Source organism: Microbacterium sp. LWH13-1.2, from assembly GCF_038397735.1.
Classification (GTDB): Bacteria; Actinomycetota; Actinomycetes; order Actinomycetales; family Microbacteriaceae; genus Microbacterium.
Genome location: NZ_CP151635.1, coordinates 3483053 through 3593703 on the forward strand (window position 1 = coordinate 3483053; position 110651 = coordinate 3593703).

Sequence of the window (110651 nt, forward strand, 5' to 3'; positions counted from 1 at the left end):
GCCGAACACGTACTGCCAGCTGGTCTCGTACTGACCGACGAACTTGGTCAGCGCGACCGACAGCGGCTGGTTCTTGTCGGTGGAGAGGATCACGAGCGAGGCGGCGAACTCGTTCCAGCAGGCGACGAACGTGAAGACGATCGCGGTCACGATGCCGGGCCAGACCAGCGGCAGGTTGATCTTGAACAGCACGGTGAAGCGTCCGGCGCCGTCGATCTGGGCCGCTTCGTCGATCTCCTTCGGGATGCCGGCGAAGAACGAGTGCATGATCCACACCGCGAACGACAGGTTGAAGGCCGCGTTGATGAAGATCATCGCCGCCCAGGTGTCGCCGAGTCCGAGCACCGTGAACTGGCGGAACAGACCCGAGGTCAGTACAGCCGGCTGCAGCATCTGCGTCACGATCACCAGGAACAGGAAGACCATGCGTCCGGGGAACCTGAACCGAGCCGTGTAGTACGCGGCCGGAAGTGAGACGAGCAGCACCAGCAGCGTCGCGAACACGGCGATGATGATGGTCGAGATCAGGTTGTAGGGCAGCGGCGTCTCGGGGGTCGACCACATCGAGATGTAGTTCTCCCAGTGCCACTCGATCGGCAGGTATGTCGGGTCGACCGAGCGGATCTGCGACTTCGTCTTCACGGATCCTGCGAACATGATCAGATACGGCAGCACGAAGATCGCGAGCACCAGGATGCCGGCGGCCATGCGCAGGATGACGCGGGGGAGCGTGACCTGGTCTTCCGTGTAGCGGCGCTTGCGTCCCGGGATGCGGGGAGCGGCGTCGTCGCCTGCGGTCGTGACGAGGGCGGTCTCGGTCAGAGTCATGATCAGACCTCCTTCATGGGCTTGACGGCCTTGACGTAGATCGCGACGATCACGATCACGATGAGGAAGGCCACGACCGACAGCGCGCTCGCGACGTCGACCTTCTTCTGCAGCTCGATGTACTTGAAGATCATCGTCATGATCGTGTCGGCGCCGTAGCCCGGGATCGATCCGGTCATCACCTTGAGGATCGGCAGCGAGTTGAACACGTTGATGATGTTGATGAGGATCGCGACCGCGAGAGCGCTGCGCAGCTGGGGCACGACGACTGTCCAGTAGGTGCGTGTGGCTCCGGCGCCATCCATCTTCGCGGCCTCGAGTGTGTCTGCCGGAACCGTCTGCAGCCCCGCGAGGATCGTGTACGTCGTGAAGGGCAGCGAGACGAAGATCGCGATCACGATCGACCAGGCGAACGCGGTGGCCGGGTTCTTGGTCCAGCCGTAGCCCACCGCATCGTCGGACAGTCCGATGTCGTACAGGAACTTGTTGAAGACCCCGAAGTACGGCTCGAGGCTGTAGTAGAAGACCATGGTGGTCATCACGACGGATGCGGCCCACGGCACGATGACGGCCATGCGCACGATCTGTCGACCCGGGAAGGCCTTGTTCAGGATCTGCGCGAGGCCGAGCGAGATGAGCACGGTGAAGGTCACGACCGCGACGACCCAGATGATCGTGCGGAACATGATCGGCCAGAACTCGGCGAACGTGAACACCGTCACGAAGTTGTCGAATCCGACCGAGCCCTTGTCGAGGCCCGACAGCGAGATGTCACGGGTGGAGTTGAAGAACATCACCCCGGCGGGGAACAGCACCACGCCGATGATGAGGAGGAGGGCGGGGGCGATCCAGGGCAGTGCCTGGAGCAGGTCCTTTCCTCCCGGCCGGCCGCGGGCCGCGCCCGATCGGCGGCCCGGGGTGCGGGGGCGGCCGGTGGCCGCCCCCGCGAGGTTCGGGGATTCTGTCGTCTGGCTCATGGGAATTCCCGAACCTCTCCGTCGCTTGATGTGGGCAGGGTCAGCGGGACTCAGCCCGCGTCGACCTGCGCCTGGATCTCGGCCAGGACGTCCTGGGCCGGCTTCGACTGCAGCTGGCCGAACAGCGCCTTGAAGGCTCCGTCGGTCGCCGACCACTTCGGGTTCGTCGACGGGTAGAACTGCGCGTCGGGCAGCACGTCGAGGAACGGCTTGAGAGCCTCCTCGCCGGAGAGCTGCTCGGCACCGGACTTGGTGACGGGAAGGAAGCCCTCGGCCTGCACCCACGGCACGTACACGTCGGCCGAGTAGTAGTAGTCGAAGAACTTGGTGATCGCCTCCTGCTTGTCACCGTCGTTCTGGAACGCCATCAGCTGGTCCATGACGCCGAGCGTGAACGGCGAGCCGTCCTTCGTCGGGATCGGGACGATGGAGTAGTCGAGCTCGGGGTTGCCCTCCTCGATCTGGCCCACTGTCGGGGGCAGACCCACCTGCATGCCGATCTTGCCCTGGATGAAGATGTCCATGAGCGGCGAGCGCTGGGTCGAACCGGGGTCTGCCTGAGTGGCGCCCGCGTCGATCATCTTCTTGATCTGCTCGGCACCTGCGAGGTTCTCGGGGGTGTCGATCGTGATCTCAGAGGCATCGCCGAACGACCCGCCGCCGCCCCACAGCCACACGGCCGCTTCGGCCTGGGCCTCTTCGGAACCGAGCGGCATGCCGTAACCGGCCACACCGCCGCCGAGTGCCGACACCTTGGTCGCGGCATCGAGCAGCTCGTCCCAGGTGGTCGGAGCCTCGACGCCCGCCTGCTCGAGCAGCGCGTTGTTGACGAACAGGGCGCGGGCCGATGCGATCAGCGGCAGGGCGTAGGCGGTGCCGTCGACCTCGGCGTTCGCGAGGAACGCGCCCTGGAAGTCGGAGTAGGTCTCCTCCGAGACCACGTCCTCGACCGGGTAGAGCAGCTCGTCGCCGACGAATCCGGCGAAGGGTCCGCCGTTGTAGATGTCGGGCGCCTCGCCGGCCTGGATCTTGGTGGAGACGACCTTCTCGAGGTTGTCCCACGACTGCACCTCAAGGTCGACCTTGATGTCGGGGTTCTCCTTCTCGAACCCGTCGATCACGTCTTCCCACAGACCCTTGGTGGCGTCGGAGTAGCTGGGCACCAGAAGGTTGAGCGTCGTCTCGCCCTCGGCGTCTCCGCCGCCTCCCGTCGAGCCGCCGAACCCGCACGAAGCGAGCGTGAGCGTGGCGGTCGCCGCCAGGGCGACGGCACCGAATCGCAGTGACTTCTTCATGTGTATTGCATTCCTCACTGTGTAGGTGGTGCACAGTCGCAAGCACAACTCACGCGACGGTGCGTGTGATCGCCTTCGCCGGTGGCTGGGCGATCGGTTCAAGCCGGGTCGGCTCGAGGAACCCTCCGTGGACCGGATCTGCGGAGGGGCGGTGGAACTTGTTCGATTATTTGTCAGGAGAATAAACAAATCAAGAGGAACCTTGCAGGATTTCCTCGTGTCGAAATACTATGATCGAATCAGCACTTAAACGATCACAAACTTGCAACATCTGGTCCGGAGGGCCCGACATGACCGAACTTCTGCCCGGCGCACACATGCGCGAAGAACTGAACTCGCAGCCCGAGACGTGGGCCCGCGCGGTCGAACTCCGCGACATGCAGGCGCTGCTGCCGGCATCCGGAGCCCGCATCGCGGTCGTCGGCTGCGGAACGTCGTGGTTCATGGCGCAGTCGTACGCGTTCCTGCGCGAGACCTCGGGCCAGGGTGAGACCGACGCGTTCGCCGCCTCCGAGTCGTTCGTCGACCGCGGCTACGACGCCGTGGTCGCGCTCACGCGCTCGGGCACGACGACCGAGGTCCTCGAACTGGTCGACCGCATCAAGGGCCGTGTTCCCACGATCGGCGTGATCGGCGACGAGACCTCGCCGCTCGTCTCTCTCGTCGACGAGGCCGTGCTGCTGCCCTTCGCCGATGAGAAGTCGGTCGTGCAGACCCGCTTCGCGACGACCGCGCTCGCGCTGTTCCGGGCGTCGCTCGGTGAAGACCTCACCGGTGCGATCGAGGATGCCGCTGGCGTGCTCGCCGCCGACTATGACGACGAGCTCCGCGACGCCGAGCAGTACTCGTTCCTCGGCCGTGGCTGGACCGTCGGCCTCGCGCACGAGGCCGCACTGAAGATGCGCGAGTCGTCGCAGTCGTGGACAGAGTCGTACCCGTCGATGGAGTACCGCCACGGTCCGATCGCGATCGCCGCTCCCGGCCGCGTGACCTGGCAGTTCGGTGAGGCGCCCGAGGGACTGGCCGCGCAGGTCGAGGCCACGGGGGCGCGCTTCGTGCAGCATCCGATCGATCCCCTGGCCGACCTCGTGCGCCTGCACCGCGTCGCACTCGACCGGGCCGTCGCCCGCGGACTCGACCCCGACCAGCCGCGCAACCTCACGCGATCCGTCATCCTGGATGCATGACCCGACCCACCTGCGGAGCAGTCGATGACCAGGCCTGAGGATGCGGAGCGCATCGCCGATGTCGTGAGCGACGCGTCGGGTGAGCGGCTCGCCGCAGCGCGGACGATCGGCGAGGGCGCACCCGTGCTCGCGTTCGACGTCGGGGGCACCGACATCAAGTCGGCGCTGTTCGACGCCGACGGCACGGCCCTGGGCCTGCGGCGAACGCCGACTCCTGTGGCCGACGGCGACCGGACCGAGGTGCTGATCGAGCGCCTCGGTGTGCTCGCCGCCGAACTGCAGGCCGATCACCCCGGCGTCGTGCCGCAGGCGGTCGGGCTGGTGGTGCCAGGGATCGTCGACGCGGGTGCCGGACTCGGCGTCTTCGCCAGCAACCTCGGCTGGCACGACTCGCCGTTGCGCGATCTCGCCTCGACGAAGCTCGGCCTCCCCGTGGCGTTCGACCACGACGTGCGCGCGGCGAGCTGGGCAGAGCATCGACTCGGAGGCGCTCGCGCCTACTCGAACTCGGTCGTGCTCGTCATCGGCACCGGCATCGCGGGCGCTCTGCTCGTGGGAGGAGAGCCTTATACGGCGGGCGGCTACGCGGGCGAGATCGGGCACTCGCCGATCGCCGACGGACCCGTGTGCGCCTGCGGTGCGCGTGGATGCCTCGAGATGGTGGCATCGGCCGGTGCCATCGCGCGCCGCTATCGCGAGGCCACCGGCATCACCCCCGACGGTGCGAAAGACGTGATCGAACGTGCCGCGGACGGCGATCCTGTCGCCTCCGAGATCTGGAACTCGGCGCTCGACGCGCTGACCCTCTCGCTCGCCCAGCTCACCGCGGTCGTCGCCCCGGAAGCCGTCGTGATCGGCGGGGGCCTCTCGCGTGCAGGAGGCGCGCTCTTCGACGAACTGCGCGCCCGACTGGCTGAACGCCTGAGCTTCCACCGCCTCCCCGAACTCGTTCCCGCAGAGCTGTCGGGCAACGCCGGCATCCTCGGAGCGGCCCTGCGCGCGAGGGAGCTCGCATGATCCTCACCGTCACCCCCAACCCGGCGCTCGATCTCACCTGGCACGTCGATCGACTCACCCTCGGCGAGACGCACAGGGCCAATGCCGGTGCCGTGCGTGCCGGCGGCAAGGGCCTCAACGTCGCGAGAGTCGCGCACGCGCAGGGCGCCTCGGTGCTTGCGGTGTCGACGGCCGGAGGTCGCAGCGGCGTCGAGCTCGCCGCCGAGCTCGGAGCGAGCGGTGTGCCGCACCGGCTCGTGCCCGTGGTCGGTGCCACGAGGCAGAGCATCGCGATCGTCGACCACGAGCTCGGCGACACCACCATCGTGAACGAGCGCGGCGTGAACCCGACAGACCCCGAGTGGGCGGCCCTGCTCGGCGAGGTCGTCGACGCTCTCCCCGGCGCGCAGGTGCTGGTGATCTCCGGCAGTCTTCCGCCCGGGGCACCCGAGACGCTGCTGCCACTGCTCATCGGCACCGCGCGGGACACGGGCGTGCCCGTGATCGTCGACACGTCCGGCCCCGCCCTGCTGCTCGCGGCGGATGCGGGAGCATCCGTCCTGAAGCCCAACGCCGCCGAACTCGTCGAGGCGACCGGCATCACCGACCCCGTCGAAGGCGCCCGGTCGCTGATCGAGCGCGGTGTCGGCCTCGTGCTGCTGTCGCTCGGTGCCGAGGGCATGCTCGCGGTCACGTCATCCGACGTGCTGCACGCCCGCCTCGATGCCCCGCTCGCGGGCAATCCGACCGGGGCGGGGGATGCCGCAGTGGCAGCCTGCGCGGTGCTCTACGCCGACGGCATCCGCGACCCCGAGGCGATCCTGCGCCGAGCGACCGCCTGGTCGGCCGCCGCCGTGCTCATGCCGCTCGCCGGCGAGATCTCCGACGACTGGGAGGCGCTCGACGCGCGTCTCGTCGTCGCCCCCTTCACCCCCACCGTTCGAGAGGAACGTCTGTGACCCTGGTCTCCGCCCGCGAACTGGTGACCGATGCCGCGACACGCGGCACCGGCATCGGCGCGTTCAACGTGATCCACCTCGAGACCGCCGAGGGTCTGGTGCGTGCATCCGCCGAGTCGGGACTGCCGGTGATCCTGCAGATCTCGCAGAACTGCGCCGACTATCACGGTGGTCTCGAGCCGGTCGCACTGGCGACTCTTGCGATCGCCCGCCGGGCAGCTACGCCCGTCGCGGTGCACCTCGATCACGCCGAGCGGCCAGAGCTCGTCGACGAGGCCATCGCCCTGGGCTTCGGCTCGGTCATGTTCGACGGCGGTGCGCTGCCCTACGACGAGAACGTCGCGATCACCGCGGCCGTCGCCGAGCGGGCGCACGCTGCCGATGTCTACATCGAGGGCGAACTGGGAGAGGTCGGCGGCAAAGATGGAGCCCACGCGCCGGGAGTGCGCACCGACCCCGACGAGGCACGCGCTTTCGTCGCAGCGACCGGCGTCGACGCGCTCGCCGTAGCGGTGGGATCGTCGCATGCCATGACCGACCGCACGGCATCCCTCGACCTCGACCTCATCGCCCGACTGCGAGACGCGCTCGACGTCCCCCTCGTGCTGCACGGCTCATCGGGCGTCGCAGATTCCGTGATCGCCGACGCGGTGCGGGCGGGCATGACCAAGATCAACGTCTCGACGCACCTGAACGGCTTCTTCACCCGGGCTGTCCGTTCGACGCTCGACGCCGATGAGAAGCTGGTCGACTCGCGCAAGTACCTGACTCCGGCCCGTGACGCACTCGCAGGAGAGGCCGCACGGATGCTTCGGCTGTTCGCCCTCGAGACCGCCGAGGTGGCGGGGTGAGCTGCGCGAACCGGGCAGGATGGTGACATGAAGCGCGCCGCTCGTCTGAACGCGATCCTCGACCTCCTGGCCGCCGACGGCGAGGTCAACGTCGACGAGCTCGTCGAGCGCTTCGGAGCATCGGCCGCCACCACCCGCCGCGACCTCGACTCGCTCGCCGAGCAGCGACTGCTCACCCGCACGCACGGCGGCGCGGTCGCCCATTCCGTCGCCTACGAGCTGCCGATCCGATACAAGAGCCACCAGCGCACGCAGCAGAAGGAGAGCATCGCGCACGCCGCTGCAGCACTCGTCGCTCCCGGCATGGTGGTCGGGCTCTCCGGAGGAACCACCACCACGGCGATCGCGGCGGCGCTCGCCGCACGGGACGACCTCGCGGCCGGCCCCGGCATCACGGTCGTCACCAACGCGGTGAACATCGCGGCGCAGCTCGCGACGCGCCCCGACATCAAGGTCGTCGTGACGGGAGGAGTCATCCACTCGCGCAGCTACGAACTCGTCGGCCCGTTCGTCGAGCAGCTGCTGCGAGGCGTGCGCCTCGACATCGCCTTCATCGGCGTCAACGGAATGGATGCCGATGCCGGCGCCACCACGCAGGACGAACGCGAGGCCGCCGTGAACCGGATGATGGCCGAGCGCGCGCGTCGAGCGGTGGTCGTCACCGACAGCAGCAAGCTCGGCACCGTCGCGTTCGCGGCCGTCGGCGGTGCGGAGCTGTTCCCCGTTCTCCTCACCGACGACGGCGCGGACGCCGCATCTCTCGCAGGCCTGCGCGCGGCCGGCTACGAGGTGCTGACCGCCTGATCCTGCGGTCCCGTTCTCCTGTTGAACTCCTTGCGGGGATGCCGCGACCCCTCTCGCGACATCCCCGGAGCAGATGGTGTCCTGTCGTTCCCTCACACTCCCCAGTGCACGAGGGTTTCCCCAGTTCGACTGCGCCTCCCTCGCGCTTCGTTCCCGAAGCCCTTCGCGTGGCACCTTCTGCAGATAAGGAGCGAGGCATCGAGGTCCTGATACATCGAGTGGAGAAAACTTTCAGAGGCCGCTTCCGTGGCACTGGAACGGGGCCCTCACTCCGGTGGACTCGGATGCCGCGGCCAGCGCCACGGCGGGTGCAACGCCGTTCGCGAGCTCGGTGTGCACGGCTCCGAGAAGCTCGCAGGCGATGTCGTCGGGCACGACCACCGGGGCCGCGATCACGCACCGGGTACCCGCGTGCAGCCAGACCCGGGTCATGCCGAGCGCCTCCTCTCCCCAGCGCACCGAGGATCGCCCGAGCTCGCAGGCCGAGAGCACCACCGTGTCGGGGGTCTTCGGGATCAGATCGACGTCGTAGCCGAATAGGGTGCCGTCGACGAGTTCGAAACCCGAGAAGAGCGGGTTGTCGACCGCATGGCGTCCGTGCGCGGCGATGTGCAGCACGTCGACGTGCGCGGCGAGCTCGGTGACCGCCGAGACGCGGGCATCGTCACCCGTCAGGATCGTCGCGCCGCTCCAGGCCGCGGCGGCTCGGCGCACCTCCTCCTCTGCGCGCGCGACGCGGGGGCCGGTCGCGAAGCCCGCCTGCCTCCTCGGTGACGAGGTGAGGGGTCGGTCGGAGTCGCCCAGCCAGCGCGAGACCGAGGTCGCGAGGGTGAACGGCGTGCCGGTCATGCCCGGGAGCATCGCCCAGGGGATGCCGCCGAGAATGCCGGGCACGGTGAGCGCGAGACGAGTCGCACCACCCGTCGCAGCGCGCGCCGGGGCGAGGAGGGCGTCGTCGAGCAGGCGCAGCCTCTCGTCGAGCGACCGTTGCACGACGGACGCCATCGGGCCGCCCTGGGTGAGGGCGGCGACATCGAGATCGGCGCGGAGGCCGTCGAGCGCGGCCTCGATGCGGGGCAGCGACAGTTCGACGATCGACGAGCCGGATGCCGTCGCCACGACGCACAGCAGCTCGTCGCGGGTGAACACGTAGGCGAGGATCGCGGTGTCGTCGCCGAGCCGCGCACGGGTCTCGAGCAGACCCAGACGCTCACGGCTGCCGCTGACCCCGGTCGAGGACCACTGCCGGTCGCGCACGCGGTCGCGGAGCTCGCGCACCCGAGCGTCGGTCGTCCAGTCGGACCCTGCGAGGTCGGCGCGGAGCATCCGCAGCTCGGCCAGATCCGACGACAGGTCCGCGTCGTGCGGGGGACGCACGGGCGCTACCTGCTGGCTCAGATGCCGGGCACGTTCCGACCATTCGAACAGCACCTCGGGGTCGCGCGATCGTGCAGCGGCGGCGAGCCCGGTGAACATCAGCTCGGTGCCGTGCATCGCCACTGACGCCTGCAGGTCGAGAGCGCCGAACGACTGCTGCCAGGCGGTGAGCAGGTCGAGGCCTTCGGCAGCGAAGCGGCGGGCGTCGGCATCCCTGCCCGCGGCGGATGCCCTCGCGGCCCGCACTTCATGGGCGCGCAGTCGCAGCGGAGTAGGGGCGTCGGCGGTGAGTCGCGGCATCCGTCCGCCGTCGGCCAGCCGTGCCGTCAACGACAGTGCGGCGGCTTCGGTGCGGAAGCCGCCCCGAGTGAGTGCTGCGGCGGTGCGCGTGAAGTCCTCGGCCACGGGCGGCGTCGTCGGACGGGCGCGCAGCCGGGCCTCGAGGCGCACGGCCTCGGCGCGAGCGGCCCAGCCCGCACTGCCCAGCGCGGTGAATCGGCGGGATGCCGTCGCGGCGGCGCGCTCCGCGGCGGACGCGTCATGTCGCAGGAGCGATCGGGCGAGGTGGAACTCGGCCTCGCCGCGAGCCTGCCGCATGCGCTGCGCGCCGAACTGCACGGCGACGGCGCCGAGCAGTTCCTCGGCCTCGGTCGTCAGGCCCGCATCGCGCAGCACCTCGGCGCGGTCGAGGTCGCTGATCGCCGCGGCGAGGTCGCTGGTGGCCGCGAGGATCGGGCGCGAGCTCGTCATCAGTCCGAGTGCGGTGACGAGGTCGCCGCCCAGTAGCGCGGCGTAGCCGAGGTTGTGGCGCGCCTCGGCGAGCGGCTCCTGCTGGTCGTGCGCCTCGTAGGCGGCGATCGCGCGCTGAAGATCGGCGGTGCAGTCGTCGAGGCGGTGGCGCTGCATGCTGACGATCGCTCGGCTCATCAGCAGGTTAGCGCTCTCGATCGACCCGTCGTCGAGACTGCCGATCGCCCGCGTCAGGAACTTGTCGGCCTCATCGAGGCGCCCGCCGTGCATGAGCAGGGTGCCGAGCTGTCCGTTCGCGAGGGCGACGGTCTCGGCGCTGAGTCCCGGTCGCGACAGCGCCGCGCGCGACAGCCGCTCGGCCTCGGCTGGTTCACCCGTCTGCGCGAGCACATAAGCCAGGGTCCCGTCGATGCGGGCCCGCAGGTCGTCGTCGTCGGTGCGGGAGGATGCCGCGGCAAGAGCGCGCCGCGCCTGCGCGAACCGTCGGGAGTTGGCCGCGTCGACGCCGCGCCGGTGCAGCTCGCGCGCAGACAGGGGCATCCAACCAGAATGCCGGTCAGTTCGGCCTCAGGGAAGGTCTGCGACCGCATCCGAGGTTCTTTCCGCCGGTCGGGACTGGGCGGCGGGAGCGAGCGCGAGCTCGTCGAGTACCTGACAACGGACTTCACCTAGGATCGGCCTCATGTCAGACAGTGCCCCACGCCCGCTCCGAACTACCCTCCTCTGGGTTCTGGAGCTCGTCGTCGCAACTGCGGCGTGGGGCACTGTCTGGATGCGCCAACTCGGAGCGCCAGGGTGTGGGCAGACCTGTGATGGCACTCTTCTCTACGCCGCTATCGACGCTTTTGCTTGGGTGTGTGTCGTGGTCGTCGCTGCATCCGGAGTGATCTCGTTGCTCTTCGGACGGCAACGATCGATGTCATTCGTCCCCATGATCGGGATCGCCCTGATAGTGATCGGAGCGTTCGTCGCGCACGCCCTGTGCAGTCAGGCGCTGGCCCCTTAGTCCGCAATCACGCCAAACTCATCCTGCATACCCGCTCGTTCTAGACGTCCATACGTCGGGACCGCCAGTCCAGCGCTTAGCGCTCTGGCTTCCTGCGACATCTCACGGGATGCCTGGCTGCATAGAGCCAGACACCCTTTCACCTACGCCCGCTCGACCGGTGTCGGCAGCGTCTTGAGCACGGCGGCGACGGCCTTGGCCGCGGCATCCGCCTTCACCCCCTGCGGAGGCACCGTGCCGAGCTGCGCCGCGATGCGACCCGCGACGTACGGAGCGGCGAATGACGTGCCGCTCCAGATCGCGAAGCCGCCGCGGTAGTCGTCGGGGTCGATCGTCTCGCGGCGGAGCCCGTCGACGTCGGCCCTCGTCGCGGCCTGCTCGCCGCCGACGAACGCCGGCGAGGTGCTGACCACTGCGGCTCCCGGTGCGTACACCTGCACCCACGGACCGACGTTCGAGAACAGCGCGACCGAGCGGGCCGAGGGGTTGAGGGCGCCGACCGACACGTGCGGGGCATCCTTGTCTCGAGGGATGCCGTTGTCGGCACCGGGCCATGGCCACAGGGATGCCGGGAACGACGGCCGATCGATCGCGTCGTTGCCCGCCGAGCACACGACCACGCATCCGAGTTCACGGGCTTTCGTGAGCAGCGCGTGGAGGGTCTTGCTGAACTGACCGTCGACCGGGGACTCGTGGTAGTACCCGAGTGAGAGGTTCAGGACGTCGATCGGATGCCCGGTCTTCGGGTCCTCACGGTGGCGGCGCAGCAGCTCGACCACCTGCGCGACCGTCGTCAGGAAGGTGCTCTCGTCGATCACGCCGAGAGCACCGGCCATGCGGATCGACAGGATGTCGGCCTCCGGGGCGGTCTGCCGGATGATGCCTGCGATGAACGTCCCGTGACCCGCGACCGCGTCGATCTCGCCGTCGAGCTGTCCGTAGAGATCGGGGTAGCGCTCGGGATCCGCGTCGTCCGTGAGCCCGACGGGCACGCCGTCGAGCTCGATGTGCCGGGTGACGATGTCGTCGGGCAGCCAGTCGTGCACGCCGCATCCGGTGTCGAGCACCGCCACCACCGGGCGACGGCCGCGTTTCGGAGCCGCGGTGCGCTGTGGTGCGGGGCCGAGCCATGCGACCGGCTGACGCGCGCCGCGTCCTGGTTCGAGGTAGTCATCGCTGCCTCCCGCGCCCCCTCCGGCGCCGCGGACCGGGTTGGTGCGGCTGAACGGGTTCGTGCGGCTGAAGGGGTTCGTGCGGCTGAACGGATTGAGACCCACGGGGTCGATCGACAGCACGTGCTCGAGGCTGGTCCGGGGCATCGGGGTTCCCGAGCTGCGTCGCGCGCGCTGCAGCACGCGCCAGGCGTCGGGTGGCACGGGTGATTCACCGCGCGTGGGTTCATCGGGGGTCGTCAGATGGGCCCGGAGGAAACCGGGAACGCCGGGGACCAGCGGGTCGGCGGCCCGGAGAGCATCCGGAGACTCGATGTCGAGATTCCAACCGAACGATCCGGCGGCTTCGCGCAGCTCGCGGATCTCCCGGTCGTATGCCTCCTGGCCGTTGTCGACCTGGTCCTGCGTGATCAGCAGACGCTCCTGCAGATACGCGGTCGGGAACGCGCGGACTCCGTCGACCGGCTCTACGGACGGATCCAGTGCTGTCCCTCGACGGATCGATCCTTCCGCTCGGTCCTGCCAGCTCCACCCCTTGGGCTGCTCCATCGTCGGTCCTCTCCTCGCGGGCGGACCCGCGTCCTGTGCGGGGAATCCTGCGAGGTGCGGGACTTGCCCTGCGGTGTGTGCGGGCGGGCCCGCGGTGTGAGCGGGTCGCCCCGCGGTGGATCACAACTCGAACTGCGGGGTCGACAGGGTGCGCTGCTCGTCGCCGACCGTCGTGGTGAGGCGCACGAGCGTCAGCCCGTCGGGTACATCGTCGAACACGAAGCGGCCCGTGTCGCTCGCGGTCGTGGTGCGGGTCCGCTCGCCCTGGGCGAGCTCGATCAGGCCTGCCGCCGTGTCGACCCAGCCGTCGATACGATGCGCGCCGCTCGCGGTGCCCGTGACGTGCAGGAGGATGCTCGTCGTGCCGTCGCTGAACTGCAGGGTCAGCGCGTCCGCGTCTCCCCGCACCGCGCCGAGCGGCTGCTCGACCAGGGTCAGCAGCGCGTACTCCGCCGACAGACCCTCGGTCGCGACGGCCGCGATCATGCGATCGATCAGCGCTGCGGGCATCGGATCGACGTCGCGCCACAGAGACCGGAGGTGCGCGAAGAGCTCGGCATCCTCATGGTTGTCGCCGCCGTTGTTGCCGTCGTTCTCGCTCATGAGGTGCCTCCCGTCTGCGGTGTCGGGGCATCGAGCAGGTCTCGCAGCTTCGCCAGGCAGCGCTGTCTCGTCGGACCGATGCTGCCCACGGCCATTCCGAGGTCGGCGGCGAGTCGTGCGTAGTCCGGTCGTTCCTCGAACGCGATCACGCGCAACAGACGCTGACATCTCTCGGCGAGACGCTGCACGGCAGTCCAGAGTCGGCGGTTCTCGTCGCCGGTCGCCGCACGTTCTTCGGCGGAGGCCTGCTCGGGGAGCAGCGCGTCGAGAGCATCCGCCTCTGTCGTGTCGAGCCGGTTGTGGGCCTTGCCCGCGCGCCAGGCCTCGCGCCGGGCGGTGGTCGTCAGCCAGGCCGAGACGGCCTTCGGATCGGCGATCGCTCGGTGTCCGCGCACCAACTGCAACCAGGTCGTCTGGATCACATCTTCGGCGAGCGTGCGCTCGAGACCGTAAGCGCGCACGACATGCCAGAGCACAGGCGTCATCAGCCGCACGAGGTCGTCCATCGCGCGGCTGTCGCCGTCCCGCCATGCGTCGAAGAAGTCTGCGGCTCGCCTCCAGCGTGCCGCGCCGTCGTCCGGTGCAGGATCGAGGGCGGCGCCGTCGGGTGCGCCGTCGATCATGAGTCCCATTGTGATCACACCACTAAGGAGCACGGCAAGGGCTCGGTGATACATGTACTCGGTTTGTTTATCGGAATATCGGCTTCGGGCTTCGGGCTTCGGGCTTCGGGCTTCGGGCTTCGGGCTTCGGGCTTCGGGCTCCGGGGTGCGGGCATTCCGGCGGAAGGCGGGCGACGGCTGGCGGGAGACGGATGCCGCGGGCGATACCGTGGAGGGGTGATCGCCCTCGCTGTCGTCCTGTTCCTCAACGCCGCCTTCAACGTGCTGGTGTGGCCCCGTTTCTACAAGCGCGTCGCGACCGACCCGCGAGCACGGGATGCCGACGGCAAGGCGACGACCTTCCTCAAGGTGCATGCCGTGCTGATCGCGATCGCCCTGGTGCTTGCACTGGTCTCGGTGGTGGTCGGCGTCGCGGCGCTCACCGGCGCACTCTGACGCTCAGCCCGCTGCGACCGGCTGCTGCAGCTCGGTGATCCAGTCGGCCTGATCTTCGGATTCCGACTGCAGGTAGACCTCGCGGCAGGGTCCGACAGCCGTGGCGCCCCGCTGTGTGATCGCCGCGTTCACCGCGCCCCAGCTCTCGTCGATCGTCGCCATGGATCCGTGGTGGGTGGCGGTGAATGCCGACTCGACGGCGGGCAGCTCGACGATCACGAGGCCGTCGATCGCAGGGCCGTCGTAGGTGAAGCCGACGGTGATGCGCACGCCGTGCCGGTCCATGTCGTATTCGGCGATCGGCAGGCCCGGGGTCGCCCCTGATGCCAGCAGCGCATCGGCCACCCGGTCGAACAGCGGCCCGACGACGGCGGCGACCTCGGGCTGTGTGTCGACCCTCTCGGTCAGGGTCGCGAGGCGGACGTAGGGAAGAGGCTTCTCGCTGATCTCCAGGGCTGACATCGTCGTCTCCTCAGGTAGGGATGTTCGGTTCGGCCGATCCTACGCATCGACGGCGACATCCGACAGGATCACCGGCATCCGACACCCCTCATGGGCGCTCGAGGGTCGGCGGCTTCCATGCCTCGTCCGGTCCGATCGCGGTGGAGATCTTCTGACTGATGACGTGGAGCTGGCGCGTCTGCGCGATCGTCAGGCTGTCGAAGATCACCCGCCTCACCAGCGCGTGATGCGCGGGAGTGGACTCCACGACCTTGTCGTGCCCGCTCGGCGTGAGGATGCCGAGCGTGAACCGGCCGTCGCCGGAGTCGGTCTCGCGGCGGACCCATCCTTTCGCCTCCAGGCGAGAGACAGCGCGGGAGAGTCGCGAGAGGGTGCAGTTGGCGTAGCTCGCGAGCACGCTGAGGCGCAGTGATCGGTCAGGCGCGGAATCGAGTGCGAACAGGATGCCGTGTTCGAAATGGGTGAGCCCGCTGTCTCGCTGCAGCTGGGCGTCGAGAGCGGTCGGGAGGCGCTCGATCAGCGTGGCGACGGACGCCCAGATCTCCAGCTCGTCCGCGCTCAGTGGATCGTCGATCGATTGCTCAGGCATGTCATGACACTACGCCATCTGCTCGTTATTCACTTGCTCAGGCAAGTCAATCCGCATACAGTTACTTGCTCAAACAAGTGAATGCGTTGCCAGGCGACGCGAAGGGGAGTGGTCATGGATCTACGGCTGCACGACGAGAAGGCATTCATCAGCGGCTCCACCCAGGGCATCGGATACGCCATCGCGGCCCAGCTCGCCGCAGAGGGTGCGGAGGTGACGCTCAACGGGCGCACCGCAGAACGCGTCGACGCGGCGGTCGAGCGTCTGCGCGGCGAGCAGCCGGGCGCCAGGGTGTCGGGACTCGCGGCCGACTTCTCGGATGCGGGGGAGGTGGCGCGGCTGACGGACGCACTGGGTGATGTGGACATCCTCGTGAACAATGTCGGGCTCTTCGGTCTCGCCGACTTCGCATCGATCAGCGATGAGGACTGGGCGCGGTACTTCGACGTCAATGTGATGAGCGGTGTGCGACTGTCGCGGGCCGTGCTCGGCGGAATGCTCGCGCGGGGTGCGGGGCGCATCATCTTCATCGGGAGTGAATCCGGGGTCGACGTGCCCGCAGACATGGTGCACTACGGCATGACGAAAGCGGCGATGATCGCGCTGGGGAACGGCCTGGCGAAGCTCACCCGAGGCACCGCGGTCACGGTCAACACCGTGCTCGGCGGTCCGACGTTCTCGGATGGAGTGGCCGCATCCGTCGCAGCCGTGGCCGAGGCTCAGTCCCTCCCCGTAGGGGTGATGAAGGATGCGATCATCGGCCGGAATCGCACGACCCTGCTGGAGAGGTTCATCGATCCGACGGAGATCGCGAGCCTGGTCGCGTATCTGGCGAGCCCGCTGTCGTCGGCGACGAACGGCGCGGCGCTCCGCGCCGATGGGGGCGTGCTCACCGGGATGCTCTGACGACCTCGGAGCATCCGACGTCTGCGGCCGGCCCCGAGTGAAGACAGGGACATCGACAGGAGTGCGCCTCAGGCGTTCTCGTACTGCTTCGCGTGCTCGGCCCAGCGCGACTCGATCGGCAGGGCTCGGAGGGCGCGGTTGCCCAGGGCGAGGGCGACGGCGACGATGCAGAGGGCCGCGCAGACGAGGATCGTCCATTCGCGGCCGATCCAGGTGAGTCCGAAGCCGGCGATCAGCGGAGCGAGCGGCAGCGCGCCCATGCCGAGAACGCCGGCAGCACTGTTCGCCCTGCCGAGCAGCTGTGTCGGCGTCGCGACCATGAAGTAGCCCATCATCCCCGCGTTGAGGGCCGGAAGAAGCAGCACCGAGGCTCCCAGCACGACCACGATCGCCCACGGTTCGGTGACCATCGAGAGCACGATCGTGCCGATCGCCACGACCGAGAGCCCGCTGATCGCGATCACACCGGCGCGGATGCGGGGCACGAGCGTCGGCGCGACGATCGCCCCCACGAGCATCACGCCACCGACGGCGGCGCTGAGCGAACCGATGAGGAGTTCGGAGTAGCCGTCCTGCTGCAGCGCATAGATCGTGGTCGTGATCGCGGCGTTGAAGCCCAGGTTGACGACCGTGATGATGAGCAGCACGCCGCCGAGATCGGGTCGTGAGAGCAACCACCTGAATCCCTCGCGCAGCTCGGCCCACGCTGTGGTCTTCGCGCGGGCGTCTTCCGGTTCGGTGCCCGCGGCATCGGCATCGGCACCCGCTCCCGTGTCGACGATCCCGGCGCGGCGCACCTCGCGCTGCAGCATCCACGCCGTCACTGCCGCGACCGCGTGGCAGAGCGTCATGACGGCTCCGACGAGCCATCCGCCGACGCCGAGCAGCAGGCCGCCGAGGGGGCCGCCGGCGAGCTGGATCGCGGCATCACGCCCCTGGTTCGCGGCCTGCGCACGGCCCATGGCCTCGTCGGGCACGATCTCCTTGATGGCGCTCTCGCCGGCGACGTCGAACAGTCCGCTGCGCGCGGCCAGCAGCACGTCGGCGATGAGGAGCGTGGCGAAGGTCAGCGCGCCCCCGAGCGCCAGCAGGGTGAAGGCGCCCGCCAGCAGGATGCCGATGAGCGAGCCGATCAGCATGAGCAGGATGCGCCGGTGGCGATCGGCGAGGATGCCGCCGGCGAGTGTGAGCAGGAGCCGGGCGACCATGCCTGCGCCGCCGATGATGCCGGCCTGCGCGGGGTCGTTCGTGACGATCAGGGCGAGCAGCGGGATCGCGAAGGCGAACAGCGCGGCCGCGAGCCCCTTGCTCGTGTCGCTCACGAGCCAGGTCAGGTAACGGGTGTTGCGCCACAGGCGGTGGGGCTCGGTCACGGTCGTCATGGTACTCACCGTAATTGCGCAAGAACAGTTGCGCAATACTTATTGCGCAACTTCCGGTGCGGATACACTCTCGGTATGGCGGAGGCGAAGAAGGGCGACGATCAGGTCTGGATGACGTCGGCGATGCTCAAGGCCTACGCCCACCCGCTGCGTCGACGGATGATCCGTCTGTTCTCGCGTCGCGAGCACCTGCGTGCGGCCGACGTCGCTGCCGACCTCGACGTGCCGGCCAACAGCGCGAGCTTCCACCTGCGGGTCCTGGCCGACGCGGGCCTCATCGAGGAGGCTCCCGAGCACGCACGCGACCGTCGAGACCGCGTCTGGAAGTCGCGCAGGGGATCCTTCAATGTCGGAGACCCCGAGCATCCCGTGCCGGACGAGGCCCTGGGCACCGCCATGGTCCGCTCGGTCGCCGACGACCATCAGGACATGCTGAGCCGCGTGATCGCCTGGACGCCCGAGTACCTCTCGGGCCGCGCGACCGAGATGCATGCCGCGTTCTCGCAGCGCATCGTGCGCCTCACCGAGGCCGAGTTCGAAGCCGTGATGGACCGCGTGCAGGAGGTCATCACCGAGGCGGTCGATGCCCACGACAAGGAAGACCCGGCCGGACGACCGTGGCAGATCGACGTCCTCGCGGCCGACGACACCATCTGACGGCGGCGAACGGCCGTTCCCGGACGAACGGCTACTCCGGCGACGACGGCTACTCCGGTGCGTCCGGTTCGCGGTGGCCGCTGAGGATCAGGATGCGACGAAGGTGCATGGCCGCGAGCACGCCTGGACCCATCGAGCGGTGCACGTCGATCGTGCGGTCGTCGACCGTCTCGAGCAGCAGGCGGATCGCCCGCGCTGCCTCGGCCCTCGCGCGGTGATCTGCGGCGGTCACCGGCTCCTCCTGGGCGACGACCTCGGCGACCGCATGGCAGGCGGCCGACAGCGGCTCGGGCAGCGCGGGGTCGAGCACGAGCGCGCCCGGCCGATCCCAGATGGTGTCCGCGATCTCGTCGGAGATGTCGCGGATGAGGTGGGCGACTCGATCGAGGCGCGTCAGGTCGGCGTGGATGTGCTGCGTCTCGCCCCGTCGGCCGCGCGCCCTGACATTGCCGCGACGGCTGTCGTCCGCATCGGCCAGTGCCTGTCGCAGCGCGGAGGTCGTATCGGCGAGGGATGCCGCATCGTTCGCCCATTTCTCGTGCTCGGGCGGCCAGGACTCCGACACGGCCGAGCCGATGTCGTGCAGATGCGTGCTCAACTGCTCGCGGAACGCGTCGACCCGTGCGGCGGCGGCGAGCGTCAGCGGAGCCGGTGCGATCACCACGTTGACGATGAGCCCGATGGCGACGCCGACCGCCATCTGCACCAGATACCCGAGCGAGTAGTCGTCGGCGTTCTGGCCGCCGATGATCAGCACGAAGAGCGCGGCGACCGGCACGTATTCGCGGGCGGCGCCGAACCAGCCGGTGCCGGAGATGAGCATGCCGACCCCGACCACGGCGGGGATCGTCCACCATGTCGGGCCGACGGTGATCACGACGAGGAGGGCCAGGCCGATGCCGGTGGCGAGGCCCAGCAGCGTCTGCAGTCCCGACCGCAGCGACCCCATGAGAGTCGGATACATGCTCACGAGCGCGCCGAGCGGGGCGTAGTAGGGGTACTCGTCGGTGATGCCCGGCATGTGCGGGGCGATCGTCCAGGCGAGACCCACGGCGAGCGTGGTCTTCGCCACGAGCAGGAGGCGGGCCGGATGCACGGCTTCGCGGATCTCGAGCGCGGCCCCCGAGCGGCGCGCTCGAAGTCGCGTGGTGATGTTGCTCACGGCATCCCTTCGTCATCCTCCCCGCAGGTGACGCTATCCGCTGCGCCTCCGTGCTCGCACCGGGTTGCGTCCTGCGCTCGCGGCGGGTAGCGGGTGGGAACACGACGACGCCGGCCGCCCCGCGAGGAGCGACCGGCGTCGAGGGTCGAGCGGATCTCGAAGACCCGGAGGTTCAGGGAATCGCTCGGCGGAACGCGAGGAACGAGACGCCGACGAGCACCACTGTGGCGACGAGTCCCCAGAGTGCGAGTCCGAGTGCACCCGCATCGAGGATGCCGGTCCACACCTGCCCCCAGAGGTCGAGCCTGGTCGCGAGGAACGCGAGTCCGACGAGGACCAGTGCGAGGCCGACGCCGACGATGGTGAGCACCGTCGGGCCCCAGCTCTTGTAGATCGTCGCGCCGGTGAAGCCGATGACGAACAGGAAGAGAGCGAGGGTGAAGTAGACGATGAAAGCCCCGAGCGGACCCGCCTCCCACAGCCACGGCAGGTAGAACACGTAGCCGTTGACGCCGTATCCGTTGGTCAGCGTCTCGATGGCGCCGCCGATCAGGAACACCACACCCATGAACGCGCTGCCGAGGATCGCGGTGAGCAGCGTTCCGAAGAAGAAGTCCCGTCGGGTGATGCTCATCGCCTGCGAGAACGGGAACGTGAGCGTCATGGCCGAGATGCCGATCGCGAAGAAGTACCAGAGCGGGGCTTGGCCGCCTCCGCCGTACTTCGGCTGGTCGCCCGGGATCATCGCGTAGATCAGCACCGAGATGACGACCGCGGAGCCGAGGACGATCAGCGGCACCGCGATGAAGGTCTGACGGTTGATCAGCTGCAGGCGGATGACGTTGAGTGTGCGTCGCATCAGCGCACCTCCTCCTTCGTGGACGAGGCTCTGGTGGCAGCGCCCGCCTCGGCCTTCTGCGTGAGTCGAACGATGAGCTGCTGCAGAGACACCGGAGCCAGATCGAGACCGGATGCCGTGACCTCGGCGCGCTCGTCGGGTGACAGATGGCCGAGAACCGTGACGGATGCCACGCGGCCGAGCGCCTCGCGGTGCAGCACCTCGCGGTCGGCGGCCCAGGCGTCGACCTTGGCAGCATCTCCGACCACGGTGACGGCGCGGTCGCGCACCGCATCCGTGTCTTCGTTGAGCAGGATCTTGCCGTTGTCGATCACGATGACCTTCTCGATGAGGTTCGAGACCTCGTCGATCAGGTGCGACGAGAGGATGATCGTGCGCGGGTGCTCGGCGTAGTCCTCGAGCAGGCGGTCGTAGAAGATCTGACGGGCGACCGCGTCGAGACCCAAGTACGGCTCGTCGAAGAAGGTCAGCTCGGCTCGGGAGGCGAGACCGATGATCACGCCGACGGCCGAGAGCTGGCCGCGCGAGAGCTTCTTGATCGTCTGCTTCATCGGCAGCTGGAACTGCTCGATGAGCTCGTCGGCGAGTTCCTGATTCCAATTGCGGAAGAACAGGCTCGCGGCCTTGAACGCGTGACGCGGGTAGGCGTCATCCGGATACTTCTGGCTCTCGCGGACGAAGCAGATCCGGTTGAGGACGTTGGTGTTCTCGTAGGGGTGCTCGCCGAAGACGCGGACCGTTCCGGACGACTCGAAGTTCTGCGCCGTGAGGATCGACATGAGCGTGGTCTTGCCCGCCCCGTTGCGGCCGAGCAGCCCGTAGATCGCGCCTCCCTCGAGGCTGAGCGACACGTCGTCGAGCGCGTTCTTCTCCTTGTAGTGCTTGGTGAGGTTCTGGACCTCGATGACGGCGGTCATGCGGTGGTCTTCCCTTCTGTGTGGGCTGCGGGGTCTGTGCGGTGGTCTGGCCGCGCCGCCCGTTCGCGGAGCAGTGCGGCGAGGTCTTCGGCGCCGAGCCCCAGCGTGCGGGCCTCGGCCAGGAGCGGGTCGATGTAGCGGTCGGCGAATGCGGCGCGGCGCTCGCCGAGGAGCAGGTCCTTCGCCCCGGTGGCGACGAACATGCCGATGCCGCGGCGCTTGTAAAGCACTCCCTTGTCGGTGAGCATGGCGACTCCCTTCGCTGCCGTCGCGGGGTTGATCCGGTAGAAGCCGGCGAGCTCGTTCGTCGAGGGCGCCTGCGACTCCTCCTCGAGTGAGCCGTCGAGGATCGAGTCCTCGATCTGCTCGGCGATCTGGAGGAAGAGCGGCTTGCCTTCTTCGATCACGAGTCCTCCGCAGTGGTTAGTGGGTTAGTTACTCGACTAGGTAACCACTGAACCTCGATCGTGTCAAGGGTGCTGGTTGCTCCCTTGGTTGCTCCGCTGTCTGAGCCGCCCATGCCGCGGGGCGGGGCCGGCGGGGCGGACGCGAAGAAGGGCGGATGCCGCAGCATCCGCCCTCCCCGTACGAGACGTCAGCCGCGGAGGTCGCGGCCGCAGAGCGCGAGCGCCGACGCCGCGACGAACGCGATCGCGAGGCCCCAGGTCAGTGCCAATCCGCCGGGATCGACGCCCTCGGCGAGTGGCGACTGCCGGTAGACCCACGCATAGGGCGAGAGCGCGTTCAGCCAGTCGAGATCCTTCGACTGCTTGGCGAGGGCCTGCAGGATGTACCCGACGACGGCGATTCCCGCGCCGACCCCGGTCGCCCAGATCCGACGCCCGGTCGCAGCTCCCGCGAGCAGGGCTGCGGATGCGGTGAGGAACGCGAGTCCGGTGAGCGCCGCGCTGGCTCCGACGATCCACCAGCCCTCGAGACCCAGCTGGGCGGAGTCGTTCAACGCCCAGACGACGATGCCCGAGAACGCGCCGAGCCAGAGCAGCCGGACGAGCACGGCCAGTGCCGACTCGAGTGCGTACTGACCGCGGCCGATGCCGTGTGCGAGGTCGAGTTCGGCTCGTCCGCTCTCCTCCGCCCCGGCGATTGCGGAGGAACCCCAGATCACCGCTGCGATCGTGAGCAGGAGAAAGCCCATCAGCCCGTAGAACGTGCTCTGCGTGTATCCGGCGCCGCTGGAGATCTGGTCGTACCCGATGGTCTCGACGAGCTGCTTCGGAAGGGCGTCGATGATGTCCTGCATCTGCCCGTTGCCCCCGATGCTCGGATACAGCGGCAGGTAGAGGAACAGCACGGCGGCGAGGCCGACCGTCCACCCGAGCAAGCTCCGCCACGACTCGCGCAGGTTGCGCCGGAACACCGGAAGGATGCCGGTCATCGCCCGGCCCCCTCATCGGAGCCGTGTGAGCCGTGGTGCCGGTCGCGCCCGTCGCGCCCGTCGTGTCGTGATCTCCGGGTCGGTGCCGCGGTGGCGTCTGCCCCGGCAGCCGCCTGGGGTATCGCGGATGCCGGGGCGGATGCCGCCGGGTCGCCGTACAACCGCAGCACCGACTCTTCGAGGTCGGGTTCCTCGACCGTCAGGTCTCGCACCTCGAATGGCGCGAGTGCCTTGATGAACGGATCGATGGCGCCGTCGATCGTGCCGGACAGCTGCAGGATGCCGTCGGCACCCGTCGCATCGATGCCGCTCAGCCCCGGAATCCGATCGAAGCCGGCGCGGGCTGCCGCGGCATCCGCTGTCGCGAGCTCGACGCGCACCCGTCGGATCGAACCCAGCCGCAGGGAGGCGACGTCGCCGTCGGCCACCACCCGGCCGTTCGCGAGCACGGCGACCTCGTCGGCGGTCTGCTGGATCTCGCTGAGCACGTGCGAGCTGAGCAGCACGGTCTGCCCCGCGTCCTTCGCCTCGCGCACCATCTGCAGGAACTCGCGCTGCACCAGGGGGTCGAGGCCGCTGGTGGGTTCGTCGAGGATCAGCAGCTCGGGCCGGTGCATGAACGCCTGGATGAGCCCGACCTTCTGCTTGTTGCCCTTCGACAGTGTGCGGACGGGGCGCGAGAGGTCGACGCCGAGGCGGTCGGCGAGATCGCGGCCGGTCTGCACCGTGGCAGCGGCGTGGCGGCTGCCCGAGACCTGGGCGTAGAACGACAGCATCCGATGCCCGCTCGATCGGCCCTCGAGGTGGAGCTCGCCCGGTACGTACCCGATGCGTCGACGCAGTGCCGCTCCGCCATGTCGCGGGTCTTCGCCGAGGATTCGCACGGAGCCCGACGACGGTCGGATGATGTCGACCAGCGTGCGCAGCGTGGTCGTCTTGCCGGCGCCGTTCGGCCCGATGAGCCCGAAGACCGTTCCGGGTCGTACGTGCAGGTCGAGCTCGTGCAGCGCGATGCGGCTGCCGTAGCGCTTGTGCAGACGGTCGATCTCGATCGTGTCGGTCATGATGCGTCTCCTTCCGAGGCGTTCGCCTGTGGCGTGAGTGCGTCTCGCGCGCCGTCGAGCAGTGCGGTCGTCGAATAGATGCCGTGGGTGAGCAGCTCGAGCGTCGGCAGGGTGGTGCGCAGAAGCCCCGCCGGGCTCAGCTGGTCGGTGCCCAGTGCGCGAGCGACCTGCGCGCGCATGACGACGGGGGCGAGTCCGATCAGCGTCAGCAACATCGTCGTCATCTCGGGGTCGCTCATCGGCTCGAGCATCCCGGCCTCGCGCTGATCGGCGAGCACATCGCGGGTGTTGGCCAGGAAACTGTCGAACAGCCGATCGGCGGCGGCCGAGCCGTCGGCGAGCATGCGCGCGAGGTAGTCGATGTAGGGGCCGTAGCGTTCGAGGTCGTTGAGGGCGGTGCGGATGCGGTCGCGGGTGGGCGCGACGATGAGGTCGTGATCCTCGTCGATGAAGACGCCGACGACATAGTCGTCGCACGCTGTGCGCAGGGCGTTCTTGTCGCCGAAGTGGTGCACGATCAGCGCCGCGCTGACGCCGGCCTGAGCGGCGATCGTCCGCATGCTGGTGGCGTCGAATCCGTCGCGGGCGAAGGCGGCGATCGCGGCGTCGCGGATGCGGGCACGTGCGGTGAGATCGTCAGAAGCTGAACGCATGTACAGCAGACTAAACAAGTGTTCAGTCTGCGTCAAGGGGTGCCGCTCGTAGTCTTGAGGCGTGGACTTCCCCTACAGCCGCCTGCGTCGCTGGCCCGATGTCGAGGCCGACAATCTGCAGGCCTATGACGCGACCGACCTGCTGCTGGTCGACCGTGCTCTCTCGCTCGAGACCGAAGGGCGCGAGATCGCGGTGATCGGCGACGAGTACGGCGCGATCACGCTCGCGCTCACGGCCGCCGGTCTTGACGGCGTGCGCGTGCACCAAGACCTCGCGACCGGACGGCGTGCTCTCGCGCGCAACGCCGATGAGCTCGGTCTGTCGGGGTTCTCGTCGCACGAACTCGATGCGACCCTGCTCGACGGGGCACGACTCGTGCTGCTGCAGCTGCCCAAGGCGCTCGCCGAGCTCGCGGAGATCGCGGATGCCGTGGCGCGCTGGGCCGCCCCGGATGTCGTGCTCGTCGCCGGCGGCCGGGTGAAGCACATGACCATCGCGCAGAACGAGGTGCTCGGGCGCGGTTTCGTGCATGTGCAGGCGCAGCGGGCCGAACGGAAATCCCGCCTGGTGATCGCGAGTGAGTCGCGACCGGTGCCGTCAGAGCCGCCGTTCCCCGTGACAGCGCAGCACGACGGACTGACTCTGGTCGCGCACGGCGGCGCGTTCGCGGGCGCGAAGCTCGACATCGGCACGCGTGTTCTGCTCGAGGTGCTCGGCCTCCACGGTTCACAATTCAGCACGAATGAGCCGGCACGGACTGAAAACGCCCCAGACCCGGCCAATGCGGCCGATTCATGCTGCGTTGTGAACGCCGAAGAGCCGAGCCCGACCCCGGTCGTCGTCGACCTGGGCTGCGGAACCGGCGCGCTCGCCGCCTCGTACGCTCTCGCGCACCCCGAATCCCACGTGATCGCGACCGACAGATCGGCAGCGGCAGCGGCCTCCGCCCGCGCAACGGTCGCCGCGAACGGCGTCGCGGACCGCGTCACCGTCATGCACGACGACGCGGGGTCCGAGATCGCGGACGCCAGCGCCGACGTCGTGCTGCTCAACCCGCCGTTCCACCTCGGCAGCAGCGTGCACACCGGGGCAGCGACACGTCTGTTCGAGGCCGCGGCCCGCATCCTCCGGCCCGGCGGAGAGCTGTTCACGGTCTACAACTCGTCGCTCGGCTACCGCGCCGAGCTCACCCGCCTCGTCGGCGCCACCGAGCAGCTCGAGCGCACGCCGAAGTTCACGGTGACGCGCAGCATCGGTCGCTGACCGCGTGCGCCTCGCGAGTCCGAAAGCGCCTCGCGAGTCCGACCTCCCGGGATCCGGACTTCGCAGGTGCACAGGGACTTCGGAAGCGCACGCCACGGCGTCGCGACGCGCCCGCTGACCCGTGTCGCACCCCCGCCACGCCCGACCTCGCACGCATGTCCGAAACCCGCACAATCCCCCGGTCAGCCGACGGAACTGAACGTTGCTCGGAATTGCGGATTTGCCCCTGACCGGCCATTTCGTTACGTTGGTTGGTGGGCCTGACGGCCCGAAGACCAGTCCGCGACCACGTCCTTCTTTCGAATGTGCTGTGCTGCGAAGAGGCGTGGACGTACGGTCGATGCTCTATCGCGGTGGATCCGAAATCCGCCGTCCGCGCCGCCACAGCACCATGTCGAAACGGCCGGGAGGATCACCCGGGCGTAACCGAAGCAGGCTCAGCCACCCGAAGGCGAGCCGCAGGGGAAACGTGTCCGAAATCGCTCTTGAAGCGCGCAATCTGTACAAGGTGTTCGGGAAGAATCCGAGCAGTGCCGTCCGTCGACTGAAGGCCGGTGAGAGCAGATCCGCAGTCAGCGACGCAGGAACCGCCGCCGTCATCGACGCCAGTTTCACGGTCAACCGGGGTGAGATCTTCGTGATCATGGGGCTCTCCGGCTCCGGCAAGTCCACCATCATCCGCATGCTCAACGGGCTGCACGAGGCGAGCGACGGATCCGTCGTCGTGAACGGCGACCCCATCACGGGCATCCCGTCGTCGCGTCTGCGGGAGATCCGCCGCGACCGCATCTCGATGGTGTTCCAGCATTTCGCTCTGCTGCCGCACCGTACGGTCGCCGCGAACGTCGCCTACCCGCTCGAGCTGAAGGGCGTCGGCAAGGACGAGCGCCTGAAGAAGGCCGAGGAGATCCTCGCGCTCGTGGGTCTCGAGGGCCAGGCCGACAAGCTTCCGTCCGAGCTCTCCGGTGGCATGCAGCAGCGCGTGGGCATCGCCCGTGCGTTGGCGGCGGACTCCGACATCCTGCTCATGGACGAGGCGTTCAGCGCCCTCGATCCGCTGATCCGTCGCGAGATGCAGGAGCAGCTGCTCGAACTCCAGGAGAAGCTGCAGAAGACGATCGTCTTCATCACCCACGACCTCAACGAGGCCATGTTCCTCGGCGACCGCATCGCCGTGATGCGCGACGGTCGCATCGTGCAGATCGGCACGCCGGAGGACATCCTCACCGACCCCGCCAACGACTACGTCGAGCAGTTCGTGCAGGATGTCGACCGAGCCCGGGTGCTCACGGCCGCGAACGTCATGGAGCGCCCGCGCCCGGTCGTCGCCGACACCGCCGGTCCTCGCACGGCGCTGCGTCAGATGCGCGATGCGTTCATGTCGGCCACCTACGTCACCGGCCGCGACCGCAAGCTGCGCGGCATCGTCACCGACCGGGATGCCGTCAAGCTCGTTCGTCAGGGTGTGTCGACGCTCGAGTCGATCATCAAGCCGGTGCCGCAGAGCGTCAGCAAGGACGAGGTCCTGATGAACCTCTTCATCCCGTCGGTCGAGTCGCCGCTGCCCCTGGCCGTGGTGGATGCCGAGGGGCGCCTCGTCGGTGTGATCCCGCGCATCACCCTGCTCGCAGCCCTGGGTCCCGGCCCTGGCGCCACCGGCGAGCTCACCCTGCCGCTTCTTCCGATGCCGCAGGCCGAGATCGACGCAGTGCTCGATGACGGGTGGACCGCCGACCCGGCGGACGCCGTGAAGACAGAGGAGGTGCGCTGATGGATGGTTTCCGCATTCCCCTCGGCAGCTGGGTCGCGACCGGAGTCGACTGGATCAAGACGAACCTCGACGGTCTGCTCGACGTCATCTCGTTCGTCGTCAGCTTCCTGGTCGACGGACTCACCCGCGCCCTGCTCAGCCCGCATTTCGTGGTCATCATCGTGATCGCCGCGCTCATCGCCTGGCTCGTGCGCTCGTGGCAGCTCGCTGTCGGCACGGTCGTCTCCTTCGGGCTCATCGTCGCCATGGGCCTCTGGGTTCCCGCGATGCAGACTCTCGCCCTCGTGCTCGTCGCCGCCGTGATCGCGGTGCTGATCGCCGTGCCGCTGGGCATCTGGTCGGCCCGCAACGCCACCGTTCGTGCGGTGCTCAAGCCCGTGCTCGACTTCATGCAGACCATGCCGGCGTTCGTCTACCTGATCCCGGCGATCGTGTTCTTCAGCATCGGCGTCGTTCCGGGTCTCGTCGCGACCGTGATCTTCGCGCTTCCTCCGGGCGTGCGGCTGACCGAGCTCGGCATCCGCGGAGTCGACTCCGAGACGGTCGAGGCAGGTCAGGCGTTCGGAGCGAAGCCGGGGCAGATCCTTCGCGGCATCCAGCTTCCGCTCGCGATGCCGACGATCCTCGCCGGCGTCAACCAGGTCATCATGCTCGCGCTCTCGATGGCGGTCATCGCCGGAATGGCGGGCGCCGACGGCCTCGGAAAGATCGTCGTCGAGGCGATCTCGACCATCAACATCGCCAAGGGCGTCGAGGCGGGCCTCGGCGTCGTGCTCATCGCCGTGTTCCTCGACCGCGTCACGGCAGCGCTCGGCGACCTGGGCAGCAACCGCTCGTCGCTGCTCGGCCTGCTGGCTCGTCGTCGCACGCAGAAGCGCCTCGCCGCGGCATCCGCAGCGTCGGAGGTGACTGATTCGACCGCATCCGCTCCCGCATCGGCTGAGGCGGCCGCTGCGAAGGATGCCGAGGACGAAGCCGAGCGCCAGAAGGCCGCACCGCGCCGCACCGCCGTCGGCGGCGGCGTGCACTGACTCATCCCTCCCACAAGAGAACACGCAACACCGCAGTACGCAGCAACACCGCAGTACAGCAACACAGCACCCATATATACGTAACGAGAGAGACATACACATGAAGAAGAAGTTCCTGACGATCGCGGCCCTCGGAGCCGCAGCGACCCTGACCCTCGCCGGATGCAGCGGCGACGGCATGGGCGGCACCGGTGGAAGCACCGGCGGTGGAGACACCGGTTCGGGCGACAAGGGCACGATCACCCTCGGGTTCCTTCCCTCGTGGACCGACGGCCTGAGCACCGCGTACCTGCTGCAGGACCAGCTGGAGAAGATCGGCTACACCGTCGAGATGAAGACGCTGACCGAGGCGGGCCCGCTGTACACCGGCCTCGCCCAGGGCGACGTCGACATCTACCCGTCGGCCTGGCCCGAGCTGACTCACGCCGAGTACATGAACACCTACGGCGACGACATCGAGGACCTCGGCGCGTACTACGACAACGCGAAGCTGACCATCGCTGTTCCGGAGTACTCCGAGCTGAACTCGATCGAGGACCTCGCGGGCAAGGGCTCCGAGTTCGACGGCAAGATCTTCGGCATCGAGCCCGGAGCCGGTCTCACCGCGCAGACCCAGAAGATGATGCCCGAGTACGGTCTCGACAGCGAGTACGAGCTCGTCACCTCGTCGACCGCGGCGATGCTCACCGAGCTGAAGTCCGCGACCGACAAGGAAGAGGACATCGTCGTGACGCTGTGGCGTCCGTTCTGGGCCAACGACGCCTTCCCGCTGAAGGACCTCGAAGACCCCAAGGGCGCCATGGGCGAGTCCGAGGCTCTGCACTTCCTGGGCACGAAGGGCTTCGCCGAGGAGTTCCCCGAGGCCGCTGAGCTGATCGAGCAGATCAAGCTCGACGACGAGCAGTACGGCTCGCTCGAGGACCTCGTCGTGAACGAGTACGGCGAGGGCAAGGAAGCGGATGCTGTCGACGCCTGGCTCGAGGAGCACGGCGACGCCTTCGACTGGGTCGTCAGCTGACCTGACTCTGCTCGCTCCGCAGCAGGGGGCGAATCACTCTCCGATGGGCGGAGGATCCGATGCGGATCCTCCGCCCATCGCTGTGTCCAGCGCCCGTCAGCGGGCGTGATCTTCGATCACGATTCCTTGATGTATCGATGTACTGAAACAGCGCACCGGGCTCGGCGTCACGAACGGACAGTCGCCCTGTCCTGTGTGTGGGTCGAATCATCGGCCTCTCTTCTCCCTATGCGTCGCCGGGCTGAATGACGCTCCTCAGATCCGTCCCGGATCGTGGATCCGCCCGTGGACGCGTCTCGTCGATTGAGGACTTGATGACAGCAGCAGCAACACCGCGCCGACGTCGAACACGCACCCTTCTGGGAGCGGCGCTGATCGGCGCGATCCTCCTCGCCGGAGGGCTGCCGACCACGCAGGAGCCAGCGCAGGCGATCGAGGATGCACAGAGCGTCACCCGCACCGCGACGACTTCGACCATGAACTATCGGGGCGGAGTCACGGCGACCCTGTCTCTCACCCAGGCGACCACGCAGTACGGGTCGGCCGGGGTGCAGTTCCTCGCGACGACCCCGCACTCGGCATACGGAGCGACCGCTGCCATGTTCGCGCCGGGGCTGGACCCCGCCACGACTCCGACGGTGGGGCTCGAGGCCTACGCGGGCATGTGCGGAAACCTGAACTTCACGGGATTCTGCCCCGGCAACGGAACTCTCACCGTCACCTTCAACCGTGCCGTCACCGACCCCATCCTCGACATCTCGGGGCTCGGCGGCTACGCGCAGTGTGTCGAGGTGCGCAACACGTCGGAGACCTACTGCAACATCATCAGCGGCAACGGCCTCACCGTCGGAACGAACGCGGATGGCGACAAGACCGCAGCCGGCTGGATCGACATCCAGCTCGACATCACCACTCCCGGCGTGACGTTCTCGACCGTCGCGGGCGCGCAGAACTTCAGCGTGACGCCCACGAGTCTCACGACCGCGGTGAAGTCGAGCAGCTCTCGGTGCGACACGATCCTGCCGGATGCGGCCGAGCTCGGCGGACGCACCATGACGAGCACCTCGCTCGCCGGGTGCGGATCCGTGGCGCTCAAGGGCACCTTCCAGACGGTGACGTTCAGCATCGGCACGCACATCCAACGGGCACCGGTCGCCGACGGCTGGGCCAGCGGATACAACACCGCAGACCTCGGCACGCGTCTCGCCGACCTCTTCCGCCTGTCCATCCGCCTGCACGAGGACATGGGCGATGCTCCCCTCAGCTACGACGCCGCTCAGGCCGCTCTGCACGTGCAGGGACCCCTGCGCCTCGGTGCCGGCATCACATCGGATGCCGACGCCACGGCGAAGCCGACACTGTCGCCGAAGTCCAGCGCCACCGCATCGCTCGACACGGATGACGCGATCGGCGACGGGGTGCGTGCACCGAGCGCGATCAGGTCGACCCCCTACTCGCTCGTCGTACCGCTGACGGGGACGACGCTGCCCGGGACGGTCGCCGGATGGATCGACTTCAACAGGAACGGGATCTTCGATGCCACCGAGCGGGTGCAGGCGGTCTTCATCGCCGGGGCGACCTCGGTGGCTCTGACGTGGGCTGTGCCCGGGGCCGCGGTGGTCGGTGACACGTACCTGCGTCTGCGCACGGCGTTCACGGCATCCGAGGTGGTGGATCCTCGCGGGATCGCGCAGTCCGGAGAGGTCGAGGACTACATCCTGAGGGTGGCCGCGGCGACGCCGGGGATCGAGGTCGTCAAGCTCGTGAACGGAGACGACGCGAACACCGCCCCCGGAATCAGCGTCGACGCAGGATCGATTCTCACCTTCGAGTTCCGGGTGACGAACACCGGCAACGTGCCGCTGACCGCGGTGCAGCTCACCGACAACGTCATCGCGGCAGCAGAAATCATCCCGGTCGGGGTCTGGGACGGCACGCTCGACCCCGGCGAGGTGGCCGTCTTCACCGCAACCCGCGCCGCGCCGACGACGGGGAGCACGCTGCACACGAACACCGCGACCGCATCCGGTCAGCCGGCATCCGGCGGAGCGCGGATGACCGACACCGATCCGGCGAACGCGACCACCCGCGAGATCCTGGCCTCGATCCTGGTCGAGAAGATCGGCGAGGACGCGAACGGCGACTGGGTGCGCATGGACGGGTCGGGCTTCCGGCTGCTCACGGATGTCGCGGGGGCCCCGGGAGTCGCAGTCACGCCGGGGCTGATCGCGGGGGCCGAGGTCGGCACCTTCACCGCGGCCGGCGTGCGTCCGGGCACCTACTGGCTCGAAGAGACGAAGGCGCCGGAAGGTTTCGCGCTCCTCGCGGAGCCCGTCAAGGTCGAGGTGTCGGTGACCGGGGTGCTGTCGATCGCGGCGGGGCAGTCGAGCCCGCAGGTCACTGTGGCAGCTAACACGATCTCGGTTCGCGACGTGCCCGCGTTCGTGCTGCCGGCGGCGGGAGGCACCGGCTCGCAGGGCTTCACGCTCGCCGGAGGCCTGCTGATCGGCCTCGCCCTCGCGGTTGCAGCCCTGATCGAAGCGCGTCGTGCGAGGCGCGTCAGCTGACCGCAACCCCCTCCGTGGCCGCTCGGCGCGGGCGTAGCCTGTTGCCGTGGACGGGTTCGCGGCGGTCGACTTCGGGTTCGCCCGCGAGGTCCTGCAGCGGGGCATCGCGGCGCTCTACCTCGTCGCGTTCATCTCGACGCTGAATCAGTTCCGTCCACTCCTCGGCGAGCATGGACTGCTGCCGGCGCCGGTGCTGCTCGACTGGATCGCCGAGAAGAGGGAGCGACGTCGGATGCTGCACCCGACCCTGTTCCTCCGCATCCGGTACTCGGACAGACGACTCTCGCTGCTGTGTGGAGCGGGGATCGCTCTCTCGGTCATCCTCGTCCTCGGCATCCCGCAGTGGGGGCCGCCGTGGGTGCCGATGCTGTGCTTCCTCGCGATGTGGCTCGGGTACATGTCGATCGTCAGCATCGGTCAGACGTTCTACTCGTTCGGATGGGAGATGCTGCTGCTCGAAGCGGGATTCCTCGCCGCGTTCCTCGGCTCGAACGACCAGCCGCCGCCGACCGTCGTGATCGTGCTGTTCTGGTGGTTGCTCTTCCGGGTCGAGTTCGGTGCCGGCATGATCAAGATCCGGGGCGGGCAGGAGTGGCGCGACCTCACCGCGCTGACCTATCACCACGAGACGCAGCCGATGCCGGGACCGCTCAGCCGTCAGGCGCACCTGCTGCCTCGGTGGTTCCATCGAGGCGAGGTCGTCGGCAATCACTTCGCGCAGCTCGTGGTGCCCTTCTTCGTGTTCGCACCGATCCTGTCGGTGTGGGTTCCAGGGCCGGTGCCGCAGATCGTCGGCGCGGTGGCCGCCGTGATCGTGATCGCGACGCAGGTGTGGCTCGTCGCGACGGGCAACTTCGCCTGGCTGAACTGGGTCACGATCGTGATCGCGTTCTCGGCGATCGGGATGCCGGGGGTGGGGACTCCGGTCGCCGAGCGAGCGGACGCGGACGAGTCGCTGTGGCCCGGCATCCCCCTGTACTGGTTCGTGATCACCGCAGCGGTGGCGCTTCTGTATCTCGGGGTGAGCTGGCCGGCGCTGCGCAACCTCTTCGCGCGACGCCAGGCGATGAACGCGAGCTTCAACCGCTGGCAGCTCGCCAACGCGTATGGCGCCTTCGGCACTGTCACGAAGGAGCGGGTCGAGATCGTGGTCGAGGGGTCGGTGGATGATGACGGTCTGCTCTGGCAGGAATACGAGTTCAAGGGCAAACCGGGCGACGTGCGCCGCATCCCGCGCCAGTTCGCCCCGTACCACCTGCGCCTCGACTGGCTCATGTGGTTCCTGCCGCTCGGCCGCTCCCTCGACGACTGGTTCACCGTGTTCCTGCTGCGATTGCTCGAGGCCGATGCTCCGACGCTCGCCCTGTTGGGCAGAGACCCGTTCGACGGCAGCAGCCGCGATGGGTGCGAGCAGTGTCGTACCGCTACCGCTTCGCCACCCGTGCCGAGCGGCGAGAAGACGGTGTGATCTGGGTGCGCACGCGCCAGAGCGTCGTGCTCGGTCCGCTCGGGCTGAGGTAGATCGCGCGCCCAGGGGAGGAGGCAGTCACCCCTCAGCGGCCATGAACAGGCCCACGCCGAGCGCGGCGAAACGCCCCGGCCGGGCGCGGGGCCCGGACGGAGCGTTCCGTCTCGCTGCAGACGGTCAACTGACCTTCTTGCGGTAGGCGATGATCGCGAAGACGTAGCCGACGATCAGGATGCCGATGCACCACGCGAGGGCGACCCAGATGTCGGTGCCGACGGGCTGCTCGGCGAACAGCGCCTGGATGGTGTTCACGATCGAGGTGACCGGCTGGTTCTCGGCGAACCACTGCACGGGTCCGGGCATCGTGTCGGTCGGCACGAAGGCCGAGCTGATGAACGGCAGGAAGATCAGCGGATACGAGAACGCGGTCGCCCCGTCGATCGTCTTGGCACTGAGGCCCGCGATGATCGCCAGCCACGTGAGGGCCAGGGTGAACAGCAGCAGGATGCCGATGACGGCGAGCCACGCGAGCGGACCGGCACCGGTGCGGAACCCGAGCAGGAACCCGACGGCGAAGATGATCGCCAGGGTGATGCCGTTCGCGACGAGCGAGGTGAGCACATGGGCCCACAGCACACTCGATCGGGCGATGGGCATCGAGTGGAAGCGCTCGAAGATGCCGCTCTGCAGATCGTTGAAGAGCCGGTACGCCGTGTAGGCGATTCCGGATGCGACGGCGATCAGCAGGATGCCGGGGAGCAGGTAGTTGACGTAGTTCTCGGAGCCGATGCTCTGCTTGAGAGCCCCTCCGAAGACGAACACGAACAGCAGCATCAGTGCGATCGGGGTGACCGCCGTGGTGATGATGGTGTCGGTGCTGCGGAAGATGTGCCGCATCGAGCGGCCGGTGAGTGTCGCGGTGTCGGCGACGACGTGCGTGCTCATGCTGCGTTCTCCTTTCCTGATTCTGCGGTCGACGTGGTGCCGACGAGGGTGAGGAAGATCTCCTCGAGGGTGGGCTGCTTCTCGACGTACTCGACCTTGGCGGCCGGCAGCAGGCGCTTGAGTTCTGCGAGCGTGCCGTTCGCGATGATCCGACCCTCGTGGAGGATCGCGATGCGGTCGGCCAGCTGCTCGGCCTCATCGAGGTACTGCGTGGTGAGCAGCACGGTCGTGCCGGTGTTCGCGAGTTCCTTGACCACGTTCCACACCTCGATGCGGGCTTCGGGATCGAGTCCCGTGGTCGGCTCATCGAGGTAGATGACCTCGGGGTGCCCGACGAGGCTCATGGCGATGTCGAGTCGGCGACGCATGCCTCCCGAGTACGTCCCGACCTTGCGGGCACCGGCATCGGTCAGCCGGAAGCGGGTGAGCAGGTCGTCGGCGATGACTCCCGGGTCCGGCAGATGCCGCAGCTTCGCGACCAGCACGAGATTCTCACGACCGGTGAGGATCTCGTCGACCGCGGCGAACTGACCGGTGAGACTGATGCGCTGCCGCGCGGCGACAGGGTCGGCGGCGACGTCGATTCCCTGCACGGCGGCGGTGCCGGCATCCGACGTCAGCAGCGTGGAGAGGATGCGGACGATCGTGGTCTTTCCGGCGCCGTTCGAGCCGAGGAGGGCGAAGATCGACCCCTTCTCGACCTCGAAGTCGACGCCGCGCAGCACGCGGAGGTCCTTGTAGGACTTCTCGATGCCGCGGACGGCGATGGCGGGTGCGTTCATGATCGAGACTCCTTCTTCTTCGCGTCGTCGACCGCCTTGTTCAGGCGGGCACGTTCCTTGTCGATCCAGTGGGTTCCGCCGTAGGCCTCGGCGTAGGTCTCGGCGAACGAGACCGCGTCGTCGCCGACGATGTCGTCGATCGGGGTGCCGTCGATGGCGGCGCGCTCCCACAGGTCGGCGAGGTCGAGGAAGATCTGCACGAGGATGTCGCCGTCGGTGATGCCCCCGTAGTACATCGTGTAGCGGTGCTGGGCGTTGGCGACCGTGCGGTACGGCTCGGGGAGGGCATCGATGCGCTTCTTCGCATCGCGGTACTGCTTCTTCTGCTCGAGCGATCCGGTGAGCGCTTCGATCCACTTGGCGGCCATGTCAGTTCTCCTTGTTCGTGGTGCTGTCGGTGTTGTTCGTGTTGAGTCGTTCGATGTGCTGGGAGAGGAAGCTCCAGGTCTTCCAGAACTCCGCGAGCTCCCGCGTGCCCGCGGGGTTGAGCGAGTACACCTTGCGGGGCGGACCCTTCTCGCTCGGCACCTTCTCGACGTCGACGAGCTTCTTCTGCTCGACGCGCACGAGGAGTGCGTAGATCGTGCCCTCGGCGATGTCGGTGAACCCGTGATCGCGCATGCGGGTCGTGATCTCGTAGCCGTACGCCGGCTGCTCGGCGAGGAGGGCCAGGACGATGCCCTCCAGAGTGCCCTTGAGCATCTCGGTCATCTGTTTGCCCATCGGGACCTTCTTCCGGTTCGGTTGGTACTCAGTGTTGCTGGGTACCGGTACAAAGTAACACTGAGTACCGGTACTTAGCAACACCGAATACTGGGCCTTCTCGGAGGGCTGTAGCGGAGGCGGCCGTCAGGTGCGCAGAGTCCACGCCTGAGCGCGCGCCCGCCGCCAGGGCAGCAGTCGGTCGAAGAGCCGGCGCGGCGCCTCAGCGACCGCCGTCGTCGGAGCGACGCCGAACTGCACGATCTCCTCGGCGCCGTGATGCACCACCCGATACAGGGCGGCGCCGAGGAGCACGCCGAGCCCGATCGACATGACTGGCCCCACACGGCGTCGTGCCGGCGGGACGGTGCGGGTGGTGCGGCGACTAACCGTTCAGCCGAGCGGCCGCGACCCGCGCGTCGAGCAGAGGCAGCACGCGGTCGCGGTCTGGCTGCGGGCAGATGTCGAGGGCGTTCGCGAGTTCGAGCGCGAGGGCGGCGTGACCCGCGGCGTTCGGGTGGAACGGGTCGTTCATCATGCCCCACGGCACTCCGCCGTTGCCCAGGTCGGTGAAGCGCGCGTGCTGGTCGACGAGGATCACGTCTTCCGACGCGGCGACCTCGCGTACGGCATCCGCGAACTCCACGATCCGCTCGCGACCGGGCGCGTTCGGGATGTCGATCGACGGCGGCGTCTGCAGAACGACGATCGCGCCCGCCGCGCGTGCACGTGTGACGAACTCGCGCAGCGACGCGGCGAACTCCGCGGGGCTGACGGTGATCTGGCCGGGGCCGGTCGCCATGTCGTTGGTGCCGATCATCAGGGTCACGATGTCGGGGTGCCACGCCGCGATGCGACGATCCCAGTCGCCGAGGATGTCGGTGATGCGGTGTCCGCTGATCGCCGTGTTGATGATGGCATCACGGGTGCGGTCCAGCTCTCCGCGGATCAGCTCGTGCAGATGCTCGGCGTAGCTGCGGCCGCCCTGCGTATGCACGAGTCCGTGCGTGATCGAGTCGCCGGTGATGACCCAGTTCAGCGGCTCGACGCCTGCGAGCGCGTCTGCGAGGCGGCGGAGATCGGATGCGGCGGATGCGGGGGATTCGGCGTTCGGCACGCCCTAAAGACTAGCGGCGGGGTCAGCGGAAGACTTCAGTGGAAGACTGGTCTCATGGCTTCCCCTCTGCTCGATGACCTCCTCGCCCGCATCGTCGACAGCGGTCTGCTCGATGATCCGGTCGCGGAGAACGGTCTCATCTACGGCCGGGCGACGATCGACGCCGCCGGTGCTGTGGTCACGGTCAACGTCGACCCCGAGCTCGAGGATGACGAGGAGAGCCTCGACGTCGATGCGCTGCTCGGGGCGATCACCCGCATCCTGTCGGTGTCCGAGTCGCGGTGGCGTGCGGTGATCGACGAGGTCGCCGACGACATCGACGAGGCGGTCGACGACGAGCCGGTGCTCGAGCAGACCGACCTTCGTGACGACCTCGAGGCCACCTCCGTCGTGGTGTTCGCCGATGCGGTCTTGATCGCCTTCGACGCGCCGAAGCAGTTCCCGGACTCCCGCATCCTCGTGCAGCTCGACGACGAACTCGAGGTCGCCAGCATCGAGGTGCGCGATCGCGACGGCGGCGCCGACGACTAGACGATCGAGACCGACAGGCTCAGCGGTGACGACCGCTGAGCCCGCCCGGCGTCACAACCACTTCTTGTACTTGAACACCCCGTAGAGCGCGACCGCGAACGCGGCCATCGCACCGATCGCCATCGGGTAGCCGTGCACCCAGTGCAGCTCGGGCATGACGTCGAAGTTCATGCCGTAGACGGTGCCGACGAGCGTGGGGGCGAAGATGATCGCCGCCCACGACGAGATCCTCTTGATCTCGTCGTTCTGCGCCAGCCCCGCCTCGGTCTGGCGCCGGGCGACCAGAGCGGAATGCACGGTGAGCGCGTTCTCGAGGATCGCGCGGAACGAATCGACCCGCTCATTGACCCGGATGACGTGGTCGAGCACGTCGCGGAGCGAGCGCTGCAGCTCCTCGTCGATGCGGTACTTCTCGGACCCGCGGCGCAGCCATTCCAGCATCCCGGCGAGCGGATGCACCGCGCGCTGGAAGTTGATGACCTCGCGCGAGAGCTCGTAGATACGGCGCGACAGGGCGTCGTCGTCGCTGTCGCCGAAGAGCTGGTCCTCGATCTCGTCGATGTCGTTGAGCAGTCCGGTGACGATCGGCTCGTAGCCGTCGACGACCTCATCGAGGATCGCGTAGAACACCGCCTCCGGTCCCATCGCGAGCAGCTCAGGGTGTGCCTCCATGCGGCGGCGCACGCCCACGAGGTCGGGCGACTCGGCGTGCCGGATCGTGACCACGAAATCGGGGCCCACGAACAGGTGCAGTTCGCCGAACTCGATGGACTCCTGCTCGTCGCGGTAGCGGGCGGGGCGGAGCACGGCGAAGAGCGTGTCGCCGTAGCGCTCGACCTTCGACCGCTGGTGCCCCGAGAGTGCGTCTTCGACGGCGAGCGGATGCAGGTCGAACTCGCGGGCGACCGAGGCGACCTCCTGCGGGCTCGGCCGGTAGAGGCCGATCCAGGCGATGCCGCCGTGGGCATCGAGCGACCGGTAGGTCTCGTCGAGGTTCTTCGGGGTCTCCACGCGACGTCCGTGGACGTACACGCCGTTGTCGATGAGGGCCATGGCTGGCTCCGTTCTCGCAGGCGCACGCCGAGTCGAAGAGGGCGTGCGCAGTGTTTCGTCAGGGGGCGGATGACGCCGCCGACGGCTGCGGAGCAGAACGTGCAGGTGCGGAGCCGGAGCTCAACGCACGGATGCAGTCAGACGCGACGCAACGAAGGCGGCGTCGCAACTATCACCGGACATCGCCATCACCGCCTCTCGCGCTCTGAAGGGGTCATGTGACCCGACTCGCCAGCATACTCCTGCCGTCTGGACGCGGGATCCATGCGGCCCGGGACTGTCGGCAGGCCGGCGTGGGCAGGATGCCGGGACTCGTGTCAGCTCGCGCTGATGCCGACGAGTTCGGCGCTCTTCTGCCACAGCGCCTCGGCGAGTGCGGCATCCTCGATGCGCGGGTTCACCCGTCGCGTCAGCACCCGCTCGTCGTAGTACTCGCCCGAGATCCAGGTCTCGTCCGGCGTCCCCTCGATGAACCAGCTCAGCGTGCTGCCGCCCTTCTCGCTGCTGATCAGCAGCAGACGCTTGAGCGGGGTGCGGTAGACGAACCGCATGAGTGTGTTCGAGTCCGAGGCGAAGTTCGTCTGCACGGTGCCGGGGTGGAAGGCGACCGAGCTCAGGCCCTCGCCGTGGAACTTGGCGTGCAGGCTCTTCGTGAAGAGCACGTTGGCGAGCTTCGCGTCGCCATAGGCCCTGTTCGCGCTGAAGTTCTTGCGATTGTCGAGGTCGTCGATGTCGAGCCGTGCGAACAGGCGGTGCGCGACGCTCGACGTGTTGATGATCGACGCGCGGCCGGCGCGCAGCTGGGGCAACAGCAGGTTCGTCAGCAGGAACGGCGCCAGGTGGTTCACCTGCAGGGTCTTCTCGAAGCCGTCGACCGTCGGGGTCTGATCGCCGAAGATGCCGCCGGCGTTGTTCGCGAGCACGTCGATCCCGCCGTCGCCCACGGTGTCGGCGATCTTCGTCGCGAGCTCGCGCACGTCGTCGAGTCTGGCGAAATCGGCGGTGAACCACTCGGCGCCGGTGTCGGCGGCGACCGCCCGCGTCTTCTCGACAGAGCGGCCGACCAGGATCAGCCGATGCCCGGATGCCGCGAGCTGCCGTGCAGACGCCGCACCGATGCCGTCGGATGCTCCGGTGAGGACGATCGTCTTCGGGGTCACGACGCGGCCTCCAGCGGCTGGTCGACGGTCGGTTCGACCGTGCCGCGGCTGCGCGCGACGTACACGGTGTTGGACGACGTCCCGCCGGTGACGGCATTCGCGAAGTCGACGACGTGGGCGACGGCGTCATCGAACACGGCGTGCATCTCGACCATGAACTCGTCGTCGGGCGGATCATCCGACCACAGTGCGAAGACCCCGCCCGCAGCGAGATGCCGGTCGAGTGCGCTCAGGCCTGCGGCGGTGTACAGGTCGCTGTGCGTGGGATCGAGCTGGTGACGTGGCGAGTGGTCGACATCCAGCAGGATGGCGGAGTATCCGAGGTGTCCGTCGGCGGGCGCTGCCCGGACCAGGGCGAAGAAGTCGTCTTCGACCAGGGTCGTGCGCGGGTCGTCGACGAGCTCCGCCGACACCGGCAGCAGCTTTCGTCGGTGCCAGCCGATCACCGCGCCGAGTCGATCGACCACGGTGAGAGACGCCACGCGCGCATCTCGCAGTGCGGCGACCGCGGTGTACCCGAGGCCGAGGCCCCCGACCAGGACTGAGAGGTCGTCGCCGTCGACGGCGCCGAGGCCGAGATTCGAGAGCTCTTCCTCCGCCACCGTGAACAGGCTCGACATCAGGTATTCGTCGCCGAGCTTGACCTCGTAGATCTCCTCGCCGACCGCCGGCTCGGTGCGTCGGCGCAACGTGAGCTCTCCGATCGGCGTCTCCTGCCAATCGAGCTCTTCGAATCGGGTGATCACTGGGGGGTCTCCCGGTCGTCGTCCGTGCTCGCGGGCGAGGGAGCAGGTGTCTCGGTGCGGGGCTGGGTCACGGGAGGGCTCGTCGAGGAGGGCAGGAAGATCCTCTCGGGCTCCGGGGCGGTCGCGGCCGCAGGGGCTGTGGAAGGCGCGGCCTGTGCAGCCGATGGATGTGCCGGGAGCTCGCGGGCGACCTGCTTCTCGAGCACCTGCACGGCCTCATCGCTCAGCAGGATGAGCCCCTCGAGCTCGTCGCGCACACGGCGGTAGGCGACGTTGCGCTCGGCCTGCGTGGCCGATTCGTCGACGGCGACCTTGAGCAGCTGCTGCGCGCGGTCGAGGCGCTTGCGTTCGGGTTCGGTGAAGGTCGAGTCGCGCAGGCGCCGGGCATCCTTCTCGGCGATCTCGAACGCGACGGCGTACGCGCCCACCGCGTCGAGGTACTCCGACACCTGCTGCTCGGTCACGGTCGCCTCGGCCGACAGCGGTCGCAGGGCATCCGCCGTCTTCTTCGCCCGCAGGAACGAGGCCACGAGAGGCTGGCGCCCGTCGCTCATCGCGGGGAAGGCGATGAGCTTCGCGACGTCGAGCTCGTAGTCGAGCCACCGGGCGGTGATCTCGTCGTGCTCGGCGAACAGGCGCTCGAGCAGGGCGTTCGGGGCCACGGATGCCCGGGTGTCGACGACGGCCGGGCCGATTCGCCGCGTGTGGCCTCCGCGGGCTTCGAGCTGGGCGGTCTTGATCTCGGCCTTGAGCCGCAGTGTCTCGAGGCGCCGTTCATGGCGGCGTTTCGCGTTGCGCTCCCACGCCTTCGCCGCACCTCCGGCGACGCCCATGATGGGGAAGATGATCCACCAGGGCACAGTGCCGAGCCAGCTCCAGAAGGGTTCCATGATGCCCTCAGCCTACTTCTCGGGGTTCGCGCCGTCGCCTGCGGTGCGTCTTCCCGCCCGCGCCGGGCACAGCTTCGGATGCGGGGCTCGACCAACAGTTTTCCGTAATTACGAACTTTTGATAGGTTCGAACGATGGACCCCGACAGCCAGAGCACGATCGAGCGCCGACTGACCGACCTCGAGCACGAGGTCGCTCGGCTCTCCGCGCTCGCTGCGCACTCCGCCGCATCCACTGACGATGCAGAAGCGAGCGCGGAACCGACCGCGACCGCGCCCGAGCTGACCGGCGCCGACGATCCGCTCTGGTTCGTGAACGAGCTCGGCCGTCGTGCACCGGGAGCCGTGATGATGGCCGGTGCGGTCGAGACGCAGGCGGGGCCGGTGCGCTGGCAATACGGCCTCATGGCCGACGGCCTGCTGTCGGAGGACTGGAGCGATCTCGCGCGCCCCCTCGAGGCGCTCGGTCACCCTGCCCGCATCGAGCTCGTGCGTCAGGTGATGCGCGGCGCGCACACCACGGCGGAGCTTCTGCAGCTCGAGCATCTCGCATCGTCCGGCCAGCTGTACCACCACCTGCGTCAGCTCGTCTCTGCCGGCTGGCTCGTCTCGCCCCGCCGCGGCCACTACGAGGTGCCCGCGGCGCGTGTCGTGCCCCTTCTCGTCCTGACCATGATCGCCTCGAGCTGAGGAGCCCCCACCGTGACCACCCACTCGACCCCTTCCCCAGGCCTGCAGGACCCCCAGAGCGCACCCGATGCGCCGCCCCGCCGCCTCACGCGAGCGATCCTCGCCGTGATCGGCGCGGCTGCGGTCGTCGGCGTCGCGCTCGGTGCGGCGATCGGTCCGCAGCAGCAGACGGTCAGTGCATCGACCGCAGGCGATGAGGCGCTCGCCGACCGCATCCGCTCGCTTCCCGGCAGCCTCGACAGCTTCCGCTCTCTCTCGGTCGCCGAGATCGGCCCCGACGGAGCGGTCTTCGCCGGGCTCGGCGACGCCGACCCGTCACACCCCGGAGCCCCGACCGCCGACACGGTGTTCGAGCTCGGCTCCATCACGAAGACCTTCACCGGCGCACTGTTCGCCGACGCGATCGAGCGCGGAGAGGTCAGCGCCGGCGATCAGCTCGCCGAACATCTTCCCGACCTCGACGGCACGGCCGCCGGCGAGGTGACGCTCGCGTCGCTGTCGCAGCACTCGTCGGGTCTGCCCGGACTCGGTGCCACGGCTGAAGCCGAGGCGTTGAGCGGCGTCCTCCTCAATGAGAACCCCTACGCGACCACCACGACCGAGCAGCTGATCGCCGACGCCGCAGTCGCCCCGGTCGACCCCGATCAGGGGTCGGTCTATTCGAACTTCGCCGTCTCGCTGCTCGGAACGGCGCTGGTCGAAGCGGCGGATGCCGACGACTACGCGACCCTGCTCGAGCAGCGCATCACGGGCCCGCTCGGCATGGACGACACGGTCGTCGCGGCGACCGCCGATGAGGTTCCTGCCGATGCAGTGCCCGGGTTCCTGATCAACGGCGTCCCCGCTCCTCGGTGGTGGGGAGAGGGCTACCTGCCTGCCGGGGCGTCGACGTTCACCACCGCGGCAGACCTCGCGCTGTGGGCGCAGGGCAACCTCGACGGCACGGCCCCGGGCGCCGCAGCCCTCGACCCGACTGCACCCATGGGGGAAGGGGCTGAGATCGGGTGGGGGTGGATCACGTCGGCATCGTTCGACGGTGACGGCCTGCAGACCTGGCACAACGGCGGGACCGGGGGATTCCGCACCATGCTCACACTCGACAGGGAGTCCGGCACCGCCTTCCTCGCGCTGTCGAACACCGTGGCCCCGGCCGACTACATCGCCATGTCGTATGTGTCGGGCGCGCCCATTCCCGCGGTCGACAGCGCGTCTGTCGGCATCGCGTGGGGCATCTTCGGGCTCGCACTGCTGTTGAGCCTGGTCGCCCTCATCCGCGCGTTCCGCGTGAAGGCGCTGCTGCCGTCGATCGGCGACCTGATCTGGGCGGCCTTCGGCCTCCTGCTGCTCTGGCACAGCGGACCGTGGTTCTCCGTCGGCGGCTGGTTGTGGGGCATCGCGTTCGCGCCGGCGCTCGCCGCGATCGGCATCCTCGTCCTCCGTGGGTCGCGGGCTCGCCTGCCCTTCCTCCCTCGCCGGCGGGCGTGGTACTGGTGGGCGGTCGCTGTGCTCGGAGCGGTGCTCACGGTGGGCGTCACGTTCCTCTGGTGACCTGGTGACCTGGTGACCTGGTGCGGGGCGTCGAGCGACGACGGCTGCGCCCCCCCGAGCAGACACGTCGTCAGATCGGCGGACGCCTCGACTCAGAGGCCGAGCTTCTCGGCACACGCGACGCAGTGTGTCGCGAACGGGCGGACCTCGAGTCGCGCCTGCGGAATCGGTCGGCCGCAATTCGCGCAGATGCCGTAGGTGCCGGCATCCAGTCGTGCGATCGCATCGTCGACCTGCGTGAGTTCGGATGCCGCCGCCTCGGCGAGCCCCGTCAGTCGTGACCACTCCGACGAGAGCGTGACGCCCTCGGGGTCGTGCTCGTCGTCGTCGTTCGAGCCCTCCCGGTCGTGCATCAGCTCGGCGAGGGTGGCCCCGGTCGCTGCGACGCGCTCGGCAGCCTGGGCGCGCAACCGTTCGAGGCCAGCGCGGACATCAGGGGTCATCCGCACACTCTAGGCCCGCGCACCGACATCCGCGCCCGAGACCACCGACACCAGCCGTTCACTCAGCGTTCCGTTTCGAGTACGGCGGTCTCGTAATTCCTTGTCACCTTCGCGAGTTGGAATACTCCTGTTCTCGGAATTCGGGAACGCCTCCTCCCGAAAGGTCATCATGCGCCGCCTCACCCTGCCCGCCGTCGGCCTCCTCGGCCTCGCCGCCCTCGCCCTGACCGGCTGCCAGAGCCCGACCGCCGAAGCGGCTCCCGCCGATCCGAACGCTCCCATCACGATCGCGACGCTTCCCGTCGGCGACGACCCCACCGCCGAGAACCCGATCGAGGTCTTCGCCGAACTCCTCGAAGAGTCCACCGGCCGCGATGTCGAGATCACCGATGTGCCCGACTACCTGAGCGTGGTCGAGGCGATCCGCGCCGACCACGTCGACATCGGCATCATGAGCGGTTTCCCCTCGGCGCTCGCCGTCAACACGGGCGAGGTCGACGCACTCGTCGCCTTCCAGGGAGACGGCAAGCCCGTCTCGACCTGCGTCGTGCTGAACGATTCGCCGATCGAGACTGTCGAGGACCTCGAGGGCAAGACCGTCGCCTTCGCCGACCAGGCGTCGAGCTCGGGCTACTTCATGCCGGTGTACATGCTGCACGAGGCAGGGCTCGAACAGGGAACCGACTACGAGGCGATCTTCGCGGGCGGTCATGAGGGCAGTTTCGCGGCGCTGCAGCAGGGGCAGGTCGATGCCGCGTGCACCGCTGTCATGCTCACCGAGCTGGGCGCCCCGATGTTCCCCTTCGCCGACGGCGAGTGGCGCGCGGTGGGCGAGAGCCCGGCCATGGACATCCAGGGCGCGGTGCTCGGCCGTCAGTCGCTCGACGACGAGACGCGCAAGCTCATCCAGGACGGCATCGCCGAGGTCTTCTCGCCCGAGAACGCCGAAGCTCTCGGAGCCTACGGTGCCTTTGCCGCGGCCGAGCAGACGGTCGACCCCGACGGCTCGTCGTTCGCCTCGTTCGCCGAGATCGCCGAGGTCGCGGGCGTCGAACTCAAGGACCTCAAGTGACGAACCCCTCACTGATGAGGGCGGATGCTGCGGAATCCGCCCTCCCGGCCCCCGCCGGATCCGCCCGCACCTCCACCGCCGAGCTGCGCCAGGCGCTCCCGCTCGTGTCGGTGCGCGACCTCAGCGTCGCGTATGACGCCACCACGGTGCTCGACGGCGTGGACCTCGACCTGTTCCCCGGTGAGATGGTCGCGCTTCTCGGCGCCTCGGGTTCGGGAAAATCGACTCTCATGCGCAGCCTCACAGGGTTCGCCCCGATCTCTGCGGGATCGGTCAGGGTCGCCGGCCATGACGTCACCAACCTCGCGCGCGGCGAGCTGCGCACGCTGCGTTCGGATGTCGGCCAGGTGTTCCAGCAGTTCAACCTGATCCCGCGGCTCAGCGTCATGACGAACGTGCTCACCGGAGCGCTGCACGGCGCCGGCGCGATCAATCTGGTGGGCGGCTTCTCGAGCGCGCATCGCCGCCGCGCGCTCGAGCTGCTCGACCGCGTCGGCATCGCTCACAAGGCCACTGCCCCTGCGCGGTCGCTCTCGGGCGGCCAGCAGCAGCGCGTGGCGATCGCCAGGGCGCTCATGCAGCAGCCCAAGGTGATCCTCGCTGACGAGCCGGTCGCATCGCTCGACCCCAAGCTCGCCGATTCGGTGCTCGAACTGCTGCGCGAGATCGCCACCGAAGACGGCATCCCGGTGCTCGTCAGCCTGCATGTGCTGCCGCTCGCCCTCGCGCACAGCGACCGCATCATCGGTCTGCGGCACGGACGGATGCTGGTCGCGGGCGCCACATCGCAGCTGGATGCCGCGGCACTCGCGCCGCTCTACGACGACGAGGAGCACGACGATGACGCTCACCACTGATCCCCGTTCGACGGATGGCCCGGCGGGCCGCTCGACGGATGGCCCAGGCGGCAAGGCCGACCGGCCGTCCACTCGCCCGACCCTGGATGCCGGGGAGCGCTCGCGCCTGGAGCGCGCGTTCCGCATCCCGCGGGCTCGCTTCCTGATCGGCCTGCCGATCGCCGCGCTGCTGCTGATCTGGTCGTTCAACGGCGCCGAGTTCAACTTCATCAAGCTGGGTGACGGCGCCGTCAACATGGGCGAGTTCCTCTCCCGGCTGTTCCCGCCGGACTTCTCGAAGATCGGCACCATCCTCGCGCTGCTGCTCGAGACGTTCCAGATGGCTGTCGTCGGCACGGTGCTCGGCGCCGTGCTGTCGCTGCTCGCCGCGTTCGGCGCATCATCGAACATCGCGCCGAAGTGGGTCTACTACCCGACGCGGTGGGTGATGAACATCATCCGCTCGGTGCCCGATCTCGTGTTCGCGCTCATGTTCGTCTCGGCCGTCGGACTCGGCCCGTTCGCCGGCATCCTGGCCATGACCCTCGGATCCATCGGGTCGATCGGCAAGATCTTCGCCGAGGCCATGGAGCAGGTCGACCGCGGGCCCGTCGTCGCGATGGAAGCGGTCGGCGCCTCGAAGAGGCAGGTCATCCAATACGGCATCCTGCCGCAGTCGGCGCCCCTGCTGACCTCGTACACGCTGCTGCTGTTCGAAGGCAACGTGCGCGGGGCGACCATCCTCGGCCTGGTCGGAGCCGGCGGTATCGGTCTCGAACTGACCACCGCCATGCGCATGTACGACTACGGCCACCTCAGCGCCATCATCATCTGCATCATCGTGCTCGTCACGGCGATCGACCAGGGCAGTGCCCTCATCCGAAGGAGAATCACATGACCATCGCCGACATCGACCTGGTGCTCAGCGCCCCCGTCAACCTGCGCGATCTCGGCGGCATTCCGATCGACGGCGGCGTGCTGCGCGAGGGCCTCGCCATTCGCACCGACGACCTCGCCTACGTCACGACCGAGATCGCTTCGCAGCTCGTCGCCGCTGGGCTCACGGCGATCATCGATCTGCGCTCGCCGCTGGAGGTGTCGGTCACCGGCCGCGGACCCCTCGCCGAGTACCCCGTGGCCTACCACCACCTGCCGTTGATCGCGGATGTCGGAGAGTCGATGAACCGGGACGCCCCCGAGCTCACCCACGACGCGATGGGGCGGATGTACCTGCGCATGGTCGAGGTGGCGGCTCCCCAGCTGGTCACTGCGCTGAACGTCATCGCATACACCCCGGGGACCGCGGCTTTCCACTGCGCCGCCGGGCGCGATCGCACCGGTGTGGTGGCGGCAATGCTGCTGCTCGCTCTCGGGGCGGTGGACGACGACATCGTCGCCGACTACGCCCTCACCGGCGGCAACATGGTCGCGATCATGCAGCGCACAGCCCCGGTGATGGGGGCGATGTGGAAGGCCCTCGGGTTCGACGCGGGTGCCGCCGGGGCAAGCGCGGCGCTGCTCGAAGGCTCGATGGAGGTGTCGATGCGCACCCTGCTCGACACGCTCCGCGAGCAGCACGGCGATGCTCTCGCACCGCTGCGAGCGGCAGGGCTGTCGGACGCGACAGTCGCTCGGCTCCGTGAGCGGGCGCTGGTGTGATCACGGCTGTGCCGCAGGATGACGCCGGGGCTGCGGTTCGCCGCCGTCCCGGTCGCCCGCGTGATGAGGACATGGACGGGCAGATCGTCGCCGCGACGCTCGAGATCATCGATGCCGGTGAGGAGGTGACCGTGAGCCGCGTCGTCGCGCGGAGCGGGGTGAGTCGGGCGGCGCTGTACCGACGATGGCCGTCGCTCACGACGTTGATCGCGGCCGCGCTCGACGTCGGGCGCATGGTGCCGCCGGAGTATCCGGATGGCGTCGATCTTCGCGATGCGCTGTTCGACGGGCTCGGGCTCGGCGAGAGCGGAGTCGCGCTGTCGGTCGCGGCATCCGGGTATGCGGAGGAGCGGTTCCGTCAGCGCATCCGTCTCGTGATGTCGGACCGTGCGCTGCAGAAGGCGTACTGGCAGTCACATGTGTCGCGAAGGCGGGTGCCGCTGCTGAACGCGCTGCGCGCAGGGATCGCGCGCGGTGAGCTGCGGCCGGATCTCGACGTCGATGCGTGCTTCGATGCGATCGCCGGCACCGCGTACTACCAGATCGTCGTGCGCGGCGATCGGATGGACGACCCCGCGGTGGCGGCACGGCTGCGCGCGGCGGTCGACGTGATCTGGCGCGGGATGCTCGCCTGACACCCACCGGGTGCGGACTGCCGCTGGATCGTCCGGCTGGCGAATCCCCAGGTGGCGGACGATTGGCCGTAACCCACCCAGCCAACCGGGATTCGACCAGCCATCCGGGACGTCAGTGAGCGCGCTTACTCGAGCCACTCCGTGATGAAGCGGTCGCTCGCATGGATGTGGGTGGCCTCATACGTGCCGCCGTCGAGCACCTCGAATCGGTGGTCGACGAGCGCCGGGACGACCAGCACCTGCCCTCCGGATCCGACGACCTGCTCGTCGCCCACGGTGAAGAGTGCGCGGCCCCGGTGGATGACGAAGGTCTCGGCGTACGGATGCCGGTGCAGTCGCGGCCCGCTGCCGACCGCTGAGGTGAACTCGCGGATGATGCTCACGGGCGAGCCGATCAGGTGGCCCTCGATATTCGCGTCGAGGGCCACGTCGATGGGTGAGATGGTCATGGAGCCTCCTTGGTGGCTGAGGCTACCGACGCGCGCCCGTGCACGGAAGAGGCGGCGTACTGTTGCCGCCTCATCCGGGTTCCGGGGTGCGTGACGTCAGCGCGCCTCGGTCGTTCCCGAGCTCGGCACGACCTGCACGGTGTCCGTCCGCACGCCGGGGTGGTCGCGCTCGAGCGCTGCACCTTCCATGTCGACGTTGGGGAGGATGCGGTCGAGCCACCGCGGCAGCCACCAGGCCGAACGGCCGAGCAGGTGCATGAGGGCTGGCATGAGCAGCATCCGCACGACGAAGGCGTCGAGCAGCACCCCGAAGGCGAGGCCGAAGCCGATCGAGCGGATGATGGTCGACTCGGAGAAGATGAACCCGCCGAACACCGACACCATGATGAGCGCCGCGGCGATGACGACCGAGCGGCCAGCGCGGAATCCCTGCGCGACGGCATCGCGAGCCGACGCTCCGTGCACGTAGGCCTCGCGCATGCCCGAGGCGAGGAACAGCTGGTAGTCCATCGCGAGCCCGAACAGGATTCCGACGAGGATGACGGGCAGGAAGCTCAGGATCGGCCCCGGACTGTCCAACCCGATGAGGTCGGCACCCCAGCCCCACTGGAACACGGCGACGATCAGGCCGTAGGTCGCGAACAGCGAGAGGACGAATCCGCCGGTGGCGATGATCGGCACGAGCAGCGAGCGGAACACGACGATCATGATGAGCAGCGAGAGTCCGACGACGACCACGAGGTAGAGGGGCAGAACGCCGGCCAGCGCCTCGGAGATGTCGATGTTGGTCGCCGCCTGACCGGCCACGCCGAGCGTGATGCCGCCGTCGAGCTGGGGCAGGGCGCGGATGTCCTGCACGAGCTTCTCGGTCGACGCGCTGTTCGGGCCTTCGGCCGGCAGTACCTGGAACGCGAGCAGGGTGTTGTCGTCGGAGGTCGCGATCGGGGCGACGGCGACGACGTCATCCTGATCGGCGATCTTCTGGGCGACCTCGACCTGGGTGGCGAGAAGGTCGTCGTCGCTCACCGCGTCGTCGAGGGTGGCCGTGACGAGCAGCGGCCCGTTGGCGCCTTCGCCGAACTGCTCGTCGACGATGTGGAACGCCCGGTAGCTGGTCGAGTCCGAGGGCTCGCTCGCACCGTCGGGCAGTCCGAGGCGCATCGACATCGAGGGGATCGCGACGATCAGCAGGGCGATCACGCTGACGAGCACGGTGACGATCGCGCGCAGCGTCGACATGCGCTTCACCGGCTTGCCCGCGGCGTGGTGCTGACCGATCGTGGCACGGGCCTTGCCGCTGAGCAGGCGGGTGCCGACGAGTCCGAGGATCGCGGGAGCGAGCGTGATCGCGACGAGCACGGCGACGGCGACACAGACGGCACCGACGGTGCCCATGAGTCCGAGGAACGGCACGCCTGTCACGTTGAGAGCGAGCAGCGCCACGATCACCGTGGTTCCGGCGAACACGACGGCTGTGCCCGAGGTGCCCGTCGCGAGCCCGATGGATTCGCGAACCGGAACACCGTTGAGCAGCTGCTTGCGGTGTCGGTTGACGATGAAGAGCGAGTAGTCGATGCCGACCGCGAGGCCCAGCATGACACCGAGCACCGGGGTGACGGATGCCATGTCGACGACGCCCGAGAAGGCGAGGGATGCCGTCACGCCGACACCCACGCCGACGACGGCCGTCACGATCGGCAGCGCGGCACCGATGAGCGACCCGAGCATGACGATCAGGACGATCGCGGCGAACGCGAGGCCGATCGCCTCTCCGACGCCGAAGATCTCGGGCACACCCTGCGCGATGTCGGTGCCGAAGTCGACCTCGACGCCATCGATGGGGGAGGACTCGAAGTGCTCGATCGTGCCTTCCTTGACCGCTTCGGAGAGCTCGAGGCGGGGGTCTTCGAACGAGACGTTGACGATCGCGGTCGAGCCGTCGTCGGACACGACGCCGATGCCGTCGGTGAGGTCGAGGAGCGTGGATCCGAGGTCGACCTTCTCGGCGTTGGCGTCGAGCTCGTCGCGCGACTCGTCGATCGTCTTCTGCTGGGCGTCGAGTTCGGCGAGCTGGGCGTTGAGCGCGGCGATCTGCGCGTCGAGTTCGGCGAGCTGGGCCGCGGGAGCTCCGCCCGCCTCGGCCTGTGTCCGAGCGGTGGTGAGCTGTTCCAGACCCGCATCGAGCTGGGTGCGTCCGTCGTCGAGCTGTGTCTGACCGGCATCCAGCTGGGCGCGGCCTCCTTCGATCTGGTCCTTGCCGTCGGCGAGGTCCTGCGCCTGCACGGCCTGCTGCTGCTGCGCGTCGAACGGGTCGATGACCGAGGCGACGCCGTCGAGGTCTTCGGCACTCTTCGCGAGTGCGGAGATGCCCTGCTTCTGCTGCTCGGTGAAAGCCGAGCCGTCGGTCGTCCGATAGACCACGGTTCCCGTGCCGCCGGCGGTGTCCGGCAGCTTCTCGGCGAGCTGGTCGGTCACGGCACCCGAGGCGGTGCCGGGGATGTCGAAGCTGTTGCTCAGCGTGCCGCCGAGCGTGAGGAACGCGCCGATGCCGAGTCCGAGGATCACGACCCACGAGACGATCACCGTCCACGCCTTGCGCGCAGCGAGAGAACCCAGACGGTAGAGCAGTGAGGCCAAAACGATCTCCTTCAGACGGATAGATCATACGGTGCGTATCGTCTAGGGTTCTGTGGTTATCCTGAACGTGTGGTGAACGAGCATCGAAGCGGGCCTGTGCGCAGCACTGCTGCCCGGGAGGCGATCCTCGACGCCACCTCCCGCCTGTTCCACAATCAGGGCTACGACCGTCTGACGATCGAGGGGATCGCGAAAGAGGCCGGCGTCGGCAAGCAGACCATCTATCGGTGGTGGCCCTCGCGGGGAGCGTTGATCGGCGAGTGCCTCGCCGAGGGGCGCCTGATTCCGGTCGACTTCGTCGTGCCCGACACCGGAGACCTCGCCGCCGACGTCGAGACCTGGCTGCGCAGCGTGCTCTCGATCCTCGAGGCTCCCGAGGGCGGAGCGCTGCTGCGCTCGCTCGTCGCCGCTGCCACCGAGGATGCCGGCGTCGGCGCTCACCTCGGTGACAGCCTCGGCGTGGAGAAGTACCTCACCGAGCGCATCCGCGGGGGTATCCGCGACGGACAGCTCGCCGAAGACGCCCCTGTCGAGCAGCTCGGGAGAGCGATCCTCGGGGCGATCATCGTCGAGTCGCTGGGGCGCGAGCACCACGACCCGGAGTCGATCGTGCAGCTGACCCGCTTCTTCTTCTCGCGCTAGCAGCAGGCGGCGGCACACGCACAGGCACAGCCGCGGTCACCAGCGCCGGGGTGGTCATCGCGCCGAGACCGCTCTGCCGCCGCCGGTCTGCGCCTCCAGGCCCGAGCGGTGACCGTGCGCGAAGGAGCCGGGATCCGCGCCGCGCCGCCGTCGGGAATGCTTCGTCGTCATCTCGTCGACCGCGGCATCCACTCGGCTGCGCCGCGAGGTGAGCACGAGTTCGGTGCCCGTGCCGCTCTCTTCGACAGCGGCGCGGCGACCCTCTTCGATCCGATCCATGGCACCGACGGCGAAGCCCCGGATGAAGCCGCTGCGCGCTCGACGTTTCACCCCGTCGCGATGACCGATGTACAGATCTCGATGCTCGAGCCACCAGCTGCGCATCGCGACCATCGCCTGCACCTCCAGGCTGGCTGTCAGCGTCTGGACCTGCGTCACGTCGGACGCGTGCCCGACCAGGAGCAGGCCCGTGATCGGCGGATACTCGGCGAGCAGCGGACGCACGACGCCGAGCGCCCTGGCCACGCCGATGCCGATCTCGCGGAGATCTTTCGCATAGACGCCGCGGAACAGCATCCGCTCGGTGACGATCTGCTCTCGAGTCTGCCCCAGCCGGCCTCGTCGTTCATCGATCTGCGCCTGCTCGATGCCGTACTTCACGATGAGTCGTTCGGCGTGCTCGGTCAGAGCCTCGGCCTCTTCGGGCGTCGTGCTCTCGGCTTTGGCGAGCAGTTTCGCGATGAGGTCGAGTTTGGCTTCGGTCATGGCATCCCCCTTGGATCTGTGATGCCTCGAATCCTTCGCGGGGGTGCCTACATTCAGAGGCAGGACTCCGGGGCGTGTGAAGAAACCCAGATCAGGGATGCCGGTGCAGAAGCGGTTGCCGGTGCACGACCGAGCACAGTTTCGGACCGGACCGCCGACCCGCCGCGGGAAGGGTCGGGGTCGCCGGCGTGTCGGCCGTCGACTCCGAAGTTGTGACCGAGCCCGGGCCGGGGCCACGTACTCCGGACGACCTCAGCCGAGGATCAGCGTGATGACGGTCGCGCCGCCGCCACCGAGGATCAGAGCGACGATCACCGTCCACGCGACGATGCGGATGCGACGGTTGCGCTTCTCGCCCAGGTCGCCGTAGTCGTCGTCGGGCCGGCTGAGTTCGTTCATCGTCTCGTCTCGCTTCGCTCGCTCAACGACCGGTCAGCTGACCGGCTCCGCGACCGTCGGCCCGAATGCTGCCGGCAGGGTGGCCTGAGAGCGCTCGCGGATCTCGGCGATCGGAACGGTGAAGACGTCCTGCACCTCGAGCTTCGCGCCCTCGGAGTCGGTCACGCCGATGCGCATCACGGGGTAGTCGCGGCCTTCGCAGAGTCCGCGGAACTTCACGTCGTCCTCACGGGGGACCGTCACGATGACGCGACCGGTCGACTCGGAGAACAGTGCGGATGCCGCATCCACTCCGTCGCGCTCGATGATCTCGTTGAGCCAGACGCGGGCGCCGACGCCGAAGCGCGAGACGCCCTCGGCGAGGGCCTGCGCGAGGCCACCCTCCGACACGTCGTGCGCCGACGAGATCAGCCACTCGTCGCGTGCCGCACCGAGCAGACCTGCGAGGCGCTTCTCGCCCGCGAGGTCGACCTTCGGGGGCAGTCCGCCGAGGTGCTGGTGCACGGTCTCGGCCCACGCAGAACCGGACAGCTCGGTCGAGGTCGTGCCGAGCAGGTAGATGTTCTGGCCCTCGTCCTGCCATCCCGAGGGGATGCGGCGCGAGACGTCGTCGATGATGCCCAGCACGCCGACGAGCGGGGTCGGGTGGATCGGCACGTCGCCGGTCTGGTTGTAGAACGAGACGTTGCCGCCGGTGACCGGGGTGCCGAGCTCGTAGCATCCATCGGCGAGACCGTCGACGGTCTGCCCGAACTGCCACATGACCTCGGGGTTCTCGGGAGAGCCGAAGTTCAGGCAGTCGGTGATCGCGGTGGGAACCGCTCCGGTGACGGCGACGTTGCGGTACGCCTCGGCCAGGGCCAGCTGCGCACCCGCATACGGGTCGAGCTGGCAGTAGCGGCCGTTCGCGTCGGTCGAGATCGCGAAGCCGAGACCCGACTCCTCGTCGACGCGGATCATGCCGGCGTCATCGGGGAACGAGAGGGCCGTGTTGCCGAGCACGTAGTAGTCGTACTGGTTGGTGATCCAGCGGGTGTCGGCCAGGTTCGGCGAGGCGACCAGGTCGAGGAACTGCTCGCGCAGCACCTCGGGGTCGTTCGAGCGGGGCAGGTTCTCGGCGGCATCCGCCTGCAGTGCGTCGATCCACGTCGGGTAGGCGACCGGGCGGTCGTAGACCGGGCCGTCGACCGCGACGGTCGAGGGGTCGACGTCGACGATGCGCTCGCCCTGCCAGTCGATGATGAGGCGGCCGTCTCCGGTGACCTCGCCCAGCACCGACGTCTCGACGTCCCACTTCTGCACGACCGCGAGGAACGCGTCGAGCTTCTCGGGGGCGACGATCGCCATCATGCGCTCCTGCGACTCCGACATGAGGATCTCCTCAGCCGTGAGCGAGGGGTCGCGCAGCAGGACGTTGTCGAGCGAGACCTTCATGCCGCTGTTGCCGTTGGCCGCGAGCTCGCTGGTCGCGCACGAGATTCCCGCGGCGCCCAGGTCTTGGATCGCCTCGACGAGCTCGTCGCGGTACAGCTCGAGGCAGCACTCGATGAGCACCTTCTCGGCGAACGGGTCGCCCACCTGCACCGCGGGGCGCTTGGTGGGTCCGGTGCTGTCGAACGAATCGGATGCCAGGATGCTGGCGCCGCCGATGCCGTCGCCACCCGTGCGGGCACCGAACAGCACGACCTTGTTGCCGACGCCGGTGGCGTTCGCGAGCTTGAGGTCTTCGTGGCGGAGCACGCCGACCGCGAGCGCGTTGACGAGCGGGTTGGCCTGGTAGACGGAGTCGAAGACCGTCTCGCCGCCGATGTTGGGAAGGCCCAGGCAGTTGCCGTAGAAGCTGATGCCGCTGGTCACGCCGTGCACGACGCGGGCCGTGTCGGGGTGGTCGATCGCGCCGAAGCGCAGGGCGTCCATGACCGCGACCGGGCGTGCGCCCATCGAGATGATGTCGCGGACGATGCCGCCGACGCCGGTCGCTGCACCCTGGAACGGCTCGATGAACGACGGGTGGTTGTGCGACTCGGCCTTGAAGGTGACGGCCCAGCCCTCGCCGACGTCGATGACGCCCGCGTTCTGGCCCATGCCCACCATCAGGCGTTCCTTCATCTCGTCGGAGACCTTCTGGCCGAAGCGGCGCAGGTAGTTCTTCGACGACTTGTACGAGCAGTGCTCCGACCACATCACGGAGTACATGGCCAGCTCGCCGGAGGTCGGGCGGCGGCCCAGAATCTCCTTGATGCGGGCGTACTCGTCGTCCTTGAGGCCCAGCGCTGCGTACGGCTGCTCCTTCTCCGGAGTCGCGGTGGCGTTCTCGACGGAGTCGGGGACGTGCTTGTGGGCAGGTGCAGGGGCGGTGGTCACGCGCACTCCTAGATGAGGGGCCGGCGGGGCATGGCCAGTCTACCGGGGGATGCCGTGGCCATCGGCCCGGGCGGATAGCGGCGTCTACGTCAGGAGCGGCCCGAGCTCCCGTGCAGCCGCGATGACGGAGACGGCGATCGAATCGGACTCGTCGATGTATCGGCGCGGACCCGAGTAGGACAGTGCTCCGGCAAGCGCACCGGAGGCGTCGGTGATCGGCGCGACCAGACACCCCCGCTGGCCGTCGCGAGTGCGGATCACGCCCTGCTCGCGGAGCTCGGTGACGAGGTCGTCGGCGACGTGCTCCCCGCGGACGACTTCTCCTCGCACGACGAGTGGCAGCAGACCCAGCGCGTATCGGGTGGGCTCGTGCTGCAGGCCCAGCCGGTTCGAGAGGGGAAAGTCGGGGTCCTCATCGGCGATGACGACTCTGCCGTCGCGGTAGAGGACGAGGTGGATGCCGCCCCGCGCGCTCGCCCTGGTGCGCTCGAGGACGTCGCGTGCGGCACGGGGGACGCGCTCGACGGCGATGCTGCCGGCCAGCAACGCCACTTTCGTGCCCAGGGCGAAACCGGTGAGATCCGGCGTCCGGACGAGGTATTCGTCCTGCACCAGCAGATTGAGCAGGCGATAGGTCGTCGCGCGCGGCATCCCCAGATGCTCGGCGAGTTGCCGCGCAGTGACACCGGCTCCCATCGCCGCGACGGCTTCGAGCATCGACAGCGCACTGTGGATGGCGGTGGGCTGGCGGGCCGAGATCGATACCCCGTCACCGCCCGTCATCCGTCGGCGTCCCCCGGTTCGCCCCCGTTTGCGCTGCTGCTGCCGTCGCCCGCGCTGCCGCTGCGGGCCACGCCGCCGAGGACGTGAGCGGCGACCGGCTCGTCGTAGCGCCCGAGCTCACCCATGGGCGAGCGCCGCCGCCACCGGATCAGTGCCGCCGCGATGACGGCGATGCCGACGGTGAGCCAGACTCCTGGATTCCCCGCCGTGGCCTCCGCGGCGAGATAGACGGTCAGGCATCCCGTCAGTGCCGCCGCCGCGCTGACGGCCACGATCACGGATCCGGCGGTGACCTCCCCGATGCGACGCAGGAACAGTGGCGCGGCGATGCAGACCAGCACGTAAGCGACGATGTAGCCCGAGGCCGAGATCAGCAGGACGGCCTTCATCGCGTCCCATGGCGACACTCCGGCCGCGACGACCGCGATCGGGACCAGGGTGATCGGCGGGGCTGCGACGGCGATCGCGCCGACCGGAGTGCGGTGACGGCGGTGAGTGCGTCCCAGCTCGGTCGGGGCCACGCCGTCGCGGGCGAGTGCGAACACAATGCGGGTGAGGGCGGTCGTCGATGCGATGGCGCAGGCCAGGCCCGAGGTGGCGATGCCGACGTCCGCGACGGCGGCCCAGGCGGAGAGACCGAAACGCGACGCCAGCTCATCGAGGAGCGCGACCGATGTCGTCCCCCCGATCGCGTCTGCCCCGGCGATCTGCGTGTAGCCGGCTATGAGGTAGAAGACGCCGGCCACGCCGACGCTCCACACGATGGCGCGGGGGATGTTCTTCAGGGGCGAGCGCGCTTCGACGCCGAGCGTCGCCGAGCTCTCGAAACCGACGAACGCGGTGATCGCGAGCACTGCGCCCCCGGCGACGCCCGCCACCGATACGTCGTCGGGCGAGAAGATCGCCGCGGGATGGATCGGTCCGATCTGCACGAGGAGCACGATCAGAAGGAGCAGGATCAGCGCGACGCTGACGAGTTCGACGACGAGAGCCACCCGGGATGAGAGACGGATGCCACGCACGAGGACGATCGCGAGCACCGCTGCCTCGATGACCAGAGCGCCGAGAGCGATCGGGGTCGCGGGGAGCTGCGGCCACAGCCTGGTCACGAGCATCGTCGCGTAGTGCGCACCGCCCAGGAGCGCGAAGACCGAGATGAAGGCGTACCCGACGACGATCGCCGCGCCTGTCGCGAGCCCGGCGGTCGTGCCGAGCCCCCGGGCGGCATAGGTGTAGAGCGAGCCGCTGGCGGCGAACCGCCGCGTGAACTGGTTGATCGTCCGAGCGACCAGGAACGTGATGATCGTCGCGAGGGCCATCACGAGAACTGTCGCTCCGCCGGCCAGATCCGCGACCATCAGCACGGCCATGGCCGACGCCGCAGCCGGGGCGATGGCGGCGACCGACTGCGCGAGGACGTCGGCGAAACCCACGGTGTGCCTGTCGAGTCCGTGCAGCGGTGAGCGGGCGGCGAACGATCGAACGGTCTCCGGGCGTTCGATCGCCTCTTCGAGTGCAGACATGGGGCCTCCGCCTGTTGCGCGATGAACGCTGCTGCGCGATGGGAAAAGGCTAAGAGCGATCGGTTGCAGGGACGCTTCAGTCGTGTTTCGCGCAGATCTCGCCCGAATGAGACAGCCCGCATTCGAGTGTCCCGTTCGCGGCGACCGCAGACGTCACTCCGCCGAGACGGGCGGGAAATCCCGCCGCGGCAGGGTGGGGGAACCGCTCCACTCCGCTTCTCTCAGAAGGGTTTGCACATGGTCCAGATTCAGCCCAGCGCCACCGAGACCTCCCCGAAGAAGGTCCTGTCGGGATCGCTCGGTGCGACGGCGATCGTCTTCATGGTCGTCGCCGCCGCCTCGCCCCTGACTGTCATCGGCGGGTCGGCCCCGCTCGGCATCCTGCTCGGCAACGGGTCGGGGTTCCCGGCGCTGTATGCGATCAGCGCCGTCGTTCTCGTGCTCTTCGCCGTCGGCGTCTCCGCGATGGCCAAGCACGTCCCCAACCCCGGGGCGTTCTTCACCTACGTCGGATACGGCCTCGGACGCTCGACCGGTCTCGCGTCCGCCTGGATCGCGATGCTCACGTATACGACGATCCAGGTGTCCGTGTACGGGTACATGGGCTACGTGCTGAGCTTCACCTTCGAAGGGTTCGGCATCACGCTCCCGTGGTGGCTGTACTCGATCGCCGTCGTCGCGCTCGTCGGGTTCCTCGGCTATCGCCACATCGATCTCTCCAGCAAAGTGCTCGGCGTCCTGCTCTGCGCCGAGGTCGGAATCGTCCTCCTTCTCGTCGCGGCGGTCGTGATCTCCGGCGGCCCCGAAGGGTTGAGCCTGGCACCGTTCGAGCCGAAGAACGTCGCGAGCGGTTCCCCCGGCGTCGGCCTCATGATGGCGATCGCCGCCTTCATCGGATTCGAGGCGACCGCGGTCTTCCGCAGCGAGGCGCGCGATCCCGACCGCACGATCCCCCGCGCCACCTATATGGCCGTGATCGGCGTCGGTGTGTTCTACACCCTCGCCTCCTGGGGCCTCGTCATGGCATGGGGGCCCTCGAACATCCTGGAGGAGGCCGCGGCCGACCCGGGAACGCTCATCCTCCGCACGATGTCGGCGTACCTCGGCGCCACCGGCGAGATCATCACGAACATCCTCCTCATCACCGCGATGTTCGCCTGCGTGCTGTCGTTCCACAACGTCGTCGCCCGTTACCAGTACTCCATGGCAGGCGCCGGCGTGCTGCCCGACCGGGTGGGCGCCGTGCACCCCCGGCACATGTCCCCGCACGTGTCCTCGCTCGTGCAGAGCATCACCGCGATCGTCCTCGTCGCGCTGTTCGCCGTTCTGCAGCTCGACCCGGTGCTGCAGGTGTTCACCTGGTTCGCCGGGGTCGCGACCGTGGCCATCGCCCTCCTGATGGCGGTCACCTCGATCGCGGTCATCGTCTACTTCGCGAGGACACGCAAGGACCGGAGGATCTGGAACACCGTGATCGCCCCTGTGCTCGGCTTCATCGGCCTGGTGCTCTCTGTGGTCATGATCGTCGTCTACTTCCCGATCATGGTCGGCGACACGGACGCCACAGGCGCGCCCGTGTTCGGCGCGGTCAGCTGGAGTCTGCTCGGGCTGGTGATCGTCTTCCCCCTCATCGGGTACGCCCAGGCCGCGTGGATCAGAGCCCGCAGGCCCGCGGCATACGTCAAGCTCACCGACGCCATCGCCGGCTGAGGGCGCACGACCATGAGCGCGACCGACACACTCTCCCCCACCCCCTCGACGACAAGGACCGTCATGCCCCTGCCCCACGTGGATTTCCTCTACCTCTCCGAAGCCGACATGATCGCGGCCGGAGTGACCGACATGCACCAGTGCGTCGACACCATGGAGGAGATGTTCGCGCTGTTCGCCGCGGGCGACTACCGCATGACCGGTGAGAGCAACGATTCGCACGGCGCGATGATGACTTTCCCCGAGGTGTCGCCGTTCCCGAACATGCCGGTGCCCACGGAGGACCGACGGTTCATGGCGATGCCGGCCTACCTCGGCGGAGACTTCCAGACGACCGGCGTCAAGTGGTACGGATCCAACATCGCCAACCGCGAGAAGGGTCTGCCGCGGTCGATCCTCATGTTCACGCTCAACGACACCGACACCGGGGCGCCGCTCGCGTTCATGTCGGCGAACCTGCTGTCGGCATACCGGACCGGCGCCGTGCCGGGGGTCGGTGCGCGGCACTTCGCCCGCAAGGACTCGCGCGTCGCGGGGATCGCCGGGCCCGGCGTCATGGCACGCACGGTGCTCCTGGCCTTCATGGACGCGTGCCCGCTGATCGACACGCTGAAGATCAAGGGGCGAGGGGCGGAGAGCCTCGCGCGCTTCCAGGAGTGGGTGCGCGAGGAGTTCCCGACGATCACCACGATCGAGGTCGTCGACTCGATCGAGGACGTCGTCCGGGGGAGCCACCTGGTGAGCTTCTGCACCACGGGCACCGGTGCCGGCGGGTCGGAGAACTACCCCACGATCCAGCGGGAGTGGATCACGCCAGGGGCGTTCTTCGCGATGCCGTCCCTGTGCAACACCGACGACTCTTTGCTGGACAGCGACATCACGAAGGTCGTCGATGCGTACGGGTTGTACGAGACCTGGTACGAGGAGTTTCCGAAGCCGTCGTTCGAGCACATTCCGATGGTCGGGCAGAAGTGGATGGATCTCGTGAAGGCCGGGGAGCTCTCCCGTGACGCGCTCGTCGACATCGGCGACGTCGTCTCCGGAAAGCGGCCCGGTCGGCAGAGCGACGACGAGATCGTCATCATGTCGGTCGGCGGGATGCCGGTGGAGGACGTCGCGTGGGGGACGAAGGTGTACCGCAACGCCCTGGAGCGCGGCATCGGCCAGAAGCTGAACCTGTGGACCGAGCCGGCTCTCGCATGAGTGCGGCAGAGGTCATCCGGACCGTCGACGTCGCGGTGGTGGGTGCAGGCTCCATGGGATCGATGGCGCTGTGGCATCTCGCGAAGTCCACGGGGCTGTCGGTGCTGGGCATCGAGCAGTACGGACCGGCGCACGGCCACGCAGCGTTCGCCGGTGAGTCGCGTCTGTTCCGTGCGGCGAACAAGGAAGGTGCGCTCTACACGGCCGCTGCTCTCGAGGCCAGGGCGCTGTGGACCGAGCTGGAGCGTGAGACCGGGCGCCAGCTGCTGCTGAAGACCGGCGTCCTCGCGGTCGCGCCGGAGGGACATCCGTTCCTCGAGTCCACGCAGCGATCGATCGTGGAGGGCGATCTGCCGCACCGGTACCTCGATGCCGCGGAGCTCCGCCGGGAGTATCCGCAGTTCACCGTCGAGGACGGCGACATCGGGATCATGGACGTGCTGGGCGGCGGGTTGCGCTCGGAGCTGGCGGTGGCGACCGCGCAGCGGGCCGCGATCAGGCGCGGGGCGGAGATCCTGTACAACACCCCGGTGCTCGGCATCGATGAGGGCGAGAGCGGTGTCGTGATCTCGACATCCGAGGGGATCGTCCACGCGCAGAAGGTGATCGTGACGACCGGCGCGTGGACGACGAGGATCGTGCCGGAGCTGCGCGATCTGGTGAGCGCGATCGCCATCCCGCTCACGTGGTTCATGCCGGAGGACATCAGCCAGTTCACCCCTGACCGCTTCCCCTGCTGGATGCGCGACCTGGACGGCGACCATGCCTTCGGCGTCCCCACACTGGACGGCTACTCGGTCAAGATCGCCCCCACGACTCGTATCGACACGATCGAGGACCCCGACACAGATCCCCGCGAACTGTCGCGTGAGCAACTGCGGCAATGCACGGCGATCGCCACCCGGATGTTCCCCGGCATCCTGCCCGAGGTGGTCCGGTCGTCCATCCACCCGGAGTCGACGACGGCTGATCATGTCCCGGTCCTCGACGTCTCCGAGTCGGGGCGGATCGTCATCGGAGCCGGGTTCTCCGGCAACGGCTTCAAGTTCTCGCCCGCCTACGGGCGAGTACTGGCGCAGCTCGCCGAGAGCGGGGCGAGTGCGCTGCAGCACCCCCTGTTCACGCTCGGTCACCACCGGCGCCGTGCTCAGGCGCGCGCCGACGACCTCGTCCTCGCAGACGACTATCCGGTCCTCCAGGGCCACTGACACGAAAGACGGAACCGTTGATCATCACCAGTGTGAAGAGCGGAAGCAAGTTCGAAACCCTCGCGAGCTACTCGCGGGCCGTCGCGATCGGCGACTGGATCTTCGTCTCGAACACCGCCGGCATCGACTACGAGACGAGGACCCTGCCGGACACGGCGGCAGAGCAGCTGCGTCTCGCGATCGCCACCGTCGCGCGGGCGCTCGCCGCCGTGGATTCATCGCTCTCGGATGTCGTCCGGATCCAGGTCTTCGTCCCCGATGCGTCCGATCAGGACGAGACGATCGAGGTGCTCGGCGAGCTGTTCCGCGGCATCGATCCGGCGCTCACCATGACGCGCAGCCCGCTCGCGGGCGAGTACAAGGCCGAGATCGAGGTGACGGCGCACCGCGGGGCTGGGGCGGCGCGGCGTACACAGATCGATCTGTGAGCACTCGGCGACTCGGAGTGCGGGGCCTCGGGTGCGGCCAGGGCTGACAGATCAGCGGACCTCGCCCGCGTAGGACAGGCGCCGCGACAGGGCGGCCGCGGCGTCGCGCAGCTCGGACGGTCCGACGACGCGGAACGGGGCGTCGAAGCGGGCGATCGAGGCGAGGATGCCGGTCCACGACCAGGATCCGACCCTGACGCGGCACGAGTTGTCGTCGATCGGCTCGACGCTGCCGTCGCGTCCGATCCAGTGCGCGACCTCGCGGGCGGGCGCCTCGAGTACGAGCTCGCCGATGCACGGCCAGCGGTCGCCGGCATCCGACCCCTTCGCCCGCGCCGCGAGGTAGGTCTGCGCGTCGGCGGCGGGCAGTTCGCGGGGCGTGAAGGCGGGGCCGGTCGGGATGCGCGGGGTCATCCGATCGAGGCGGAAGGTTCGCCAGTCGTCAGCGTCGAGATCCCACGCGAGCAGATACCAGCGGCCCTCGCGGGCGACGACGGCGTGCGGCTCGGTGCGTCGGGCAGGGCGGTCGTGGTCGCCGTAGTCGAAGCGCAGCACGTGACGGTCGCGAACCGCTGCGCTGACGGCTTCGAGCACCGCGGGACCCACCCGTGTCTCGTTCTCGACGCCGGTGAAGCGGATGCCGTCGACCCGGTGGCGCAGGCGCGACGGCATGACCTGTCTCACGGTCGCGAGTGCACGGGCGGCTCCCTCGTCGATGTCGATCCCGGTGGCGGGCACGCTCTGCAAGGCGACGGCGATCGCGACGGCCTGCTCGTCGTCGAAGAGAAGGGGCGGGAGTTCGGAGCCCGCCGCCAGCCGATATCCGCCGTCCGGGCCCTTGATCGCGCTGATGCGGTACCCGAGCTCGCGCAGCCGGTCGACGTCTCGGCGCACGGTTCGGGGCGTCACGTCGAGGCGGTCGGCGAGCACCTGCCCCGGCCAGTCGCGCTGCGTCTGCAGCAGCGAGAGCAGGGTGAGCATGCGCGAGGAGCTGCCGGTCATGACATTCATTCTGCGTCAAGTAGAGGACCGAAACTATCCGCTTCTGTTGTGAAGGTTGCTCATGACGGCACTCCGCCGCGCATCACTCGAGGAGAGATCATGACCATCGCAACCACCACCCACCTCAACTTCCGCGGCACGGCTCAGCAGGCGCTCGAGTTCTATGCGAGCGTCTTCGGCGGCGAGGTGACCCTCGCGACCTACGGCGATTTCGGGATGCCGGCCGGGGTCCCTGGTGCCGACAGGATCGTGTTCGGGCAGGTCGAGAGCGCCGACGGATTCCGGCTCATGGCGTACGACATTCCGGGCGCGTCCGAGGATCTGCAGGCGACCGCGGGCTCGACGACGCGCGAGAACGGCACCACCGTCACCGACCGCACGTTCTTCCAGTCGCTGCGCGCCGACTCGCTCGACGAGCTCACCCGGTACTGGGATGCCCTCGCCGACGGCGCTTCGATCGTCGAGCCGCTGGCGGCATCGGCGTGGTCGCCCGGATTCGGCATGCTGACCGACCGTTTCGGCGTGACCTGGGTGCTCGACGTGCGGGCGGGGTTCGCGGGCTGAGCCGGGCGTCGTTCACAACTCAGCATGAACAGTGCCCGGTCGCGGCGGATCGGTCGTTTCACTGGCGACCGCACGCATCGGTGCTGAGTTGTGAACGGCGAACGCCGGTCAGTTCTTGCCGGAGTCGCCGTTCGACTTGTCCGCCTTGTCGGGTTTGTCGCCCTTGCCCGAGTTGCCCGAGTTGCCCGAGTTGCCGGAGTTGCCCGAGTTGCCGGAGTTGCCCGGCGTCTCGGCCTCGGTGACGGGCTCGACGGGCGCGTTCGCCGGCACGGTCTCGGCGGGCGTGGAGGCCGTGCGCACGACAGTGGCCGACGCGGTGCGACCGATGTCGGATGCCGGAGTGGTGAACGCCGCGAGTCCGACGACGAGCGCGCCGGTCGCGGCCAGACCGGCAGCCCCTGCGATCACCCGGTTACGGGTGCGGGTGCGGGCGCCGGTGCTCGGTCGCGCCCCGGCGACGTCGGCTGCCGGGAGCACGGCCGTCGCATCGGTGGATGCCGAGGTCGGACCGGTGGATGCAGGGTTCGCGGGGATGAATGCCTGGTTCGCCCGCCTCGACGGAGTCGCAGCTGCGATGGCCGCTGCCGCAGCATCCGACTCCGGCATCGCGGCCGTCGCCTCTTCTGCGGGTGGACCTCCGGCGCCGGCGACGATGGCGGCAGCCGCGGCAGCGACGGCCACTCCGTCGCTGTTCGCGGCGTACCCGCGCAGCAGGCCGCGGGCGGCCCGGGCCACCTCGGTCGCGGTCGGGCGCTCTTCGGGCTCGAGCCGCGTCATGCGGGTCAGCAGGTCGCGCCACTCCGTCGGCACGGTCTCAGAGATCCTCGGCGGCTCCGCCAGGCGTGCGATCGCGGCGGCGCGGCCTGATGCGAGCGACGGATACCCGGGCTCGCCGGTGAGGGCCTCCAGCAGCACGAGGCCGAGCGCGAAGATGTCGACCGGAAAGCCGGGGTCGAGATCGCGCAGCTGCTCGGGCGCCATGTAAGTGAGTGTGCCGAGCACGATTCCCGGTGTCGTGAGCCTCGTGTCCTCGATCGAGCAGGCGATGCCGAAGTCGGCGAGCTTCGCGGCCAACGGGCGGCTGGCGCGCCCGCGTGCGAGGAGCACGTTCGACGGTTTGATGTCGCGGTGCACGATCCCGGCGCCGTGCACGGCGGTCAAACCCTCGGCGAGGTCGCGGGCGATGCGGGCCACGTCGCGGGGCGGGAGAGGGCCGGCTGCCATGCGCTCGGCCAGGGTCGGCCCGTCGACGAACTCCATCACCAGGTATTGCGGCCGACCGGGCACGAGCTGAGCATCGTGCAGCGTCACCAGCGATGGGTGGCTCAGCGACGCGAGCAGCGCCTTCTCGGTGTGCGCGCGCTCGATCGACGCCACGGGGCCTTCACCCTCGTGGATCATCTTGATCGCGACGGTGCGTCCGAGATGGGAATCGTCGGCGCGGTAGACGGTCGCCATGCCGCCCTTGCCGACGCGTTCGTGCAGTACATATCGTCCATCGAGCAGGGCCGCCGTCGGCGACATCACTTCCAGCGCCATGGCTCGCTCCTCGGGTGCATCCGGGTCATGCATCAGACGACCGTATCGCTGTTCGCCGGCGGGATCATCGGGGTTGACGCGAGAGCGAAACGGTGGATGCCGTCGTCGCGCGTCGAACGACGCGAGGTCGCCTCGGCATCCGACACGGGGTGATCCATCACGCGATCGACCTCGTGAAGCCGATGCTCGCAGGCCTGTCAAGGGGGTCTTCGGGTGTCCGAGGCCCCAGGTAGGAAAGAGGAAGATCGAAAGGACTTCAGGCATGGCCGCAGGTGACATCGAGACGTTCCAACGTGACGGGATCTGGTTCAACCGCATCGAGGGCGAATCCCGCACATTGGGGTCGAGCTTCGAGACCGAAGACGAAGCCGTCCGAGTCGGGCGCGGAGCAGCTGCGGCACGACAGGTGCAGCACGCCGTGCGCACCGAAGACGGCCCGTCCGACACGGGCAACCTCCACGACTGGCATCCACGCGATCTCATGAACTGATGGGCGCGGTGCCCGGAGAGTCGGAACGAGGGATGCTGCTGCAGGCGTGTCTCAACGGAGCGCGCGACGTCACCGAGCATCCCGGATTGAGCGCCGACCCGACACTGGCGGCCGCGGATGCGGCGAGGGCGGTGGCGGCCGGCGCACAGGAGATCCATGTGCACCCGAAGGATGCCGAGGGCAACGACACCCTGGATGCCGATCACGTCGCGACCTGGCTTCGGGCGTTGCGATCGGCCTGCCCCGATGTGCCGATCGGCGTCACCACCGGAGCGTGGATCGAGCCCGACGTCGAGAAGCGGGTGGCTGCCATCGCCGCGTGGACCGAGCTCCCCGACTACGCATCCGTGAACTGGCACGAGACGGGCGCCGATCGTGTCGCTGCACTGCTGTCGAGCCGAGGCGTCGGCGTCGAGGCGGGCATCTGGGACGCGACCGGTCTCGAGGCGTGGAGCACATCGCCGTCACGCGCGGAGTGCACGCGGGTGCTGATCGAGCTGCCCGACGAGGCCGCCGAGGTGGTGCGCCGTCACGCCGAGGGACTGATCGCGCACGTGCGGCTCGACGACCCGAGCATGCCGATCCTGCTGCACGGCGAGGAGCGTTCGGCCTGGCCGGCGCTCACGCTGGCGGCCGAGCTTCGTCTCGACACCCGTATCGGGCTCGAAGACACGCTCACGCTGCCCGACGGGCGAAGCGCTCCCGACAACGCGTCGCTGGTGCGTGCGGCATCCGTGTTCACGTCCGCCTACTGACGACATCCGTCACTCACCGACACGAGACTCGTGCGACCGCGTCCGGCGTCTTTAGGCTGGAGGCTCCCACCGTGAACGCCGCGGCGAAGGATGTCGTGAAGGAGCACCCGTGTCCGAGATCCAGACGAACCTCTCGTGGGCGACGTTCACCTCATCGGGCGCGGGTGCTCGTCGCGCGGCGGCGACGAGAGCCGCCGTTCGATGTCGGATCGCCGGCTGCTGAGGACCGACATCATGACTGACGACCGCTCGTACACCCACCCGCACCCCTTCGACTCCCGCACGAGGTTCGACCTCGATCGCCCGGAGAGTCGCAAGTGGAGCCTGCATTCCGGGCACATCGGCGCCTGGGTCGCAGAGATGGACTTCGGCGTCGCGCCGGTGATCGCCGAGGCCATGCATCGCGCGATCGACGAGGAGAACCTCGGATACCTGTCGCCTCCGCTTGCCGCTCGGTTGGGCGAGGCGACGGCCGACTGGATGCATGGCCAGTACGGGTGGGATGTCGACCCGGAGCGCGTGCACCCCGTGTCGGATGTCATGGCCGCTCTGCGCGTCGCGGTCGAGGAGTACGCGCCCGCCGGGTCGCCCGTGATCGTGCCGACTCCGGCATATATGCCGTTTCTGACATATCTTCCTGCGATCGGGCATCCGGTGATCGAGGTTCCCGGTGTCGAAGTGGATGGCCGCTGGCACCACGACCTGCAGCGCATCGACGAAGCGTTCGCCGCGGGTGCCCGCACCCTCGTGCTCTGCAACCCGCACAACCCGACCGGAACCGTGGTCGAGCGCGCAGAGCTCGAAGCGCTCGCAGAGCTCGTCGAGCGGCACGGCGGTCGGGTGTTCGCGGATGAGATCCACGCGCCGCTGCGCTTCGGCGGCCGCCCCTTCATCCCTTATGCATCGCTGTCGGATGCGACCGCCGCGCACACCGTCACCGGCACGAGTGCGTCGAAGGCGTGGAACATCCCGGGGCTCAAGACGGCGCAGCTGATCACGTCGAACGATGCCGACCAGGAGCTCTATCGCCGCTTCGGCTTCTCGGTGCAGCACGGCGCCGCGACGCTCGGGGTGGTCGCGTCGACCGCCGCGTACCGCGAGGGCAAGCCCTGGCTCGATCACGTGCTCGACTACCTCGGCGGCTCACGCGAGCTCGTCGCATCGCTGGTCGCCGAGCATCTGCCCGGGGCGGTGTATCGCGAACCGGAGGCGACCTATATCGGCTGGATCGATGCTCGCGGCCTGGGTATCGACGGCCCACCCGCCGCATTCTTCCGTGAGCATGCGGGCGTCGTGCTGACGGAGGGCGCGCTGCTCGGACACGGGTACGAGAACTTCGTCAGACTCGTGTTCGCGGCCCCGCGTCCGATCCTGCGCGAGGCCTTCGCCGCGATGGGAGTCGCCGTTCGCGACCGCTGAACCGCCGCCCTGCGCTCGTGCTCAGACCGAGAAGATGCCGGGATGCCCAGTCGAGCCGCCGCGGCGGCGAACTCGACATCAAAGGTTCGCCTCGTGTTCGGGACGCCTCGCGTGCGTGGTCAGTTCTACCCCCAGAGCAGCCGTTTCGGGTGCGAAAGTGACCCCTCAAGAAGCGGCGCGCAGGCGGCCGAACGGCGGCTAGGCGGAGACCGAGGCCCGCCCGGCGAGCGCAACGGCAATTCGTTCGACGGCCTCGACCATCACCGGACGGGGCAGCGCGAACACGAAGCGCGTGTACCCGATGGCGGCCTCACCGCAGGCGGCGCCATCCGTCATCGCGACCCCCGCGTGCTCGCGGAACCATTCGCCGAGGTCACCCGTCAGCCCGGTCTCGCGGAAGTCGAGCAGGGCGATGTAGCTGCCCTCGGGTACGATCATCCGCACGCCGGGGAGCTTCTCCTCGACGAGCTGCGCCAGCATCCGCCGGTTGCCGTCGAGGTAGTCGACGACCTCGCCGAGCCACTCGCCGCCTGACGTGTAGGCGGCGGTGTTCGCGATGACGCCGAGGGTCGAGGTGCCGTGGCCGGGCCAGAATCCGAGGCGTTCCCAGAGCTCGGCATCCGCGTCGTTCGAGATGATCACCTGCGCGCACTTGAGGCCCGCGAGGTTCCACGCCTTCGAGGCGGAGGTCGCGGTGAACGTGTGGGCTGCGGCGGCATCCGACACCGAGGCGTAGGGGATGTGCCGGGCCGGGGCGTAGATGATCGGCGCGTGGATCTCGTCGGCGAACACCCGGCCGCCCGCGTCCGTCACGACCGACTCGATGGCGAGCAGCTCGTCCCGCGTCGCGACTGTGCCGAGGGGGTTGTGCGGGTTGCAGAGCACCAGCATCTCGCCGCCGTCGCGGAACGCCTGCGCCACGGCCTCCAGGTCCATGACCCAGCGTCCGTCGACCTCGATGCTCGGCACCTCGATGACGCGGCGGCCGCGCATCGGCGGAACCAGGAGGAACGGCATGTATGCGGGCGTCGGCACGATGATGGCCGAGCCGGGAGTGGTGAAGTTGTCGATCGCCAGCTCGAATGCGGCGATCACATCGGGCACGTGGTGCACCCGCTCAGGAGCGATCTGCCAGCCGTACGAGTCGGAGTACCAGCGCGCCGTCGCCGCGGAGAGGTCCTTCGCCAGCTTCTCGGGCAGGTAGCCGGTGACGCCCAGGTCGAGAGCATCCTTCACCGCGGTGGTGACGGCAGGGGCGAGCCCGAAGTCCATCTCGGCGACGAAAGCGCCGATCATGTCGGGGAACGTCGTCCATTTCATGCTGCCCGCGTGGCGCAGGTCGTCGTGCGTGATGTGGTCGAACGTGCCGGAAGTCATTCTTCAATCCTTCCACCGGTGAGATGCGCGCGGGCGATGCACGGCTTCGGATGTCGGGTCGAGAAACGCCGAGAGAGCGACGGCATCCACCGGCCAGTCGGGCGTCGGATCCGAAGCCGTGCCAATGGGCGCGATGCGTGCGGAGCCAGTTCCGCATCGGAAACCGACGTCGCGGATGCACAACTGGCCCCGCACGAGAGCACACACCCCCGCCACACCATTGAGCACCCACCTCGACCGTGCCAGGATTGCCCCGACTCGGCTCACCGGGGGCGGGGACGAAGGGATTCTCATGCAGCTGGCGATGATCGGACTCGGTCGGATGGGTGCCAACATCGTGCGCCGCCTCATGCGGGCGGGGCACGAGTGCGTGGTCTACGACGTGAACGCCGATGCGGTGCAGGCGCTGGTCGCCGAAGGGGCCACAGGTGCCGACAGCATGGCTAACCTCGCGTCGAAGCTCGAGGCGCCGAGGGCCGTGTGGATGATGGTGCCCGCCTCGCTCACCGGATCCGTCGCCGACCAGGTCGCGGAGGTGCTCGACGCGGGCGACATCCTGATCGACGGCGGCAACTCGAACTACCGCGACGACGTCCGGCGAGCGAAGGCCTTCCGCGAGCGCGGCATCCACTACGTCGACGTGGGCACGAGCGGTGGCGTCTTCGGGCTCGACCGCGGGTACTGCCTGATGGTCGGCGGGCCGGATGAGGCCGTGCAGCGCATCGAGCCGGTGCTGAAGACGATCGCTCCGGGTGTGGGCGAGATCGAGCGCACGCCCGGTCGCACGGGAGACCTCACGCCGGAGGAGCAGGGGTATCTGCACTGCGGTCCGTCGGGTGCGGGGCACTTCGTGAAGATGGTGCACAACGGCATCGAGTACGGCATCATGGCGTCGATCGCCGAGGGCCTCAACCTGCTGCACAACGCGGATGCCGGAGTGCGCGAAGCCGAGCATTCCGCCGAGATCGCCCCGCTGGAGGAGCCGGAGTTCTACCAGTTCCCGATCGACACCTCGAAGGTCGCTGAGCTGTGGCGCCGCGGGTCGGTCATCTCGTCGTGGCTGCTCGATCTGACCGCTGCCGCGCTCGCCGAGAATCCCAAGCTCGACGGTCTCGCCGGCCGCGTGTCCGACTCGGGCGAGGGTCGCTGGACGGTCAAGGCCGCGGTCGACGTGGGGGTGCCCGTGCCGGTGCTCGCGGCATCCTTATTCGAGCGCTTCGCCTCGAGGGACGAAGACCGCTTCGCGAACCAGGTGCTGTCGGCGATGCGTCTGCAGTTCGGCGGGCACCAGGAGCTGCCCGCCGGAGACGTGCTCGAGGCGGGATCGCGCAAGGCGGAGTCCGACAGTGCCTGACCCAGACGCGGTCGTTGCGCGAGCGGAGCGAGACGAAACGCCCGTCCGCATAGCGAGCTCCGCGGATGCCGAGAGCATCGCCGAGCTCCTTCACGCCTTCAACACCGAGTTCGACACCGAGACGCCCGGTGTCGCGGTGCTCGCGAAACGCCTGCGCACCCTGCTCACCGAATCCTCGACGTTCGCCGTTCTCGGCGGAGATCCGGCGGTCGGGGTGGCTCTGGTGACGCTCCGCCCGAACGTGTGGTCGGACGGTCCGGTCGCGCTGCTCGACGAGATGTACGTCGCGCCCGAGCAACGCGGCGGTGGCGTGGGCAGCGCGATCCTGCGGCGGATGGTCGAGATCTGCCGCGAGCTCGGAGTCGCAGCGATCGAGATCAACGTCGACGAATCGGATGCCGGGGCGATGCGCTTCTACGAACGGCACGGCTTCAGCGGCACCGACCCGGACTCGGGCGAGCGAGCGGTCTACTTCTACCGGGCGTTGGGAGGCGGCGGGTAGACGGCGTGCAGATCCCGGTGGCTATCCTGGCGCCATGGATCCTTTCCTCTTCGTGGTGCTCCTCTATGTCGGCGGCTTCCTCATCAGCCTGCTCATCCTGTGGTTCGTCATCTACACGGCCGTGCGCGCAGCGCTGACGTCGCACCGGCAGGCGATGGCGGACGAGAGGCGACCGGCGCAGCGCTACGTCGCCCACTGACGTGAACGGGGTCTTCGTCGTCACACTCGGAGGTCGTGAAGCGACTGGACTCGACTCCGAGGTTCTCGAAATCTGGTCCGATGTGTTCGGAGCGGTAGAGGATGCAGACGACTGGCGAACATCGATCTGGGAGCGCCATCGATCGCGGGCGGGCTTCCGCCTGGTTACCGCGCGCGAGGGCGATCGGTTGGTCGGGTTCGCGTGGGGGTACACGGGTGAGCGAGGGCAGTACTGGTCGGACCTCATTTCACGCGAGCTCGGCCCGCGCGTCGATGAGTGGATCGGCGGCCATTTCGAGTTCGTCGAGCTCGCGGTGATACCGCACGCTCGTGGTCGCGGTATCGGTCGAGCATTGCACGATGCGCTCCTCGCCGATCTGCCGCATGAGCGTGCGCTCTTGTCGACGTCTGCCCGGGCAGACGATCCGGCCGTTCGTCTTTACTCGTCGTGCGGGTGGGGGTCGCTCGGAACGTATGGCGAAGATCGGCAGGTCATGGGCCGCGCCCTTCGATCGCGAGGCGAAAACGACGGCTTCTGTTGAGAGGCATGCCCTGACTGTTGCATCGGGTCCGAACGCACCTGCATCCGCTCATCAGTCGCAAGCGATGCCGTCTCCGTCGCGGTCGAGGTCGTAGATGTCGCTGCCGATGATCGTGACAGGACCCTGGGTGTAGGAAGGCCCGTTGCCACTGCCGCCCGCGCAGTCCACGTCGGTGTCGATCGGAACGCAGGCTCCCGCGTAGTTCGGGTCGCATCCGCCGCCGCCCTGCTGCACCAGCGGGACGGGTGCTGCCACCGGAGCGGGAGCCTTGCTGCCGATCGAGGTCACCTCGTTCACCGGGGCGGTCTTCACGACCTCGCTGACGACCTCACGGGACACCTCGACGCCGTCGACGAGTGTCACACGGTAGGTGATCACCGTGACGCCGTTCACCCCGACCGTGGTCACGGCGCTCGTGCCTTGAAGGCTCAGCGGGTCGTCGGCCGTCGTCTGCACGAATGGGACGACGACCTCTTCAGACACGGTGTCGAAGGTCGTCGGGGTCGGTGTGGGAGTCGGACTCGGCTTCGGAGTCGTTGTCGGCACGGCAGCGAAGGGCTTCGGGCTGGAGGCGGTCGGAGCCTCGGCGCCACCCGTGCTCGCGCTCGCGATGCCGCCGCCGGTGACGAGCAGCGCTGCCAGGCCGAGGGCCACCAGGCCGGACGGGCGCGATCGGAGTCCGAGGGCAGGCAGCGGGCGTGCCAGCAAGACGATCAGCCCCACTGCGACCACCGCGGTCACTGCGAGGACGATCGCGATCGGAGACAGCCGCGCCAGCATCCCGCCGACAACGAGTGCGCTGACGATGATTCCGGTCGTGCGCCATCCGGTGCGTCGTCTGGCCGGTGCGGATGCTGTGGGGGCCGCGACCGTCGTGAGCTGCGTCGTCACGGCCGCGGCCGGCGAGGGCGCTGTGGCGCCCGTCCATCGCACGCCGTCCCACCAGCGCAGCTGATTCGGATTCTCAGGATCGGGATGCCAGGCGGCAGGCGGCTGAGACATGAAGAGTTCCCCTCGACTGTGAGGCGACGAATCGCCGGCGCCCCCAGAGCGCCACTGCCTGTATACCGGTACGTCGGTGCGCCCGACAACTGTCGAATCTGAAACGTGATGATGCCTGTTCGGTGGTGGCGGCCGGCACTACTCGCGGGTCGTGGTCAGCTTCGAGCGATACTCCGAGACTGCCTGAACGATCTGGCCGACGACGTGTCGCAGTTCGCCCGTTTGACGCTCCCTTTCGTCGCCATCTCCGCACTCGAGGAGAGCGCTGATCAGTGCATCTTTCGCGCGTTGACGGTCGATTCCCTCGGCCACCTCGAAAGCGAGCACGTCGAAGTCCCGCTCGTCGTATCGAGACAGGGTGGCCCGTACGCGTCCGATCGTGGGGTCGTCGCTCGTCAGGTGCAGATATGCCCGCAACTCCGGATCGAATCCCGTTCCGCCGATGTGCGCGATCTCCGCAGTGGCGGTGTCGAGCCAGACATACAGCCACGATCTGTCGGGACGAATGCGACCACTCCGAACGGCGATGACACGAGGGTGGGGGAGATTCATCCGCCCACGATATTCCCTGCCTGCGATGACTTGTGCGACGGCGGGGTGTCGGCCCCGGAGGCTCGCCAGTACCTTAGTGCGCATCCCACGTCACCCACCGCCCGTATCGAAGGAGATCGGCGAGATGAGACCACTGCGCTACGCGATCAACGTCACGCTCGACGGCTGCGTGCATCACGAGGCGGGCGTCGCTCCCGATGAGGAGCTGATGGGCTTCTGGACGGCGGAGCGAGCGGATGCCGTCATCTACGGCCGAACGACCTACGAGATGATGGAGGGCGCCTGGCGGCGTCCGGAATCGGGGGTGTGGCCCGACTGGATGGATGAGTGGGAGATCCCGTTCGCCGATGCCCTCGACCGCGTGCCGAAGCATGTGGTGTCGAGCACGCTGGAGTCGGTCGACTGGAACGCCGAGCTGGTGTCCGGCGATCTGGGCGACGCCGTCCGACGGCTGAAGGACCAGCCGGGCGAGGGGTTGTCGGTGGGTGGCGTGAGCTTGCCGCTCGCGCTCGCCGAGCTGGGGTTGATCGACGAGTACATCTTCGTCGTGCATCCGATCATCGCCGGGCACGGTCCCAGGCTGCTCGACGGCCTGAGCGAGCGCCTTGCGCTCGAACACATCGAACGACGGGAGTTCGCATCGGGAGCGGTCGTGCAGCGATATCGACCGGTGTTGGACCCCCTGCCCTGAGCCTGCACGCTGCCCGGGGGCGCCGCACCCGATCCGGCGTCGCCGTCAACAGGGCCGCGTGCCGCCCATGCCGTTATCCACGACGCAGCCTCCGGAGCCGCCGACCTGTCCGCCACCGGGAGGGCCGCCGCCGCCGGGCTTCGTACCTCCGCTGTTGGCAGGGGGCCTGCTGCCGCCGTTGTTGTTGCTCGATCCGCCGTTGCTGCCGCCGTTGCTGTTCGCGTTCTGCTGGCGGGCAGCTTCCTCGGACGCGAGGCGTCGCGCTTCCTCCTCAGCGAGGCGTGCGGCCTCGGCTTCGGCAGCGAGACGAGCGGCCTCGATCTCGGCGGCGATGCGAGCGGTTTCCTCAGCTTGGAACACGGCGAAGTCCTCGGTGAGCGTCGTGGTCGTCTCATCGAGCGCAGCCGCATCGGCAGTGGCTTCCGTCGCCAGTTTCGTGAGGGCGGCGGCCTCATCACGGTCAGTGCATTCGTCGGGGATGACGACATTCGAGAGCTCGACGCTGGCATCGGTGACAGCCGCGATCTGCTCGGCACCGCTCGAGCGTGCGGGGACGGCGTCGACTGCCTCCTGGGCGGGGACACCCTCGCTGGCTTCGACCGCCTCGATGGCGTCGACGGCTTCCGCCCCGGGGCGGTCGGCGTAGTTCGCGCTGATCCACCCGTCCGTGTCGGGGAGCGCGGTGATGGCGACGGACTCGAGTGCGTTCTCGGCGTCGGCGACAGACTCGGTGGCGGTCTTGGCAGCTGCGGCTCCGGACTTGAGTGCGACTGTGCACTGGCGAAGAGTCTCCTCGGCCTCCGCCTGGGCTACGGCAACCGAGGTCGCGGTGATTCCACCGGCGAGCACGACCGCCGCAACGGCAATGAGCGCGATGGTGCGCTTCTTCGAGCGGCGCTTCACTGCCGGTGCCTCCGACGGGCTGCTGATCTCGTCAGACACGGTCGTCTCCTGGGTGGACATCTGAAACGGGAGTACGGGGAGCATGCGCACGTCATCACGCAGCGCAGAAAGCACGTTCTCATTGCTTTACGAGGGTTTTCACCTACCCGTACTGTGCAAACTTATCGGTCTTCGCGATGCTCGTCACACGCCAACGCCCATACCCTCGCCTGGCCAGCGGAGGTGAAACCGCTCCTACCTGGTTAGCCTGTTCTAGTGCCCCGTCCTCGAAGTGAAGCCGCGCGCCAGTCCGTGCTCGAGGCGATGCGCGCCGCGGTCGTGGCAGGCGAGTACGAGGCCGTGACGATCGAGGGGCTCGCGGAGTCTGCGGCAGTCTCCAAGCAGACGATCTACCGCTGGTGGCCGTCGAAGGCGGCGATCCTCGGTGAGGCTCTGCTCGAGGGAGAGGTGCCCCTCGCGGATGCGACCGTCGCGATGAGTGACGACATCCGCGCCGACCTGCACGCCTGGTTCTCCGCGATGTCCGCCGGCATGGAGCGGCCCGAGGGCGTCGCGCTCGCGCGGGCGCTGATCGCGGTGACCGCCACCGACCACGAACTCGGTCTCGCGCTCAACGAGCGTCTCGCCGCGCCGATCCGCTCGTGGGTCGCCGAACGGATCGCACGCGGACAGGCGGCGGGCGAGATCCGCGAGGACGTGGATGCCGCCGCCATCGCCGATCAGCTCATCGCCATGGCGTCGTACGCCGCGCTCATCGGTCAGCCGTTGAGCGCCGAGCGCGTCGAGGAGACGGTGACTCGGCTGCTCCGAGGGATCGCTCGCTAGATGCCGCGCACGCCGCTCATTGCGAAGCGGTAACGACGCCGCGCCGAGACCAGGCCGGCCGATACGTTTAGGCCGATGAAAACTCCACTCCGCCTCGCGACGGCCCTCGCTGCTGTCTTCCTTCTCACCTCTTGCAGTGCTCCCGCTGTTGACACCACGGGCGACTCGACGTCGGCTCCTACCGAACAGGTCGAAGAGGTAGAAGAGGCACCTGAGCCCGTCGATCTCACCGGTGAGTGGAAGCAGACGAACTCCGGCGCAGAAGACAGCTTCCAGTCGGCCACGATCACCGGGCAGACCATCGAGGTCTTCTGGAACAGCCCCGACATGCAGGCGATCTACTGGGCCGGAAACGTCGAGGTCCCGGCCGACGGGTCGACCTCATTTACTTGGGACTCCGTGAACGACAAGACCAAGACGGACAACGCTCTCATGGCCTCGAGCGATGATACGAAGACCTTCACCTATGCCGACGGTGAGCTTTCGTATGAGCTCACCGCCCTCGGCACCACGATGACGGTTCGTCTCGCGAAGCAGTGATCGACTGTCTCTGATGCTCTCGCTGGACTGGATTCTCCGAAGCGCCGACATCCGATCCGACGAGACCATGGTGATTCGCCATGCCTATGTGCGCGAGCATGAGGACAGCGGACTCCAGGGCATCCATGCCGACTCGACCGACGACGAGATCCTCTATTACACGAGCCGGCAGAGTGCGACGCAACGAGTATTCCCCGTCACGCCCCCGCAGTATTGGATCGTCTTCATCCGCGAAGACGGAGGGCGTGCTCGCTTCTGGGCGGTTGTCGAGAACCACGGCGAGGCCTGGAACGACGGCAGGCAGCGCGCGTTCACCCTGACGGTGTCGAAGCAGATGGACGACCTGCGGAACAGGCTCGTCATCGGCTGGAAGTCTCCTCGCGCCTGGTGGATCAACGGGGTGACGGCTGCGCCGTACCCTGTTCTGGAGATCGCAGACTCCCAACCGATTCCGTTCCCGGGGTTCGATGCCCTGGTTCTCGATCACCCGCAGCTTCAGGCGGTCATGCGTGACCACCGGTACGCGTCGTGGCGCACCGCGCTGGCTTCGGTGAAGGGGATCTACCTGATCACCGATACGCGCGACGGTCGCCACTACGTCGGGAAGGCCGATGGGTCGGAGAGCATCCGTCAGCGCTGGGCGGTCTACGCCACGAACGGGCACGGCGGGAACGTCGAGCTGCGCAACCTCGAACCCTCGACCTTCCGCTACTCGATCCTTCGAGTCTTCGATCCGGCGACGCCCGAGCGCGATGTCAACGAGGCTGAGGATCACTACAAGCGAGCGCTCGACTCACGTCGCTGGGGACTGAATCGCAACTGAGCGCGGAGCCGGCGACGAGACGGTCGCTCGGCTGCTGCCGGGACCGCGCGGTAGGCAGTTCGGGCGAAGTCGATGGCGGTTAACCTTGCCGTGAGTACTCGACGTCGACGACGGGAGTTGGAATGGTCATCGCTGACATCACGGCCGTTCCGGTGTCGAGGGAACGCAAGGCCGCATACCTGGACTTCTCGAAGCGGATGGCCGGGGTCTACCGCGACCACGGTGCGATCAGTGTCGTCGACTACTGGCAGTCGAGCGATTCAGCCGACCAGGGCGACTCACGCAGACGGGGCATCGTACGAATCGGGCGAGCTCAAGAGCATCGCCGACCTCGCGGGCGCGAGTGCTGAGGAATCCGTCGTGGTGACGGTGACGACGTGGCCGTCGCGCGAGGCTCGCGATCGCGGAACCGCTGCCGTCACGCGCGATCCTCGCGTTCTCGAGACGCTCGACGAAGACCCCCTCTTCGACGGAGGTCGCGTGATCGGTGACAGCTTCGAGATCGCGATGAGCGTTCAGCAGGAGGAGTGACGGGCTCCGGTTACGGGGTGCAGTAGGCGAGCATCGCGTCGGTCGCCGTGCGCATCTCGGTCGACGCTGCATCCAGGCCCGTGACATCGCCGGTGATGGCCTTCTCGCCCTCGGCGACGAACGCGTCGATGCTCGTCGTCCACGAGTCGCGGAGCGTGACGAACTCGTCGGGGCCGTCGACCCCGCGGATGTTCTCGGCAACCTTCTTGACCTCGTCGAGCGCTGCCTGCGCGGCCTCGGGAGTCGGCGAGCTGACGCTCTCGATCACACCGGTCACCTGCACGGCTTGAGCGGCGACCTGGCCGCAGGCCGCGAGAGTCGACGCCTGCGAGCATCCGGAGAGCAACAGGATGCCGACGGCCAGCGACGCGAGCGCGGGGAGCTTCTTCATGCGAGCCAGGGTATCGAGCCGAGATGTGAGGACTACGACGAGCCCCAGGCGGGGCCGACGAAGGTCACGGGCTTGCCCGCCGCTTCTGCGTAGGCGATCTCGCGGAGCGTCGATTCGCCGTAGTGCTCGCCCTGATTCACGACGACCACTCGATCGGCCAGGTCGATCCTGCGCAGGTGCAGTTCGCCGAGCGCGGCCTTCTGCTCGGTGGTGATCGGGCCGTCGATCTCGGCAGGCATGAGCACGATGACGCCATCGAGCGCCAAACCCCGGCTCACCGCGCGCATCTCTTCGACGAACCGCATGGAGCCGCAGATGCAGACGATCTCTGGGCGGTCAGGCACCGTGTCAGTCTCTCGCCGAACCGCGAACCGCCGGTCCGGGCTCTGCCGGGGATGCGAGCGTCTTGCGACCCGTCCAGAGCGCGGTGAACCCCGCGTAGACGCCGAAGACCACTATGAATCCGAGAACCAGGATCCACGGCCCCGGGCCGTTCTGGTAGAGCAGGCTCAGGTAGATCAAGAAGACTGTGCTGCCCAACGCCCCGCCGAGGCCGGCGCCCGCGATCGACTTCTTCCGCCCGGTTGGCGCGTCGGCGGTGCGGGACGACATGCGCCTGCCGATGTATGCGCCGAGGGCTGCGGTCAATCCCGAAACGATGCCGGTCACGACTGTCGGGACCATGATCAGCAGGATGGTCCAGTTGAGCCCCGCCCGGGAGTCAGGCAGGTTGGCGATATAGATCGCCCCCTGGATGATCAGCATGGTCGCGGTGAAGAGGATGGTCCCGAACACTGTCAGGGGAAGGGTCAGGCTGCGCACGGTCATCGCTTCCCGTACTTGTCGATGACGTCTTTGAGGTTGTCCGCCTGAACGTTCCAGGTCTGCTCTGCCGCCCATTCGGCGCCGGTTGCGGCAGCCTGGTTGGCATTGACGGCGGTTGCGGTCTTCCGCAGCACCCATTCGCCGTCGACCTCGACGATGGAGAACTCGATGGTCGATCCGGGTCCGTCGAAGTAGGCGTCTGAGATGACCGTGAACTTCACGCTCGTGTCGGTGGTCGTGACGACGACGTCACCCGTCTCGTAGATCTCGTCGAAGCCGTTGGTGAGGATGGTGTCGGAGAGAGTGAAGACCGCGCCGTCCTTGAAGGTCTTCGACGAGCCCGACACGTCGAACGGGAACACCTCGGTCGGGTGCTCCTTGAAGAGGTCCATGAGCTCTTCTGCTGTGTAGTCGTCAGTGGAGTACCCGAGGTCGTCGTCGATGACGTATTCGTACTCGGCCTGGTCGAACCAGTATCGAGCTGACGGGTAGTCCTCCGGGTCGACGTCCCAGGTGGTCGCGACGGCGGCGCGGATCTCGGCGAGCACTGCGTCGTCGGCATTGCGCCGCCGGGTGGCGAGCGATTGGAGTTCTGTCACGGCATCCTGCAGATCCTGCTGGGCGCCCCCGCCGCGCTCCGGCCGGAAGGCGCCGGGGTCGTTGACCAGCTGGTCTTGCAGGGCCTCTTGTGCCGCGGTGCGCTTCTCGATCTGCACGGCGGCGAGTTCCTTGATCTCAGAGACCTCGGCCGCATAGCTGATGAGAGCCTTCCGAACCTTCGAGATCGCCTTCTCATGTGCCTTCGACTGGGTGATCAGCGAGGTGAGTTGCGACCGCGCGCCTGACGCCGATTGCCCGACCCACTGGTCGAGGAACACGTCGTCGGCCTTGCGCAGTTCGATGAGGGCGGTGTCGATCTTCTCTTCGACGGTGTTCAGCTGCTCGGCGAGGCCGGTCACGCTTGCGGTGCTGCCGGCGCCGGGGTTGCCTGGAGTCCACTGCGAGCCCATCTCAGTACATCTCCTTGAGCGTGTCGACGAGATCCTCGACCTCACCCTGGCTCTCCGCTTCGTTGCCGCTGAACTCCTCGGCGGTGAGCTCGATGTTGGTGGCCAGCGTCTCTGACGACTTCGCAGCGTTCGCGAGCGACCCTTCCAACAGATCGAGGAAGAAGTCGACGGTCTCGGCGACGAGCGCGCTTCCGCAATTGTCGACGCGGTCGAACCCGTCGTCACCGACGCCCGCGAGTGCGCTTCTTGTGTATCCGGCCGAGCTCTGCATTGCTGACGCGTTGAACGCGAAAATATCCCCCATGCGACGACCCTATCCGTCGAGGCTTCATCATCGCCACGGTGAAGGAAGACCTGTGGGGCCTGGGATGGATGAAGAAACGCCCCTGCCGTTCGGGTCGGCAGGGGCGCGGTCATCACGGTGCTTACTGCACCGACCATCCTCCATCGGATGCCAACACGGCACCGTTGATGTTCACGGCGTCGTCCGACAACAGGAACGTGATCGACGCGGCGAGGTGCTCAGCGGTCGCGACCGTCGGGATCGCCTGCTGGAAGGGGGCCAGGCGGCCGGAGCCATACTCCGACATGTTCGGGGGCATCGGGATGCCGGTGGCGACGCCGCCCGGAGCGACCGAGTTCACCCGGATGCCCTTCGGCCCGTACATGAACGCCGCGGACTTCGTGACGCCGATGATGCCGTGCTTGCTGGCCGTGTAGGCGTTGCCCGAGGAGTTGCCGCGCAGACCCGCTTCGCTCGAGACGTTGAGGATCGAGCCGCGGCCGGCCTTCTCCATGATCGGCAGCACCGCGCGCATGAGCTTGAACGGGGCGGTGAGGTTGATGGCGATGACGCGGTCCCAGACGGCATCCGTCGTCTCGCCCGCAGGGGAGAAGTCGTCGTTGATGCCGGCGACGTTCGCGAGTGCGTCGATGCGGTCGCCCGCGGCGGCGATGACGGCATCGATCGCGTCCTGCTTCGTGAGGTCGCCGGCGACGGTGGTGATGTCGGCATCCGGCAGCTCGGCCTTCAGGGCGTCGAGCTTGTCGGCGGCGATGTCGGAGGCGATGACGCGTCCGCCTTCGCGGGCGATGCGGGATGCGGTGGCCTTGCCGATTCCGGATGCTGCGCCCGTGACGATCACGGTCTTGCCGGTGAAACGGCCGGTGGTGGGCTTCTCGGTCCAGCCCTCGGACTCGTCGGCCTCGGGGATCTCGCCGCCGTTGGCTGCGCGCACGAGGTCATCGACGACGGACTGCGGCAGCTGACCCTGGCTCATCGCGACGAGCTGCTGCAGCGGCAGTCCGAGCACGGGGGTGAGGAGCTCGGGGTCGGCGCCCGTCTGCTCGAAGAGTGCGCGGATGAGTGGCCCGCCGGTCGGGTCGTTCAGCCAGTCGCCGATGGTGGAGTGTGCGGTGAGGGCCATGGTCGAGCTCCTTGAGGGCTGGGGTTTCGCAACGGTGCGTCTATGTATTAGGCAGCTTACGCCTGAGTGCGCTCAGATGGGTGCCAGATGATCCCACCCCTGAGTCGGGCGGGTGGGCGATGAAGATCGGTGCCTGGATGAGCAGCACGACGACGGGACGGGCATGGCGCCAATTTGTCGTATGCTCTTCCACCGTCACCCGTACCTTGTGTCTTATGGCGAAGCGGTGCGCCTACCCGACGGAGTCCGCCCCCGGGAGGTTTAGCTCATGGCCTCAGAGGTGCTTAATCGCCGTACGCACTCATTCTCGAAGCCGCGGGCTCTGGCAGCAGTCGAAACGCGCCCCGCCGTAGGGTGACCATTCTGCTCGATTCGCTGGCACGCATGTAAAATTTCTGATACATACCTTCCTATTTCAGGCCACCAAAGTAGAGGTTCCATGACCACCACCACGCCTCGGCGGGCTCAACGCCTCGCGACTACCGAAAACGTTGTCTGGGCCACTGCTGACAAGTTCCTGCGCAACGTCGTCGAAGAGACCGAGTACGGCGACTACATCCTTCCGTTCACGGTGCTGCGCCGTCTCGAGTGCCTGCTCGCGGATACGAAGACTGACCTCATCAAGGTCGTCGATGGACTGATCGACAAGGACACGCCAGTCCGCTTCATCGATGCCGAGGTCAAGCGCCGTTTCGGCTTGAGCTTCTACAACACGTCCTCGCTAAGCCTCGAAGCGATCGCGGCGACCGACGACCACGTTGAGGCATCCGTCCTCGACTACGTCGCCGGTTTCTCTCACAACATCGCCGACATCTGGACCTCGTTCGAGTTCCCGCGCCTCGTGAAGAAGCTCGCGGACGCCAACACGCTGCACCAGGTCGTCCGCCACTTCTCGACTCTGGACCTCTCGGCTGACTCGATGTCCAACACCGCCATGGGTGACCTGTTCGAGAACGTTATGTACCGTGCCTTCGACAAGAAGGGCAAAGCGGCCGGTGCCTTTTACACCCCGCGCGATGCGATCAAGCTCATGGTTGACCTGCTGTTCGCGTCCGACGAGGAGACCCTCACCGGCCAGAACACGACTCGCTCGATCTACGATCCGACTGCCGGCTCCGGCGGCATGCTGCTCGTCGGCAAAGACCATCTCACCGAACTGAACCCTGACATCGAAGTGAATCTGTTCGGTCAGGAACTCATGGACTCGGCATTCGCGCTCGGTAAAGCTGACCTGCTGATTCAGGGCGGGCTGCCAGACGCGATCCGCCAGGGCGACACTCTACTGCGCGACGAATACGCCGACCGTCAGTTTGACTATGTGCTCTCGAACCCTCCCTTCGGTGGCGACTGGGAGAAGCAGTACAAGAGCGTCGTCGAGCAGTCAAACGTGCCCGGCTCGCGCTTCTCGCACGGTCTGCCGAGCAAGTCCGACGGCCAGATGCTCTTCCTTGCGCACTGCGCCTCGAAGCTCGCTCCTGCCGGCAAGGCCGGACACGGCGGTCGTGCTGCCGTGGTCTCGAACGCCTCGCCGCTGTTCAATTCCGACAAGGGCCCGAACGCGATCCGGCAATGGCTCTTCGACGAAGATCTGATCGACGCGATCATCGCACTGCCGACCCAGATGTTCTACGGCACTGGCATCGCCACCTATGTGTGGGTCCTCGACACGAATAAGACCGCCGAGCGTCAGGGCAAGATCCAGCTGATCGACGGCTCCGGCCTCTGGGACCCGATGAAGAAAGGCATGGGTGACAAGCGTCGCCGCATGAGCAAGACCAAGCGCCAGCTGGTGCACCAGGCGTACAAGCAGTTCGAGGAAGCAGATCCTGCGATCTCGCGCGTACTAACCAAGGCTGACTTCATGTTCCGCGACGTGACAGTGTTCAAGCAGGCGCGTCTGGCGACGGTGTTCACCGATGGAGCTCTCGAAGCCATCGCCGAGCACAAGAGCTACACCGACGCGCACGCCGACATCATCCGCGGCCTCGACGGGATCGAGTGGAACAGCCTGCCGGTACTCTTCCCGCAGCGCTGCAAGAGCGCCGGCCTCAAGGCACCCATCGGTCTGGTGGACGCTGTGGCAGATGCCCTCGGTATCCAGGACAACACAGCCCCTCTGGCGATCGATCGCAAGGGCAATCCTGTGTTTCTGGACGGCTGGAAGATCACCGAACGTGTGCCGATGAGCGAAGAGCTCGACGAACACATGCAGCGCGAGGTGCTGCCGTTCGCAGAAGGCGCTACCTGGGACGAGAAGAAGGCCAAACCCGGCAACGAGATCCCCTTCACGCGCATCTTCTATGTGCCCGAGGAGCCGCGCCCGCTCGAGGAGATCGATGCTGACGTTTCGCGCCTAATGGGCGAGCTGGTCGAGATGTTCGAGGCGGTGCACGAAGGATGAGTAAGACGCCGGATTGGACTCAGATGCCGTTTTGGTCGCTGTACAAGCGAGGCAAGAAGGTTGGATATCCGACAGAAGAACTGCTATCTGTCTATCGGGACCATGGTGTGATTCGGAAGTCCGATCGCGACGACAACTGGAATCGCCCAGGCGAGGACATGTCTGCGTACCAGCTTGTGGAACCAGGTGACCTCGTACTCAACAAGATGAAGACCTGGCAGGGATCGCTAGGGGTCTCTGCGTACCGAGGAATTGTCTCTCCCGCCTACTTCGTCTACAAGCCGCAGACAAATCACAACTCGCGGTTCATGCATTATGCACTGCGCTCAGACCACTACATCAAGTTCTACGCGAGCATCTCGAAAGGTGTGCGCCCGAACCAGTGGGATCTTCAGCCTGAACAACTCGATGTCATGAGCGTCAACTTGCCCGATCTCCCGAGTCAACAACGCATCGCCGACTACCTCGACCGCGAGACCGGCGAGATCGACGCGATGATCAAGAAGATGGACGAGCTGTCGAGGCAGCTAGAGGTGCGGCGTGATGCGGTGTGGGGTACGGAATTCGAGGCTGCAATCGAAGCCGGCTCCGCTGTAAGGCTTAGCTTGCTGATTGACTCGATTGCTGACGGTCCGTTCGGATCGTCGCTTACCTCGTCTCACTATTCAGAAGATGGCGCAAGAGTCATCCGCTTGGGAAACCTTGGGATTAACGCCTTTCGTGATGACGATAAGGCATTCATTCCTCTTGCATATGCGGAAAAGCTCAGTTCTCACACAGTCATTCCTGGAGACGTTGTAGTCGCCGGCCTAGGTGACGAGCGTATGCCCCTCGGTCGGGCAGCTGTTCTTCCCGACATTGGCCCAGCGATCGTTAAGGCTGACTGCTACCGCGTTCGCCCGAACGAGTTGGTGAGATCAAGTTACTTGGCTTGGGCGCTATCCGCGCCGCAGTCCCGAGACCAGTTCAAGCTTCTCTCCCGAGGAACAACTCGCGCCCGGTTGAACACCAAGGTCGTTCAAGAAGTTCGGTTGCCTCTAATCTCGGCTGAACAACAAGACCAGCTCGTCGAACGCCAGGCCCTGTTGACCAGCAAGATCGATGCGATGCTGGCCAAGGTTGCCGCACTCAAATCCCTTCTCACCGAACGCCGTGCGGCACTCATCACTGATGTCGTCACCGGTCGAAAGGAAGTGGCATGACCCACCACCAGATTCTCGAGCACGAGTTCGAGTCAAATCTCTGCGATGAACTGGCCGAGCGCGGCTGGCTCTATGAGAACGTCGGCGATCCGAACGTCGTCGGCTGGGACATCGCCCGGGCAATGGTGCCAGCTGATGTGCTGCACTGGCTCGCGACCCAGTACCCGGACGAGTACGAGAAGGCGGTGCCCTCGGACCTCACCAACGGTGCGCTGGACCTCGCGCGGCGCAAATTGCTCGACCACGTCATCAAAGAACTGGGCAAGATCACGAAGATGGACCCGATCACCGGGCACCCTGTTGGTGGCCTGCTCGGTGTGTTGCGTCGCGGCTTCAAGTTCGCGCAGATCGGACGCCCGGCGGCGAGCTTCGGCCCGTTGATGGAGTTCCCTCCGGAGAATCCGAATCTGCTCAGCGTCATCGAGCAGTCGGATGCCGTGCGTCTGCGAGTGCTGCGTCAGGTGCGTTTTGATACGCAGACCAACGAGACCATCGACGTCGTGCTGTGCGCCAACGGTCTGCCGGTGGCCACGCTCGAACTGAAGACCGACAACACGCAGACCGTCAATCATGCGATCACCCAGTACAAGAATGACCGCGTGCCCGGACCGACCCGCGCACTACTGCAGCCGGGGCGCGCGCTCGTGCACTTCGCGGTATCGAATGACCTCGTGTACATGACCACCAAGCTGCAGGGCGCGGACACGTTCTTCCTGCCGTTCAACCAGGGTACAGACGGCCACGCGGGCAACCCAGCCTCGGAGACCGGCTCGGCGAGCAACTACCTGTGGCGAGAAATTCTCGCCCGCCCGACGTTCATGCGCATCATGAAGAACTTCGCGCTGTTCGAGCCAAACCGTTCGAAGAAGGGTGACGGGCGTCTGGTCTTCCCGCGCTTCCATCAGCTGCGCGCTGTCGAGCGCGTCGTCGCTGACATCGAGCAGCAGGGCGCCGGCGGACGATACTTGATCTGGCATTCGGCCGGATCCGGCAAGACAAAGACCATCGCCTGGCTCAGCCACCGCCTGATCCGCCACGTCGGCATAGATGCCCAGTCGACGTTCGACTCGGTCATCGTCGTCACCGACCGCACCGTGCTCGATGAGAACGTGCGCGACGACATGAACCTCGTGCAGTCCAGTGCGGGCCTGGTCGTCAACATCGGGGACGCGTCTGGCGCGAAGTCTGCGCAGGTCAAAGATGCGCTGCTCGAGGGCAACCACATCATCACCTGCACCTTGCAGACCTTCCCGCACGTGATGAACCTGATCGAAGACACCGCTGATCTGCACGGCCGTCGCTGGGCCGTCGTCGCTGACGAGGCGCACTCCTCGCAATCCGGCTCGACGGCCCGCGCGCTCAAAGGCCTGCTCGTCGATCTCGACCTCGACCCGAACGAAGAGCTCAGCGCCGATGACCTCTTGGCTGCTAGGGACTCTGCGATCGCGGCGAGCTCGAACATCACTTTCATCGCCCTGACCGCCACGCCGAAGGCGAAGACTCTGCGACTGTTCGGAGCCCAGGTGCCTGGGGAGGAACGCTGGGAGGCGTTCGACACCTACACGATGGCGCAGGCGATCGAAGAGCAGTTCATCCTCGATGTGCTGACGAACTACTCGACCTACGACATGTTCCTGCGGGTGAAGAACACCCTCGACGCAGAAAAAGAAGACACCGAGGTTGAGACCGGGCGCGCGGTGAAGGAGATCGTGCGCTTCACACGGCTGCACCCCACCGCGATCGCACAGAAGGTACAGGTCGTCGTTGAGCACTTCCGCCGCAACGTCGCCCACATGCTGAACGGTCAGGCCCGCGCCATGGTCGTCACCTCGGGGCGTAAGGAAGCAGTCCTGTGGTCGGAGAAGATGAACGCCTACATCGCTGACAAGGGCTACACCGGGCTCGAGACCCTCGTCGCGTTCTCCGGCTCTGTCAAGAACGATGCCGGCGAAGAAGTCACCGAAGTCTCGATGAACGCGCTGAGCGACGTCGCGCGAGCCTTCCGCGAAGAAGACGACTATAAGGTGTTGATTGTCGCGAACAAGTTCCAGACAGGTTTCGACGAGCCTCGCCTCATGGCGATGTATGTCGACAAGGTCCTCAGTGACATCGCCACGGTGCAGACGCTGTCGCGCTTGAACCGCATGTATCCGGGCAAGTCTGCTCCGATGGTCGTGGATTTCGTCAATTCACCTGAGGACATTCAGAAGGACTTTGCCCGGTACTACACCGACGCGCACGTCGAGGGTGAAGTCGATGCGAACGCTCTGTACGAGCTCGCCGAGCGCTTGGATGCGGTGGGTCTCTACACCGAGGCCCAGATGCGCGCTGTTGCTCATGCTTACATGGAAGAACTCGGGGGCGAGGCGATCCAGGCCGCGCTCGGACCGATCAAGTTCGCCTGGAGCCAAGGGCTGCGGCAGGCGCGTCTCTCCAAAGACAAGGTCCGCACCGAGGAGCTGAAGCAGTTTCGCTCGGACGCGATCAGCTACCGCAACGCCTGGCAGTTCCTCTCGCAGATCGTCGACTACGACGACGAGGATCTCCGCCTGCGCGCGGTGCTCATGACGCTGCTCGCCCGCAACCTGCATCTGACGCCCGAGGAGTACGACAGCAGCTACATGGACGGTGTGCAGCTCGGGGGAGTGAAGCTCGTCCCTGACAAGGTGAACGCCGACTTCCGAGTGGACTACATCACCGACAGCGGTATCGCCATCGAGCTGCCAAAGTTCACCACCGAGCCCGGCGGGGTCGGCTCGAAGGCCCGGGGTCCTCTCGACGAGGCGATCAAAACGGTCAACGAGCTCTTCAGCGACAAGGGCATCGACGCGGACCCTGGCAGCATCGCCGGTTTCATCACCGCGTACTGGGGGTTCCTCGACGCGGACGACGAAGCCGTGGCCATGGCCAAAAGCAACAGCGTCGAGCAGTTGAAAGGTTCGACGAAGTTCTCTGACGCCAGCGACTATGCGATGTTCCAGGCATTCCAGAACACTGATGAGATCAAGAAGGCGCTCGCTGATCCCGAGGTGCTTGCCGCGCTGCTCGCCATCACCGCTGAGAAGATGCACGGAGAGCATCACACCGCCGCCGATGACGACGCCAAGCCGGATCGAGATAAGGCCAACGATGATGGCTGATCAGCGTGCTGTCATGATCGAGATCGCACAGCGTGTTCGCGAAGCTCGTTTGGCGGTGCAGTTGAGTCAAAGTGAGCTCGCGGACCGCGCTGAGGTCTCGAGGCCATCTGTGGCCCGCGTGGAGCGCGGCGATGACGTCAACACGGCGACCCTCGGCAAGATAGTTACGACCCTGGGGCTAGTGCTCCAAGTGAAAGACCAGGCTGACTAGAGATCGTGACCGCGCATCCGCGTCAGCAGTGTTACCACGTTCTGCAACGTTTGATCCCCGCCCCAGTGGTCAGCATGCGCGCCCCAACGTCACATCCCACGGACGGTCGGTCCGCGCATCGAATCCTTCTGTGAAGGCACGACGCAAATCCGGCGCGTCGATTCAAGAACGAGAGTGAGAAACCGCCCGCGGTGCGGCGGAAACCGTCAAGGCCGTCGCAGCATCGGGAACGAAGATGCGACAGAAATAGGAGACCGACGCTCCGAGCGGGAAGCTCCGCCTGACTCCGGCCTATGGCGCCTGCGGTTTCGCTGTCGAGCGAGCCGCGTGTGCTTGTCTCGCTGACGCCGAGCGCTCGCACTGAGAGCTTCGGTCTTTCGTTCAAGTCGACACGAACGCCAGCGCACGCGGCCACATGTGGGACACCCGTATTCTGGTCTCGCCTGAGAGGAGAATCAATGGCGACAATTCAGAAGACTGTTCGCTTCTACGACACCGTTCTCATCGACGAGAAGGACGTTCGCAAGAGCGTGGAACCGGACTTCTGGTCCTCGGTGATCGATGCCTTCGCGACGTGGGACTTGAAAGCGCGCAGCGGGAAGGTCTTCGAGGTCGACTACTTCGTTCGGTCTGTTTCGCCGATGAGGCCGGCACTACCTCACCTGCAAATCGAGCGCATCCGGGATCTCGCTGAACAGCTCAATCGCTCCAACCTCGCCAACGGCGATGTCGAGCCGCTGGACTTCGATGATCCCGACGATCGAGTCTCGGAGCCTACGTTCGTCGTGCCCTTTGGTGCACACGGCCGGGTGGCGGTGATGAGTCCGGCAGTGCAGGGAACTCGTTCCGAGACAATCTCGCGCTGGCTCACCCTTGTGCTCGGGCTGGTGGCCAAAGGGTATTCGCTGGAGCTAGTCCCAGTCGTCGATCCGGATGTCCTCAAGAAAATCATGGATGCCGAGGGCGCGGTCATGCTCGAGGTTCACGTGGACGCGGGGGTGGCAGTTCCAGCAACTGGGGGCGGGCCGGTGGGTGATGCTTTCCGCAACGCACAGCATCAGTCACTCGATGAAGCTCGCATGGTGTTCCGTTGGTCTCTCGATCGCTCGGGCGGAACCAAGCCGGTTCGAGATGCACTTCGAAAAGGCGCGCTCTGGGTAGTGCGCAACACCTTTAGTTCGAACGCGAAGGTCAAGCTCGCAGACATCGACAACGAAGGTCGGTTGGTTCGCGACGAGGCGCGCAGTATCTTCAAGGATAGGATCACGAAGAACGTCACGTTTCAGACTGCCGCCGGACAGCGAGCTACCGACGAGGCCATCCTTACGGCTGTAGGCAAGGCGATCACGGAATTCACTCGAGGCGGCTCAACCATCGGCCTTCAAGCAGCAGGCACCACCGGTACTGCGAGGATCTCCATCGAGCGCGGCAAGGACGGCGACGGGCGCTAGTGTCCTACCTCCGGCGTAGTCTCGGTCTCTTCAGAAGGAGTGGATCGTGAAGTTGCTCAGAACCATCGGCGGCTGGTTCGCCAACTACCCGTTGTTCGTCAGCATGCTCATCATCGGTCTCGTGATTGCGCACTTCGCTGCTTCCCAGCGGTGGCCCGTTCTCAACGTCTCGGCGGCCTTGGCCGTGACCTCGGCCGGAGACGTTAAAGGTACGCTGACGGCGTTAGCACTAGGCGTCGCGGGCGTAAGTGCAATGGTCGGTGGCTTCGCCGGAGTAGTCGTCGTGTTCGGTCTTGGAAGCGAGAACGACCGGTTCCGCCTTCTGCGGCGCAAGGGGTCGCGTCGACTGCGCGCGAATTGGGTATCCGTTGTCCTGAGTTCCTTCACCGGCGCGTTTGGAGCGCTCGTGGCGGCGGTGATCGTGGTTGGGTTCGGCGCCGAGCCCGGTATGTGGGTGCTGGAGGCATGTCTCCTGGTAACCGCGCATGCCGCGGTTCGGCTAACGTGTCTCCTGGCAGGCCTCGCTGGCATCGTCGATGCGGAGGACGATGACCATGCTCGCAATACCAACACGGTGCCGACTACCGATCTCATTGGGGATGCGCCCCCGCCCCGGTAGGCGTACATTTCGTGCGTGCCGCATCAGTTGCGGTTTCGCCGCCAGTATTCTGAGCGGGTGAACGCGGAACCAAACCCTCCTACTGCCTGGTACGACCGACCCCTGGTGTCGAACGTGCTAGGCGGAGCGGTCGTCGGTTTTCTGGTCTGGTTTGTCCCGTGGCTGATTTCAGAGTCCACGAAGGCGAGGGTCTCACTCTTGGCCTACGTCTCGGTCGGGGTTGGCGGACTCATCTTGGGTTCGGTGCTGATTCCCGTGTGGCGCCGCGCCACCTGGGTGAAGCTGCAGACGTTCTTTAAGTGGGCATCGGCAATTAGACCCGTCACTGCGCGTAAGCGGCAATCGCTGATCGACTCCGGTTACTCCAAACGGCAGATGGAACTGATCAAAGCGCGCGAGGACTCGAAGCAACCCCGTTGGAATGTCCGGGCGGAGGATCATCTGCCCGGCGACCCAGCCTTGCATTGGCTCCGCAACCAGGGCTACGAGGTGGCGGATGTCGAAATCACGACCGATCCAGCCGAGTTCATCCTGGGCGGAGAAGTATTCTTCGCCGGTGTGTTCGGAAGCCTTACCGGCAAGCCCTTCCAAGGCTCGCCCACGGAGAAGGGACTTCGCGACGGGGTCACCTTTCACGTGAGCTGGTGGGATCAGAGCGGTCTTAAGTATGAGCGGGATTTGTTCGAGGCTCCGAAAGAAGTTTGGGGACACCAGATCCGCGCGGTCGTGCTTGCGCATGAGAAGGCCCTCAGAGACAAGGACACCGAAGTCAAGAAACTTCGAGAGCAAATCGCTAGCGCTGCGGCCGCGAACGAAACCAAGAGTCAACAGGGCAAAGACTTGGTGGAGAAGATTCTGAATAGCCCGACAAAGCCCCCACTGCCGTTGCCTCGTTGGATGATCGCGCCCGCCCCGTCGGGGAAGAGGGGCGAGTACGTGCTCCGTAACTCCGTACCTAGAAGCGTGGCAAAAGAGGTCCGACTCGAGGCTGAGGCAGAGTTCAAGATCATCAGTGCCGGTCATTGGAAGGATCTTTCGGGCACCGAGGAGAAGGGTGCGGTTGGCGAGTTCGTCGGCGTCTTCACGTCTCAGGGCGAGACATTTGGTGTTCGATTCCTGGTCGGATGGTACGACGAGCACGCGAAGTACAAGACTCGTTCGCTCTTTCTCGGTGGACCGAATGAGACCAGTAAACTCGTGGATCCGATCTCGATCTAGGCTGCGCGCCGAGGGGTCGCGGGGTGATACCGCCGGGTATGCGACTCCGCTCCGCTCGCCGCTGAAAAAGGCCGGTGGCCTGCTGCTGGAGGCGCGATCCGCCGGTTGTCATCTACGCTTGCGAAACAGGGCGAGAACAGCCAGCCACTCCTGCACCTGCTGCTCGACCTCTTGGACGAGACAGCAAGGTGGCTCGCGGACCGACGCCGATCATGTCGGAGAGAACGGCGTCCTTCTGCGCTCGAAGCACGTCGTCGAATTCTTCGTCGATGATCGCGCGATAGTCGGTGATCTCGTAGATGGTCTGCTGCATCACGACCTGAGCCGTGATTCCTGCCACTCCGGCGGTCATGGCGGAGTTGGTGAGCATCGCTCCGGGGTTTTCAAGAACTGCAGATTCTTCGAACTGCCCGTTCGGTGCTCGAAGGATCGCATGCAGGTCTTTCGTCGTCGAGTTAATCACCATCGCGAGGAGCTTCGCCCCCTGCTACGAGTCCTCGGTCAGCTTCATCCACCGGCCCGAGTTCGCAGCGATCTCAGAACCAGCCTTGACCATTGCTGCACCACCGCCGAACACCGCGCCGAGACGAGGAAGGTCCAGCTCGCGGGACTCGAGCCGATGCGTGCCAAGCAACCTGTCGACCGACGACGACGGCCCGATCAACGCGAGTCCAGGCGATTCATCGTCTCAAGCGCTAACGCATACGAGGAGAAGTTCCGGATATCGAGTTCCGGGCTGTTCATCCCCTACATCTCAGCGCCCGTCAACCTCGCGGAGAGCCTCATGATCGTTACAGTTGGGCTGAACGACGGGCAGGACACCCGCAAACGCGATCAGCGACTGGCGAGTGTCGAGCGCCTGCTGAGCAAGTACAGCTTGGTTTCGAGCGTGCGCGTGCTTCCGTCGGCCGTTCCCTTTCGCGGTCTCTAGTGAGCGCGTGATCGGGCGAACGGGATCGGCGTGAGGGTACGACGCGATCCTGCAGCAAAGGGCTCCTCGCTCTCCGAGTGAGTCAGTCGCGCCCGCCAGCGAATCCCCCGCCCGGCACTCCTTCTCCCGGCCTTGTCCGCCGCAACCGGCTCCCAACATCCGCCCCGACTGAAGGTCGCGGTCAACGAGCAGCAGCTCCCGAGGGTCCCGTTTTCGGAACCTGCGCGATGAAGAGCGGGTTGAGGCGCGTTCCACGCAGGTTGTAGGGCTCCTGCGAGATCAGCCACCCGAGAGGCGAGAGAACGTAGACGCTGGCGAGCGCCACCGATACGACCACTCTCCCCACGGGTTCCCACACGCGTCGTGGCCAATCCGGTTCGACCCAGCCGAGTCGACGCGTCAGGAAGAGCCCCCCGCCGGTAAGGAGGGCCAGGGAAGCCATTACGATCAGCGCACCGGTGAAGATCCACCAGCCGAGCTCGACCTCGACGAGGAGTGCGCATGCCAGGAGCGCAGTCGACCCCGATCGACTGCGCGCGTCATTCGCTGCGGCGAAGAGAACCGCGACGAGTAGCAGCAGCGTCGCGACGATTGCCACGACGTTCTGTCGTGCAGCGATCCACTCCCCGACTGCCGCGAGCCACGCAGACGGGGCGCCCAGCCAGTCCAGCACCGATGCGAGCTGTGCGGTCGGCGGAACCCCCTGGAGATACCCGATACACGCCAGGACAAAAAGCAGACTGCACGTGAAGCGGTAGACGTTGTCGAGCGTCAGCTTGAAGAAGCGCTCGATGAAATCCAGTCCCATGTGACCCCCGGTGTCGGTTCGTCAGACATTCCGACGAACGGGTGGGCTCGCCGATCGAGCCGGGCTGTGGGAACCGTAGCGCGAGCCCCTGACGTCTGGCGCGGAGACCGCCTGACCGTCGACAACATATTCCGGAATGCGATGGGGGCCTCAGCGTCGTGCCGGCAGAAGGGCGACGTATGGAGGACTCGCTCTAGGTTCGTTCCATGCCATCGACCGCTATCGAACTCCGCGTCGATCGAGACGGCGTCGCCATGGGTGACGACGCCGTCTCGCACGCGAGAACGCTGTCCGTTCCGTCCGGCACGACGCTCAGCTCTGCCCTCGAGAAGAGTTCACCCGAGATCCGGGCGGAAGGCTGGTCGTGGGTCGCCGTCGTCGCTGGCGAGGTCGCCGCCGTGTGGTCCGTCGATCACGGCGTGCGGATGCTGATTGTCGACCGCGCGCTGGATCATGGGCCGGTCGATATCTACTTCCGGTACTTCGTGCAGATTGATCCCGCATGGCTGTTCGACCGTCTTGCCCAGGGCGCTCCCGCACGTCGATACGACCTCGAGGCGGAGTATGCGCCGATAGCGCGGGAGAAGTACGCCGCCGAGCTGCGGCGCCGTGAGCGGGAGGTCGCGGCGAAGCTGCTGAGCGCCGAGTGCATCGAGGCCATCGAGAGCTACGGCGCAGAGATCACGGTGCACGCTGACATCGCCTGCACCTTTACGTACCGCGGTGAGACCTGGACGGTGCGACGCGCGGACACCATGCTGCAGGTGTTCGTCGGTCCGGGTGGTCCGCGCGCGTCGATACGCCCACACGAGCTCGGCGAAGCGTGGCTCGTCGGGATGCTCGGGGCTGCTGCTCGCGCCGCCGCCGGCCGCCCGGAGCTGCCGGAAGCGGAGGTGCTCCAGGGCCTGGACCTCACGCGTCGTGGCGGCCGATGGATGTCTCAGGGGGCCACCATCGTGCAGGTCGCCTCCGACCTCGGGGCGCGCGTCGCCGAGCTCGTGTTCGGGCGATCGCTCGCCGAGGTGCGCGACATGCTCGAAGCCTGAGGTCGTCGTCGGCCGTCGGCGTCGGGCTGCCCTCAGGCCAACGCTATTGGGGCTTCGGGGCCCGATTTCTCGGAGCCGCGCTCCGCGGTGGTTCCGCCCGCAGATGCCCGCTGACCTGCGTCATCACTCGCGCGAGCATCTCCACATCCTCCGCGCTGAGCGACTCGAAGAGATGCATCTTCACTGCCTCGATGTGCCCCGGGAACACCTTCGCCAACACATCCCGCCCTTCGTCCGTGATCGCGACGATCGTGCTGCGCTCATCCTCCGGTGACGGCGCACGCGTGACGAGTCCGCGCTCCTCCAGGGACTGCGCCTGATACGTCAGCCCACTCCGGCTGTACACGACACCATCCGCGAGGTCCGTCATCCGCTGCGAACCATCCGGAGCGTCGCCGAGTCGCGCGAGCAGCTGGAACTGCACGTAGCTGAGCTTGCCGACGTCGCGGAGCTGCTTCTCGACCGCATGCCGCAGCAGGCTGCTCACCTCGGTGAAGGCGAAGTAGGCCGCGAGCTCCGTCGGGGAGAGCTGAGGGGGGCGTGTGCTCATGGATCCAGTATACGCGTTGCTTCGAATTCGAAGCAGTGCTATCTTCAACCTATTGCTTCGAATTCGAAGCACCTGACGAGAGGAAAGATCATGAAGGCAGTACGGTTCCACGAAGTGGGCGGCCCCGAGGTTCTGCAGTACGAGGAGATCGACCAGCCCATCCCGGGCGCCGGCGAGGTGCGACTGCGCGTCGCAGCATCCGCGTTCAGCGCCGCCGACAACGGCATGCGAGCGGGAGCCCTGCCGATTCCGGTGGTGCTGCCGCACGTCCCCGGATACGACGTCTCCGGAACGATCGACGCCCTAGGCGACGGAGTCGACGGCTTCGCGGTGGGTGACGCGGTGATCGCCTTCTTGCCGATGGCGAGGGACGGCGGAGCGGCGGAGTACGTCATCGCCCCGGGGGATGCGCTCGTTGCAGCGCCGACCAGCGTGCCGCTCGCGGACGCTGCAGCGCTCCCGTCGGTTGCGCTGACTGCACGTCAGGCGCTCTTCGATGACGGTGGCCTCAAGGCAGGGCAGCGAGTGCTCATCGTCGGTGCCGGCGGAGTCGTCGGCAAGTACGCGATCGCCCTGGCGAAGCGTGCGGGCGCGTACGTCATCGCGACGGCCAGCCCGCGGAGCGCGGATGCCGTGCGTGCGGCGGGTGCCGACGAGATCATCGACCACACCGAGACCGAGGTCCTGGATGCCGTCACCGAGCATGTTGACCTCCTGCTCAACCTGGCTCCCATCGAGCCGGAGGAGTTCACCGCCCTGGTGCGACTCGTGCGTGACGGGGGAGTCGTGGTGAGCACCACCGCGTGGATGCCGGCGCCGGATGACGCTTATCGTGGTGTGCGGTCTGTGGTTGTGTTCGTTCGAAGTGACGCGGAGAAGCTTGCCGAGCTCGTGTCGCTGGTTGATAGCGGGGCACTTGCGCTGGAGGTTACTCGGCGCATCCCCCTGACCGAGCTTCCGGCGCTGCACGCGGAGGCGGCTGAGGGTCCGATCTCGGGCAAGGTCATCGTGATTCCCTGATGCCCGCGTGGTCCCTCAGCTCGATCACCACTCCCGGGGTGCGACATCGCTCGCGCCCCGGACCACGTGAATCGTCGGGCGTAGTTCCGAACCACCCGGCGTCGCTCTACAGCGAGGTGTAGTAGTTCCGGATGTACCGTGCCATCAACTTGCGTCGGTCTGACAGAAACGCCTCATACGAAGTTGCCGTCGTCGAGCTGAGATTCGTCGGAACCGCGTTCATCGCGAAGTTCGCCGCGAGGTCCACTTGGGAGGTGATCTCACCCAATCGAAGCTCGCCAGAGGTCACCTGAGCGTCGACGATACCCATGTACTCCGACGGCGCCCGATCCTTGATTGCGATGTTGATCGGGGTTTCGGTCAACGCGTAGTTCGCGATCTGGTTGTAGTCACTTCTGTCGTTAACGCCGCTCTTGACCAAGTAGTTCTTCGGCACGATGTGGTGAATATCGCCGACCTCCTCGATCATGCTCGCGATCGTGATGTTCTTCGAGAGAAAGCCCTTCGCGCGAGCGTGCACCTGAGCCGCCAAAAAGGTGAGGAAGTAGGGACTGCGCACGCTCGACGACCTCATGTCCATCGGCAGCGCGACGTCCCAGAAGTTCGACGCGAGCTGTGATGCCTCGATATCTTCCAGAGCACGACGCGCGCCAAGGTCGTCAATCCGTTTGATATCCGCTTCGAACGCCGTCTCGAAGCTCCCCGTGTACCTTCCGGTGAGGATCGACATCACGAACCACTTACGGACCACGTACTTGATGTCTGCTTCGTTCAATGTGCCTTCCGAACGCAGCTTCAGATACAACGCGTAGGCGAAGTTCAACGCGTTTTTCGAACTGATCAATCGGGGCGCGATGAACCCCGCAGACCGGATTGTCAGCGTGAACTGCTGAAAGTTGCGTTGGTTGACGATCTCAAGCAGAACGCGCTCGAGTCGTTCGAAAGACTCGATGGCAAGCTGCTCGTCGAACGATCGCGTCTCGAAGTCGCGACCCGAGAGCACACTTACCAGTGCCGCGACCTTTCCGCGCCCGAACTCCTTGATGCCGGCGACGCGGATCACGTCGGTGTAGCTCGGATCGTAGAGATCTGATGAGTCGTTCTTGAGCCAGCTGATCGCTTTCAGGTATGGGGATGTTGCGAACTCAGAATCGTTCGTTGCGATGTCGTCGTACACATGGGGCGCAACCGATAGATGGCAGAAGTAGTCGATGAGCTTGCGAAGGTTCGCCCCGAACTGGCCATGGCTAGCGATCTTGCTCATAGCGAAGTCGGCACTGCTGAGGGGAACGCCCTTGGAATTGATGCGGATGAAGATCTCCGTGACGGTCTCGATGTCGAGATCCTCGGCCAGCGTGATGATGCCGACCTGCGCCTGCTTGACGGAAGTGAGGCGCTCGAGTGACCGCTGTGCGGTTTCAGCGTCCACCCCAGGGTTAGCGTCGAGGTAGGCCTTGGTCGCCGAGAAGTTCGGGGCGTTCACGAACTCCGCGACGTCGGAAATCCACGCCGGGTCTCGATCAATGACCGGAGTGAGCGTCGCGAATTTCTCCGTCGCCGGGTTGAACGCGATCTTGATCCGCTTCTTGCGATAGGACTTATCGACGATCTGCTGTCCGACGAGCGCGGCTGTCATCGCAGTGATGCGCTGCTGCCCATCGATCAGGATCTGCCTAAACGCCGACTTCGAGCCGTCTTTCAGCCCGACGTCCGCGCTCTGCCACGTGATGAGGTACCCGATGGGGAAGCCGTTGTACAGGGAATCTAGGAGGTCACGCACCTTCGTCGAGTCCCAGACGAACGGCCGCTGCATCTCGGGAATCGCGACCTGGCCGGATTTCACCCACGACAGGAGAGTGTCGACGGGCTGCTGGTGGACCGAGTACTTAGCCATCTATGGCCTCATCTCCGCGCGTCATCACTCGGCGCCGCGAAGTCATGCGGGGCGTGTGGAGCCGATTGCGGGCCCAGCTGCTGAGATGCAGACATACTCATGCAGGTAACGGAGGGTCCCTTGTGTGCCGGTTCCCTGATATTTGTACACCGCGTCACCAGCGTCTCCAGACAAACTGAGTTCGTCTGCGGGGCCCTCCGTCTCCGCAGTCTGTTCGACGATCGCACCAGCGAACGGCCCCCCGTCGAGCAGAGCCCAGTAGATCGTTCCGGCAGTAACTCGCGGTTGCTTCGCTGTCATGCCTTGATAGTGGCAGACGCGAACGATGGTGGTCGTCAACGCCACGTGCCTCGAGCGTAAGACCGGACAGATGCCCGCTTTCGACGCGGACCCAGCCGGTGACTTCGCCAGCAGGCTGCCCTTCTCGTTTAGGCCTTACTCGAGGACACCTCCGCGAGTACTTCGGAGTCTGCCGGTGTCCGAACTCCTCGGAGCCACGCTGCAAGTTGATGGACCGTCCGCACGGCTGGCCGCAGATCGAGGTCCTTGTCGTCGAAGTGCGCGACCTTGTTGCGGAGCTCGCGGATCGAATCGATCCATGCATTGAACTCATCCCGACTGATCGACCAACCGAGGCTATCCCAGTGCTTCACATACATCTGTTGCAGCTTTCCTAGCATTGCGTTGTCGATCTCATCCCTGTCGACGGCTGTGAACTTCGCACGCGCAACGCGCTTCAGCTCCCGTTCGCACCGACCGATGGCGAGGAACGGGACGGCAAGATCCTCGAACTGCTCCGTAAGATCCGTTGCAGTGACGATGCCAGCAAGCTTCCCTTGGTAAGTCACGGCGACGAAGTCGTACTTCACCACGGGCCCAACGTTTGAGAAAAGATCGGAGTGCAGGTCTACCGGGGTTGCCGGCGACAGGATGTCCGCTACGGTACGAGGTTCTTCGCGACGAAGCCGCGCAGAGCCGTAGGACTTCCAGCTCACGACACCGATGAGGTTACGCCTGGTGACGTCATCGACAACGAGGAGCTGCGAGTAGTCATATCTCAACATCATGGCCGTCGCATCGTCTACGGGAGTCGATGGCTCCACCAGGCCCGGTAGCGCCGGGTCGTCCTGATTGGCGAGTGCGAAGGATGCAGCAGGGATCCGCGCGAGCGTCAGCAGGTGGTCGTCAGGGTCGACATATTGGGACGATGCCGACGCGTTCTGGACTCTGACTCGCGTGTCGAGAGTTCCGGTGTCGATGGGAGGATCGACCTCAAATCCCATTTTGATTAGGTCGGCGGTCACCATCTCGATCACATTGCGACCACGACCTCGGGCACCCCAATACCCGATCAGATCGCGAACAGAGATGGCTTCTTGCTGCTTGCGCTTGTAGTCGAAGTACTTCTTTCTATCTGCGATGGAACTCGCGGCCGTGGGCTCTGACGGGGCATTAGTCGTGGAAGCCATGATTCTCCAATTACTAGGGGCCAACGATGACTCGCTGTCGGCCAGGATAGAGCAGTAATTGGGTGTGCCTAGTTCTTTTGGATTTGTGCTGGTACGGAGGGAGTTCCGGAGCTCCGCGAAAGGAGACGGGTTTCGGTCCAACCGCGCCGATTCGCTTGGTCAGGGATGCTGGGCTGGCCGCACCCGCTCCCGCCAAGAAATCCCCCGCCCCGCAATCCGCCTTCCCGCCTCTTCCGCCGCGACCGGCTCCCCGACGTCCGCACCGACCTCAAGCCCCACAACCGAGTGCACGATCGTCCCGTCGTACACGTGCACGAGGTTGTACCCCTGCGCAGCATCCTGTCCACGCGTCGCCCCGACCGGCTGTGCCAGGTCCTGCCCGTACGCACTCGACGACGCAGCCGCGACTGGAATTCCAGCGAACGTCCCGAACGACGGGTGATGCACATGCCCCGACAGGATCCCCCGCACATCCGACCCGGCCAGCACCGCAGCCAGCGCTGCTTGCTCGCGCAGCTCGACCGTCACTGCGAGGTCGAGCACGGTCGGCAGCGGCGGGTGATGGATCAGCAGCAGCGAACCCTCCGGCGCTGGAACAGACAGCTCGGTCGCCAACCACGAGAGCTGAGCCTCATCGACCCGCCCCCAGTGCTGCCCGGGAACCGTCGAATCCAACACGATCACCCGCATCCCACCGAACCAGCGCACCTCGACCACAGCGTCCGAAGCGCCACCGGCGAGCCCGAGCTCCGCCCGCATCGCCCCGCGCTCGTCGTGGTTGCCCATGGCCCACATGACCTCGCACCCCAACGCCTCAACAGCCGGCGCTACCAACTCCCGCAACCGCCGATACGACGACGCGTCGCCTCGATCCGCGAGATCCCCCGTGAACAGCAGCGCATCGGGCTTCAATCCAGAAGACACCAACCGACTCAGAACCGAAGCGAGGTTCGCATCAGCATCCGCTCCACTTCCATACAGAGGCGAGCGTTCACCGGGAAGGTGCGTATCGGAGATGTGCACGAAGGTGTGCGATGGGCGAGAGTGTTCGGTGAGGATCATTTCTCTTCCAGTAAGACGACGAACAAGTACAGGACAGAAGTCAGATGGCCGCGGCAGTCGACCCGGGAACGAGGGTTCCGACGAACGGCTGTCGAACGGTCGGCGCAGAGTCGGCATCAGAGTTCAGAAGAAGCTGCATCGTCTCCACAGCCGCCGCAGCAACAGCCTCGACAGGAATCCGCAGCGTCGTCAGACCCAGCAGGTCGGCACCGGGCAGGATGCCGTCGCACCCCGTCACGCTCACATCCCCGGGCACAGACAGCCCCGCAGCACGAAGCGCGCGCATGACCGCGAGCTGCCGATAGTCCGACGCGCACATCACAGCCGTGGCCCCATCGCTTACGGCATCCAGCGCCTCATCCACTCCATCGGTCGGCGCAGCTCCCGCAGACACCAGAGTCACCGACGCCCCGCCGGCAACCAACGTCGACTGCATCGCCGACGCCCGCAGATGCTCAGCGAACGACACGTCCTCCGCGCCAGACAGCACGACCACCCGACGATGCCCCAGAGACAGCACGTGCGAAGCCAGCAAGTCTCCATGCTCCGGATCGTCATAGTGCGCGGTATGAATCCGTTCCGCCGTCTCGACCCGACCCGCGCGCACGATCGGCACCTGGTCGGCGAACGGCTCGAGCTGCGCGGCCGTGATGCCACCGGTCGCGACGATCAGTCCGGCGACGCGCATGCCCAGCAGTCGGTGCAGCGCGTTGACCTGCTCGGCGCCCTGCACGTCGGCGCCGATCGTCACGGTCACGAGGTCGAGGCCACGCCTGTGTGCCTCATCCTGCAGCCGCGAGAACAGCAGGCCGTATGCCGGGTTGCTCGCATCGCGCAGCATGAGTCCAACCGTGCCGGTGCGGCCGGCGGCGAGCTCGGCGGCCATCGTGTTGCGCACGTATCCGAGGCGCTCGGCCTCGGCGAGGATCCGCTCCTGGGTCTCGGGAGCGAATCGCCCCTCGCCCTTGAGCGCCCGGGTCGCGGTGGCCCGGGAGACACCGGCGGCCGCGGCCACATCGCTCACCGTGACGCGCAGCCCCGGAGCACCGGCATCCGCACCACTCACGCGCGCGCCTTCTTGGCCTTGCGGGGCGCTCCGGCGCGCGAACCTCGTCCATACACGAGATACATGGTGACACCCATGATGATCATGAGCAGCACTGTATAGACGAACGTGATCGGCATCGCGTCGAGATTGTTCTCGCCGCGCGTGCTCTCTTGAATCGCGACACCGAGCGGCTTGAACAGCGGGTGGTAGAGGAAGATCGCCGCGTCGTAGTCGTCGAGCAGGCTGTTGAAGTTCAGCGCGGTGATCGCCGCAGCGGTCGGCAGCACGAGCGGAACCAGCACCTTGCGGAACGTCGTCAGCGACTTCGCCCCGAGGATGCGCGAGGCGTCTTCGAGCGAATCGGGCACCGACGCGAACCCGGCCTTGAGCAGGCGCAGCGTGAACGGGATCTTCACGCAGATGTAGGCGATGAGCAGCAGGATCGGTGTGCCGGTGAGCACGAGGCCGCCCACGATCGCCCGCGGCTCGTCGAACGCGGTCACGAGGGCGAGCGCGATCAGCACGATGGGCAGGATCCACGGGATGTGCAACACGTACTCGATCGCGGTGGTCAGCAGGTTGCGGTGCTTCTGCAGCATCCGGGCCACGAACAGCAGACCGCCGACCACAACGATCGAGGCCACGGCGCTGTAGACGACGCTGACGATGAACGGGCGGATCGCCTCGGCGCTCGAGAACACGGTGATGTAGTTGTCGAGCGTGAGGCTGTCGAGGGTGATCGACCCGGCGAGGATGCTGCGCGCATCGACGAACGAGAAGATCACGATCAGCACGACGGGGATCAGGTAGATCACCCACAGCAGGTAGGCGATGACGTGCACGACGACGTTCGCGAACGGGTTGCGGATCTTCTGCTTCTGAATAGGCGTCGCCACCTTCGCGACCGAGAAGTACACGCCCGATTTCTCGAAGCGGTTCATGATCGCGAGCAGGATGATCGTCGCGATGCCGAGCACGATCGCCAGCAGAGCCGCGATGTCACGCGTGATCGGGCTGCGCGAGAGATCGATGATCAGCGGCGCGACGGTCTGGAAGTCGGGTCCGCCGAGCACGAGCGGAGCGGTCAGCGCCCCGAGCCCGATCAGGAAGGTGAGCACCGTGACGGCAAAGAGCATCGGCTTCATGACCGGCAGCACGATGCGGAGCAGGATCGTCCAGGTCGACGCGCCCATCAGCTTCGCCGCCTCGATCGACGCGTAGTCGACCTTGCCGAGCGATGACGAGAGGAACAGCATGTGGTTCGTCGTGGTCGCGAAGGTCATCACGAAGACGACGGCGAAGTACCCCGAGAACCAGTCGCGATCCATGTCGGGCCACCAGTTGACCATCATGTTCGTGAAGAATCCGAACCGGCCGTAGATGAAGTTGTATCCGGCGGCCAGCACGATGCCGCCGTAGATCAGGGTCGTGGCATAGCCGAGCCAGAGGATTTTGGCCCCGCGCACCTGGAAGTACTTCGTCACCAGCACGATGAACACACCGACCACGTTGACCGTGATCGACAGGGTGACGGCGAGCAGGAAGCTGTTGCCGAGTGTCTTCAGCGCGCGCTCGCTGCCGAACAGCTTCTCGACGGCGCGGATGCTGAACTGGCCGTCGGGGAAGAACGTGACGCCGAGCAGGGCGGCGTTCGGCAGCACGAGGAAGGCGGCTGCGAACCAGATCACGATGATGCCCGTGATCCAGGCGAGCGGCGAGCGCAGCATCGCCTTCACGTTGCCGGGCTTTCCTCGTTTGCGGGGCCGCGGTCCCGGCGTCTGACCCTCGACGACCGCGTGGGTCGCCAAGGAGCCGGCTTCTCCGGTCACGGCCGCTGACGGCGGGACCGCGGGGTTCTGGGGAGTCTGATCCGACATGTCACGCCGCCGGGTACTGCAGGATCCAGCGCGGGTCGACGTCGACGCGCACCGCATCGCCCGGGTTCCACTGGCGGGCGCTCGCCGCAGCCGGAACGCTGACGCGCAGCGCAGCATCCTCGGCTCTCACCGTGTAGACGCTGTGGCTGCCGTGGTAGGTGCGGTCGACGATGGTGCCGTCGAGCGAGGCGGATGCTGTCGAAGCCTCGCCGGCCTCGGCGAGGTGCAGCTTCTCGGGCCGCACGTAGCTCTCTGCCGTGGCATCCAGCCCGCCGCCGAGGCTCGTGATCTGCGCGGCGCTCAGGCGGTTGTTCTCGCCGATGAACCGGCAGACGAACGGCGTCGCACTGCGGTCGTAGATCTCCTCGGGAGTGCCGACCTGCTGCAGCGTGCCTGCGTCGAGCACGGCGATGCGATCGCTGAGGGTGAGGGCCTCTTCTTGATCGTGGGTGACGTAGACCGTGGTCACGCCCACCTCGTGCTGCAGGTCTTTCAGCTGCTCGCGCAGCTGCACCCGCAGCTTGGCGTCGAGGTTCGACAGCGGCTCGTCGAGCAGCAGGATGCTGGGGGTCAGCGCGAGAGCGCGGGCGATGGCCACGCGCTGCTGCTGCCCACCCGAGAGCTCCGACACGTTCTTCTCGAGCTGCGACTGCGCGAGTCCGGTGCGCTCGGCGATCTCATCGACGCGGCGGCGCTGCTCGGCCTTCGACGTCTTCTGGATCGAGAGGCCGAAGGCGATGTTCTCGCGCACGTTCATGCTCGGGAACAGCGCGTAGTTCTGGAACACCATGCCCACGCCGCGCTTCTCGCTCGGCACGCGCGTGACATCGCGCCCGCCGATCAGGATGCGTCCGCCGGTGGGCTCGACGAACCCGGCGAGTGTGCGGAGGGCCGTGGTCTTGCCGCATCCGGACGGACCCAGGAGGGTGAAGAACTCACCCTCCCGGATCTCCAGATCGAGGTGCGAGACCGCGCGGTGATCGCCGAACGCGACCTCGACGTCTTCGAAACGGATCATGCTGTCTTTCCGGCTGGTTGGTGAAGAGGGGTTCGGTTCGATCAGCCGATGTACTCGAGCGTGACCTTCTCGACCCACGCGCCGAGGTTCTCGCTCACGAAGCCGAAGTCGATGTCCTGACGGTCGAGGGTGCCCATGAGCTCGACGACCTCGGGGTTGGCCTGCTCGACCGCGCCCTCGTTGACGGGCATCGAGTTGAACTCGGCCGCGAAGTCGCCCTGCACCTCGGCGCTGCCGAACCAGTCGATGAACTCCTGCGCCTTGGCCTCGTTGCCGGTGCCGTTGATCTGCGCGATCTGCTCGGTGACATACGGCACGCCGTAGTCCGGAACGATCATGCCGGTCTTGGTGCCGTACTCCTCGTCACGCGCGGAGATGCCGCTCGAGGGCAGCACGCCGTAGTCGACCTCGTCACGCGTGATGCGGGCGTAGAGATCGGTGCCTTGAACCGCCGGCGAGCCGTTCGCGTAGTACGACTCCACGAGCTCCCAGCCCTCGTCGCTGACGCCGAGGTCGCCGTCCTCATCGAGATGACGCGACAGCATGCTGGCGAGCATGAGCTGCGGGGTGGCCTCGCCGAGCGCCGGGTTGACCTCGTAGCGACCGGCGTACTTCTCGTCGGTCCAGAGCTCCTCCTCGTCGGAGGGGGCGTCGGTGATGGTGTTCTCGTCGTAGACCGTGACGATGGCCTGCTCGACGAGCGGCCAGAACGCGCCGTCGGCCGGGTCGCCCGCGTCGGCGGGAACCTCTCCGCTCCACTCGGGCTCGTAGGCGGTGATCGCCTCTTCGGCCTTGAGCTGCTCGAAGAACATGTTGTTCAGACCGAACACGACATCGCCGACGGGGTTGTTCTTCTCGGCGATGATGCGGTTGGTGAGGTCGGCTCCGCCGAGGCCCACGATCTCGATGTCGATACCGGCCTCCGCGGCCTGCTCGGTGATCCACTCGCCACGACCGTCGCTGTTCGAGTTCGTGTACACGATGAGGGTCGCATCGGAGCCGCCGTCGCTCGAGCCGCCGTCGCCGCCGTCGGTGCTGCCGCCCGCGCATCCGGTCAGGGTCACGGCCGCCACGGCCGCGATTCCCAGGAGAGTCCAGCGCTTCTTTCGGATGTCGACCATGGTCGCCTTTCTCGTCATCGAGGTATGTCTGATCTGACTTTACCCCGGTGTTGTGGTTTATGTACAACGATCTGTCTGTTTCTTAGCCGCGTTCGCGCGACCGCACTCAAGATAGGCGGCGGGGGTGAACGTGAAGCGAGCGCCGGGTGAACGGTGCGGACACTTCGGTCGTCGAGCGCGCGTGGTGGGCGTATCGTCGCGCTCGGCCGCGAGATGGTCGCTCAGCGGGGCCAGTTTCGCACCCGATACGCGTCTCCGGGATGCGGAAGTGGCCCGGCGTGGCCTCCGAGATGCCGAAGTGGCCCCGCGTGAACGAAGGCTCTTCGCCTGGCGGTATATCGCTAGGGTGTGACGAAACACCATGACCTGAGGGGGATCACGATGTCAGCTGAAGCGACCACCACATTCCATTCGAACGCCGACGCCGCGACCACGGCCGCTGCTGTCCAGAAGGTTCTCGCCGACAACAAGGCGAAGATCCTGGGCCAGGCGCCCGACGGCACCACGATCGACTTCCAGACCAAGAAGACGCTGTTCAACTGGGAGCTCCTCGGACGCGCGATCACGACGCCCGCGGCATCAGGTTCTGACGTGCACCTGTCGCTGAACGTGCACCACAACCGTCCGCCGGCACTCATGGACGGCGTGAAGAACAAGAAGGCCGTCGAGAAGCTCGCGGGGCAGATTCAGGCAGCCATCGGCTGACGGATGGCGTGAGCCGGACCGCCGTTGATGGATGCCGATGTACTGCTTCTCTCCGCGGCGCGTCCGGGCTGGGGAGCGACTGCCGGGTGGGTACGGTCATCCCGTGCAACTCGGATCCCTCGCAGACGTCATCACCGCCCTCACCGCTATCGGCGCGCTCATCGCAGCGATCCTCGGCGCCAAACATGCCGGCCGGTTGTTCGCGGTCGAAGCGAGACGCGATGAGAGCACCGCTGCTCGTGAGAGGCAGAGCCAAGCCAGTCAGGTCTTCGCGTGGGTGGCTTCGCGCATCGTCGACGATGAAGCGAAGGCGTACGGCGCTGTGGTCGTGAACTCGTCCGAGCAGGCGATCTACGACGTGACGGTGCGAGTGACCGGTGCCAGTGGCGCCGAGCGACGCCCGATCGAGCTGACGATCTTGCCGCCGGGCGCGTACTACCTCGAGGAGAGCGCCGAGGCATACGCCTGGGAGTTCGCGTCGCGACTCCGCTCTTTCGACGAGGAGATCCGACCCGTCACCAAGTCGAAGAAGCGCACGATCGCCGGAATGCGGTTCCGTGACAGTTCCAACCTCACCTGGACGCGCGACGAGACCGGCATCCTTGTATCGGGCGCTAGTTGATGGCGCCCGCGGCCAGGTTGCACCTGCGCGCAATCCCCACGCTGTCGTCGGGGACTGTCATGATTGACGCCATGACCACCTCGATGCTCGACAGGGCGATCTACTCCTACTCGGACGTCGATCGCCTCGTTGGCCTGCATGGCGGCACTGCCCGGCGCTGGCTAGACGGGTATTCGAGGGCAGGCAAGTTCTACGAGCCGATCCTTCGCGAAGCCTCGACGGGAACCGAAGTCGTCACCTGGGGCGAGATGGTCGAAGCTCGTCTCCTTGCCGAGTTCCGAAGCCGCGACGTCACCGTTCAGAAACTGCGTCCGGCGATCGAGCAGCTTCGCGAGAAATTCGGACGGTACCCACTCGCGCTCGCACGGCCATTCCTGGAGGTAGAAGGGCGAGAGCTCGTGCAGGTCGTCCAAGAAGAGGTCGGGCTCGACCGGTCCCTTCAACTCGTCGTCGTACGCAACGGTCAGAGCATGCTCACGGCGGCGACCGAACGGTTCAGCGATTCAGTGCAGTATGTGGATGGCGCCGCTGGCCGCATCCAGCCCGATCCGCGCACTCCGTTCGTGGTTATGGATCCCGCGCGCACTTTCGGCCAGCCTGCGGTGCGCAACGTGCGTACCGAAATCCTCGCCGGCGACTACAAAGCGGGCAGCTCGCGTGATGAGCTCGCCGACCTCTACGAGCTGACCCTCGACCAGGTCGACGAAGCCTTGCGATTCGAGCTGATCGTCAGCAGCGACCGAGCCGCGTGATGACTCCGTTCTCGCCGGTGTACTTCGCGGACGAGAACACGCTGGGCCTGGCGAAGGTGCTTCGACACTCCGGGCGCAGTGACTTCCTGTCTCCGGGGCATCCGGATCTGCCCGAGGTACCTCTCGGTGCTCTCGATCTCGAGTGGATGCCGATCATCGGGGCACGAGGCTTTGTCGTCGTCACGCGCGACCGACGCATCCGTACTCGCCCCGCCGAGCTCGCCGCCTATCGCGAGCACGGAATCCGGTCGGTGTGGATCGGCGCCAAGAGGGACATGCGACCGGACGAGCAGGCCGCTCTGTTCCTGCGTCACGAGGAGCGGATCGTGAGAGAGATCATCAAACGAGGCGCCGGACCGTGGGCGCTCTCGTTGAACGTTACGGGACCACGTCCGATGCGCCTCGGCGAGGCCTGATCCACCTGGGTGGATCAGCGGACTGCGATCTCCTTGCGGAAATCGAGGGCCTACTCGAACCCGCCGGTCAGCCGTCCCCGCATCCGCTGACTGCTCTCGTTCATCCCGATGATCTCGACGCTCTTCCCTAGCGCCGTGTACTTCGTCTCGATCGCATCGAGCGCGGCGACGGTCGATGCATCCCAGATGTGTGACCCCGTCAGATCGACAACGACAGAATCCGGATCCTTCGAGTACGAGAACAGCGTCGTCAGGTCGTTGCTGGATGCGAAGAACAGCTCTCCGTTCACGACATACGTGACGGAATCCCCGGCAGCAGAGACAGTCCGAGACACCGACACGAAGTGCGCGACCCTGCGCACGAACAGCACCGACGCGACCAGGACCCCACCGACAACCCCCACAGCGAGATTGTGGGTGACCAAGACCAGAAGAACGGTAGAAACCATCACGAACGTCTCGCTCTTCGGCATCCGCTTGAGGGTCGACGGCTTGACGCTGTGCCAGTCGAAGGCTCCGATCGCGACCATGATCATCACGGCGACGAGGGCCGCCATGGGGATCGTGCTGACGAAGTCTCCGAACACGACGACCAGCAGGAACAGGAAGATGCCGGCGCAGAACGTCGAGATGCGCGTGCGGGCGCCTGAGGCTTTGACGCCGATCATGGTCTGGCCGATGACGGCGCATCCGCCCATGCCGCCGAAGGTTCCGGAGAGGATGTTCGCCACGCCCTGAGCCCACGACTCCCGGGTCTTGTTCGAGTGGGTGTCGGTGATCTCATCGACGAGCTTCGCGGTGAGCAGCGACTCCATGAGCCCGACCAGCGCGACCCCGAGCGCGAACGGCGCGATGATCGTGAACGTCTCCCACGTCAGCGGCACGTTCGGGATGAACAGCTCGGGCAGGCTCTTGGGCAGCTCGCCCTGATCGCCGACCGTCGGCACGGCGATCGCGAACGTCAGCACCACAGCCGTCACGATGACCACCGACACGAGCGGCGCCGGCACGACCTTCGTGATCTTCGGCATCACGATCATGACGACGATTCCCAGCGCGACCAGCGGATACACCATCCACGGCTTATCGATCAGCTGCGGGAACTGCGAGCTGAACACGAAGATCGCCAGCGCGTTCACGAACCCGACCATGACGCTGCGCGGAATGAACCGCATCAGCTTCGCGACACCCAGCACCCCGAGGATCACCTGGAAGACACCCGCGAGGATCACCGTCGCGATGAAGTAGTCCATCCCATACGTCGGCGCGACCGGTGCGATCACGAGCGCGACGGCTCCGGTCGCCGCGGTCACCATCGCCGGACGCCCACCGAGGAACGCGATCGACACCGCCATGATGAACGACGAGAACAGCCCCACCTTCGGGTCGACGCCCGCGATCACCGAGAATGCGATCGCCTCGGGAATCAGCGCGAGCCCCACGACCAGACCCGCGAGCACCTCGCGCGTCAGCATCCGCGGACTCTTCAGCGCCTGAAGGACGGTGGGATTCGCCCGATAGCGGGCACGATCGTCGACCGTGGGTGCAGACATGGGGATGCTCCAGAGAAGGTGCCCGGGGATGGGGCAGAACAGTTAAGGGTACGGCGGATGCTGGGGGCTGCCGTTCGTGTCGCTCGTGAGCGGCAGCGGGGAGGCCGCTCGGACGTCTTCCGGGCGCTCGTCCTTCCGGCTCAGCCGCCGATGCGCGCTCAGGACTCCGGGGCGTAGTCAGCGAACCCGCCGACGACGTGGAACCTCGGCCCGAGCTCTGCCTGGATCGCCTCGACGAGAGCGTTCCCTTCCTCTACCCAGCGGCGCCCGATCTCGGGGTGGGGCCAGCGGATCGTCTTCTGAGGGTTGAGCGTGAACTTCCACTCGTCGTTCCATGCGCGGATACGTGTCTGAAGGTCTCTCGACAGACGAGCAGAGAATATGCCTACGACCCGTTGCGAGCTCGCCCATTCCGGCATGATGACGAGCTCTACGGGGCCCTCGCCGGGTGCAGGTGTCGACAGCATCCCCCCAGTCCATTGGGCTGCGCCCTGATCGTCAAGCGCTCGCGTCCGGCATGGACAGAACAGGTTTGGGCGAGTGCCGGTCCTAGTGCGCACGACGACGCCGATCGCTGTCAACACGAGCGGGAGCGTTATGCGCAGTGTTCTTCGAAAAAAGTAGACAGTAAAGACACCGAGTGGCATCAAACGCTATGCACGCTGCTCCCAGATTTTGCGCGCACCCTGTCTCGGGCGGATACTCATCCCATCCGCGCCGACCGTCTCGGCCGGGGAATCGACATGCACAGCACCCCT

Annotated in this window: 113 protein-coding genes and 1 pseudogene (2 of these 114 running past the window's edge); 54 read left to right on the forward strand and 60 right to left on the reverse strand. The window is 67.0% G+C overall.

The window, feature by feature from the left end; translation table 11 throughout:
* The 3 genes in view from MRBLWH13_RS16800 to MRBLWH13_RS16810 are tightly spaced (at most 50 nt apart) and all read right to left on the reverse strand, a layout consistent with a single transcriptional unit that may run on beyond the window.
* Nucleotides 1–828, reverse strand: partial view of a carbohydrate ABC transporter permease gene (locus MRBLWH13_RS16800; RefSeq protein ID WP_341956053.1) — the 5' portion only. It extends 93 nt beyond the left edge of the window; the window shows 828 of its 921 coding nt (coding positions 1–828); its start codon is at nucleotides 826–828; its stop codon lies beyond the left edge, outside the window.
* Between the two features lie 2 nt (nucleotides 829–830).
* On the reverse strand, nucleotides 831–1805 hold the full coding sequence (locus MRBLWH13_RS16805) for a sugar ABC transporter permease (protein WP_056511201.1): 975 nt from the start codon (nucleotides 1803–1805) through the stop codon (nucleotides 831–833).
* A gap of 50 nt (nucleotides 1806–1855) precedes the next feature.
* On the reverse strand, nucleotides 1856–3100 hold the full coding sequence (locus MRBLWH13_RS16810; protein ID WP_341956054.1) for an extracellular solute-binding protein: 1245 nt from the start codon (nucleotides 3098–3100) through the stop codon (nucleotides 1856–1858).
* A gap of 290 nt (nucleotides 3101–3390) precedes the next feature.
* Here MRBLWH13_RS16810 and MRBLWH13_RS16815 point away from each other — a divergent pair, with 290 nt between their 5' ends.
* Genes MRBLWH13_RS16815 through MRBLWH13_RS16835 form a run of 5 tightly spaced genes read left to right on the forward strand, consistent with a single transcriptional unit; the run spans nucleotide 3391 to nucleotide 7897 of the window.
* Nucleotides 3391–4287, forward strand: a complete 897-nt coding sequence (locus tag MRBLWH13_RS16815) for a sugar isomerase (protein ID WP_341956055.1) — start codon at nucleotides 3391–3393, stop codon at nucleotides 4285–4287.
* A gap of 24 nt (nucleotides 4288–4311) precedes the next feature.
* Nucleotides 4312–5304, forward strand: a complete 993-nt coding sequence (locus tag MRBLWH13_RS16820) for an ROK family protein (protein ID WP_341956056.1) — start codon at nucleotides 4312–4314, stop codon at nucleotides 5302–5304.
* On the forward strand, nucleotides 5301–6242 hold the full coding sequence (locus MRBLWH13_RS16825; RefSeq protein WP_341956057.1) for a hexose kinase: 942 nt from the start codon (nucleotides 5301–5303) through the stop codon (nucleotides 6240–6242). The genes MRBLWH13_RS16820 and MRBLWH13_RS16825 overlap by 4 nt, the downstream gene beginning before the upstream one ends.
* The gene (locus MRBLWH13_RS16830; protein ID WP_341956058.1) at nucleotides 6239–7093 is read left to right on the forward strand and encodes a class II fructose-bisphosphate aldolase; all 855 of its coding nucleotides are present in this window, start codon (nucleotides 6239–6241) and stop codon (nucleotides 7091–7093) included. Before MRBLWH13_RS16825 ends, MRBLWH13_RS16830 begins: the two co-directional genes overlap by 4 nt.
* A gap of 27 nt (nucleotides 7094–7120) precedes the next feature.
* Complete coding sequence (locus MRBLWH13_RS16835) at nucleotides 7121–7897, forward strand: DeoR/GlpR family DNA-binding transcription regulator (RefSeq protein WP_341956059.1); 777 nt, start codon at nucleotides 7121–7123, stop codon at nucleotides 7895–7897.
* Nucleotides 7898–8128: 231 nt separating this feature from the next.
* Here MRBLWH13_RS16835 and MRBLWH13_RS16840 read toward each other — a convergent pair whose 3' ends face one another.
* The 4 genes from MRBLWH13_RS16840 to MRBLWH13_RS16855 form a co-directional block, all read right to left on the reverse strand.
* A complete protein-coding gene (locus MRBLWH13_RS16840; RefSeq protein ID WP_341956060.1) occupies nucleotides 8129–10564 on the reverse strand; it encodes a CHAT domain-containing protein in 2436 nt (811 codons plus the stop codon).
* Between the two features lie 609 nt (nucleotides 10565–11173).
* Nucleotides 11174–12751, reverse strand: coding sequence for a S8/S53 family peptidase (locus MRBLWH13_RS16845; RefSeq protein WP_341956061.1), 1578 nt, complete (start codon nucleotides 12749–12751; stop codon nucleotides 11174–11176).
* Between the two features lie 120 nt (nucleotides 12752–12871).
* Nucleotides 12872–13354, reverse strand: a complete 483-nt coding sequence (locus MRBLWH13_RS16850; protein WP_311243843.1) for a hypothetical protein — start codon at nucleotides 13352–13354, stop codon at nucleotides 12872–12874.
* Nucleotides 13351–13977: a sigma-70 family RNA polymerase sigma factor gene (locus tag MRBLWH13_RS16855; RefSeq protein WP_341956062.1), complete on the reverse strand. Its 627-nt coding sequence runs from the start codon at nucleotides 13975–13977 to the stop codon at nucleotides 13351–13353. The genes MRBLWH13_RS16850 and MRBLWH13_RS16855 overlap by 4 nt, the downstream gene beginning before the upstream one ends.
* A 216-nt stretch (nucleotides 13978–14193) precedes the next feature.
* Between MRBLWH13_RS16855 and MRBLWH13_RS16860 the strand changes: the two genes are divergently transcribed.
* Nucleotides 14194–14412: a hypothetical protein gene (locus MRBLWH13_RS16860; protein ID WP_341956063.1), complete on the forward strand. Its 219-nt coding sequence runs from the start codon at nucleotides 14194–14196 to the stop codon at nucleotides 14410–14412.
* Between the two features lie 3 nt (nucleotides 14413–14415).
* Here MRBLWH13_RS16860 and MRBLWH13_RS16865 read toward each other — a convergent pair whose 3' ends face one another.
* Together MRBLWH13_RS16865 and MRBLWH13_RS16870 are read right to left on the reverse strand one after the other, a co-directional pair.
* Nucleotides 14416–14874: a GyrI-like domain-containing protein gene (locus MRBLWH13_RS16865; RefSeq protein ID WP_341956064.1), complete on the reverse strand. Its 459-nt coding sequence runs from the start codon at nucleotides 14872–14874 to the stop codon at nucleotides 14416–14418.
* An 88-nt stretch (nucleotides 14875–14962) separates the two neighbouring features.
* The gene (locus tag MRBLWH13_RS16870; protein WP_341956065.1) at nucleotides 14963–15463 is read right to left on the reverse strand and encodes a MarR family winged helix-turn-helix transcriptional regulator; all 501 of its coding nucleotides are present in this window, start codon (nucleotides 15461–15463) and stop codon (nucleotides 14963–14965) included.
* A 114-nt stretch (nucleotides 15464–15577) separates the two neighbouring features.
* Between MRBLWH13_RS16870 and MRBLWH13_RS16875 the strand changes: the two genes are divergently transcribed.
* The gene (locus MRBLWH13_RS16875) at nucleotides 15578–16369 is read left to right on the forward strand and encodes an SDR family oxidoreductase (protein WP_341956066.1); all 792 of its coding nucleotides are present in this window, start codon (nucleotides 15578–15580) and stop codon (nucleotides 16367–16369) included.
* A 68-nt stretch (nucleotides 16370–16437) separates the two neighbouring features.
* Here the strand turns inward: MRBLWH13_RS16875 and MRBLWH13_RS16880 are convergent, their stop codons facing one another.
* Nucleotides 16438–17751, reverse strand: coding sequence for an MFS transporter (locus MRBLWH13_RS16880; protein WP_341956067.1), 1314 nt, complete (start codon nucleotides 17749–17751; stop codon nucleotides 16438–16440).
* A gap of 75 nt (nucleotides 17752–17826) precedes the next feature.
* Here MRBLWH13_RS16880 and MRBLWH13_RS16885 point away from each other — a divergent pair, with 75 nt between their 5' ends.
* Nucleotides 17827–18408, forward strand: coding sequence for a helix-turn-helix domain-containing protein (locus tag MRBLWH13_RS16885; protein ID WP_341956068.1), 582 nt, complete (start codon nucleotides 17827–17829; stop codon nucleotides 18406–18408).
* 49 nt (nucleotides 18409–18457) lie between these two features.
* Here MRBLWH13_RS16885 and MRBLWH13_RS16890 read toward each other — a convergent pair whose 3' ends face one another.
* The 7 genes from MRBLWH13_RS16890 to MRBLWH13_RS16920 all read right to left on the reverse strand — a co-directional run bounded on the left by MRBLWH13_RS16890 (nucleotide 18458) and on the right by MRBLWH13_RS16920 (nucleotide 24459).
* Entirely contained in the window at nucleotides 18458–19570 is a 1113-nt protein-coding gene (locus MRBLWH13_RS16890; protein WP_341956069.1) for an aromatic acid exporter family protein, read from the reverse strand.
* Nucleotides 19571–19742: 172 nt separating this feature from the next.
* Nucleotides 19743–20429 carry a hypothetical protein gene (locus MRBLWH13_RS16895; RefSeq protein WP_341956070.1) on the reverse strand — a complete coding sequence of 229 codons (687 nt, stop codon included), beginning with the start codon at nucleotides 20427–20429 and terminating at the stop codon, nucleotides 19743–19745.
* Nucleotides 20429–21346, reverse strand: a complete 918-nt coding sequence (locus MRBLWH13_RS16900) for an ABC transporter ATP-binding protein (RefSeq protein WP_341956071.1) — start codon at nucleotides 21344–21346, stop codon at nucleotides 20429–20431. The genes MRBLWH13_RS16895 and MRBLWH13_RS16900 overlap by 1 nt, the downstream gene beginning before the upstream one ends.
* Entirely contained in the window at nucleotides 21343–21753 is a 411-nt protein-coding gene (locus tag MRBLWH13_RS16905; RefSeq protein ID WP_341956072.1) for a GntR family transcriptional regulator, read from the reverse strand. Before MRBLWH13_RS16905 ends, MRBLWH13_RS16900 begins: the two co-directional genes overlap by 4 nt.
* 188 nt (nucleotides 21754–21941) lie before the next feature.
* Nucleotides 21942–22742 carry an ABC transporter permease subunit gene (locus MRBLWH13_RS16910; RefSeq protein ID WP_341956073.1) on the reverse strand — a complete coding sequence of 267 codons (801 nt, stop codon included), beginning with the start codon at nucleotides 22740–22742 and terminating at the stop codon, nucleotides 21942–21944.
* Complete coding sequence (locus tag MRBLWH13_RS16915; protein WP_341956074.1) at nucleotides 22739–23806, reverse strand: ABC transporter ATP-binding protein; 1068 nt, start codon at nucleotides 23804–23806, stop codon at nucleotides 22739–22741. Before MRBLWH13_RS16915 ends, MRBLWH13_RS16910 begins: the two co-directional genes overlap by 4 nt.
* Nucleotides 23803–24459 (reverse strand): TetR family transcriptional regulator, encoded by a 657-nt coding sequence (locus tag MRBLWH13_RS16920; protein WP_341956075.1) that lies wholly within the window; start codon nucleotides 24457–24459, stop codon nucleotides 23803–23805. The genes MRBLWH13_RS16915 and MRBLWH13_RS16920 overlap by 4 nt, the downstream gene beginning before the upstream one ends.
* 61 nt (nucleotides 24460–24520) lie before the next feature.
* Between MRBLWH13_RS16920 and MRBLWH13_RS16925 the strand changes: the two genes are divergently transcribed.
* The 6 genes and pseudogenes from MRBLWH13_RS16925 (at nucleotide 24521) to MRBLWH13_RS16950 (ending at nucleotide 33631) form a co-directional block, all read left to right on the forward strand.
* Nucleotides 24521–25723, forward strand: coding sequence for a methyltransferase (locus MRBLWH13_RS16925; protein ID WP_341956076.1), 1203 nt, complete (start codon nucleotides 24521–24523; stop codon nucleotides 25721–25723).
* A gap of 469 nt (nucleotides 25724–26192) precedes the next feature.
* Nucleotides 26193–27494, forward strand: a complete 1302-nt coding sequence (locus MRBLWH13_RS16930; RefSeq protein ID WP_341956077.1) for a glycine betaine/L-proline ABC transporter ATP-binding protein — start codon at nucleotides 26193–26195, stop codon at nucleotides 27492–27494.
* Nucleotides 27494–28525: a proline/glycine betaine ABC transporter permease gene (locus MRBLWH13_RS16935; RefSeq protein WP_341956078.1), complete on the forward strand. Its 1032-nt coding sequence runs from the start codon at nucleotides 27494–27496 to the stop codon at nucleotides 28523–28525. The genes MRBLWH13_RS16930 and MRBLWH13_RS16935 overlap by 1 nt, the downstream gene beginning before the upstream one ends.
* A gap of 100 nt (nucleotides 28526–28625) precedes the next feature.
* Nucleotides 28626–29543: a glycine betaine ABC transporter substrate-binding protein gene (locus MRBLWH13_RS16940; protein WP_341956079.1), complete on the forward strand. Its 918-nt coding sequence runs from the start codon at nucleotides 28626–28628 to the stop codon at nucleotides 29541–29543.
* 314 nt (nucleotides 29544–29857) lie between these two features.
* Nucleotides 29858–32110 (forward strand): GEVED domain-containing protein, encoded by a 2253-nt coding sequence (locus MRBLWH13_RS16945; protein ID WP_341956080.1) that lies wholly within the window; start codon nucleotides 29858–29860, stop codon nucleotides 32108–32110.
* Nucleotides 32111–32156: 46 nt separating this feature from the next.
* Nucleotides 32157–33631, forward strand: a pseudogene (locus MRBLWH13_RS16950) (lipase maturation factor family protein).
* Between the two features lie 124 nt (nucleotides 33632–33755).
* On the opposite strand, the gene MRBLWH13_RS16955 reads toward MRBLWH13_RS16950, so the two are convergent.
* The 6 genes from MRBLWH13_RS16955 to MRBLWH13_RS16980 all read right to left on the reverse strand — a co-directional run bounded on the left by MRBLWH13_RS16955 (nucleotide 33756) and on the right by MRBLWH13_RS16980 (nucleotide 37124).
* A complete protein-coding gene (locus MRBLWH13_RS16955) occupies nucleotides 33756–34523 on the reverse strand; it encodes an ABC transporter permease (protein ID WP_341956081.1) in 768 nt (255 codons plus the stop codon).
* Complete coding sequence (locus tag MRBLWH13_RS16960; protein ID WP_341956082.1) at nucleotides 34520–35305, reverse strand: ATP-binding cassette domain-containing protein; 786 nt, start codon at nucleotides 35303–35305, stop codon at nucleotides 34520–34522. Before MRBLWH13_RS16960 ends, MRBLWH13_RS16955 begins: the two co-directional genes overlap by 4 nt.
* Complete coding sequence (locus MRBLWH13_RS16965) at nucleotides 35302–35673, reverse strand: DUF1048 domain-containing protein (protein WP_341956083.1); 372 nt, start codon at nucleotides 35671–35673, stop codon at nucleotides 35302–35304. Before MRBLWH13_RS16965 ends, MRBLWH13_RS16960 begins: the two co-directional genes overlap by 4 nt.
* A gap of 1 nt (nucleotide 35674) precedes the next feature.
* Nucleotides 35675–36028 carry a PadR family transcriptional regulator gene (locus MRBLWH13_RS16970; protein ID WP_341956084.1) on the reverse strand — a complete coding sequence of 118 codons (354 nt, stop codon included), beginning with the start codon at nucleotides 36026–36028 and terminating at the stop codon, nucleotides 35675–35677.
* Nucleotides 36029–36154: 126 nt separating this feature from the next.
* Entirely contained in the window at nucleotides 36155–36340 is a 186-nt protein-coding gene (locus MRBLWH13_RS16975; RefSeq protein WP_341956085.1) for a hypothetical protein, read from the reverse strand.
* A gap of 52 nt (nucleotides 36341–36392) precedes the next feature.
* Complete coding sequence (locus MRBLWH13_RS16980) at nucleotides 36393–37124, reverse strand: SGNH/GDSL hydrolase family protein (RefSeq protein ID WP_341956086.1); 732 nt, start codon at nucleotides 37122–37124, stop codon at nucleotides 36393–36395.
* Nucleotides 37125–37178: 54 nt separating this feature from the next.
* Here MRBLWH13_RS16980 and MRBLWH13_RS16985 point away from each other — a divergent pair, with 54 nt between their 5' ends.
* Complete coding sequence (locus tag MRBLWH13_RS16985; RefSeq protein WP_341956087.1) at nucleotides 37179–37655, forward strand: cytochrome C5; 477 nt, start codon at nucleotides 37179–37181, stop codon at nucleotides 37653–37655.
* A 51-nt stretch (nucleotides 37656–37706) separates the two neighbouring features.
* On the opposite strand, the gene MRBLWH13_RS16990 is transcribed toward MRBLWH13_RS16985, so the two are convergent.
* The 4 genes from MRBLWH13_RS16990 to MRBLWH13_RS17005 all read right to left on the reverse strand — a co-directional run bounded on the left by MRBLWH13_RS16990 (nucleotide 37707) and on the right by MRBLWH13_RS17005 (nucleotide 41504).
* A complete protein-coding gene (locus MRBLWH13_RS16990; RefSeq protein WP_056511040.1) occupies nucleotides 37707–38708 on the reverse strand; it encodes a magnesium and cobalt transport protein CorA in 1002 nt (333 codons plus the stop codon).
* Nucleotides 38709–39025: 317 nt separating this feature from the next.
* The gene (locus MRBLWH13_RS16995; RefSeq protein WP_341956088.1) at nucleotides 39026–39868 is read right to left on the reverse strand and encodes an SDR family NAD(P)-dependent oxidoreductase; all 843 of its coding nucleotides are present in this window, start codon (nucleotides 39866–39868) and stop codon (nucleotides 39026–39028) included.
* Complete coding sequence (locus MRBLWH13_RS17000) at nucleotides 39865–40614, reverse strand: spermidine synthase (RefSeq protein WP_341956089.1); 750 nt, start codon at nucleotides 40612–40614, stop codon at nucleotides 39865–39867. Before MRBLWH13_RS17000 ends, MRBLWH13_RS16995 begins: the two co-directional genes overlap by 4 nt.
* Complete coding sequence (locus MRBLWH13_RS17005; protein WP_341956090.1) at nucleotides 40611–41504, reverse strand: hypothetical protein; 894 nt, start codon at nucleotides 41502–41504, stop codon at nucleotides 40611–40613. Before MRBLWH13_RS17005 ends, MRBLWH13_RS17000 begins: the two co-directional genes overlap by 4 nt.
* Before the next feature lie 134 nt (nucleotides 41505–41638).
* Here MRBLWH13_RS17005 and MRBLWH13_RS17010 point away from each other — a divergent pair, with 134 nt between their 5' ends.
* Both MRBLWH13_RS17010 and MRBLWH13_RS17015 read left to right on the forward strand, forming a co-directional pair.
* Nucleotides 41639–42193, forward strand: coding sequence for a winged helix-turn-helix domain-containing protein (locus MRBLWH13_RS17010; protein ID WP_341956091.1), 555 nt, complete (start codon nucleotides 41639–41641; stop codon nucleotides 42191–42193).
* Nucleotides 42194–42205: 12 nt separating this feature from the next.
* Nucleotides 42206–43741, forward strand: coding sequence for a serine hydrolase domain-containing protein (locus MRBLWH13_RS17015; RefSeq protein WP_341956092.1), 1536 nt, complete (start codon nucleotides 42206–42208; stop codon nucleotides 43739–43741).
* Between the two features lie 92 nt (nucleotides 43742–43833).
* Here the strand turns inward: MRBLWH13_RS17015 and MRBLWH13_RS17020 are convergent, their stop codons facing one another.
* Nucleotides 43834–44184, reverse strand: a complete 351-nt coding sequence (locus tag MRBLWH13_RS17020; RefSeq protein WP_341956093.1) for a TraR/DksA C4-type zinc finger protein — start codon at nucleotides 44182–44184, stop codon at nucleotides 43834–43836.
* A gap of 169 nt (nucleotides 44185–44353) precedes the next feature.
* Here MRBLWH13_RS17020 and phnD point away from each other — a divergent pair, with 169 nt between their 5' ends.
* The 5 genes from phnD to MRBLWH13_RS17045 all read left to right on the forward strand — a co-directional run bounded on the left by phnD (nucleotide 44354) and on the right by MRBLWH13_RS17045 (nucleotide 48386).
* Nucleotides 44354–45256, forward strand: coding sequence for a phosphate/phosphite/phosphonate ABC transporter substrate-binding protein (gene phnD, locus MRBLWH13_RS17025; RefSeq protein ID WP_311877644.1), 903 nt, complete (start codon nucleotides 44354–44356; stop codon nucleotides 45254–45256).
* The gene (gene phnC, locus MRBLWH13_RS17030; RefSeq protein ID WP_341956094.1) at nucleotides 45253–46113 is read left to right on the forward strand and encodes a phosphonate ABC transporter ATP-binding protein; all 861 of its coding nucleotides are present in this window, start codon (nucleotides 45253–45255) and stop codon (nucleotides 46111–46113) included. The genes phnD and phnC overlap by 4 nt, the downstream gene beginning before the upstream one ends.
* Nucleotides 46097–46990, forward strand: coding sequence for a phosphonate ABC transporter, permease protein PhnE (gene phnE / locus MRBLWH13_RS17035; protein ID WP_235558894.1), 894 nt, complete (start codon nucleotides 46097–46099; stop codon nucleotides 46988–46990). Before phnC ends, phnE begins: the two co-directional genes overlap by 17 nt.
* The gene (locus MRBLWH13_RS17040; protein ID WP_341956095.1) at nucleotides 46987–47751 is read left to right on the forward strand and encodes a tyrosine-protein phosphatase; all 765 of its coding nucleotides are present in this window, start codon (nucleotides 46987–46989) and stop codon (nucleotides 47749–47751) included. The genes phnE and MRBLWH13_RS17040 overlap by 4 nt, the downstream gene beginning before the upstream one ends.
* Nucleotides 47752–47822: 71 nt before the next feature.
* Nucleotides 47823–48386 (forward strand): TetR/AcrR family transcriptional regulator, encoded by a 564-nt coding sequence (locus tag MRBLWH13_RS17045; protein ID WP_341956096.1) that lies wholly within the window; start codon nucleotides 47823–47825, stop codon nucleotides 48384–48386.
* A gap of 125 nt (nucleotides 48387–48511) precedes the next feature.
* Here MRBLWH13_RS17045 and MRBLWH13_RS17050 read toward each other — a convergent pair whose 3' ends face one another.
* Nucleotides 48512–48835 carry a cupin domain-containing protein gene (locus MRBLWH13_RS17050; protein WP_341956097.1) on the reverse strand — a complete coding sequence of 108 codons (324 nt, stop codon included), beginning with the start codon at nucleotides 48833–48835 and terminating at the stop codon, nucleotides 48512–48514.
* A 96-nt stretch (nucleotides 48836–48931) separates the two neighbouring features.
* Nucleotides 48932–51472, reverse strand: a complete 2541-nt coding sequence (locus MRBLWH13_RS17055) for an MMPL family transporter (protein WP_341956098.1) — start codon at nucleotides 51470–51472, stop codon at nucleotides 48932–48934.
* Between the two features lie 72 nt (nucleotides 51473–51544).
* Between MRBLWH13_RS17055 and MRBLWH13_RS17060 the strand changes: the two genes are divergently transcribed.
* Nucleotides 51545–52114, forward strand: a complete 570-nt coding sequence (locus MRBLWH13_RS17060) for a TetR/AcrR family transcriptional regulator (protein ID WP_341956099.1) — start codon at nucleotides 51545–51547, stop codon at nucleotides 52112–52114.
* 54 nt (nucleotides 52115–52168) lie between these two features.
* Here the strand turns inward: MRBLWH13_RS17060 and MRBLWH13_RS17065 are convergent, their stop codons facing one another.
* The 5 genes from MRBLWH13_RS17065 to MRBLWH13_RS17085 form a co-directional block, all read right to left on the reverse strand.
* Nucleotides 52169–52879 carry a DUF2786 domain-containing protein gene (locus MRBLWH13_RS17065; RefSeq protein WP_341956100.1) on the reverse strand — a complete coding sequence of 237 codons (711 nt, stop codon included), beginning with the start codon at nucleotides 52877–52879 and terminating at the stop codon, nucleotides 52169–52171.
* 252 nt (nucleotides 52880–53131) lie between these two features.
* Entirely contained in the window at nucleotides 53132–53278 is a 147-nt protein-coding gene (locus tag MRBLWH13_RS17070) for a hypothetical protein (protein WP_341956101.1), read from the reverse strand.
* Between the two features lie 33 nt (nucleotides 53279–53311).
* Nucleotides 53312–55642: a phosphoribosylformylglycinamidine synthase subunit PurL gene (gene purL / locus MRBLWH13_RS17075; RefSeq protein ID WP_341956102.1), complete on the reverse strand. Its 2331-nt coding sequence runs from the start codon at nucleotides 55640–55642 to the stop codon at nucleotides 53312–53314.
* An 84-nt stretch (nucleotides 55643–55726) separates the two neighbouring features.
* The gene (locus tag MRBLWH13_RS17080) at nucleotides 55727–56425 is read right to left on the reverse strand and encodes a helix-turn-helix domain-containing protein (RefSeq protein ID WP_341956103.1); all 699 of its coding nucleotides are present in this window, start codon (nucleotides 56423–56425) and stop codon (nucleotides 55727–55729) included.
* Nucleotides 56422–57948 carry an APC family permease gene (locus MRBLWH13_RS17085; protein ID WP_341956104.1) on the reverse strand — a complete coding sequence of 509 codons (1527 nt, stop codon included), beginning with the start codon at nucleotides 57946–57948 and terminating at the stop codon, nucleotides 56422–56424. Before MRBLWH13_RS17085 ends, MRBLWH13_RS17080 begins: the two co-directional genes overlap by 4 nt.
* A 237-nt stretch (nucleotides 57949–58185) precedes the next feature.
* On the opposite strand from MRBLWH13_RS17085, the gene MRBLWH13_RS17090 reads away from it, so the two are divergent.
* The 4 genes from MRBLWH13_RS17090 (at nucleotide 58186) to MRBLWH13_RS17105 (ending at nucleotide 62497) form a co-directional block, all read left to right on the forward strand.
* Complete coding sequence (locus MRBLWH13_RS17090; RefSeq protein WP_341956105.1) at nucleotides 58186–59658, forward strand: APC family permease; 1473 nt, start codon at nucleotides 58186–58188, stop codon at nucleotides 59656–59658.
* Between the two features lie 63 nt (nucleotides 59659–59721).
* Complete coding sequence (locus tag MRBLWH13_RS17095) at nucleotides 59722–60861, forward strand: tyramine oxidase subunit B (protein ID WP_341956106.1); 1140 nt, start codon at nucleotides 59722–59724, stop codon at nucleotides 60859–60861.
* Nucleotides 60858–62069, forward strand: a complete 1212-nt coding sequence (gene solA / locus MRBLWH13_RS17100; RefSeq protein WP_341956107.1) for an N-methyl-L-tryptophan oxidase — start codon at nucleotides 60858–60860, stop codon at nucleotides 62067–62069. The genes MRBLWH13_RS17095 and solA overlap by 4 nt, the downstream gene beginning before the upstream one ends.
* 17 nt (nucleotides 62070–62086) lie before the next feature.
* Nucleotides 62087–62497 carry a RidA family protein gene (locus tag MRBLWH13_RS17105; RefSeq protein WP_241795808.1) on the forward strand — a complete coding sequence of 137 codons (411 nt, stop codon included), beginning with the start codon at nucleotides 62087–62089 and terminating at the stop codon, nucleotides 62495–62497.
* Nucleotides 62498–62548: 51 nt separating this feature from the next.
* On the opposite strand, the gene MRBLWH13_RS17110 is transcribed toward MRBLWH13_RS17105, so the two are convergent.
* A complete protein-coding gene (locus MRBLWH13_RS17110) occupies nucleotides 62549–63499 on the reverse strand; it encodes a WYL domain-containing protein (RefSeq protein WP_341956108.1) in 951 nt (316 codons plus the stop codon).
* A gap of 99 nt (nucleotides 63500–63598) precedes the next feature.
* On the opposite strand from MRBLWH13_RS17110, the gene MRBLWH13_RS17115 reads away from it, so the two are divergent.
* Nucleotides 63599–64063 carry a VOC family protein gene (locus MRBLWH13_RS17115; protein WP_341956109.1) on the forward strand — a complete coding sequence of 155 codons (465 nt, stop codon included), beginning with the start codon at nucleotides 63599–63601 and terminating at the stop codon, nucleotides 64061–64063.
* 108 nt (nucleotides 64064–64171) lie between these two features.
* Here the strand turns inward: MRBLWH13_RS17115 and MRBLWH13_RS17120 are convergent, their stop codons facing one another.
* Nucleotides 64172–65635 carry a protein kinase gene (locus MRBLWH13_RS17120; RefSeq protein ID WP_341956110.1) on the reverse strand — a complete coding sequence of 488 codons (1464 nt, stop codon included), beginning with the start codon at nucleotides 65633–65635 and terminating at the stop codon, nucleotides 64172–64174.
* Nucleotides 65635–65760, reverse strand: coding sequence for a hypothetical protein (locus MRBLWH13_RS17125; protein WP_341956111.1), 126 nt, complete (start codon nucleotides 65758–65760; stop codon nucleotides 65635–65637). The genes MRBLWH13_RS17120 and MRBLWH13_RS17125 overlap by 1 nt, the downstream gene beginning before the upstream one ends.
* Before the next feature lie 104 nt (nucleotides 65761–65864).
* Between MRBLWH13_RS17125 and MRBLWH13_RS17130 the strand changes: the two genes are divergently transcribed.
* The 3 genes from MRBLWH13_RS17130 to MRBLWH13_RS17140 all read left to right on the forward strand — a co-directional run bounded on the left by MRBLWH13_RS17130 (nucleotide 65865) and on the right by MRBLWH13_RS17140 (nucleotide 68266).
* Nucleotides 65865–66092 carry a DUF2188 domain-containing protein gene (locus MRBLWH13_RS17130; RefSeq protein ID WP_341956112.1) on the forward strand — a complete coding sequence of 76 codons (228 nt, stop codon included), beginning with the start codon at nucleotides 65865–65867 and terminating at the stop codon, nucleotides 66090–66092.
* Nucleotides 66092–66847, forward strand: a complete 756-nt coding sequence (locus MRBLWH13_RS17135) for a 3-keto-5-aminohexanoate cleavage protein (protein ID WP_341956113.1) — start codon at nucleotides 66092–66094, stop codon at nucleotides 66845–66847. The genes MRBLWH13_RS17130 and MRBLWH13_RS17135 overlap by 1 nt, the downstream gene beginning before the upstream one ends.
* Before the next feature lie 234 nt (nucleotides 66848–67081).
* Complete coding sequence (locus MRBLWH13_RS17140; protein ID WP_341956114.1) at nucleotides 67082–68266, forward strand: aminotransferase class I/II-fold pyridoxal phosphate-dependent enzyme; 1185 nt, start codon at nucleotides 67082–67084, stop codon at nucleotides 68264–68266.
* A 198-nt stretch (nucleotides 68267–68464) separates the two neighbouring features.
* On the opposite strand, the gene MRBLWH13_RS17145 is transcribed toward MRBLWH13_RS17140, so the two are convergent.
* On the reverse strand, nucleotides 68465–69643 hold the full coding sequence (locus MRBLWH13_RS17145; RefSeq protein WP_341956115.1) for an aminotransferase class I/II-fold pyridoxal phosphate-dependent enzyme: 1179 nt from the start codon (nucleotides 69641–69643) through the stop codon (nucleotides 68465–68467).
* 292 nt (nucleotides 69644–69935) lie between these two features.
* On the opposite strand from MRBLWH13_RS17145, the gene gnd reads away from it, so the two are divergent.
* Genes gnd through MRBLWH13_RS17165 form a run of 4 tightly spaced genes read left to right on the forward strand, consistent with a single transcriptional unit; the run spans nucleotide 69936 to nucleotide 72239 of the window.
* Complete coding sequence (gene gnd, locus MRBLWH13_RS17150) at nucleotides 69936–70997, forward strand: phosphogluconate dehydrogenase (NAD(+)-dependent, decarboxylating) (RefSeq protein WP_341956116.1); 1062 nt, start codon at nucleotides 69936–69938, stop codon at nucleotides 70995–70997.
* Nucleotides 70990–71499: a GNAT family N-acetyltransferase gene (locus MRBLWH13_RS17155; RefSeq protein ID WP_341956117.1), complete on the forward strand. Its 510-nt coding sequence runs from the start codon at nucleotides 70990–70992 to the stop codon at nucleotides 71497–71499. The genes gnd and MRBLWH13_RS17155 overlap by 8 nt, the downstream gene beginning before the upstream one ends.
* A 34-nt stretch (nucleotides 71500–71533) precedes the next feature.
* On the forward strand, nucleotides 71534–71698 hold the full coding sequence (locus MRBLWH13_RS17160; protein WP_341956118.1) for a hypothetical protein: 165 nt from the start codon (nucleotides 71534–71536) through the stop codon (nucleotides 71696–71698).
* Nucleotide 71699: 1 nt separating this feature from the next.
* Nucleotides 71700–72239 (forward strand): GNAT family N-acetyltransferase, encoded by a 540-nt coding sequence (locus tag MRBLWH13_RS17165; RefSeq protein WP_341956119.1) that lies wholly within the window; start codon nucleotides 71700–71702, stop codon nucleotides 72237–72239.
* A gap of 51 nt (nucleotides 72240–72290) precedes the next feature.
* Here MRBLWH13_RS17165 and MRBLWH13_RS17170 read toward each other — a convergent pair whose 3' ends face one another.
* On the reverse strand, nucleotides 72291–73241 hold the full coding sequence (locus tag MRBLWH13_RS17170; protein WP_341956120.1) for a G5 domain-containing protein: 951 nt from the start codon (nucleotides 73239–73241) through the stop codon (nucleotides 72291–72293).
* A gap of 138 nt (nucleotides 73242–73379) precedes the next feature.
* The gene (locus MRBLWH13_RS17175) at nucleotides 73380–73793 is read right to left on the reverse strand and encodes a hypothetical protein (protein ID WP_341956121.1); all 414 of its coding nucleotides are present in this window, start codon (nucleotides 73791–73793) and stop codon (nucleotides 73380–73382) included.
* A gap of 124 nt (nucleotides 73794–73917) precedes the next feature.
* Between MRBLWH13_RS17175 and MRBLWH13_RS17180 the strand changes: the two genes are divergently transcribed.
* Nucleotides 73918–74484, forward strand: coding sequence for a dihydrofolate reductase family protein (locus tag MRBLWH13_RS17180; protein ID WP_341956122.1), 567 nt, complete (start codon nucleotides 73918–73920; stop codon nucleotides 74482–74484).
* 45 nt (nucleotides 74485–74529) lie between these two features.
* On the opposite strand, the gene MRBLWH13_RS17185 is transcribed toward MRBLWH13_RS17180, so the two are convergent.
* Nucleotides 74530–75426 carry a hypothetical protein gene (locus tag MRBLWH13_RS17185; RefSeq protein WP_341956123.1) on the reverse strand — a complete coding sequence of 299 codons (897 nt, stop codon included), beginning with the start codon at nucleotides 75424–75426 and terminating at the stop codon, nucleotides 74530–74532.
* Between the two features lie 216 nt (nucleotides 75427–75642).
* Between MRBLWH13_RS17185 and MRBLWH13_RS17190 the strand changes: the two genes are divergently transcribed.
* The 4 genes from MRBLWH13_RS17190 (at nucleotide 75643) to MRBLWH13_RS17205 (ending at nucleotide 78106) form a co-directional block, all read left to right on the forward strand.
* Nucleotides 75643–76212 (forward strand): TetR/AcrR family transcriptional regulator, encoded by a 570-nt coding sequence (locus tag MRBLWH13_RS17190; protein ID WP_341956124.1) that lies wholly within the window; start codon nucleotides 75643–75645, stop codon nucleotides 76210–76212.
* Between the two features lie 75 nt (nucleotides 76213–76287).
* A complete protein-coding gene (locus MRBLWH13_RS17195; protein ID WP_341956125.1) occupies nucleotides 76288–76752 on the forward strand; it encodes a hypothetical protein in 465 nt (154 codons plus the stop codon).
* 13 nt (nucleotides 76753–76765) lie between these two features.
* Nucleotides 76766–77575 carry a GIY-YIG nuclease family protein gene (locus MRBLWH13_RS17200; protein ID WP_341956126.1) on the forward strand — a complete coding sequence of 270 codons (810 nt, stop codon included), beginning with the start codon at nucleotides 76766–76768 and terminating at the stop codon, nucleotides 77573–77575.
* Nucleotides 77576–77806: 231 nt separating this feature from the next.
* Complete coding sequence (locus MRBLWH13_RS17205; RefSeq protein ID WP_341956127.1) at nucleotides 77807–78106, forward strand: DUF1428 family protein; 300 nt, start codon at nucleotides 77807–77809, stop codon at nucleotides 78104–78106.
* A 10-nt stretch (nucleotides 78107–78116) separates the two neighbouring features.
* Here the strand turns inward: MRBLWH13_RS17205 and MRBLWH13_RS17210 are convergent, their stop codons facing one another.
* From MRBLWH13_RS17210 to MRBLWH13_RS17235, 6 genes are all read right to left on the reverse strand, one after another.
* Nucleotides 78117–78497 carry a hypothetical protein gene (locus MRBLWH13_RS17210; RefSeq protein ID WP_341956128.1) on the reverse strand — a complete coding sequence of 127 codons (381 nt, stop codon included), beginning with the start codon at nucleotides 78495–78497 and terminating at the stop codon, nucleotides 78117–78119.
* Nucleotides 78498–78529: 32 nt separating this feature from the next.
* Nucleotides 78530–78841, reverse strand: a complete 312-nt coding sequence (locus MRBLWH13_RS17215) for a hypothetical protein (protein ID WP_341956129.1) — start codon at nucleotides 78839–78841, stop codon at nucleotides 78530–78532.
* A gap of 4 nt (nucleotides 78842–78845) precedes the next feature.
* Nucleotides 78846–79325, reverse strand: a complete 480-nt coding sequence (locus MRBLWH13_RS17220; protein WP_341956130.1) for a hypothetical protein — start codon at nucleotides 79323–79325, stop codon at nucleotides 78846–78848.
* The gene (locus tag MRBLWH13_RS17225) at nucleotides 79322–80332 is read right to left on the reverse strand and encodes a hypothetical protein (RefSeq protein ID WP_341956131.1); all 1011 of its coding nucleotides are present in this window, start codon (nucleotides 80330–80332) and stop codon (nucleotides 79322–79324) included. Before MRBLWH13_RS17225 ends, MRBLWH13_RS17220 begins: the two co-directional genes overlap by 4 nt.
* A 1-nt stretch (nucleotide 80333) precedes the next feature.
* Entirely contained in the window at nucleotides 80334–80636 is a 303-nt protein-coding gene (locus MRBLWH13_RS17230; protein WP_341956132.1) for a hypothetical protein, read from the reverse strand.
* A gap of 121 nt (nucleotides 80637–80757) precedes the next feature.
* Nucleotides 80758–81759, reverse strand: coding sequence for an SDR family NAD(P)-dependent oxidoreductase (locus MRBLWH13_RS17235; RefSeq protein ID WP_341956133.1), 1002 nt, complete (start codon nucleotides 81757–81759; stop codon nucleotides 80758–80760).
* 439 nt (nucleotides 81760–82198) lie between these two features.
* On the opposite strand from MRBLWH13_RS17235, the gene MRBLWH13_RS17240 reads away from it, so the two are divergent.
* From MRBLWH13_RS17240 to MRBLWH13_RS17270, 7 genes are all read left to right on the forward strand, one after another.
* Nucleotides 82199–84160, forward strand: coding sequence for an N-6 DNA methylase (locus tag MRBLWH13_RS17240; RefSeq protein ID WP_341956134.1), 1962 nt, complete (start codon nucleotides 82199–82201; stop codon nucleotides 84158–84160).
* Nucleotides 84157–85362, forward strand: a complete 1206-nt coding sequence (locus MRBLWH13_RS17245; RefSeq protein ID WP_341956135.1) for a hypothetical protein — start codon at nucleotides 84157–84159, stop codon at nucleotides 85360–85362. Before MRBLWH13_RS17240 ends, MRBLWH13_RS17245 begins: the two co-directional genes overlap by 4 nt.
* Nucleotides 85359–88502 (forward strand): DEAD/DEAH box helicase family protein, encoded by a 3144-nt coding sequence (locus MRBLWH13_RS17250; protein WP_341956136.1) that lies wholly within the window; start codon nucleotides 85359–85361, stop codon nucleotides 88500–88502. Before MRBLWH13_RS17245 ends, MRBLWH13_RS17250 begins: the two co-directional genes overlap by 4 nt.
* A gap of 13 nt (nucleotides 88503–88515) precedes the next feature.
* Complete coding sequence (locus MRBLWH13_RS17255) at nucleotides 88516–88713, forward strand: helix-turn-helix transcriptional regulator (RefSeq protein ID WP_341956137.1); 198 nt, start codon at nucleotides 88516–88518, stop codon at nucleotides 88711–88713.
* 458 nt (nucleotides 88714–89171) lie between these two features.
* Nucleotides 89172–90164, forward strand: a complete 993-nt coding sequence (locus tag MRBLWH13_RS17260; RefSeq protein WP_341956138.1) for a hypothetical protein — start codon at nucleotides 89172–89174, stop codon at nucleotides 90162–90164.
* Nucleotides 90165–90210: 46 nt separating this feature from the next.
* A complete protein-coding gene (locus MRBLWH13_RS17265) occupies nucleotides 90211–90783 on the forward strand; it encodes a hypothetical protein (RefSeq protein ID WP_341956139.1) in 573 nt (190 codons plus the stop codon).
* 15 nt (nucleotides 90784–90798) lie between these two features.
* Complete coding sequence (locus tag MRBLWH13_RS17270; protein WP_341956140.1) at nucleotides 90799–92001, forward strand: hypothetical protein; 1203 nt, start codon at nucleotides 90799–90801, stop codon at nucleotides 91999–92001.
* A 112-nt stretch (nucleotides 92002–92113) separates the two neighbouring features.
* Here MRBLWH13_RS17270 and MRBLWH13_RS17275 read toward each other — a convergent pair whose 3' ends face one another.
* Both MRBLWH13_RS17275 and MRBLWH13_RS17280 read right to left on the reverse strand, forming a co-directional pair.
* Nucleotides 92114–92467, reverse strand: a complete 354-nt coding sequence (locus MRBLWH13_RS17275; RefSeq protein ID WP_341956141.1) for a hypothetical protein — start codon at nucleotides 92465–92467, stop codon at nucleotides 92114–92116.
* Nucleotides 92468–93113: 646 nt separating this feature from the next.
* Nucleotides 93114–93740, reverse strand: a complete 627-nt coding sequence (locus tag MRBLWH13_RS17280; RefSeq protein WP_341956142.1) for a hypothetical protein — start codon at nucleotides 93738–93740, stop codon at nucleotides 93114–93116.
* A 206-nt stretch (nucleotides 93741–93946) separates the two neighbouring features.
* Here MRBLWH13_RS17280 and MRBLWH13_RS17285 point away from each other — a divergent pair, with 206 nt between their 5' ends.
* A complete protein-coding gene (locus tag MRBLWH13_RS17285; protein ID WP_341956143.1) occupies nucleotides 93947–94786 on the forward strand; it encodes a hypothetical protein in 840 nt (279 codons plus the stop codon).
* Nucleotides 94787–94829: 43 nt separating this feature from the next.
* On the opposite strand, the gene MRBLWH13_RS17290 is transcribed toward MRBLWH13_RS17285, so the two are convergent.
* On the reverse strand, nucleotides 94830–95336 hold the full coding sequence (locus MRBLWH13_RS17290; protein ID WP_341956144.1) for a MarR family transcriptional regulator: 507 nt from the start codon (nucleotides 95334–95336) through the stop codon (nucleotides 94830–94832).
* Between the two features lie 90 nt (nucleotides 95337–95426).
* On the opposite strand from MRBLWH13_RS17290, the gene MRBLWH13_RS17295 reads away from it, so the two are divergent.
* Nucleotides 95427–96356, forward strand: a complete 930-nt coding sequence (locus MRBLWH13_RS17295; RefSeq protein ID WP_341956145.1) for an NADP-dependent oxidoreductase — start codon at nucleotides 95427–95429, stop codon at nucleotides 96354–96356.
* Between the two features lie 106 nt (nucleotides 96357–96462).
* On the opposite strand, the gene MRBLWH13_RS17300 is transcribed toward MRBLWH13_RS17295, so the two are convergent.
* The 7 genes from MRBLWH13_RS17300 to MRBLWH13_RS17330 all read right to left on the reverse strand — a co-directional run bounded on the left by MRBLWH13_RS17300 (nucleotide 96463) and on the right by MRBLWH13_RS17330 (nucleotide 105845).
* Nucleotides 96463–98250 (reverse strand): DUF262 domain-containing protein, encoded by a 1788-nt coding sequence (locus MRBLWH13_RS17300; protein ID WP_341956146.1) that lies wholly within the window; start codon nucleotides 98248–98250, stop codon nucleotides 96463–96465.
* 428 nt (nucleotides 98251–98678) lie between these two features.
* Nucleotides 98679–99719: a CBS domain-containing protein gene (locus MRBLWH13_RS17305; protein ID WP_341956147.1), complete on the reverse strand. Its 1041-nt coding sequence runs from the start codon at nucleotides 99717–99719 to the stop codon at nucleotides 98679–98681.
* Nucleotides 99720–99878: 159 nt separating this feature from the next.
* Nucleotides 99879–100781, reverse strand: a complete 903-nt coding sequence (locus MRBLWH13_RS17310; RefSeq protein ID WP_341956148.1) for a metallophosphoesterase — start codon at nucleotides 100779–100781, stop codon at nucleotides 99879–99881.
* 40 nt (nucleotides 100782–100821) lie between these two features.
* The gene (locus tag MRBLWH13_RS17315) at nucleotides 100822–101847 is read right to left on the reverse strand and encodes a LacI family DNA-binding transcriptional regulator (RefSeq protein WP_341956149.1); all 1026 of its coding nucleotides are present in this window, start codon (nucleotides 101845–101847) and stop codon (nucleotides 100822–100824) included.
* A complete protein-coding gene (locus MRBLWH13_RS17320) occupies nucleotides 101844–103706 on the reverse strand; it encodes an iron ABC transporter permease (protein WP_341956150.1) in 1863 nt (620 codons plus the stop codon). Before MRBLWH13_RS17320 ends, MRBLWH13_RS17315 begins: the two co-directional genes overlap by 4 nt.
* Before the next feature lies 1 nt (nucleotide 103707).
* Nucleotides 103708–104724, reverse strand: a complete 1017-nt coding sequence (locus MRBLWH13_RS17325; protein WP_341956151.1) for an ABC transporter ATP-binding protein — start codon at nucleotides 104722–104724, stop codon at nucleotides 103708–103710.
* Between the two features lie 41 nt (nucleotides 104725–104765).
* Nucleotides 104766–105845, reverse strand: a complete 1080-nt coding sequence (locus tag MRBLWH13_RS17330; protein ID WP_341956152.1) for an extracellular solute-binding protein — start codon at nucleotides 105843–105845, stop codon at nucleotides 104766–104768.
* Nucleotides 105846–106226: 381 nt separating this feature from the next.
* On the opposite strand from MRBLWH13_RS17330, the gene MRBLWH13_RS17335 reads away from it, so the two are divergent.
* The 4 genes from MRBLWH13_RS17335 (at nucleotide 106227) to MRBLWH13_RS17350 (ending at nucleotide 108340) form a co-directional block, all read left to right on the forward strand.
* Entirely contained in the window at nucleotides 106227–106550 is a 324-nt protein-coding gene (locus MRBLWH13_RS17335) for a hypothetical protein (protein WP_341956153.1), read from the forward strand.
* Between the two features lie 103 nt (nucleotides 106551–106653).
* Nucleotides 106654–107172 (forward strand): hypothetical protein, encoded by a 519-nt coding sequence (locus MRBLWH13_RS17340; RefSeq protein ID WP_341956154.1) that lies wholly within the window; start codon nucleotides 106654–106656, stop codon nucleotides 107170–107172.
* Nucleotides 107173–107243: 71 nt separating this feature from the next.
* Nucleotides 107244–107924, forward strand: a complete 681-nt coding sequence (locus tag MRBLWH13_RS17345; protein WP_341956155.1) for a DUF433 domain-containing protein — start codon at nucleotides 107244–107246, stop codon at nucleotides 107922–107924.
* Complete coding sequence (locus tag MRBLWH13_RS17350) at nucleotides 107924–108340, forward strand: hypothetical protein (protein WP_341956156.1); 417 nt, start codon at nucleotides 107924–107926, stop codon at nucleotides 108338–108340. The genes MRBLWH13_RS17345 and MRBLWH13_RS17350 overlap by 1 nt, the downstream gene beginning before the upstream one ends.
* A gap of 50 nt (nucleotides 108341–108390) precedes the next feature.
* Here MRBLWH13_RS17350 and MRBLWH13_RS17355 read toward each other — a convergent pair whose 3' ends face one another.
* Both MRBLWH13_RS17355 and MRBLWH13_RS17360 read right to left on the reverse strand, forming a co-directional pair.
* Nucleotides 108391–109893 carry a SulP family inorganic anion transporter gene (locus MRBLWH13_RS17355; RefSeq protein WP_341956157.1) on the reverse strand — a complete coding sequence of 501 codons (1503 nt, stop codon included), beginning with the start codon at nucleotides 109891–109893 and terminating at the stop codon, nucleotides 108391–108393.
* A gap of 158 nt (nucleotides 109894–110051) precedes the next feature.
* Complete coding sequence (locus MRBLWH13_RS17360; RefSeq protein WP_341956158.1) at nucleotides 110052–110360, reverse strand: hypothetical protein; 309 nt, start codon at nucleotides 110358–110360, stop codon at nucleotides 110052–110054.
* Nucleotides 110361–110636: 276 nt separating this feature from the next.
* On the opposite strand from MRBLWH13_RS17360, the gene MRBLWH13_RS17365 reads away from it, so the two are divergent.
* On the forward strand, nucleotides 110637–110651 hold the 5' end (the start) of the coding sequence (locus tag MRBLWH13_RS17365; RefSeq protein ID WP_341956159.1) for a DUF2520 domain-containing protein. Its footprint extends 744 nt past the window's final position; only the first 15 of its 759 coding nucleotides appear in the window; the start codon lies at nucleotides 110637–110639; its stop codon lies off the right edge, out of view.

Bases quoted from the DNA above. Each gene is read 5' to 3' on its own strand.
- MRBLWH13_RS16805 (WP_056511201.1), bottom strand. From the start codon at position 1,805: ATGAGCCAGACGACAGAATCCCCGAACCTCGCGGGGGCGGCCACCGGC.
- MRBLWH13_RS16810 (WP_341956054.1), bottom strand. From the start codon at position 3,100: ATGAAGAAGTCACTGCGATTCGGTGCCGTCGCCCTGGCGGCGACCGCC.
- MRBLWH13_RS16815 (WP_341956055.1), top strand. From the start codon at position 3,391: ATGACCGAACTTCTGCCCGGCGCACACATGCGCGAAGAACTGAACTCG.
- MRBLWH13_RS16820 (WP_341956056.1), top strand. From the start codon at position 4,312: ATGACCAGGCCTGAGGATGCGGAGCGCATCGCCGATGTCGTGAGCGAC.
- MRBLWH13_RS16825 (WP_341956057.1), top strand. From the start codon at position 5,301: ATGATCCTCACCGTCACCCCCAACCCGGCGCTCGATCTCACCTGGCAC.
- MRBLWH13_RS16835 (WP_341956059.1), top strand. From the start codon at position 7,121: ATGAAGCGCGCCGCTCGTCTGAACGCGATCCTCGACCTCCTGGCCGCC.
- MRBLWH13_RS16840 (WP_341956060.1), bottom strand. From the start codon at position 10,564: ATGCCCCTGTCTGCGCGCGAGCTGCACCGGCGCGGCGTCGACGCGGCC.
- MRBLWH13_RS16845 (WP_341956061.1), bottom strand. From the start codon at position 12,751: ATGGAGCAGCCCAAGGGGTGGAGCTGGCAGGACCGAGCGGAAGGATCG.
- MRBLWH13_RS16850 (WP_311243843.1), bottom strand. From the start codon at position 13,354: ATGAGCGAGAACGACGGCAACAACGGCGGCGACAACCATGAGGATGCC.
- MRBLWH13_RS16855 (WP_341956062.1), bottom strand. From the start codon at position 13,977: ATGATCGACGGCGCACCCGACGGCGCCGCCCTCGATCCTGCACCGGAC.
- MRBLWH13_RS16865 (WP_341956064.1), bottom strand. From the start codon at position 14,874: ATGTCAGCCCTGGAGATCAGCGAGAAGCCTCTTCCCTACGTCCGCCTC.
- MRBLWH13_RS16870 (WP_341956065.1), bottom strand. From the start codon at position 15,463: ATGCCTGAGCAATCGATCGACGATCCACTGAGCGCGGACGAGCTGGAG.
- MRBLWH13_RS16875 (WP_341956066.1), top strand. From the start codon at position 15,578: ATGGATCTACGGCTGCACGACGAGAAGGCATTCATCAGCGGCTCCACC.
- MRBLWH13_RS16880 (WP_341956067.1), bottom strand. From the start codon at position 17,751: ATGACGACCGTGACCGAGCCCCACCGCCTGTGGCGCAACACCCGTTAC.
- MRBLWH13_RS16885 (WP_341956068.1), top strand. From the start codon at position 17,827: ATGGCGGAGGCGAAGAAGGGCGACGATCAGGTCTGGATGACGTCGGCG.
- MRBLWH13_RS16895 (WP_341956070.1), bottom strand. From the start codon at position 20,429: ATGCGACGCACACTCAACGTCATCCGCCTGCAGCTGATCAACCGTCAG.
- MRBLWH13_RS16900 (WP_341956071.1), bottom strand. From the start codon at position 21,346: ATGACCGCCGTCATCGAGGTCCAGAACCTCACCAAGCACTACAAGGAG.
- MRBLWH13_RS16910 (WP_341956073.1), bottom strand. From the start codon at position 22,742: ATGACCGGCATCCTTCCGGTGTTCCGGCGCAACCTGCGCGAGTCGTGG.
- MRBLWH13_RS16915 (WP_341956074.1), bottom strand. From the start codon at position 23,806: ATGACCGACACGATCGAGATCGACCGTCTGCACAAGCGCTACGGCAGC.
- MRBLWH13_RS16920 (WP_341956075.1), bottom strand. From the start codon at position 24,459: ATGCGTTCAGCTTCTGACGATCTCACCGCACGTGCCCGCATCCGCGAC.
- MRBLWH13_RS16935 (WP_341956078.1), top strand. From the start codon at position 27,494: ATGGATGGTTTCCGCATTCCCCTCGGCAGCTGGGTCGCGACCGGAGTC.
- MRBLWH13_RS16940 (WP_341956079.1), top strand. From the start codon at position 28,626: ATGAAGAAGAAGTTCCTGACGATCGCGGCCCTCGGAGCCGCAGCGACC.
- MRBLWH13_RS16945 (WP_341956080.1), top strand. From the start codon at position 29,858: ATGACAGCAGCAGCAACACCGCGCCGACGTCGAACACGCACCCTTCTG.
- MRBLWH13_RS16955 (WP_341956081.1), bottom strand. From the start codon at position 34,523: ATGAGCACGCACGTCGTCGCCGACACCGCGACACTCACCGGCCGCTCG.
- MRBLWH13_RS16960 (WP_341956082.1), bottom strand. From the start codon at position 35,305: ATGAACGCACCCGCCATCGCCGTCCGCGGCATCGAGAAGTCCTACAAG.
- MRBLWH13_RS16965 (WP_341956083.1), bottom strand. From the start codon at position 35,673: ATGGCCGCCAAGTGGATCGAAGCGCTCACCGGATCGCTCGAGCAGAAG.
- MRBLWH13_RS16970 (WP_341956084.1), bottom strand. From the start codon at position 36,028: ATGGGCAAACAGATGACCGAGATGCTCAAGGGCACTCTGGAGGGCATC.
- MRBLWH13_RS16975 (WP_341956085.1), bottom strand. From the start codon at position 36,340: ATGTCGATCGGGCTCGGCGTGCTCCTCGGCGCCGCCCTGTATCGGGTG.
- MRBLWH13_RS16985 (WP_341956087.1), top strand. From the start codon at position 37,179: ATGGCTTCCCCTCTGCTCGATGACCTCCTCGCCCGCATCGTCGACAGC.
- MRBLWH13_RS16990 (WP_056511040.1), bottom strand. From the start codon at position 38,708: ATGGCCCTCATCGACAACGGCGTGTACGTCCACGGACGTCGCGTGGAG.
- MRBLWH13_RS17005 (WP_341956090.1), bottom strand. From the start codon at position 41,504: ATGGAACCCTTCTGGAGCTGGCTCGGCACTGTGCCCTGGTGGATCATC.
- MRBLWH13_RS17010 (WP_341956091.1), top strand. From the start codon at position 41,639: ATGGACCCCGACAGCCAGAGCACGATCGAGCGCCGACTGACCGACCTC.
- MRBLWH13_RS17020 (WP_341956093.1), bottom strand. From the start codon at position 44,184: ATGACCCCTGATGTCCGCGCTGGCCTCGAACGGTTGCGCGCCCAGGCT.
- phnD (WP_311877644.1), top strand. From the start codon at position 44,354: ATGCGCCGCCTCACCCTGCCCGCCGTCGGCCTCCTCGGCCTCGCCGCC.
- phnE (WP_235558894.1), top strand. From the start codon at position 46,097: ATGACGCTCACCACTGATCCCCGTTCGACGGATGGCCCGGCGGGCCGC.
- MRBLWH13_RS17040 (WP_341956095.1), top strand. From the start codon at position 46,987: ATGACCATCGCCGACATCGACCTGGTGCTCAGCGCCCCCGTCAACCTG.
- MRBLWH13_RS17045 (WP_341956096.1), top strand. From the start codon at position 47,823: ATGGACGGGCAGATCGTCGCCGCGACGCTCGAGATCATCGATGCCGGT.
- MRBLWH13_RS17050 (WP_341956097.1), bottom strand. From the start codon at position 48,835: ATGACCATCTCACCCATCGACGTGGCCCTCGACGCGAATATCGAGGGC.
- MRBLWH13_RS17065 (WP_341956100.1), bottom strand. From the start codon at position 52,879: ATGACCGAAGCCAAACTCGACCTCATCGCGAAACTGCTCGCCAAAGCC.
- MRBLWH13_RS17070 (WP_341956101.1), bottom strand. From the start codon at position 53,278: ATGAACGAACTCAGCCGGCCCGACGACGACTACGGCGACCTGGGCGAG.
- MRBLWH13_RS17080 (WP_341956103.1), bottom strand. From the start codon at position 56,425: ATGACGGGCGGTGACGGGGTATCGATCTCGGCCCGCCAGCCCACCGCC.
- MRBLWH13_RS17085 (WP_341956104.1), bottom strand. From the start codon at position 57,948: ATGTCTGCACTCGAAGAGGCGATCGAACGCCCGGAGACCGTTCGATCG.
- MRBLWH13_RS17090 (WP_341956105.1), top strand. From the start codon at position 58,186: ATGGTCCAGATTCAGCCCAGCGCCACCGAGACCTCCCCGAAGAAGGTC.
- MRBLWH13_RS17095 (WP_341956106.1), top strand. From the start codon at position 59,722: ATGCCCCTGCCCCACGTGGATTTCCTCTACCTCTCCGAAGCCGACATG.
- solA (WP_341956107.1), top strand. From the start codon at position 60,858: ATGAGTGCGGCAGAGGTCATCCGGACCGTCGACGTCGCGGTGGTGGGT.
- MRBLWH13_RS17110 (WP_341956108.1), bottom strand. From the start codon at position 63,499: ATGACCGGCAGCTCCTCGCGCATGCTCACCCTGCTCTCGCTGCTGCAG.
- MRBLWH13_RS17115 (WP_341956109.1), top strand. From the start codon at position 63,599: ATGACCATCGCAACCACCACCCACCTCAACTTCCGCGGCACGGCTCAG.
- MRBLWH13_RS17120 (WP_341956110.1), bottom strand. From the start codon at position 65,635: ATGCATGACCCGGATGCACCCGAGGAGCGAGCCATGGCGCTGGAAGTG.
- MRBLWH13_RS17125 (WP_341956111.1), bottom strand. From the start codon at position 65,760: ATGGATCACCCCGTGTCGGATGCCGAGGCGACCTCGCGTCGTTCGACG.
- MRBLWH13_RS17130 (WP_341956112.1), top strand. From the start codon at position 65,865: ATGGCCGCAGGTGACATCGAGACGTTCCAACGTGACGGGATCTGGTTC.
- MRBLWH13_RS17135 (WP_341956113.1), top strand. From the start codon at position 66,092: ATGGGCGCGGTGCCCGGAGAGTCGGAACGAGGGATGCTGCTGCAGGCG.
- MRBLWH13_RS17140 (WP_341956114.1), top strand. From the start codon at position 67,082: ATGACTGACGACCGCTCGTACACCCACCCGCACCCCTTCGACTCCCGC.
- MRBLWH13_RS17145 (WP_341956115.1), bottom strand. From the start codon at position 69,643: ATGACTTCCGGCACGTTCGACCACATCACGCACGACGACCTGCGCCAC.
- gnd (WP_341956116.1), top strand. From the start codon at position 69,936: ATGCAGCTGGCGATGATCGGACTCGGTCGGATGGGTGCCAACATCGTG.
- MRBLWH13_RS17160 (WP_341956118.1), top strand. From the start codon at position 71,534: ATGGATCCTTTCCTCTTCGTGGTGCTCCTCTATGTCGGCGGCTTCCTC.
- MRBLWH13_RS17170 (WP_341956120.1), bottom strand. From the start codon at position 73,241: ATGTCTCAGCCGCCTGCCGCCTGGCATCCCGATCCTGAGAATCCGAAT.
- MRBLWH13_RS17175 (WP_341956121.1), bottom strand. From the start codon at position 73,793: ATGAATCTCCCCCACCCTCGTGTCATCGCCGTTCGGAGTGGTCGCATT.
- MRBLWH13_RS17180 (WP_341956122.1), top strand. From the start codon at position 73,918: ATGAGACCACTGCGCTACGCGATCAACGTCACGCTCGACGGCTGCGTG.
- MRBLWH13_RS17195 (WP_341956125.1), top strand. From the start codon at position 76,288: ATGAAAACTCCACTCCGCCTCGCGACGGCCCTCGCTGCTGTCTTCCTT.
- MRBLWH13_RS17200 (WP_341956126.1), top strand. From the start codon at position 76,766: ATGCTCTCGCTGGACTGGATTCTCCGAAGCGCCGACATCCGATCCGAC.
- MRBLWH13_RS17210 (WP_341956128.1), bottom strand. From the start codon at position 78,497: ATGAAGAAGCTCCCCGCGCTCGCGTCGCTGGCCGTCGGCATCCTGTTG.
- MRBLWH13_RS17220 (WP_341956130.1), bottom strand. From the start codon at position 79,325: ATGACCGTGCGCAGCCTGACCCTTCCCCTGACAGTGTTCGGGACCATC.
- MRBLWH13_RS17225 (WP_341956131.1), bottom strand. From the start codon at position 80,332: ATGGGCTCGCAGTGGACTCCAGGCAACCCCGGCGCCGGCAGCACCGCA.
- MRBLWH13_RS17230 (WP_341956132.1), bottom strand. From the start codon at position 80,636: ATGGGGGATATTTTCGCGTTCAACGCGTCAGCAATGCAGAGCTCGGCC.
- MRBLWH13_RS17235 (WP_341956133.1), bottom strand. From the start codon at position 81,759: ATGGCCCTCACCGCACACTCCACCATCGGCGACTGGCTGAACGACCCG.
- MRBLWH13_RS17240 (WP_341956134.1), top strand. From the start codon at position 82,199: ATGACCACCACCACGCCTCGGCGGGCTCAACGCCTCGCGACTACCGAA.
- MRBLWH13_RS17245 (WP_341956135.1), top strand. From the start codon at position 84,157: ATGAGTAAGACGCCGGATTGGACTCAGATGCCGTTTTGGTCGCTGTAC.
- MRBLWH13_RS17250 (WP_341956136.1), top strand. From the start codon at position 85,359: ATGACCCACCACCAGATTCTCGAGCACGAGTTCGAGTCAAATCTCTGC.
- MRBLWH13_RS17255 (WP_341956137.1), top strand. From the start codon at position 88,516: ATGATCGAGATCGCACAGCGTGTTCGCGAAGCTCGTTTGGCGGTGCAG.
- MRBLWH13_RS17260 (WP_341956138.1), top strand. From the start codon at position 89,172: ATGGCGACAATTCAGAAGACTGTTCGCTTCTACGACACCGTTCTCATC.
- MRBLWH13_RS17275 (WP_341956141.1), bottom strand. From the start codon at position 92,467: ATGGTGATTAACTCGACGACGAAAGACCTGCATGCGATCCTTCGAGCA.
- MRBLWH13_RS17280 (WP_341956142.1), bottom strand. From the start codon at position 93,740: ATGGGACTGGATTTCATCGAGCGCTTCTTCAAGCTGACGCTCGACAAC.
- MRBLWH13_RS17285 (WP_341956143.1), top strand. From the start codon at position 93,947: ATGCCATCGACCGCTATCGAACTCCGCGTCGATCGAGACGGCGTCGCC.
- MRBLWH13_RS17290 (WP_341956144.1), bottom strand. From the start codon at position 95,336: ATGAGCACACGCCCCCCTCAGCTCTCCCCGACGGAGCTCGCGGCCTAC.
- MRBLWH13_RS17295 (WP_341956145.1), top strand. From the start codon at position 95,427: ATGAAGGCAGTACGGTTCCACGAAGTGGGCGGCCCCGAGGTTCTGCAG.
- MRBLWH13_RS17300 (WP_341956146.1), bottom strand. From the start codon at position 98,250: ATGGCTAAGTACTCGGTCCACCAGCAGCCCGTCGACACTCTCCTGTCG.
- MRBLWH13_RS17305 (WP_341956147.1), bottom strand. From the start codon at position 99,719: ATGGCTTCCACGACTAATGCCCCGTCAGAGCCCACGGCCGCGAGTTCC.
- MRBLWH13_RS17310 (WP_341956148.1), bottom strand. From the start codon at position 100,781: ATGATCCTCACCGAACACTCTCGCCCATCGCACACCTTCGTGCACATC.
- MRBLWH13_RS17320 (WP_341956150.1), bottom strand. From the start codon at position 103,706: ATGTCGGATCAGACTCCCCAGAACCCCGCGGTCCCGCCGTCAGCGGCC.
- MRBLWH13_RS17325 (WP_341956151.1), bottom strand. From the start codon at position 104,724: ATGATCCGTTTCGAAGACGTCGAGGTCGCGTTCGGCGATCACCGCGCG.
- MRBLWH13_RS17330 (WP_341956152.1), bottom strand. From the start codon at position 105,845: ATGGTCGACATCCGAAAGAAGCGCTGGACTCTCCTGGGAATCGCGGCC.
- MRBLWH13_RS17335 (WP_341956153.1), top strand. From the start codon at position 106,227: ATGTCAGCTGAAGCGACCACCACATTCCATTCGAACGCCGACGCCGCG.
- MRBLWH13_RS17345 (WP_341956155.1), top strand. From the start codon at position 107,244: ATGACCACCTCGATGCTCGACAGGGCGATCTACTCCTACTCGGACGTC.
- MRBLWH13_RS17350 (WP_341956156.1), top strand. From the start codon at position 107,924: ATGACTCCGTTCTCGCCGGTGTACTTCGCGGACGAGAACACGCTGGGC.
- MRBLWH13_RS17355 (WP_341956157.1), bottom strand. From the start codon at position 109,893: ATGTCTGCACCCACGGTCGACGATCGTGCCCGCTATCGGGCGAATCCC.
- MRBLWH13_RS17360 (WP_341956158.1), bottom strand. From the start codon at position 110,360: ATGCTGTCGACACCTGCACCCGGCGAGGGCCCCGTAGAGCTCGTCATC.